This is a genomic window from Halomicrobium sp. HArcht1-1 (genome assembly GCF_058933285.1).
On sequence record NZ_JBZYDL010000001.1, the window covers coordinates 495,784 to 603,213 of the forward strand.

The following is a 107,430-nucleotide window of genomic DNA, read 5'->3' on the forward strand; positions in this document are numbered from 1 at the left end:
TCGCCCGTCTCGTCGCTCATTCGTCGCCGGCTCCCTGGGCCGTCGCCGCGTCGCCGCCCTCGCCCGCTCGCTTGGCCTGCTCGATCAGGTCGGCCGCGCCCTGTTGGGCCAGGTCGGCGGCGAACGCTCGCGCGTCGTCGACGTGGCGATCCGCCGAGAGGTCACGCGTGGCGGTGACCTCCTGCTCGCCCGCCTGGTCGAGGACGCGCACGGTCGTCCGGATCACGCTGCCCTGCAAGATCGCGTGGACGCCAAGCGGTGCGACACATCCCCCGCCCAGCTCGTCGAGGACGGTCCGCTCGACGGTCGTCTCCGCTCGCGAGCGCGGGTGATCGAGGGCGTCGTTGAGCTCCTGTGCGAACTCCCCGTCGGTCGCGGTGACCGCCAGCGCGCCCTGGCCGGGCGCGGGGACGAACGTCCCGGTCGGGAGCGACTGGTACTCGACGTGGTGGAGCAGCCCGGCCCGTTCCAGACCTGCGCGAGCGAGGACGACGGCGTCGTACGCCGTCTCGACCTCGCGGCCCAGCGCCTGGCGCTCGATCTCAGTGAGCCCGTCGAACCACGTCTCCACGTCTTGCTCGTAGGGAAATTCGTACTCCTCGTCGTCGACGCTCTCCTTTCGCTCTTTCTCGGCCTCGCTGCGCTCCTCGTGTTCGGCCTGGAGGGTCGGCGCGAGCAGCTTCTCGATGCGCGTGTCGACGTTGCCACGAAGCGGCTGCACGTCGAGATCCGGCCGCTCGGCCAGCAGCTGGGCCTTTCGACGGAGGCTCGACGTGCCGACGGTCGCGCCGTCGGGCAGCTCCTCGACGGTGGCTCCGTCCGGCGTCACCAGCACGTCGTCGGGCGACTCCCGCTGGGGAACGCCAGCGACGACCAGCTCGTCGGGCTGTTCGGTCGGCACGTCTTTCATCGAGTGGACGGCGGCGTCGACCTCACCTTCGACGACCTGTTCGTCGAGGCTGCGGACGAACGCGCCGGTCTTGCCAAGCCGGTGGATCAGTTCGTCGCGAATCTGGTCGCCGGTCGTCTCTACTTCGACGATCTCGACCGTGTACCCCCGTGATTCGAGCGTCTCGGTGACGGTCGCGGCCTGACGCAGGGCCAGGTCCGAACCCCGCGTCGCCAGCCGCACCGTCGTCGCTGTCGTCATACACGGTGGTCGTCGGCCAGCGTAGAAAAGCCCACCACTTTCGTCGCTCTCGGCGAACACGCCCCGTGAGATCCCGGCCCACCGATCACCACGGCTCGTCTTTCAGCCCCAGCGCGTACGCGATGCCGTTGGTGACGACGTGCAAGAGCGGCGTGATCACGACGACTGCGACCAGTACGGGCGGCCTGAACGTCGCCAGCGCCCACTCCGGTGCGAACAGCGTCGCCAGCGCGAGCGCTCCGACGACGAAATCGAGCTGGTCGAGCCCCGGAAACGCCGCCCCGCGTTCGCGACCGGTGCGACGCTTGAGGAACGAAGCGCCGATGTCGCCGACCATCGCGCCGAGTGCCAGCCCCAGGCCGGCCACCACCGGGAACGGGTCGGCGACGACCCCCAGCGTCGCGGCGACCGGCTCGTAGACGGCGTTGAGCGCCAGCGCCAGCGCCGTCCCCGCGAGCGTGCCGGCAGCGGTCCCGCGCCAGGTCTTCCCGTCGCCCAGGAGCCGTCGGTCCCCCCACGTCCGTCCCCCGTCGATCGGCCGTCCCCCTCCGGCGAGGACGGCCGCGTTGTTGGGGACGTACGCCGGTAGCATCGCCCACAGCGCCGTCGCCACGATCGCGAGTACGTCCATGTCGCGGTGCTGTCCCGCGGGCGGCTTAACGTCGGCGACTCCCTGCGGCACCTGCCTGGGCGGGTGCCGTGGTGCGGAACAGATCGCCTCGGTGACAAACCTCATAGGGAGGCGGGTCGTACCACCGGACGATGATTCCGCCACTGGCGCGGCGGTTCGTCGCGGGTGAGACGACCGCCGGAGCGCTGGAGCACGCGCGACAGTGCAACGAGGAGGGAATCGGCGTCATCCTGAACCAGCTGGGTGAACACTACGATCGTCGCGAACCGGCCGCAGAAGCCACGGCGACCTACGAGGCCCTCGTCGAGGAGATCGATCTGGCAGGTCTGGATGCGTGCCTCTCGATCAAGCCGTCGCAACTGGGCCTCGATGTGAGCGAGGCGCTCTTCCAGTCGAACCTCGACAGCGTCGTCACGCACGCCGCCGACCGCGACGTGTTCGTCTGGATCGACATGGAAGACCACACGACGACGGACGCGACGCTCGACGCCTTCGAACGGCTCGCCCGTCAGACCGACGGCGGCGTCGGCGTCTGCGTGCAGGCGAACCTCCGACGGACGCCCGACGACCTCGAACGGCTGGCCGACCTGCCGGGGAAGATCCGGCTCGTCAAGGGCGCGTACGATCCACCGCAGTCGGTCGCACTCCAGGACAAGGCCGAGATCGATCAGGCCTACCGCGACCAGTTGCGATACCTCTTCGAGCACTTCCGGGGCGAGGTCGCCGTCGGCAGCCACGACCCGGAGATGATCGACCTCGCCGCGTCACTACACGAGGAGTACGGCACTCCGTACGAGGTCCAGATGCTGATGGGCGTTCGCGACGACGCCCAGCGCTCGCTGGCGACGGACTCCGAGGTCTGGCAGTACGCTCCCTACGGCGGCGAGTGGCTCGCCTACTTCTATCGACGGGTCGCAGAGCGGAAGGAAAACGCGTTGTTCGCCCTGCGGGCGATACTCTCTTAGCTGGCAGCTGTCTGACAGAGACGAAGGGAAGGGCTGATAACGGGGGAGGGCTACGGACTTGACATGGCCTCGGCGACGTGGAAACGTGACTTCGCGAGCGGGCTGATCATCCTGCTCCCCCTGTTGGTGACGGTCTACGTACTCGCCTACCTCTACGGTATTCTGGCCTCGTTACCGCTCGCGAACGTCATCACTCCCGAGCGGCTCGCTCCGCTGCTCAATATTCCGGAGGAGCACCATCTGATGACACAGCTGGTGACGTTCGTCCGCGTGCTCACCACGCTCGCGGTCTTCGTGCTCCTCGTGTTCTCGATCGGCTATCTGATGCGGACTGCTTTTGGCGACGTGATCGAACAGGCTCTCGACGACATGATGAACCAGGTCCCCGGCCTCCGCGTGGTGTACAACGCCTCGAAGATGGCCGTCGAGACGGCCGTCTCGGGGGCCGACGAACTCCAGACGCCGGTGAAACTCGAAGTGTGGGACGGGCTGCGGATGACGGCGTTCAAGACCGGCCAACAGACCGAGGACGGCCGAGACGTACTGTTCTTGCCGACCGCACCGAACATCACGACCGGCTACGTCATCGAAGTCGAGCCCGACGCCTACGAGGAGACCGACGAGCGCGTCGAGGACGCGCTGACGCGGATCCTCTCGGCCGGCTTCGGCGACGCCGAGGAGAACCACACGCAGGTCCCGGCCGGACTCGTCGACGCCGACGACGACTAGACTACTACCTTTTTCGACTGCAGGTGCGCCTTCGCGCACCGCTTGTCGAAACACGTGGGCGAAAAAGGCCGGAATCGGGCGACCTGCCGGGTCCTTCGGACCGCTCCGTCGCCCGGATGCTTGTGGCGGTGAGCATCGAGAGAGCAGGGTCGTCCTACGCCTCGCCGTGCCACTCCGCCAGAAACCGTTCGAAGAACGTTTCGAGGAACGCGTGTCGTTCCTCGGCTAATTGCTGTGCTGGATCCGTATGGAGTTCGTTCTGCAAACGAAGCAGTTTGTCTTCGAAATGGTATATCTGCGAATAGTCCTCTCCGTCGGGATCCCAGAGCGGTGTCCCGTGGACGCCCCCGAATGCGAACGTCCGTGCGACACCGACAGCACCCATCGCATCGAGATTGTCGGCGTCGCGCAGTATTTTTGCTTCGATCGTCTCCGGTTCGGGGTCTTCATCCCGAAATTCGAGGTCGTCGTGTACTGCGACACAGTGCTGTACAGCACCAGTTCGTTCGTCGCCGATGCCTGTTCCCTCAAGCATCTCTTCGATCACGGACAGGGTTTCTTCTGGGTCACAACCGGTCCCATCTCCCAGTACCCGATGGAGATCGTGGACGAGTGCTGCACAGCCGACCACTTCGCTGTCAGCGTCTAACTCGTCAGCAAACCGCTGTGCGAGCCGAAATACGCGCCAGACGTGGTGCATGTCGTGCCCGGAAGCGTCCGCCGACAGGTGTTCCCGCACGTTCGCTGCGACGGTGGGAAAGGGATCGTCCCGGTGTCGAGGACCGCCGGGATGTTCGCCTCTCGTGGGTGGAGGATTCGACAACATCTTCGTTCGCTTGCGTGTCGATCGCACCCGAGGAGTGATACAATTTCCGTCGTTGCGACGGTCTCGTTCGAGCTGTGCAAAACATCGAAACGGTGTCGTCGAGTGTGTCAGCGTCAACACCGCACGTGATCGATCCGGCCTTCAGACGTACTTGAACCAGTCGTCGTACTGCTCGGGTGGCTCTTCGAGGATGTCGAAGAAGCGCGTCTGGATCTCGTCGGTGACCGGCCCTTTCGTTCCGGCACCGATCTCGTTGTCGTCGACGCTGCGGATCGGCGTCACCTCCGCGGCGGTGCCGGTGAAGAACAGTTCGTCGGCGGCGTACAGCTCGCCCCGCGAGATCGTCGCGTCGTCGTGGACAGTGTAGCCCATATCTTCGGCGATCGTGATGACGCTCCGTCGGGTGATGCCGTCGAGGATCGACTCCGCCAGGCCGGTGGTGTAGATTTCGCCGTCGCGCACGAGGAAGATGTTCTCGCCCGGCCCCTCGGCGACGTTGCCCTCCTTGTTGAGGACGATCGCTTCGCCGTAGTCGTTGCCCTTGGCCTCGAGCGAGGCGAGGACGCTGTTGACGTAGGCACCGGTCGTCTTCGCGCTGGTCGGGATCTGGCTGGAGGCGTGCTTGCGCCACGAGGAGATCGCCGTGTCGATTCCCTCTTCGAGTGCTTCCTCGCCGAGGTAGGCCCCCCACGGCCAGACGCCGATGGCGGTCTCGACGGGCGACTCGCTCGGGTTCAGCCCCAGCGGGCCGTAGCCGTAGAACGCGATCGGGCGGATGTAACACGACTCCAGCCCCTCGCGGCGGATCAACTCGACGGTCGCCTCGGTGAGTTCCTCGGGCTCGAAGGGAATCTCGATGTCGTAGACCTTCGCCGACTCGTACAGTCGGTCGAGGTGCTCCTCCCAGCGGAAGATCGCCGGGCCGTCGTCGGTGTCGTAGCAGCGCACGCCCTCGAAGACGCCGGTGCCGTAGTGCAGCGCGTGGGCCAGCACGTGGACCTGTGCGTCCTCGAAGTCGACGAACTCGCCGTCCTGCCAGATCTCGTCGACGCCCTCGAACATCTCCGGGCGCTCGCTCATCGAGCCGTCCCCCCGCGTGTGGTCTGTCCCTCGCGATACTGTCCACGCATCGTCTCAGCGACGTACATACCGGGCCATTGCAGGCCATCGTTAAGAGTGTTGACGATGTGTGTGTCTCCCTGTCGTGCCAGACGACGCGTCAGCGCGCCGCGCCGGTCGCGTCGAGATCGATCGTCGCGAGCGCGACCCCGGCGAAGACGACGCCGAGGAACTGCACCGTCGTCCACAGCAGGGACGCGACGGTCTCTCCCGCGAAGAACTCGACCGGTGCCGTCAGGACGGTGAGGACGAACGGTCCCAGCCCCGTGCCGAGACAGAATCCGACGACGACCAGCAGCTTTCGCTCGTTCGGGACCATCCGGCGGCTTTCGGCCATATCCGTAGCTGGTCGGGGTGTCGACTCAAACCTGTCGCTTCCCTCTCACGACAGTCGTCCGTGAAACGCGTCGACGCTCGGACACAGTGACGGCGAACGGCGACTTACGACGACGCTCCCAGTCGCTCGACGAGTGCGCTCCCCTCGACGTAGGCGAGTCCCTCGCGCTCGGCGTAGGCACGCGCGGCGGCCGGCGAAAGCGCCCCGCCCGTCTCGTCGTCGAGCATCTCACAGACCACGACCGCGGGCGGCTGGTCGGCCGCCGCGGCGACGGCCAGCCCGAGTTCGGTGTGGCCCAGCCGGTCGGAAAGCAGGTCCGGCGCACCGCGCAGCAGCGTCACGTGGCCCGGCGAGCGGAACTCGTCGGCGAAGGCCGTTCCGCCGGGGTCGGCGGCGGCCCCCGCGAGTTCGGTGATCGTCAGCGCGCGGTCCTCGTCGGTGATGCCGGTGTGGGTGTCCCGATGATTGACCGTCAGCGAGAACGAGGATCGCTCGTCGTACGCGAGGTCGTGGCCGTCGGCGCTGGGGTGGGTCAGTTGCTCCTGCATGAACGGCAGGCCGAACGTCTCGGCGACCGCATCCGAGAGCGCGACACAGACCAGCCCGCCAGCGTCGTTGCGCAGGCGTGCGACGGCCCCTGGCGTGACCGCTCCGGCCGGGTAGACGAGGTCGACCTCGCCCTCGCGGTCGGCCGCGTCGTGGATCAAGATCGGCTGGCCACGTGCGAACGCCGCGATGGCGTCGTCGGCACCCGTCGCTGCCTGCTCACTGCTCCGAGACATGGACAGTCACCTCGTCACCGTCGGCCAGGCCGACCACGTCGCGCAGTTTCTCCGGGGCGATCACTTCCAGTTGGCTCTCGCCGTGGTGGGTTCGCTCGGGGGCGATGACGTGGGCGGGCTCGTACTCGCTGTCCCCGGCGACGACGGAGGCCGGATAGCAGTACGCCGGTCCGTACGTTCGCTCGTCGTCTTCCCATCCCTCGATCGTGACCGGCTCGAAGGCGCTCAGCCGCGCGCGCTTGCGGACGCTCTCGTCGACGAGATCGACGTTGAGCGTTCCGGCGAAGGGCTCGTAGCCGAGCTTGTCGATGAACTGCTCCATGTACCCCGGCAGCGTGATGTAGTGTCGCCCCTCGCCCATGCCGGAGGTGACGATCCCGCCCAGATCGACGCCGACGGCCCCCTCGAAGATCCGCCGGTAGTCGGCGTACTCCCGCTGGAGGGCCCGCTCGCCGACTTCGCTGATCCGGATGAGCTGTCCGTCGCCGACGATGTCCCGATCGATCATCTCCGCTTCCTCCAGCCGCTGGAGCCGCCGCGAGGCGGTCTGGTTGGAGGCGTCCAGCCGGTCGGCGAGCGCCGAACAGGACTCCTTTCGCTCGCCCTCGATCGCGCCGTCGAGCGCCAGCAACTTCAGCGTCGCCAGCTCGTCGTGGCCGACGGCCCGCGTTGTCTCTGCCATAGCCGTCGGTTGGCGCTATCGCGGGAAAAGGATAACGAATGTGGCATTCGTCACAGTTCTGGAACGGAAGGCAACGGGACCGGCGTTGTCCTCGCCCGTTCCCGGTAGCCACTTGCCCGTCGAGTCGTTACGACCAGTATCGCCGTCGAGCAGGCGGCCACACTACCATGAACGAAACGGATTCGACCACGTCGGGGCGGCGCGTCGTCGGCTGGGTGTTCGTCGCGGCGCTGGCACTCGGCGTGGGCTTCGGTGCCTTCGTCGGTCTCGTGATCAGCAACGACGCCGCCGTCCCAGTCGGTCTCTTCGGCGTCCAGTTTCGGCCCACGCCACTCAACATGGCCAGCTACGGCGGCGGTGCAGTACTCGTGTTGTCCGGGATCTTCTACGCCGTCATGCGCTACACCCGCCGGTACGACGACGAGATCGAGTCGGCCTGATACTGTCGGCTGTAGCTTCGTGAAGGGGTTCGTCACCGTCAGAGCGGGCGCTGCTTCACTGCGTTCAGCAGAACCACGGTTTTGCGAGCGGGATCGCCGTCGGCGACCCCCGCAGTAAAACGGTGGTCTAGAACGAGACCTGATCCGGGCCGTCCTCGCCCATCGCGATCGGATCGCGGTCGGAGTAGCCCTTTCGACCGATGCCCTTCTGGCTGACGGCGCTGTAGGCCGCCAGTCTGGCCTCGTTCTCGGTGTCGTAGGTCTCTTCGGTCAGGCGGCCCAGAACGTCGGCGACCGTCTCCGAGCCGTTGGGCAACTCCAGCGTCAGGTGGCCGTGGGCCTCGATCAGGTCGGTCGTCGTCGCGGGGTAGCTCTGTGCGGTGAACATCTCGTCTGCGCTGTCGAACATTCGCATGGCTCTGGAAAGTTAATGAACGATAATAAACCTTCATTATTAATAATTAATACACTCCTTAATGTGTATAAGGACCACGACCCGAAGTGGCTTGGGCTCCGGCGGCCAGGCTCCGGTATGACTGTCGCGGACCTCCACGTCCACACGCAGCGCTCGGACGGGACGCTGTCCCTCGACGAGGTGCCGGCGGCCGCACGGCGTGGCGGCCTCGACGCCGTCGCGGTGACCGACCACGACCGACTCTCGTCCGACCTCGACGCCCCTGTGACGACACGCGAGGGCGTCACGGTCGTCCACGGGATCGAGCTCCGGGTCGACGCCGGCCAGCAGCGCCTCGACCTGCTCGGCTACGGTGTCTCGCCGACGGACGCGCTGGTCGCCGAGTGCGAGCGCATCCAGCGAAACCGGGCCGAACGGGGGGCCGCCATCGTCGACTGCGTCGAGGAGCGCCTGTCCGTCTCGTTGCCGATCGAACCGCGGCCCGGACTGGGTCGGCCACACATTGCACGTGCGATCGCGGAAGTCAGCGACTACGACGTCGACGGTGCCTTTGCCCACCTCATCGGCGACGACTGTCCGTGTTACGTCCCCCGAGCGGTCCCCGCTTTCGAGCGAGGCCGGGCGTTGCTGACCGAGGCCTGCGGGCTGGTGGGGCTGGCACATCCGCTGCGCTACGACGACCCCGAGAGCGCGCTCGCGCTCTGTGACACGCTCGACGCCGTCGAACGCCCCTACCCCTACGCCGACGAGCCCGATCTGTCGGCCGTCGACCGGGCCATCGAGCGCCACGACCTGCTGGTGACCGGCGGGAGCGACGCGCACGACGACCGACTGGGCCTGGCCGGTCTGGACAGCGCCCAGTGGGAGCGCGTCCGGGACGCCCTGGACGTGTCGCCGGAGTGACCGGCGAACGGAGCATTCAATGTCACAGGGACCCAATCGTGTCGTATGCAATGTCACTACTGCGAGAGTGAGGCGGACATCGCAGTCGAGAAAGACGGTATCTCTGTGGGGGTCTGTGAGACTCACTTCCGCGAGCAGCTCGAAGAACTCGAAGAGACCGAGTGGCTCGGCGATCTCGAAGAGGAGCTCGACGTCGACCGGACGGAGTGAGGACTTCTTTCGATTACTGGATCGAGCGCACGCCACCGGGAGACTCGCCGTCGTCTCCCGACCCGGCCCACAGATAGTTCGGCTCGACGCCGTCCCGTCGACTGGACAAACGACGACGACGATCCGCGTGCAGTCGCCTCTTTTCGATTGACCGCTACGGTCGTTCTGTCACGTGATCCGCCGGGACGACGCACCGACACTGGCGTCTTGCCACCGGTGAGATACGCAATCCGAAGTGCTTATTTTAACCACTCCGATGACCGTTAGTGTGCAACGCTCAGCCGCCGTGTTCCTCGTCGTCGCTCTTTCTGTGGGTAGTGCCGGACTGGTGCTCTCGACGAACGTCGTCTCGCTCGACGGTGACGGAATCCCCGCGGCAGCGGAACTCCAGCAAGACACAGATCCACTCGTCGCTGATACGGACCGTGATGGCCTCCCAGACGGCGAGGAAACCGCGGTCGGTTCGGACCCGACGGTCGTCGACACCGACGGGGACGGTCTCGACGACGGCGTCGAAGTCCACGATCTCGGCACAAATGCGACAGTTGCCGACACTGACGGGGACGGTCTCGACGACGGCGACGAAGTGTATACGCACGGAACGGCACCAATGTCGGCCGACAGTGACCACGATGGACTCAACGACAGTGCTGAGATCGAGGTTCACGGGACGGACCCTGTTTCTGCCCACAGCGACAGTGACGATCTCGCCGATCTCGACGAGATCGAGGTTCACGGAACGGATCCCACGGCGGCCGACACGGACGGCGACGGTCTCGACGACGACGCGGAAGTGTACCAGTATCGAACTGGCACGACGGCGGCTGATACGGACGGTGACGGTCTCGACGACGGCGAGGAGGTCGAGATTCACGGAACCGATCCCACGGCGGCAGACACGGACGGCGACGGCCTCGACGACGGTGCAGAAATCGAGGTTCACGGGACAGATCCCATGCAGGCCGACATGGACGGCGACGGCCTCGACGACGGTGCCGAAGTCGGCCACGACGCTCTCGACGAGAGTGATCCATTCCGTATGGATATCTACGTCGAGGTGGACTACGTCGAGGGGTACAAACCGCCCGCCGACGCCCTCGATCCGGTCACGAAGGCGTACGCGGCAGCCCCGATCTCGAACCCGGACGGTTCGACCGGCATCCGACTCCACATCAGCTACGACGAGGCGATCGAGACTGACGAGCGCGTGAGTCTCGACGAGCTGCGGCAACGCTACATGCCCGTCTACTTCGATCACGAAGCCGATGGCTACCACTACGGCATCGCGGTCGGTGACGCTCGGCACGACGGTCGCTCCGTCGCCGGAGTTACCCAGAGCTGGGGCGACAACAGGCCCTTTCTCTTCGAGACGGCCCGGGACGACAGCGACCAGACGCTGTCCGACGACTCCATCGCAAGTACGTTCATGCACGAACTGGGTCACTCGAACGGGATCCGACCGAACGACTACGACGGCGTCGACTCGAAGACTGTGAGTGCAGATCGCTACGAAAGTACGATGAACTACAACGCTCCCGATGAGTACGTGGGCTACAATGACGGAGCGCCGTTCGACGACTGGGCGCACATCGAACACCACCTCCACACGCCGGCAGTGCGGGACTGACACTGCCGACTGTCACCGCCTTCGACTCGCACCTCGGGAGACAGTAGCCGCCACAGGTAACTGCGCAGCCTGCGGTGTGGGTCGTCACGCTTCGTCGTCGTGAGAGCGCAGTCCGCTCGCGACGCGATTCCCTACTCGAAGGCGTCGATCCCCGTCAGATCCGCACCCAGGATCAGCGTGTGGATGTCGTGGGTCCCCTCGTAGGTGTAGACGGTCTCCATGTTGGCGGCGTGGCGCATCGGCGGGTAGTCGGTCGTGATCCCGTTGCCCCCCAGCATCTCGCGGGCGGTCTGTGCGACCTCGCGGGCCATCCGGACGTTGTTGCGCTTGGCCATCGACACCTGCTGGGGCCGCAGGTCGCCCCGCGCCTTCAGCGCCGCGAGCCGGTCGGCGAGCAGCTGTGCGGTCGTAATGCGGGTCGCCATCTCGGCGAGTTTCTCCTGTTGGAGCTGGAAGCGGGCGATCGGCCCGCCGAACTGCTCGCGGTCGGTCGTGTACTCGCGGGCGGTCTCGAAACAGTCTCGGGCGGCCCCGACCGCGCCCCACGCGATGCCGTAGCGGGCTTCGGTGAGACAGGACAGCGGCCCCTTCATTCCCTCGACGCCGGGCAGGAGGGCGTCCTCTGGCACCCACGCGTCCCGGAGGTGGATCTCGCCGGTCGAGGAGGCCCGCATCGAGAGCTTCCCGTCGATCTCGCTGGTCTCGACACTGTCGCCGTCAAGATCGACCAGAACGCCCCGGACGGGGCCGTCGGTCTCGCCGTCCCCGTCGTCGATCTTGCACCAGATCACGGCCACGTCGGCGATGGGCGCGTTCGTGATCCACGTCTTGGTCCCGGTGAGCCGATAGCCGTCCCCGTCGGGCACCGCGGTGGTCGCCATGCTCGCCGGATCGGAGCCGTGTTCGGGCTCGGTCAGTCCGAAACAGCCGACCGCTTCGCCCGCAGCGAGGTCGGGGAGCCACCGCTCGCGCTGGGCCTCGCTGCCGAACTCGTGGATCGGGTACATCACGAGCGCGCCCTGGACGCTGGCCATCGAGCGCACGCCCGAGTCGCCGGCCTCTAGCTCCCGCATGAGCAGGCCGTAGGCCTCCGGACTCACGCCCGGAAGCGTTCCCCACGACAGCGTCGGCGCGTAGAAGTCCAGCTCGCCCATCGCTTCGAACAGGTGGTCGGGCGAGGTCCCGGACTCGAACCACTCGCCGATCGACGGGCGGACGCGCTCGTCGACGAACTCGCGTGCGGTGTCGCGGATCAGACGCGCCTCCCCGTCGCGGTCGGCTTCGAGGTCGAGATAGTCGAGCATACGACGGCTACGCGTGGCGCGGGCAAAAGTGTGGTCCGCGGTGACGGAGGCCGTGACGACACGCGTCGGCACTGCGTGGAAACAGCACGCTTTACTGTACAGATCGGCAGCCTCCGGCACAGTGACGGCACCGCGAGCGCTGTGGCTTCGGCAGGCGGTCAGAGCGGCGACACTGCTGTCGACGCTGGCCGGTGCGGTGTGGCTCAGCGGTCTCCCCTTCCTCTTTCCGAGCCTCGGTCCCACCGCGTACCTCTTCGCGACGACCCCGGCGGCCCCGGAGTGTGCGCCGCGCCGCGTCGTCGCCGGCCACGCCATCGGCGTCCTCGCGGGACTGGTCGCGTTCCACGCCCTGGGCGCTGGCATCGGCATCGACACGCTGACCACTCCGGGGTCGATCTCGGCGCTCCGACTGGCCGCCAGCGGCGTCGTCGCCGTCGGCCTGACGACCGCCGGCATGGTCGCCACCGACACCGGCCACGCTCCCGCGTGTGCCACGACGCTCATCGTCTCGCTGGGGATCCTCACGACGCCGCGGGCGGCGCTGTTGATCGTGGTGGCCGTCGTCGTCCTCGTGGTAGAACAGCGGGTGCTCGACCGGATCGGAGTGTAGTCGGCGTCCGACCGATCAGTCGTCTGCGGCCGCGACGCCGCCGGACTCCCCCGTCACAGCTCGCTCTCGGAGGTACTGCGTGAAGTTGTCGAACAGTCGCTTGGCCTCGCAGGCGGCGTCGTAGTTCTCGGCCGTGATCCCGTCGAGCACCTGCTTGATCCGTGCCTCGGAGAGTTGCTCGTCTTTCCCCCGCGTGACCTCGCGGGCCGTCTCCGGGTCGTACTCGGGGTGGAACTGGACGGAGAACACGTCCTCGGTCTGGAACCCGTGGATGCCGTAGTCGTTCGCAGCGAACTGCTCGGCTCCGGGCGGGAGTTCGACGACGCGGTCGGAGTGTGTGGTAAAGACGGTGAACTGCTCGTCGACGCCGTCGAGCAGTTCGCTGGTGCCGTCGTGCTCGACCGTCCGATAGCCGATCTCGTACTCGTCCATCGGCTCGACCTCGCCGCCCAGCGCGTGAGCGAGCAGCTGGTGGCCGAAACAGACGCCCAGGAACGCCACGTCGCGGTCGACCGCGTCGCGGACCCACGCGGTCAGGTCCGCGATCCAGGGCTCCTCCCAGTAGACGGAGGCGCGGGACCCGGTGAGGAGACAGCCGTCGAACGCGAAGGTGTCGGGCAGTTCGCGTTCGGTCACGTCGTACTCGACGAGGTCGGCGTCTAGCTCCCGCCGGAAGTTCCGGCGGTTGAGCGCCCCGTCGTGGGCCGCGTTCAGCAAGGCGATCCTGAGACTCATCACTCCTAGTCAGCGGGTCGAGTCACAAAAGCGTACAGATACGTGGTCGTATTTGCCGATCTCCGCGACGCCGCTGGCGGGGCGGCCGGTCACGCGTCGCTCGTCTGCTCGTCGAGCCAGCCCACCAGTGCGTCCGAGACCGCGGCGCTCTCCTCGACGAAGGCCCAGTGGCCGCCCTCGACGGCGCGGTACTCCCCTCGCGGGAGGTCCCGAGCCAGCGACTCGCCGGCCGACGCCGGGACGATCTCGTCGTCGACGCCGTGTAACACCAGCGTGGGCAGCGTGATCTCGTACAGCGGCGGGGCCTCGAACGACCGCATCGCGGCGGCCTGTGCGTCCCACGCCGTCGGGTCGGCGTCGTCGGCCTGCCGCCACTCGACCATCTCCTCGCGGATGGTCGGATGGTCGGTCAGGTCCGAGGCGAACGCGGTCTGCAGCGACGCCGCGAGCGCCTCGCGGTCGTCCAGCGGGGCACGGAGGTCGGCCAGCCGGTCGGTCACGGCGTCGCCGCTGGCGGCGGTCCCGAAGAGCGTCAGCGACGCCCCGCGGTCGTACTCGTGGGCGTAGGCCAGGGCGACCATCCCGCCCAGTCCCGCGCCGACGAGGTGGACCCGCGCGACCCCGGCGTCGGAAAACACTGCCTCAAGATCGGCCGCGAGTCGGTCAACACTGTAGGGACCCGGCGGCGCGTCCGAGCGCCCGGTCCCACGCAGATCCCACACGAGGCTCTCGTAGGGCCCGGCGACGACGCCGTGTTGCCAGCTCCAGAGCCACGCGCCGGCCCCTACGTCGTTGACGAACGCCACTGTCTCGCCGTCCCCGTCGCGCTCGTAGTGTACTGCGACGCCGTCGGCTGTCGCGGTCGGCATAGTCGAGCCGTGGCTCGCGAGCCCGTTGTGCGTATCGGTTCACCGAACGGGCTCGTCGGAGGCCGGTGGGACGACGCCCGCGGCGGCGGCGCTGCGGTAGTAGTACCCCCACAACACTCCCAGCGAGTAGGTACCCCAGGCCCGGACGACGACGGGGCCGACGAGCGTGATCACCGACAGCACCGCCGCGAGGGCGACGGCGACGATCCCGGCGAGCCAGGCGAGCCACGCCCGGACGTACGTCCCCGAGGTCGCGAACCGACCGGCCGACGCCCGCGAGAACGCCGTTCCCAACTCGCCGGTCGCGGCGTAGACCGTCAGCGAGGCCGGGAATGGGTAGAGTCCCAGCACGCCGGTCGTCACGCCCAGTGCGATCCCGAGTGGTTCGTCGACGGTCCAGACCGCCGCTGCGGCCCCCCCACCGACCAGCAGGATCACCCCGTAGAGCCCCGCCACGAGCAGGGACTGGAGCCCGCCGACCAGCGACTCGCCGTAGTCGTCGAACGCCGGCCGCTCGCGCTGGCCGCGCGCGACCGCGCCACAGAGCCGGAAGCCGTACCCGACGGTGACGAGCGAGAAGACGGGCAACACGAGCGCGATCAGTTCCACGATCCCGCCGACGACCAGCGGCCGGTAGTCCTCGTCGACCGGATAGGTCGCCGCCACGCCGAACGACCAGCGATCGGCGAAGGGGGACGGGCCCGACGGGTCCGTCGACGGCGGAGTGTCGCCCGCTTCGTCGTCCTCGACCGCGAGCGTGTCGTCGATCCCCGCCAGTGGCTTCGACTCCTCGGCCTCGGCCCCGTTCGTGGCGTCGTCCGTCCCAGATTCGGCGTCGTCAGCCCCAGATTCAGCGTCCCCCTCCTCCCAGGGGACTTCCGGCTCGGACGGCTCCGGAAACGCGTCTCCCGGCGGATCGATCCGGTGTCTGACCGCCTGCCCACAGGACGGACACGTCTGTGTCTCGAAATCGGACTTCGTCCCGCAGGCCAGACAGTATGGCATCGGTCGGCCCTTCTGGACCGACCTAAAAGTAGCTTGGTGCTCTGATCGTCAGGACGGATCAGCCCGCAGCCGTGACCGAACTCGCGACTGCGGGAACAGCAAAGCAACGGGGACGGTCCCGATCAGACGTTCGCGATCTGTCTGAGGATCTCCGGTGCGTCGTCCAGTGCCGCGTCCAGTTTGTCGGCGTCTGGGCCGCCCCCCTGTGCGAAGTCCGGCGGGCCGCCGCCGCCGCCGCCGACGCGGGAAGCGAGTTCGCCGACGACTTCGCCCGCGTTGACCTCGACGCCGTCGGGGACGGCGACGACGAACTGCGCACCGCTGGCACCGGAACCGAGCACGGCGATCGAGCCCTGGTCGACGACGGCGTTGGCCTGGGCCCGGAGTTCGTCCATGTCGGCGTCGATGCGCTGGACGACGGCGGTCGTGTCTGCGACCTCGACCGCCTCGCTGTCTCCGCCGCCGCTCGCGCGGGCCTCGGCGAGCTGTTCTTTCAGTTCCTCGATCTCCTTGCCGCGGGCCTTCCACTCGTCGAAGAAGCGTGCCGCCGTCTCGGGCACGTCGCCGTGTGCCACGTCGAACAGTTCGGCCGTCTCGTAGAGCGCGTCCTCGACCTCGTGGGTGGCGTCGATGGCCGCGTCCCCGGCGGCGAAGGTGAGCCGGATGACGCCGTCCTGGATCCGCTCCGTGTTCAACAGCTTGATGGCTCCCACGTCGCCGGTCCGGTCGACGTGGGTGCCACCGCAGGCCTGCACGTCGTCGGCGACGTGGATCAGGCGGATCTGCTCGCCGGTCGGGATCCCGCCCTGGTAGAGATCGAAGCCGTGCGCTTTCTCGGCCTCGTGGCGGTCGGGCCACTCCTGGGTGACGGCGGCGTTGTCCATCACGATCTCGTTGGCGCGGTGCTCGATCTCCTTGACCTGTTCGCGACTGATCGACTCGTAGTGGCGGATGTCGATCCGCGAGGAGTCGGTCCCCTTCTGTGCGCCGGCCTGACGGACGTGCTCGCCCAGCACCTGCCGGGCGCTGTGGATGACGACGTGTGTCGCGGTGTGGTGGCGCATCAGCCGACGGCGACGGGTGGCGTCGACCTGCCCGCGGACGAACTCGCCGGTCCCGGGGTCCTCGTCACACGTGTGGACGATGACGCCGCCGTGGACCTGTACGTCGGTCACTTCACCGGTGACGTCGTCGGTCGAGATCGTCCCGTGGTCTGGGGGCTGGCCCCCGCCTTCGGGGTAGAACATCGTCTGGTCGAGCACCACGTCGTAATTACCGTCCTCGCGGTCGAACACTTCGAGGACGACGGCCTCGAACTCCATGCGCTGTTGGTCCTCGTAGTAGAGCCGGTCGGTCTCCGGGAGTTCGTCGAGCCGTTCCTCGTGTGGGACCGTCGTTTCCGCCTCGACGGCCTGGCCGCCGCCGTGGCGGTCGGCGACGAGGCCGTAGAAGTTGTCGGGCACGTCCACGTCGACGCCCCGCTCGGCGGCGATCTCCGCGACCATGTCCGGCTGGATGCCGTGGGAGTCGTACAGCTCGATCAGCTCGGACACCGGGATCGATTCGCCTCGCTCGGCGTAGTCGTCGGCCAGCTGGCGGACCTTCCGGCCGCCACGGTCCAGTGTCTCGCGGTACTTCTCGACCTCGGTCCGGACGATGTCGCGGATGGTATCGCGGTTGTCGTAGCCCAGGCGATCGGCCTGCATGTCGACGAGTTCGTCCAGGGGCGCGTCGACGCCGACCGTGTCGACGAGGCGCTTGGTGCGACGCAGCACCATCCGCGCGAGATAGCCCGTCCCGACGTTCGAGGGGACGATGCCGTCGCCGAGCATGTACGCGAGCGTCCGGGAGTGGTCGGCGATTGCGTAGATGTCTTCGAGGGGCTCCATCAGCTCGACCAGCCGCGCCGTCTCGACGCCCAGCTGCTCGGCCATGGTGTCGCGGGCCGCCTCGACGTCCTCGGCCTCGTCGATGTCCATGTGGCCGGCCAGCTTGGCCGCCCGGAACACGATCTCGTCTTCCTCGTCGGTGTAGTCGAGCCCGGCGTTGTCCCGCAGGAACTCGATCATCTCGGGGTAGATCGCCTCGTAGACCGTCGGGGTCCCCTGGCTCATCCAGGTCCAGCGTTCGATCCCGTACCCCGTGTCGACGACCCGGCGGTCCATCTCCGAGTAGCTGTTGCCGTCTTTCATCTCGTAGTCGCCGTCGGGGTCCTGCTCGAACTGCATGAACACGAGCGTCGCAAGCTCCAGGCCCTGGTAGATCACCTCGAAACACGGCCCGGCGTTGCCCCCGCCGACCCACACGTCCTCGATCAGGGTCAGCTCGCTGCTGTCGACGCCCAGCTCCTCGAACAGCTCCACGCAGTACTGGACGGTCTCCTCTTTCCAGTAGACCTCGCCCTCGTAGGCGTAGCCCGACCCCTCGTCGGCGTTGAACGCGTGGTGGCCACCCATCTCGAAGGCCATCGTGTGGCGTCCGGTCTTGCCGACGTTGTCGATGTCCTGCATCCGGATGCAGGGCTGGGAGACCACCAGCGGATTCGACGGCGGCGGCGACTGGCCCGTCGTGACGTGGGGCTGGAAGTCGTAGATCGACGCCTGGGTCAACAATACGTCGTCGCGCCAGCGGTTGGCGGCGACGGGATAGGGGTCGACCCGGCCGTGGTCGCGCTCTTCGAAGAAGGAGAGAAACGTCTCGCGCATCTCTTCGAGCGAGAGGGTCTCCTCGAAGCCGGGGTCGTCGATGAAGCCGTACTCGGCACAGGGTGGCTCACCGCACGTCTCGCGGGAGGCGTCGCGCGTCCAGAAGTGATCGCCACACGTCCCACACTTCAGCCGCTCGAACCCCTCCTCCTCGAAGTAGTCGAGTCGATATTCGTCGGCGAGGTCGCTCATTGGGATACTGTTGGCCCAGCAGCGGGTAAAACAGTTCCGAAGGCTCAATCCGTGACAGCCGGCGTGACGCGCCGTCTGCCGACGCCGTTGTTAAGCGTTCCCCGGTCGTGCCAGACGCGCCACGACCACCACACGAGTTTTATCTTCCCCTTCGATCCTCCGGTCGCATGTCAACAGAAAACGTCGACGCGCAGCGAACCGCGGCTGGGACCGCCGACTGGAAGGCCGGCGTCCTCGGTGGTATCGCTGGCGCGCTCGCGATGGGTGTACTGGTGCTGGTGATGAACGACGCGACGCTCGCCGTCGCGATTCCGTCGCTGTACGGCCTCGCGCCGCCGCCCAACCCCGGCCTCGGGATGGCCGTCCACGTCTCTCACGGGGCCGTACTGGGCGTCGGCTTCGCCGCGCTCGCACAGGCACTCGACGTGCGAGAGACGAACCGGCTCGTGGGACTCGGCCTCGGCTGGGGCGTGCTCACATGGATCGGGCTGGCCGCGCTGGTGATGCCAGTCTGGCTGAGCGTCGTCGGGTCGCCGGCCTCGCCGCCGTTCCCGAACTTCGCGCCGCCGTCGCTGCTGTGGCACGCCGTCTACGGGCTGGTGCTGGGCGTCGTCGCGGCCGCGCTGCGAACGCGGCTCTGATCAGTCGTCTAAGCTCAGCGAGGCCAGCATCGCTTCGAGCTGGATCCGTTCGTTGGCTCCCTCGGTGATCCGGTAGTCCGTCTCGCCGACCCGATCGAGGATACGGACGGCCTGCTCGTCGGGCACGTCGAACTCCCAGATCGACCGGTGGAGCTGGTCGATGATGTCGCCACCGGCGATCCCCTCCTCGGTGATGAGATCGTCCAGTTGCGCCCGAGCGGCCGTGAAGTCGCCGTCGATGGCGTCCTGAACCATCCCCTGGATGACCTCCGGACGGGCCGTCGAGGTGATCGCGAAGACCGCTTCCTCGTCGACAACGTCCCCCGAGACCGAGGCCGCTTGCAGGCCGTTGATCGCCTTGCGCATGTCGCCCCCGGCGGCGTAGACCAGCGCGTCGACGCCGTCGTCGGTGAGTTCGATCCCTTCCTCGTCGGCGATGTGACGGATCTCTTCCTCGACGGCCTCGTCGCCCAGCGGCGAGAAGCGGAAGACGGCACAGCGAGACTGGATCGGATCGATGATCTGGCTGGAGTAGTTACACGACATGATGAAGCGGACGTTGTTCGAGAACTGCTCCATCGTCCGCCGGAGTGCTGACTGGGCGTCAGAAGTAAGCGCGTCTGCCTCATCAAGAAATATTATTCGGTAGTCGACGCCGCCGAAAGAAGTGCGAGCGAAGCTCTTGATCCGGTCTCGGACCACGTCGATCCCGCGTTCGTCGGAGGCGTTCAGTTCGAGGAAGTGCTCCTGCCAGTCCTCGCCGTACAGTTCCCGGGCGATGGCCGTCGCGCTCGTGGTCTTGCCGGTGCCGGCCGGCCCCGCGAACAGCATGTGGCTCAGATCGTTGCGATCGACGTAGCTCTGCAGGCGCTCGACGATCGTCTCGTGGCCTACGACGTCTGCCAGGGTCTGCGGGCGGTACTTCTCGATCCAGACTTCCTCCCGACCCGAACGCTCGACCTCGCTCATACCCTATCGGAGGGTGGGACCGTCCTTAACTGGTTTGAAACTGCCAGCCTCGACGGAGCGCTACTCGGGAACGACGCCGACCGTCAGTAGCGTGCCGTACTCGCGGTATCGCTCGACCATCGCCGCGCGCGTCTCCCAGTCCTCGGTCGGGAACTCGCTCTCGGCGGGGATCTCCGTCTCCGTGTCCGGAATCCGGTCCTGGCCCGCGACGGCGAAGCCGGCCTCGCGGAACGCCTCGCGGTACTGCTGTTCGCTCCACAGCAGCATCGGCACGCCGACCAGTTCCTCCCACTCGTGGGAGTGGACGTGCTCCTCCCAGCGGTTGACGGCACAGTAGAAGGTCCCGCCGGGGCGCAGGACGCGGCGGAGTTCGTCGAGCACCGTGTGGGGGTTCTGGGCGTAGTAGAACGCCTCCATCGACCAGCAGTGGTCGATGCTGTCGTCGTCGAAGGGCAGGTGCTCGAAGTCGCCGACGGCGAAGGCGACCCGCGGGTCGTCGGTGTAGGCGCGTGCGTTGTGGGCCATCTCCGGCGCGGCGTCGACGCCGTAGACGCGGCCCACGTCTTTCGTCTCGCGCAGGGCACGGCCGGCGTAGCCGCTGCCACAGCCCAGATCGAGGACGGTGTCGCCAGATTCTGCCGGGAGGCGGGCCAGCGCGTGCTTGGCCGTGTGCCAGTGGCGCTCTTCCATCCCTTGATCTTTGCCCGTACGAGCCCACTCGTCGAAGGCGTCGCTGACGCTCATACCCGAGCGAACGCGGGGGCGGGACAAAGGCGGTTCGGACGGTCGCGACCGTGACACGTATGTTCCGACCGCGAGGGCTGGACGTGACTTCGGCGTGCCCTGTCGCTGTGACCGTCGAACACAAACCGTTTTCCCGGCCCGCCGCCCAGACCACGGCATGGCACGGCCCCCGCGCTATCGGATCGCCGACACGGCCCAGCAACTCGTCGGCGGGTTCCTGCTGGCCGGTCCCTTCGTCGTCACCGAGGAGGTGTGGGTGCTGGCGGCGAACATGACCGACGCCCACGCGCTCCTCGTCGTCGCCATCGTCTTCGCGATCGGCTACGGCGCGCTGTACAAGGCCGACGACGACCGCGATCCCGACACCGAGGCCGAGGTCGCCGGTGTGCCGATCCGGTTCGTCTCGCTGATGGGCGTCTCCTTTGGCTCCGTGGCGATCCTCGCGCTCGCGTTCACCGCACCGCAGACGTTCCTCGTCGAGGCGGAGATTCTGGCGGAGCCGACCCAGCGGAGGGTGTTCACGACCACGCTGAAGGCCGTCTCCGTGGGCGCGATCTTCAGCGTCGTCGGGGCCGCGACCGCCGACAGCGTCTTTTGAGCCCGTCGGACCGCTTGCCCGATCGGTGTGGTCACATCTCTCGTCGGGGGAAACGACCGATACTCTAAAGCGCGCCGGGCACCCTTTGCGACCACATGGAGTATTCCCTCGCCATCGAGAACACGCCCGAGTCGATCCCGGGCGGGACGGGCATCCTCTTGTTACATCCGAGCACCGGCGAGACGGACCGACTGGACACCGACTTCCTCAGTACCGACACCGACCACCTGCTGGTGGTCTCGACGCGGACGACCGCCCGCGAGGTCGAACAGAAACTGGAGTACTACGAGGTCGACGAGGACCGGGCGACCATCCTCGACACGCTGTCCGTCGAGCGCGGGTACACGCGCCGGAAGTCCGACAACGTCCGCTACGTCTCTGCACCCGACGACTGGGAGGCCATCGTCGACGAGGCCGAGACGTTCCTGACCGATCACGACGGCAAGCTGCGGGTGACCTTCGACTCCGTCACGGAACTGATCTACTACGCCGACGAGGACCGCGCCGTCCAGGCGCTGGAGCGGCTCCTCGACCTGCTGGCCGACCACGACGCCGTCGGGATGTTCCACCTCGCTCGCGGCGTCCACGACGACGAGACGGTCGACCGGTTCCGGGAGCTGTTCGACGGCGTCGTCGAACTCGACGAGGACGGCTCGATCACCAGCCAGTTCTGATACGACCGGCTGTACATCTGTGACCGATTTCGCCACCCCGGGGTGGCGAAGCTCGTCACGAAGTGACAGCCGGCAGTATGAGACGGCCGGCCGTCGCTGTCCGCGCCGAACCCCGACCCGCGCTCGCATCGGAGGAACGAACCATTAAGAGGCCAGATTCCCTTGTTGAGAGACGTATGCCGGAATGCCAGAACTGCGGGAACTTCGTGACGGCTGATTACGCACGGGTCTTCACACCCAACGGGGTCGATGCACCGCGGGTCTGTCCGCAGTGCGAGGACAAGATTCGCGACGGCGCGGGCGTTCGGGAAGCCCGGTCGAAACGGCGCGGATAGTCTCCGATCGTCGCGCGGTCTGACAGACACGCGAACGCTGCGGGTTCTCTCGTCTCACGTCGCGGCACAGTCGAACGCGCCCAGCGAGCGCTCGGCTGGGCAGCTCTGTCGGTCTCGTACTGCCGGCTGTCACTGTTTCAAGATATGTGCGACCACGGGGTCGCAACAGTCGTTACAGACGGACAGCCGGCAGTATCACTCGCGAGCCCCAGCGACGGCGTCGCGCGCGATCTCGAAGGCGTCCGTCGCTCGCCCCTCGTCTCGTGCCTCGGCGGTGATCCGGATCAACGGTTGGGTCCCGCTGGCCCGGACCAGGAACCACGCGTCTCCGAGGTCGACCCGAACGCCGTCGAGCGTCGCCACGTCGTCGTACTCGGCGGTGATCCGGTCGGCCAGGCGATCCACGACGGCGTGCTTGTCCTCGACCGCGACGCTCTCGCGGCGGATCGGATAGTCGGGCACCGCGGCGACGCGTTCCCGGAGTGGCTCCTCGGCGTGGAGCGCCACGAGCCGGCAGGCCGCAAGCGGTCCGTCCGGACACAGCGTCTGGTCGGGCCAGATCCAGGCACCGCTGGGCTCGCCGCCGAAGGCGACGCCCGACTGGCTCGCTCGCTCGGCCACGTACACGTCGCCGACCGGCGTGTACGCTACCGCCACGTCCGACTCGGCGAGGAAGTCCGCGACTGCGAGGCTCGTGTCGACCGGCACCGCGACGGTGTCGCCGGGCGACGCCGCCTCGCGGGCGAACACGGCCAGCAGTTCGTCGCCGGAGACGAAACGCCCGTCGGCCGTCGCCGCTCGCAGGCGGTCGGCGTCGCCGTCGTGTGCCACACCGAGTTCGGCGTCCGTGTTCGCGACCAGCGCAGAGAGGGACGCGCAGTTGTCCGCGGTCGGTTCGCTGGGACGGCCCGGAAACGAGCCGTCCGGCTGGGCGTTCAGCGTCTCGACCGCACAGCCCAGCCGCTGGAGCGCGTCGACGCTCACGCCGCCCGCGCCGTTGCCGAGATCGACGGCCACCGGGGGTGCGTCTGCCGGAGCGAGCGAGACGGCGTCGGCGATCGTCCGCGCGTGGCGCTCGCGGCCGTCCCACGTCGTCCGCGTGCCGAGCCCGTCCCACGCTTCGAGGTCGGCGACGCCGTCGCGGACCCGCTCGGCGATCCGCTCGCGGCCGGCCTCGTCGAACGCCTGGCCGGAGGGCTGCCAGAGCTTGATCCCGTTGTCGGGCGCGGGGTTGTGCGAGGCCGTGATCGCTGCCCCGGCGTCGGCGTCGCGCCACCCTACCGAACGGGCGACCGTCGGCGTCGCCGCCACTCCGAGGTCGATCACGTCGGTCCCGGACTCGCGCAGTCCCGCCGCCAGCGCGTCGGTCAGTAGCTCCCCGGACTCGCGCGGATCGCGCCCGACTACCACCCGATCGGCCTCGACGCCCAGCGCCCGCCCCACGTCGAGGGCGAGCCCCGCGGTCACCGCCTCGCCGACTGGTCCCCGGATACCGCTCGTACCGAACATACCGGCAGGTCGCGAGAGCGTGATAAAAAGTATGCGTCGTCTAGCCGACGACCTCGTCGCTTCGGCCCACGGGTCATACTGCCGGCTGTCACTTCGTGAGGATCTTCGCCACCCCGGGGTGGCGAAATCGGTCACAGATGTACAGCCGGTCGTATCAGTCTCGCCCGCCGATCACTCGGTGAGTGGGAGGACGATCCCGAACAGGAACGGAGTCACGAGCGCGATCACCAGGCCGACCAGCTCCAGGTCGAACAGCAGTGTCTGCTCCCAGCCCGGGATCGGGCCGCCGGTCGCACCGGCGGCGATCCCACCGAGGCCGCCGATCGCGAACAGGGCGACACCGAGGAGGAAGCTTCGTTTCGTCAGCGTCGCGTAGTCGACGTTACCGTACCGTCCTGCCATAGTGCGAAATCGGAAGAGCGGAACGCATAGTCGTTGCGATCCCGCGAACCAAAAGGTACTCGGCAGCGACTCTGGTGGGTCCGTACATGGACTCGGAACTGTTCGATCTGTTTCCCGAACTCGTCGAGTTGCTCGTCGCCGGCCTGAGCACCGCGGTACTGTCGGTCGCCGGCACGTACGTCGAGCGGTTCGCGTTCGCGACGATCCAGACCGGCGACACGACCGCAGGGGCCTGGGCCGCCTTCATGGGCGTCGCGATGCTCTTTCTCGCCTACGTCGTCGTCACCGACCGCCTCGTGCCGACGTTGTTCGAGGTCACGGGACGCGTGACCGGTTCGCCCGAGTGATACGGAACGTTGTCGTTACTTACCGGTGCGCGTCGCCACGGAGAACAAACGTTTTGTTCGCGTCCCTGGACCCTCCGGGCATGAAACAGGGCGGGAGCGACGACGCGAAGCGCGCGGCGGGAGAATCGGCCGCCGAGGCCGTCGAGGACGGCATGGTGGTCGGACTCGGAACCGGCTCCACCGCGGCCCACGCGATACGGGCGATCGGCGCGGCCGTCGACGCCGGACTGGACGTGACCGGGGTTCCGACATCGTTTCAGTCCCGCGAACTCTCACGGGACGCCGGGATCCCGCTGACCGACCTCGACGCCGCCGAGATCGATCTCGCGATCGACGGCGCGGACCAGGTCGCCGGGGGGAACCTCATCAAGGGCGGGGGCGCGGCCCACGCCCGCGAGAAGATCGTCGACACGGCGGCCGACCGGCTCCTCGTCGTCGTCGATCCGACCAAGGAGGCGGACGTACTCGATCACACGGTTCCACTCGAACTGCTGCCGGACGCCAGACGGCCCGTCGCGGCGGCCGTCGAGCGACTCGGCGGGGAGCCGGCGCTTCGCCGCGCCGAGCGCAAGGACGGGCCGGTGGTGACCGACAACGGCAACCTCGTGTTCGACTGCGCGTTCGGTGCGATCGCCGACCCCGCAGCGCTGGCGGCGGACCTCGCGACGATCCCCGGCGTCGTCGAGCACGGCCTGTTCGTCGGCGTGGCCGACGAGATCCACTGCGGGACCGACGACGGTGTCGCCGTCAGAGAACTGTAACTCGGGCGCTGCGGCTAGTCGATCGCGTCGAAAAAATCGATCGAGTGTCGACCTTACAGGTCGCGCGGCTGGACGGTCTTCCGGTCGTTGGCCTCGGCTCGGCGGGCGGCGTCTGCGAGCAGCTCCTCGACCTCGTCGTCGAGGGCTGTGTAGAAGTCGGAGGCAACGTTCATGTCATCGAGCTCTTCCTTCACGGCTGCTTTGACGATTAGGTCTGCCATACAGAGAACGTGTTCCAGGTGCCATGTTAAATACTTTCCTGAATCCTGGCCCTCTCGCCGGTATTGACGGGGGTTTGAGCCACTTTGACACTCGGCAGCCCATATAAACTACGGTGGTCTGGCTCGCCTTGGGGTGGCCTCGACCACCGAAACCGCCGCTGGCGACCGCTGGTGCGGCGCTCGCGCGCGAACGCGGCGGGCGAACAGTTATACTGCCGGCTGTCACTTCGTGACGAGCTTCGCCACCCGGGGTGGCGAAATCAGTCACAGATGTACAGCCGGTCGTATTAGGAAAGAGTCGAGTGTGCGCGCTCCAGAGAGTGGGTATGCGCGAACTACTCGACGCCGTCGCCGCGGGCGAGGTCACGCCCGCCGAGGCCGAGGCGGAACTCGCCGGCTACGCCACGGGCGAGGCCGGTCGATTCGACGCGACCCGGGAGCAACGCTCCGGCGTCCCGGAGGCGGTGCTGGCGGACGGAAAGACACCGACGGAGGTCGCACAGCTGGCCGCGACCGCGCTGTCGACGACCGGTCGAGCGATCGTCACCCGGGCCGACGAAGCCCAGGCCGGTGCGGTCCGAGCGCGACTCGACGAGGTGGCACCGGCGGCGACGCTGTCCTGGTCCGAGCGCTCCCGCTGGCTCGTGGCCCACGGCCCGGAGTACGAACGACCCGACCTCGACGCCAGCGTCGGCGTCGTCACCGCCGGCACCTCCGACGCGGTCCCGGCGGGCGAGGCGGCGATGATCGTCCGCGAGATGGGGGCCGACGTAGAGCGCGTCGACGACGTCGGCGTCGCCAGCCTCGTCCGCGTCGTCGACCAGCTCCCGGCCCTGCGCGAGCAGGACGTGTTGATCGTCGCCGCCGGTCGCGAGGGGGCGCTGCCGACGGTCGTCGCCGGCCTCGTCGACGTGCCGGTGATCGGGCTCCCGGTCTCGACCGGCTACGGCCACGCTGGCGAGGGCGAAGCGGCGCTGTCCGGCATGCTCCAGTCCTGTACCGCCCTCTCGACGGTCAACGTCGACGCCGGCTTCACGGCCGGCACGCAGGCCGGGCTGATCGCCCGCCAGATCGACGATGCGAGCGGTGCGTAACGCCCTAACTGTGTTGGCATGTGAGGCTATGGAACTGGCTCCCATACGTGTGAGTGCCGGACGCCGAGAGACCGGCCCCAACCATGCCAGAGTGCGATCACTGCGGCGCGCACGTGTCGGATCGTTTCGCTCGAGTGTTCGCGGACAAGAGCGGCAACGTCCGCGCCTGCCCGAGCTGTTCGGCGAACGCTGGAATCGCCGAGGTTGCCCGAGAGCGCGCCCACAAGGTGTGAGGCCCGACTGGGCCACCCGTACCGTGGTACCAGTACCACGCGACGCCCTGTTCTGCCGACGAACGCCCCAGCCACAGGCACGCGACCGATGAGCAACCACTACGTCTACGTCCTGCGCTGTGCCGACGACACGCTGTACACGGGCTACACGACGGACGTACAGCGCCGCGTGGCCGAACACGACGCGGGCGAGGGCGCGAAGTACACCCGCGGTCGGACGCCCGTAGCGCTGGTCCACGTCGAGTCCTTCGAGAGCCGCTCGGCCGCGATGAGCCGCGAGTACGAGATCAAGCAGTACTCACGGGGGCGAAAAGAGCGGCTGATCGAGTGCGACTGTCGGGAGTAGCGAGGACGGGAGCTTTTTGCCGGCCGGGGTTGCACTGCCAGCCATGACAGACGCAGACGCCGAGGCCATCGCCTTCGGCACCGACGGCTGGCGGGCGACGCTCGACGAGTTCACCGACGAGCGGGTCCGCATGGTGGGCCAGGGGGTCGCGACCCACCTCCGCGAGGCGGGCCACGACGGCGAGACGGTCGCCGTGGGCTACGACGCACGCTCGCACTCGCGAGGGTTCGCCGAGGAACTGGCCCGCGTGCTGTGTGCGAACGGCTTCGACGTGGTGTTGCCCGAGCGAGACACCCCGACGCCGGTCGTCGCGTGGACGGTCCAGTCCCGCGGGCTGGCCGGCGCGCTGATGGTGACGGCGTCGCACAACCCGCCGGAGTACAACGGTGTGAAGTTCGTGCCCGCCGGGGGCCAACCGGCGCTGGCCGACGCGACCGACGCCGTCGAGGCGGCGCTTGCCCGACCGGACTCGCTGCCAGAGTCCGAGTGGGGGAGCGTCGAGGAGACGGACCTGCTGGCGGCGTACCTCGACCACGCCGTCGAGTTCGCCGGAGAGAGCCGCGACGAGCCGGTCGATCTGGACGGGCTGACGGTCGCCTACGACGCGATGCACGGCAGCGGCCGCGGCGTCACCGACCGCCTGCTAGAGCGGGCCGGGGCAGACCTCGTCCGCCTGCGCTGTGAGCGAGACGCCGACTTCGGCGGTGGCGCACCCGAGCCCGTCGCCGAGCGCGTCGAGGCGCTGATCGAGCGGGTCCGAGACGGCGACGCGGACCTCGGGATCGTCAACGACGGCGACGCCGACCGGATCGGCGTCGTGACGCCCGACCGCGGTTTCCTCGACCCGAACCTCTTCTTCGCCGCGGTGTACGACGACCTGCTGGCGACACGCGGGAGCGAACCGGACGGTGCCGGGCCGGCCGGCGTCGTGCGGACGGTCTCGACCAGTTCGATCGTCGACCGCGTCGCCGCGGCTCACGGCGAGTCGGTCCACGAGACCGCAGTCGGGTTCAAGCACGTCGCCGCGGCGATGGCCGAACACGACGCCCTGATGGGCGGCGAGGAGTCGGGCGGGTTCGGGCTCACCGCACACCTCCGCAACAAGGACGGCGTCCTGCTGGCGCTGCTGGCCGCCGCGGCCGCACACGACCGCCCGCTCGACGAGCGCGTCGACACGCTGCTGACCGAGCACGGCGAGATCCACCAGAGCCGGAGCAGCGTCGACTGTCCGGACGACCGCAAGGAGCCCGTGCTGGCGGCACTGGAGTCGGCGCTCCCGGACAGCGTGGCCGGCCAGTCCGTCGACTCGGTCTCGACGGTCGACGGCTTCAAGATGACGCTGGCAGACGGCACCTGGCTCCTCGTTCGCCCCTCCGGCACCGAGCCCAAGCTCCGGGTGTACGCCGAGGCGACGAGCCGCGAGCGGGTCGACGAGCTACTCGCCGCCGGACGCGAGATCGTCACGCCCCTCGTCGCCAGCGCGGAGTGACAGCCGACAGCACGAGCCCCGATACGCTACTCACCTTCCAGGCGACCGCGATAGCGCGACTCGTCTCCCTCGACCGGCTCGATCGCGAAGCCGAGCGTCTCGTAGAACGGCCGGACCCGCTCGTCGAACGCCGCCACGAGCCGCCCCCGTTCCGCGAGGGCGCGCTCGACGAGTGCCGAGCCGATCCCCTGCCCGCGTCGGCGACGGCGGACGGCGACGCTGACGATCCGATCGCCGTCCAGCACGAGCGCTCCCAGCACGCGCTCGCCGTCGTCGGCGACCGCCAGCAGCGTCTCGCCGCGCTGGAGGCTCGCTTTCAGCCGGGCCGGCTCGGTCTCCAGAGCCGCCCCGTCGAGGACGTTCGCGACGGCAGCCCGGTCGGCCGGCGTCGCCTCGCGGACCCGCATCGTCTCGTACTGGCGGCTCGCTCGCCAGAAAGAATTTCGCTCTCCCGGGACGGCTACCACGTCACCCGCCTTTGACCAGCCGGACCACGCGGACGTGGTCCGCCTCGACGGGCTGATCTTCCGGGACGGGCGTGCCGTCGACCAGGATCGAGACCGTGTGGGGGCTGAGGTCGGTCGGAGCCAGCAGGTCGGCGTAGCTGTCGCCGGCCGCGACATCGACCTCGTGGGTCTCGCCCCCGACGATCTCGACTGTCACGCGCATACGGTTCGATTCGGACGGTCGCCCTTGAGCGTGTCGCCGCGTGGCGCTCATACGACCGGCTGTACATCTATGAACGATTTCGCCACCCCGGGGCGGCGAAGCTCGTCACGAAGTGACAGCCGGCAGTATCAGGCCGACGGCTCGGTGTCGACAGCGGCCGGCTCGGGGGCGGGTTCGGCCTCGTCCTCGTCGCTCTGGTAGCGATCGTACATGCCGATGACGAGCGCTCCGAGTCCGACCAACACGACGACGGCCTCGACGAGGTCGCCGAGTATCGGCACGAACTTCACCGCAGCGACTCCGAGGACACCGACCAGCAGCGCGAGCCACCGACTGTCCCGGTCGATCTGTCGGAGGAGCCAGCGCCCGAGGGCAAACCGGCCGTACAGTGCGCCCGTCCACACGAGGAAGGCGTACGCGACGATGCCGGCGATCGACAGCGGGATGCCGACCAGCGTCAGGAACAGGAGCACACAGACCAGGGGAACACCGACGAGCGCGAGCAGTCCGAACGCCCCCATCCGGAGGGGGTCGTCGGTCACGTCGTCGGCGAGGCTCGTCGAGAAGCGAGGGAACGCCACCAGGAGGACGGCCCCCGCGACGAGGTTCGCGACGACGCCGTAGGCGGTGAAGGTCCCGGTCGGCAACGCGAACGACGGGCCGCTGGGGCTGACGGTCACGTTGTCGGTCCGCTCGACTGTTCCGCCGACGGTCGCGCCGTCCGCGCGGTTCAGGGTGCCGTCGTAGGTCAGGTCGCCGCGGATGTCGGCGGTCGGGCCGAGCGTGATCTCCTCGGCACCGATCTCGACGTTGCCGTCGATCCGTCCGTCGACGGTGGCCGAGCCGGCCCCGGTGGTCAGGTTGCCGCCGATCTGAGCGCCCTCCTCGACCGTCACGGAACCACCCGCGCCCTCGACGTCGCCGCCGACGGTCCCGCCGATGTCGAGGGTTCCGGCAGCCGCCTCGACGTCGCCCTCGACCGTGCCGTCGATCACGACGGTGCCACCGGTGGCGTCGAGGTCTCCCGTGACGGTCCCTTCGACGATGACCGTGCCGCCGACCGCTTCGAGGTCGTCGTCGATCGTCTCGCCCGGGCCGACCGTGACTGTCCCGCCGGTCCGGCTGGCCGCGGCCGCCGTCCCGGGGAGCGTGCCGACCACGAGGATCACTACGAGCAGTGCGCAGAGTGTGCGTCGCATATTCGATCGTTCTCGGCCCGACAGTATAAAACGGAACTCGGAGTTTCTCGGTGGGAAACTGTGAGTGAGTCGGCCCGTGTTCCCGGCGGGGAACGCTTTTGAGACCGGGGGAAATGTACTGTGGCATGCGAAGACGACAGGGAGTGCTCGTCGGGCTGGTCGCCGCGACGGGGCTGTTGACGATCGTGTTACTCTGGAGCGTCGTGACGACCGTCTTCTTCGCTATCACGGTCGCGTACGTGCTCTATCCGCTGCGCCGACTGCTCGTCGAGCGAGGGGTCCACCGTCGGATCGCCGCCGCTGCGGCGACCAGCGTCGCCTTCCTCGCCGTCGCGGCGCTGATCGGCCCGCTGCTGTGGTCGCTGTACCGCCGTCGTGGAACGCTGCTGGCGTATCTCAGGACGCTTCCGACCGCCTTCGAGTTCGAGATCCTGGGGATGCCGTTTGGCTTCGAACTCGGATCGCTGGTCGCGACCGCTCGTGTCGCGATCACCGGCCTCGCCGTCGACGTGGCCGGGAGCGCGCCGATCATCGGGCTGAAGCTGTTTCTCTTCACGCTGCTCGTGTACGCGCTCCTGTTGCGACCGAGTGCCGCACCGGCAGTCGTCTTCCGTGCGGTCCCCGACCAGTTCCACTCGCTCGTCCGCACGATGCACGAGCGGACCAGAAACACCCTGTACGCGATCTACGTCCTCCAGGGGGCGACGGCACTCGGCACGTTCCTCATCGCCTACCTCGTGTTCGCCGGTCTGGGCTACTCCGGTGCCTTCGGACTGGCGGCCGTGGCCGGCATCCTCCAGTTCGTTCCGGTGGTCGGCCCGAGCATCCTGATCGCGCTGGTCGCTGCGACGGACGTGGTCGCCGGGGATCTGACCGGAGCGGCCACGCTGCTGGTGATCGGACTGGTCTTCGTCGGTTTCCTCCCCGACGCGATCATCCGGCCACAGCTCGCACCCTACACCGCAGACATCCCCGCGAGCCTCTACTTCATCGGCTTTACCGGTGGTGTGCTCTCGATCGGGCTCGTCGGGTTCATCGCCGGCCCGCTCGTCGTCGCGCTGTTCGTCGAAGCCGTGGAGTTGCTCACGAACGATCGGCCGGCGGTCCAGCGCCAACTGGATTCCGAACACACGGAGTAGGCCGTCGACCGCCAGACGGTCAGCTCTCGCCGGTCTCCAGGGGACGGTCCTGTGCTTTCCACTCGGTGAGACTCCCCTCGTAGAAGGCCAGATCGTCGTATCCGAGGTGACGCAGGACGACGTAGGTGTGACTGATCCGGCGTGCCGTGTTACAGTAGAGGACGATCCGCGCTTCGGGGACGATCCCGCGCGACGCCAGCAGTTCCCGAATCTCCGTCTCGGGGCGCAGGCCCCGGCTCTCGTCGTCGACCAGTTCGCGCCAGTCGAGCCGGACCGCACCGGGGACGTGGCCCTCTTCGTACTCCCATTCCTCTCGGGTGTCGACGATCACGGCGTCGCCGCCGACGGCCTCGGCGACCGCGTCGGCGTCGACCAGTGGCGTCTCGGCCGGTGGCTCGATCGCGTACTCCGTCGGCGTCGGCGCGGGCGTCTCGCTGCTGGTCTCGCGTTCGAGTTGCCACGCCGAGAAGTCCCCGTCGAGCAGGTGCAGCGCCGCGGGGTCGTGGCCGTACAGCGCCGCCGTCACGAGAAAGCGCGCGGCGAAGACCCCGTGTGTGTCGTCGTAGGCGACGATCTCGTCGCCGTTGGCGATTCCCGCCTCCGAGAGCAGCGTCGCGAAGTTCGCTCGCCCGGGGAGCATCCCCTCGTCGTGCTCGCCGCTCTCGTCGGCGCGAAACGCGTCGAAGGGGACGTTGACTGCACCCGGGAGGTGGCCGATGCCGTCGTACTCCCAGGCGTCGCGGACGTCGACCACGCGCACGTCGTCCAGACGCTCCGCGAGCCAGGACTGGGACACGATATCTGTCATTGCTCGACCGTTGCGGACGCGACGGCTTGAAACCGTTCGTCTCGGTCGCTCGAAGATAGCGGAGATATTTTCCAGCCCGCGGCCCGCAGTCGGGACCGAACCGCCAGCAGTCGGGGAGCGCCGCCGGAACCGTGCGAAATATTCGCATACTAATACGTCCGACAAGGGGCAGAAACTGCCGCCAGAGGGGAGGAGTGGCGGGCTATGCCGAGAGAGGGTGGGGTTATATGGATGGGGTGCATATTTTGGCCTGTATTATGAGCGACTACGCAAACGACGTTCTCGTGACGGCGGACTGGGTCGAGGACAACCTCGACTCGTTCCAGAGCGACGATCCCGACCACCGACTGGTCGAGGTCGACGTAGACACCGAAGCGTACGACGAGGCCCACGCGCCCGGCGCGATCGGCTTCAACTGGGAGACACAGCTCCAGGACCAGACCACCCGCGACATCCTCTCGAAGGAAGACTTCGAGGACCTGCTCGGGAGCCACGGCATCAGCGAGGACTCGACGGTCGTCCTCTACGGTGACAACTCCAACTGGTTCGCTGCCTACACCTACTGGCAGTTCAAGTACTACGGCCACGACGACGTTCGGCTCCTCGACGGCGGTCGCGAGTACTGGCTCGACAACGACTACACGACCACGGACGAGGTCCCAGAGTTCTCCGCAGTCGACTACGAGGCGTCCGGCCCGCGCGAGTCCATCCGCGCGTACCGCGACGACGTCGAGAACGCCATCGAGAAGAACCTCCCGCTCGTGGACGTTCGCTCCCCCGAGGAGTTCTCCGGCGAAGTGCTGGCACCCCCGGGCCTGCAGGAGACCGCACAGCGTGGCGGCCACGTCCCCGGCGCGAAGAACATCTCCTGGGCGGCCGTGACCAACGACGACGGCACGTTCAAGGACTTCGACGAGCTGCAGGAGCTGTACGCCGACGAAGACATCGACGGCGACGAGACGACCGTCGCCTACTGCCGCATCGGCGAGCGCTCCTCGGTCGCCTGGTTCGCGCTCCACGAGCTGCTGGGCTACGACGACACCGTCAACTACGACGGTTCCTGGACCGAGTGGGGCAACCTCGTCGGCGCGCCCATCGAGAAAGGGAACTAACGAGAGCGTCAGCTTCCGTTCTTTCTTTCGCGCAGTACCCGTGTAGCCACCGGAGTCGCCTGACGTGACTGGTCAGTTCGGCTCGGGCCGATCCATCCCTTCGATCTCTCTGATCGCCGGGGTCTTCTGGACCGTCTCGTACTGTTCGCGCCAGATCGCCTCGTCGAAGATGTCGTTGCGGTCGAAGAGATCGCGGCCCGCTTCGGTCACGTAGTAGAACGTGTAGGGCAGATCGCGACTCCGTTCGCCGACCGGAATCGTCGCCTTGGCGAGAACCCCGGTATCGAGGAGCACGTCGAGGTGTTCGGTGATCGCGCTGCGTTCGATATCCGGATTGAGATAGTCGAGCTCGGGGACGCTGATCATGCCCTCGGGATGGCCCACGATATCGGCGATCAGACTCGCGCGGGTCTCCTGTGTGATCGCTCGCAGTGCCTCCCACGTGTCGAGTCCGTCACGATCGCTGTCGTTCGCACCCGGTGCAGGCGTTCCTTTGCTCATGGTATCTAGTCCTACACTCTGGTGACAGATAACTGTACCGTCAGAGACCGTCACGGTTGCCACCAATACAGTAGCCGACCCGATACCCACGATCGTCACAAAGATTATACGCTGAACAGGGGCAATACCACGGCGTTCACGCCGTGGATACGTGCCGTCACTTGGGGAAAGTATCCACGTTCGACAGCACTCTGAGTTTCAGAATACTGGTGTTTAAGCGACAGGAAACCCTATCAGTAGGTAGGAATCGGTCGGAACGGAGCGGATTCCGAACCGTCCTTCGGAGGTGGCCTGTCCACCCACGCAATGAGACAGTATCCGAAAGGGTAGTCGGTGAACGCACATTCCAGCAGAGTGTGTCTGTGCCGACTGCTCAAAGCGAGTCAGAAGGTACCCCCGACTCTGCTGACGCCTACTGGCGTCCCTGTGGCAAAAACAACACCGGGACGCCATATACGGTTGAGGATAGGGGTAACGGCCACTTGGCATGGCCAGCAGTCCACCAGTCCGACACTGTGTGACTACCCGTGCCCGAAAGGACTGGGAGTCCGGTGATTGGACGACAGACCTGAAACTCCCACCGCTCGGGATTCCTCCGCGTTCACGCGGAGGAGGATGTCAAGCGTAGCCCGAGCGGGCACGAGAACGTGACCGACGACGAGGCGTTCGATAGAGTTCAGGCCGAGACGGCAGACTACTCCGCGAAAGAGACGTTCACACCGTCGGAGCATCAGGCACTCAAGCAGGCAGTGTTCAGCGATCACTTCCGGCGGCTCGTCTTCGCCGACCGATCGTACTTCGTGCTCGGCAACTACGACGACGGCCCGAAAGAGCGACGCCTGACGCTCGTCAGGGACCGGCTCGCATCCCGGCGTGATGGTGCCTTCGCGTTCCTGATGAAGGACATCCCGGAGGGCTGGACCTACTGGACGACGAAATTCAAGATTCTCGCGATCAGAGCCGACTACATCACTCTCGTCCTCGAAGACAGCCACGGCAGTCACCACTGGGAGGCAGGCCACATCGACGCCCCGCGGTATCGGCCGAAAGTCCACGTTCTGAAACGGGCGTACGAGGACGAACAGACCGAGCGAGCGCAGTTCGGCGCGATGATCGCACACTTCGTCGAGATTCTCGATCGCGACAACCGCGTGTACGAGTGGCAGACCGAAGACGAACTGGCATCGGCCGTCGACGACCTCCCGCCCTGACTACACCCGCTCGTCGAGCACGTACCGCCGCGTCGCCGTCTCGGTCTCCTGAACGACTGCCATCGGTCCGTCGGGGACGATTTCGAGGCGAATCGGCCCGTCGAGCGTCCGCGTGAGCGCGCCCAGTTCCGGCCCGTACCAGTTCCGGCAGTCGGGTCCCTCGACGGTCCGGGCCGACAGCGTTCCCGTCCCCGCTACGACCTCCCCGGACACGGCTAGCCGGAACTGCCCGTCTTCGACGACGACGGGCACGCCCTCGCTGTCGACGATCTCGGCGGCCGTCACGAGTCGTTCGAGGGTCGCGGCGTCGGTCTCGACCCGCGTGGGAGCGGGCGCGCCGTCCGGCGCGAACCGCCCGTCGTCGTCGAACGCCGCGGGCATCCCGAGATCGACCGACTCGACGGCGACGTCGGTCGGGAGCGGCTCGGCGCGCATACGGTGGTCTCGCCCGCGGATCTCGGCCCACTGGACCAGTTGCCGGCCGGGATCGCCCCCGAAGACGACTTCGACGCGGTCGTCGTCCAGCCAGTCGAGCCACTGCAACGTCGGGACTGCGCCGAGGATGACGTAGCTGGGCCGGTCGACCGTGTAGCTGTCGAAGTGGTCGGGTCGATAGCTCGTGTACACCGCCGGAGAGCCCGACCGTGCCGGGGCTGTCAGCCCGTCCTCTCCGAGCGCGAAGAGCACCCGCTCGTAGTACGGATCGGTCGCATCCGTCGTCAGCGTCGTCTCTCCGACCAGGCCCGCGAGGCGATCGGGCGCGCCCGCTAGCCGGGCGAATTCGGCCATAGCCCAGCTATGAGCGCACACGCTCTTGACTGTTCGGCCGACCGACCACCGGCGGAAACGCCGCGCCTGCGGTGGTCGGTCCGCGAGCGGTCACTCGCCCGGACCCGAGTCGTTGGCGGTTTCCTCGCCGACGTTGCCCGGACCGGACGGGAAGAAGAACTCCCGTTCGGACTCGGTCCGGAAGCGACTGAGCACGTCACCCAGCGGCCCGGCGTACTGTTTGAGAGTGCTGGCCTGCTGGGACACCTCGTTGAGTTCGGCGGTCTGTTCCTCTGCCGCACCGGCGACGGTCTCAGCGGCCTGCGTCGTCTCCTCGCTGATCTCTGCCACGTCCGACAGGGTCGTCGCTACCGCCCGGATGCGAGCCAGCGGCTCGTCGAGGTCCAGCGCTTCGTGCTGGTCGGCGTGCCGTTCGAGCGTCCTCGCGACGGCGTCTACTTCTTCGCTGATCTCGGCCAGCTGTTCTTGTTGTTCGTACGCGTCCAGCGACACCTGCTGGGCGGCCTCGGCGACCTGTTCGGAGGCCTGCCGGAGCGTCGCGGTACTGGTTTCGACGTGGTCTGCCGAATCGGCCACGTCCTCGGCGAACGTCTTGAGCTGACCGGTCGTCTTCTCCAGTTCGGCGACGGTATCGTTGAAGTCGCGCGCGATGCGGTCCATCGCGTCGTGTTCGCCGTCGGGCTCCATCCTGACCGTCAGATCCCCCGCAGCGCACTCGGCGAGCACGTCCGAGTAGTCGTCGGCGGTCGCTTCGAGGTAGTCGGTCAGTTCCATCGCCTCGGCCCGAGAGGCTTCAGCGGCTTTGCGCGCAGATCGTGCCTCCTCGATCTCTTCGCGGAGCGACTGGCGCATACTGTCGAAGGCCGCCGTGAGTCGCCCGATCTCGTCGGCTCGGGTCTGTTCGAGCGTCACGTCGAGGTCGCCGTCTTCGATGCGTCCGGCCTTTCGTTCCAGCCGTTCGAGCGCGTTACCGGTTCGGCGGCCGCTCACCAGGACGAGACCGCCGAGCAACACCAGCGGTGCGCCCATCACGGCGAGGATACCCGTCCGGATCTCCTCTCGGACGGCGAAGGCGGCCGACGCGGGGAGGTGGCGGACGATCACCCAGTCGGTCCCTGCGACGGGGGCGTGGCCCACGACTTCGCTCGCGGACGATTCGAGGTTCACCGACCCGGTGTCGCTGGCACGCCGGACCCGTTCGGGAACGTTCGCTGGCGACTCGACGGTGGCAAACAGCATCCCCTCCGAGTCGTGCAGCGTCGTGTACCCCGACCGGTCTTTCGGATCGAAGCCGGCCACCGGCTCGCCCAGCGACGCCTCGACCAGTATCACGCCCTCGCTCCCGACCGAGTTGCCGACGATGCCGGCGACGGTCGTCCCTCGGCGGGCGTAGGTGTCGTCGACGACCTGTGCCGGTCCGACCGGAACGCCCGCGGTGATGGCCTCGCCGACCGCCGTGCCGGTGACGGTTGTGTCCACCCGCGAAGCGTTCGTACTCGCGATCACCGTCCCGTCGTCGGCGACGTAGTTGACGCTGACCACGTCCGGACCGAAGCGATGAGCGTCGAAGTACGACTGGACCGACGAGGCGTTCCCGGCCTGTACGTCCGGGCGGAGTCCGATCTGGTTGGCCGTGTCTCGGTGACCGTCGAGCCACCGGTCCAGCGCGTCGGCCTGTAACTCCGCGGTCGTCGTCGTCCGCTCGTCGACCTGCCCCGTCAGGGTCGCCGTCGCAGTGTTCAACGAGACGATGCCGATGCCAGCCGTGACGACGATCACGACCGCGACCGTCGTCAGAAACTTCCACACGAACCGTCGCCGGATCGCGCTCGGCAGGACGGACCAACTGTCCGACCCGGAATCCCCCTGTGAATCCATTACGTGGATCGCGCCGGCACTGTCGGATAAATCCCGCTCATATGTACGGTATATAGACAACAATGGGCATAGAGAGCCACCCGGTTCAGTACTGCGATTCCGTCCGAAAACTGCTGCCCTTTCGTCTTTCTTAGAGCTATCCTGTCACCTCTCGCCGGTCGGAGTGTCCGTTCGCCACGCTTTCGAAACGACTGTCGGACACTCCGTTTTGCTCGGGGTTCCCGTACAGACAGGCCGATCGCTCGCGGCTCCGACTATCCTGTCAGCCAGTACTGCGTCTGATCGACGGTCGTCGAGAGCCACTGGCCGTGGACGCGGCCCGGTCCGGGCTCGAGCACCGCGTCGAAGACGAGGTCCCGGCCGTCGATACGCAGTTCTCGGAGCGTGAGCGTGCGCTCGCTGGCCCAGGTCGCGAGGCGTGCGTCGCCACACTCGTCGAGTTCGAAGTAGGTCGCTGGCGTCCGATCGGTCGTGAACGTGTACTCCCGGTCGCCGTAGGACAGCGTCTCTTCGACGATCTCGCCGAAGGCGAAGGCGATCCGGCACTGCTCGCGGGGCTCGTCGGCTCGGTCGCTGTCGACGCGGCGACGCCGATCGACGTCGTAGCCCCACTTGCGAGCCCACCCTTCGAGGAGGCGCACGTCGATCCGCGGGTTCGACCCCGACCGGCCGCCGTCCCACAGGACGTGGTACTCGGACGGGCGGTCGTCGCCGAGGTGCTGGTCGAACATGGTGGTGAGATTCGGCTGAGCCACTATATACCTGCCTGGTCGTTCACCGACGCTGCCGGCGACCGACATCGATTCAGACTTCGATAATCGGGCAGGGACCCGCTATACTGCGGCTTTCGGTTCGGTCCCGGCGTTGGCCGCGACCATCCGGCCGAGCGTCCGCACCCGGGCCTCGATGTCGGCGTCGACGAAGGCTCCGTCGTCGTCGAAGGCGTCGGACGCGTTGCGGATCCCGACCTCGTGGGGGAGCGTCCAGCCGTGGACCGTCCGGACGCCGGTTCGGAGGTGTTCCAGCGCCGGGCCGTAGGAGCCACCGCCGGCAGTCGCCAGCAGTCCGACCGTCGTGTCTCGGAACTCGTCGCGCCCCAGGTAGTCGAGGGCGTTCTTCAGCGCCGACGACACCATCCCGTGGTACACCGGCGTTCCGAGCACCACCGCGTCGGCGTCGTCGAGCAGCGCCCGCAACGCTTCGGCGTCGCCCCGGTCGCGGTCGTCGGGATCGAACAGCGGCAGCTCCCACTCGCGGAGGTCCACCAGTTCCGTTGTCGCGCCGGCCGTCTCTGCGGCCGACAGCGCGTGTTCCAGTGCCAGACACGTCGTGCTCGTCTCGCGCAGACTGCCGCTGATGGCGACGACGAGCGGGGACTCGCTCATTACAGCGTATCTGGACGCCGACGGGCTTAACGCCCGTGATGGCCGGTCGGCCAGGTGGCTGTCCGTCGGATCCCGGCAGTTACAAGCCCTGGCGACCGTAGCGACCAGTATGGACGCTCAGGAATTCGTCGACACGATCAGTTCCGAGAACAAGACGGCGCTCTCGCGGCTCGGCTCGTCCAAGGCGCTGTACGCGCTCACCGGCGGCGAGATGGACGAGGGGCCGATCCTCGCTGGCGCGGCCGACCGCGCACACTACGCGTTCGAGACCGTCGACGGGTGGGAGGGCGACGCCTTCGAGACGGCCGCCGACACCGCTCGCGAGCACTACGAGACGATCGCCGACGAGCACGGCAACCACGAACCGGGTGAGCGGCCAGCGATGTTCGAGACGCTGGCCGAGCAAGACGAGACGGCCGCCCGCCTGGGCGGGCTCGTCGGCTGGACGCTCGTCGCGAAGAAGACCTTCGAGCAGCTCACCGGCTTCTTCGTCGGGCAGGCCGACCCCCAGACCTCGCAGGTGTTTCGTGATCTGGGCGGTGACATCGAGGAGCTGCGCCAGGCGGCACTCGACGCGCTGGCCGAAGACGGCGACTGGGACGCCGCCGAGACGGCCGCGAGTGCGGTGGTCCAGGCCGCCTACGAGGACTACTTCGAGACGCTGGAGGCCCTCGGCGTCAACCCCAAGCCGGTCTGCTGATCGCGTTCTCCCCCGCCGTCACCTGAACACGTCCCGCAGTTTCTGTGCGCCGAGCCGTCCCAGTAGCTTCGCCGGCCCGCGCTTTGGCGCGTCGGCGAGCACGTCCCGGAGTGCCGGTGGCTCGGGCGTTCCGAGCCCGAGGTCCCACTCGGTCGCCGCCGCGAACTGCTCGACGGCTGCCGTGGCCCGTTCTCGGACCGCTTGCGCGTCCATCGTCTGGACGACGCCGTCCTCGACGACCACTTCACCGTCGACGACGACCGTCTCCACGTCCGAACGGCGGGCACCGTTCGCGAGCTGTGCCGCCACGTTCGTCAACGGCGTGAACTTCGCCTGGTCGACGTCGAGGACGGCGAGGTCGCCACGAGCACCGGGGACGAGGCGGCCGACCGACTCGATGCCCACCGCGTCGGCGCTCTCGGCGGTGAGCATCCGGACCAGCGCCATCGAGTCGTACTGCTGTGCTCCCGCGTCGAGGTTGGCCAGCAGGCGCGCCGAGCGCGCCTCTTCGAACAGGTCGACGGAGTCGTGCCAGTAGTGGTCGTCAAGACCGAGGCCGACGGCCACGCCGGCCTCGCGCAGGTCGGCCACCGGCGTCCAGGGAGTCTCTGGATCGAGGTTGTAGTAGCCGAAGATGGACGGACAGTGTGCGACACCGGCGTCGGCCTCGCTCATCCGCTCGACGTCCCTCTCGTCGGCGACCCGGAAGTGCGCGCCCACGAGTCGGTCGTCGAGCAGCCCGACCGCGTCCAGCAGCGCGAGCGAATCGTCGCTCCCGTTCGCACGGGCCATCTCGTCGCTTTCGCCGAGTTCCAGCAGGTGCGTGTGGACTGGCACCTCGGGGTACTCGGCCGCCAGGTCTGCGACGCGCTCCCAGAGGTCGCGCGTACACGACCAGTCGTCGTGGGGACAGAGGGCGGCGCTGATGCGGCCGTCGTAGCTGCCGTCGAACTGCTCGACGAACGAGCGGGCCCGCTCGAACTGTGCGTCGACCGACCGGTCCCAGAACAGGTCCGACAGCATGGGTCCCATCACTGCCCGCAGCCCCGCCTCGCCGAGGATGTCCGCGCCCAGTGCCGGGCGCACGTCCATCGTGTTGACCGTCGTCACGCCCCCCTGGAGGTGAGTCAGGGCCGCCAGCTCGTACCCCGCTCGCAGCAGGTCGTCGTGTTCGCTGGCCATGTCGGCGATCAGCGGCGTCATCTGGGCGAACAGCTCGACCGGCCCCATCTCGCTGAAGGCACCCGTCAGCGCGGTCCCCTCCAGGTGTGCGTGGGCGTTCACGAGCCCGGGCAACACGAGCCGTCCCGCTCCGTCGAGGACGTGGTCGGCGTCGATCTCGGCGTCGCCCGCCCGGCTCTCTCGGACGGTCGCGATGTCGCCGTCCCGGACGACGACGGTGCCGGACTCGTAGACGCGGTTGCGCTCGTCGACGGTCACGACCACTGCGTCGTGGACGACGAAGTCTGCCGTCACTGTGTGGCCCTCCCACGATCGCTCGGGAGTTCGCCGGTCCGGACCCAGGTGCGAGCCGCCTCGCGTTCCGCCGGGCCGAAGTACCGCATCTCGTCGGGACTGACCGGCCAGACCGGCGCGATGGCTCGCCAGCAGTCGAACAGTCCCCGCGCCCAGACCGAATCGCCGACTGCGGCGTAGCGACCGATGTCGAACGTCGACCCCCGCCGGAGGTCCGGCAGGATGCCGTACCAGTTCGAGAGGGCCGACCGGGCGGTCCAGTCGACCGTCTCCTCGTAGAGGTGGACGGTGTCGTGTGCGTCGGTCGTCGCCGAGAGGAGTCGGTAGAGGTCCCTGAATCCGGCGGGCGAGCAGTCGCCGACTCGAATGGCGACGACAGCCGGTGTCGGCTCGTTCAGTACCTCGAACATCGCGTCGTTCGGATCGGGCCGATAGTCGTCGAGCGTGGCCGTCACCGTCTCGCGATCGATCATAGTCGACGGTTCGACGACCTGTTTGTTAAAACGGCTGCTATTATACGCCATTTTATGCACAATCTCTAGCAAAATAGGGGTACTTAATTGTTAAACAGCTGGCTTATTTCCGAACCTGGTCGAGTGCCTGCGGTCCCGACCACCGCGCTCGCTGCGTGGTCGGTTACCTGCTTCCGACCGGATTCGCCGAGGAAGAAGATTCATGTGTCTGGTCGGACCAGTTAGGGCATGGACAGTTCTCTCGACGCCGTCCGGGCGGACGACGACCTCGCCGTGGCGCTGGCGGTCGTCCTCGACCGTGCCGAGGCGGGCGACGGAACCGTCGCGTGGGCGGATCTCCGGGGACAGATCGATCCCGTCGAGTGGGGCCGACTGCTCGACCACGGCGTCGTCGTCCCCGCTGGTGACCGCTTCGTCGTCGACGATCCGACCGCGGCGCGCGAACTGCTCGCACAGCGAGACCTCGACGACGCGGACCCCGACGCCCCAGAGACCGGCGGCTGGTCGCGCGCGGACAAGCTGGCAGGCGTCGGCGCACTCGCACTGATGGCGAGCTACCAGTTGCCCGGCGGGCGCGAACTGGTCGGCCAGAGCGTCAACACCGTCCTCGGACCGCTCGCGGCACAACTGCCCTTCGTCGCGACGATCACACTACTCGCAGTCGTGACCGCGCTGGCGTCGACGACGATTCGCCGCCGACTCCAGTCGAAAGAACGGATGGAGCGGCTCAAGACCCGGCTGACCGACGTTCGCGAGCGACTCGACGACGCCCGCGAGCGCGGCGACGACGAGGCGGTCGAACGCCTCCAGGCCGAACAGCAGGAGCTGATGACCCAGCAACTGTCGATGTTCAAGCACATGCTCCGACCGATGGCCTGGACGGTGCTGGTCTCGGCACCGATCTTCCTGTGGCTCTCGTGGCTGGCCGTCGCGCCCGCCGCCGCCATCGCGCCGACGGCGACGGTGTTCCCGATGCTCGGCCGGATCACCTGGACGGCCAAACTGATCGGGCCGCTGCACGTCTGGACGGTGTGGTACATCGCCACCTCGATGCTCTCGGGGCTGACGATCCAGCGGACGATGGACCGGGTCGACACGGCGGCGTAGCGGATCTGGGTGGGTCGTCCGTAATTAGATAATTCATTGACCACCTGCCATGTGACGCTTACTTCGATGTATTCGGTACTCGTGGCGGCCTGTGGTGTCTGCTGTCGCTACGTCGCCCTTTGTGCAGCGTTGTCAGTGATTATTTGTGAAGTCGCGTTCGGTATTGACAGCAAACCTCACTGGCTATCACCAGAATTTCTCTTTCTGACAGTGGCCCACGGGGTGGCTCATAATCGCCACCGAATGAAATATAACAGACATGTAGACAGTATTATCAAAGTCTGCTGAGGATGGTCGATACGGTGAAATCTGTCGTCGGAAAACTGAGTGAGCGAGTCGAACTGAAAGACGTGATTGTCATACCGGCAGTCGCGCTCGCGTTGTATTTGATTACGGGAGATGTTTTCACGTCAGTTATCGGGCCCGCGGTCGTCATGCTCGTATTCTTGACCTTTGCGGCGGTCGATGTTACGAACAACGACATTCGGTGCGTGGAACTGGCGATATTCGTCGCCGGAATCGCTGGCGGTGTCATTATGTACAGCAGCACAGATATCCCTGCTTGGTTCGGTGTCTTGGTCACTCTCATTTCCCTGTGGTGGGCCGGAACCACTCTGGTGGATATCCTCCGACGTAATCGAGGAGCGCCGTGACAATTGGAACTTCAGTGTGACGTGGCGGTTGAACGGCTCCGGACCGAACAGCAGGAGCTAACGACCCAGAAACTGTCGACGACCGGTCACACGTCTGACCAATAGCCTGGACGTTGCTGGTCTCGGCACTGATCTTCCTGAGCTCTCGGGCTAGCCGTCGCGCCCGTCGCCGCATCGCATCTCTGCACACCCGATCGCCGGCCGTCGTGCAGTCAGTGTGAAGCCCTTCGACTGTGCTACCGCTGTCTACCGCGGGTGGACGCCACTCGCCGCATTCGATATAGCGTACAGCAGTTTATCACTTTGCGACCCAGATTCTGAACCTCGCCCAAAACACGGCCGACAGCCTGGAAAACCGGCGAATCTGCCCAAAGCACACCGCTCAAGTCGATCGAGCCCTACTGTCGGACAATGAGCGACTCCGGCCCACTGTCTCCGGACCGACCGGACGCCGAGACGGCGTTTCGCGTCGACGCACCGTTCGAGCCAGCCGGCGACCAGCCAGACGCCATCGAGCAGCTCGTCGACGGATATCGGAGGGGAATGGACAAACAGACCCTGCTGGGCGTCACCGGGTCGGGCAAGACCAACACCGTCTCGTGGGCGATCGAGGAGCTCCAGCAGCCGACGCTGGTCATCGCCCACAACAAGACGCTGGCGGCCCAGCTCTACGAGGAGTTCCGGAGTCTCTTCCCCGACAACGCCGTCGAGTACTTCGTCTCGTACTACGACTACTACCAGCCCGAGGCCTACGTCGAGCAGACCGACACCTACATCGACAAGGACGCCTCGATCAACGACGAGATCGACCGCCTCAGACACTCTGCGACCCGCTCGCTGCTGACCCGCGACGACGTGATCGTCGTCGCCTCCGTGTCGGCGATCTACGGGCTGGGTGACCCGCGCAACTACGTCGACATGAGCCTCCGGCTGGAGGAAGGCCAGCAGATCGAGCGCGACGAACTCCTGGGCCAGCTCGTGGACCTGAACTACGAGCGCAACGACGTGGACTTCACGCAGGGAACGTTCCGCGTGCGAGGTGACACCGTCGAGATCTACCCGATGTACGGCCGCTACGCCGTCCGGGTGGACATGTGGGGCGACGAGATCGACCGCCTCGTGAAGATGGATCCCCTGGAAGGCGAGGTCGTCAGCCAGGAGCCGGCCGTCTTGCTCCACCCGGCAGAGCACTACTCGATTCCCGAGCAGCGCCTCCAGCGGGCGATCGAGGAGATCGAGGACATGCTGGCAGACCGAATCCGCTACTTCGAACGGCAGGGCGACGCCGTCGCGGCCCAGCGCATCGAGGAGCGGACCACGTTCGATCTGGAGATGATGAAAGAGACCGGCTACTGCTCGGGGATCGAGAACTACTCGGTCCACCTTTCGGACCGCGAGAGCGGCGAAGCGCCGTACACGCTGTTGGACTACTTCCCCGACGACTTCCTCACCGTCGTCGACGAGTCCCACCAGACGATCCCCCAGATCAAAGGCCAGTTCGAGGGCGACAAGTCACGCAAGGAGAGTCTGGTGGAGAACGGCTTCCGCCTGCCGACCGCCTTCGACAATCGTCCGCTGACCTTCGAGGAGTTCGAGGAAAAGACCGACCGGACGCTGTACGTCTCGGCGACGCCGGGCGACTACGAGCGCGAGGAGAGCGGTCAGGTCGTCGAACAGATCGTCCGTCCGACCCACCTCGTCGATCCCGCGATCGAGGTCGCAGACGCCAGCGGCCAGGTCCAGGACCTGCTCGAACGGATCGAATCGATGCCCGACGAGGAGCGCGTGCTGGTGACGACACTCACCAAACGCATGGCCGAGGACCTCACCGAGTATCTCGAAGAGAGCGGCGTCGACGTGGCCTACATGCACGACGAGACCGACACGCTGGAACGCCACGAACTGATCCGGTCGCTGCGGCTTGGCGAGATCCAGGTGCTCGTCGGCATCAACCTCCTGCGGGAGGGACTGGACATCCCCGAAGTGAGCCTCGTCGCGATTCTCGACGCCGACCAGGAGGGGTTCCTGCGGTCGGAGACGACGCTCGTCCAGACGATGGGGCGGGCCGCCCGCAACGTCAACGGCGAGGTCGTCCTCTACGCCGACGACACGAGCGACGCGATGCGGTCGGCCATCGAGGAGACCCAGCGCCGCCGCCAGATCCAGCAGGCGTACAACGAGGAACACGGCTTCGAGCCGACGACTATCGAGAAAGAGATCGGCGAGTCCTCGCTTCCGGGTGCCGAGACGGACACCAGCGACGTGGCCGGTGACGGCCCGGCCGACGCCGACGAGGCTGCCCGACAGATCGAACGGCTCGAAGCGCGGATGGCCGAGGCCGCAGACAACCTGGAGTTCGAACTCGCTGCAGACATCCGCGATCGGATCCGCGAGCTCCGCGAGGAGTTCGAACTCGGCGGCGAAGACGACGGTGGCGTGCCGGCTCCCGGTCCCGGCGAGTTCTGACACTGTCGGCTGTGACCGATTCCGCCACTCGGATGGCGAATCTCGTCACGGGGTTACAACCACGCATGACGACCGACATCTGTTCGAGACGGACGCAGCTCACGCATCCGCTCCTGAGGCACAGATAACGCCGTGAGTCCGCTGTTTGTGGCTGTGGCGACTGTTCCAGAAACACGCGTCTGTCCCACGCCATAAACCGCCATCCGCGATACAAAAGCACGACCTCGGCGGATGCAGCGGGCTCGCGGCGACGGCGATAGCGACCGCTCTCGTGTCCGATGCGTGGGCCTACACCGGGATCGGATCGTCGACGATCAGGCGTCGGCTCGCACGCCGATCTCGCTCTCGAACTGCTCGAAGAACGCCTCCATGAAACGCCACCGCGATCTGCCGAGCCGCCGGGCCGGTGGCGTGTGTAGTCGTGCCAGTCGTTCGCGTGCCCACTCCCTGAGGACCGAAATGTCGCGACGGTCGGTCGTCGCTTCGTGTGTCGAGGCGTCGTCGAGGTGTGCGTACTGGGTCCCCGTTCGCCCCGATCGTTCGCCGACGACACACGCGAGTCGGACGATCCCGACGGCACCGGTCGCATCGAGCTTGTCGGCGTCGAACAGGAGCTTCGCTGCCGGGCTCTCGGGCTCCGGTGAACTCGATCGGATGCTGTGAGTTCGCAGGCAGTGTGCGACGGCGTCGATTCGGCTGGCAGCGACCCCTTCCTCGGCCAGCAACTCTCTGGCCGTGACCGTAGCCCACTCGCCGTGGTCGTCGATTTCCCCGACGCGCTCCAGGGGGCGGCCGATGTCGTGCAGCCACGCCGCCGCGGACAGCACGTCTCGATCGACAGCGCGGTCCCACCTCTCGGCGAGTCGCACGGAGAGATCGCGGACCCGTTTCGCGTGGAACCGATCGTGTGCGGGGAGGGCAGCGTCGTAGTACGGCATCGCCAGCGATCGTGCGAGCGAATCGAGTGTGGAGGGCATCGCTCGGGGCGTCGTCGACCGGTGAAAAAGCGATTGTGGAACACGACGCCGTTCCCGAGGCGACGGCTCGCGGACCGACGGCCCTCATTCTCTATCGCGGATAGTACTTTATGGCGCGTCTCGTCGGGTCGGCGTCGTACCCGACGAGCAGACCGGTGAGACGCTGCTGGGCGGGCAGCGCGTGGGTTTTTGCTGCCGGCGATCGTCGTCCCTGTATGCCGATCAGTGAGACGGTCACCACCGACGGTCTGGCGATCCACTTTCTCGAAGCCGGCGATCCAGCGGATCCGACGATCGTCCTCCTGCACGGCGGGATCATCGACGCGGCACACGTCTCCTGGGGCGAGGTGATCGAGCCGCTGGCCGCGGACTGTCACGTCGTCGCGCCGGATCTCCTGGGGTACGGCCGGAGCGGCGTCGACAGGGGCGAGGGCACGGACGGCCGGACGGTTCTCCCGCCGGGCTCCTACCCGGTCGGCCGGCACGTCGACGCTACGACGAGGTTTCTCGACGAGCTGGCCGTCAACACGTTCTCGATCGCCGGACTCTCGCTCGGCGGTGCCGTCGGACTCGGCGTGGCACTCCGCCGTCCCGCTCTCGTCGACGATCTCCTGTTGATCGACAGCTACGGACTGGGCCGAGCGCTGCCAAACGGTCGACTCTCCTACGCCCTCGCGCGCGTCCAACTGTTCAATCGGGTCGCCATCGCCCTGTTCCGCCGGAGCCGCCGGCTCACGAAGGCGAGCCTGGGCGGAATCGTCGCGGACCTCGACGACCTCTCCGAAGAAGCGGTCGACGCGGTCTACGAGGAGGTCCAGCGGCCTACTGCCGGGGTCGCGTTCCGTCGCTTCCGCGAGGCCGAGGTGACGCGCTCGGGATACCGGACCGTCTACGTCGACGAGCTACCGGCGCTTGAGGTCCCGACACGACTCCTCCACGGCCGCCACGACGAGGTGGTCCCGCTGTCCTGGGCCGAGCGGGCGGCCGATCGCATTCCGGAGGGTGAGCTGGTGGTCCTCGACTCGTGTGCTCACTGGCCGCCCCGCGAGAGGCCGTCGACGGTGGTCGAGCATGCTCGCGAGGTCGCGACTCGCTGACGGCTCTCGCGGACGTTCTGGCTGCTTCGGGAGCTCGGTAGCGTGGCCCCGGGATCGACGTGATATATCGTTATCCGCGATACAGAACGAGCGGTGGCGTCGTCACCGTCTGTCGATTCGTCGGTGATCGTCCACTACCCGGAGTCGTTCGATCCGCTCGTCGATCGGCGGGTGCGTCGCGAGCAGTCTCGCCAGTGGCGTGTCTTCCTCTCCCTGGACGTACAGCGGCGTCAGAAGGCCGAATCCCGGCTTCGAGGCCCGTTCGATCGTCCGGAGTGCCCGGGCGAGCGCGAGCGGGTCGGCGACCGCGGCAGCGCGCTCGTCGGCGGCGTACTCCCGTCGGCGGGAGTAGCCCATCGCCAGCAGTCCGACCACGAGTCCGAGTCCCGCGATCGAGAGCAGCGCCAGTCGCTGTGCACGGCCCAGCAGTGACCGGGACGCGGCCTCGGGCTGGCCTCGGACGAGCGCGAACGCGCGAGCGAACCCGCCGAGCAACGTCGCGACCGGGAGGACGATCAGCGCGACCACGCCCGTGAGCGTCTGGACGAGGTTGTACGCGAGCGTCTGGATCAGGGCGTCGTTCGTTTCGAGGTGTGCCAGCTCGTGGGCCAACAGCGCCTCTATCTCCGTCGGTGACAGCAACCGGAGCAACCGGCGGTCGACGACGACCGCGTCGCGGCCGCCACCGATGGCCAGTGCGTTCGGTGCCGACAGCTCTGCCACCAGCAGTTCCGGCCGAGCGACGCCCATCCGCTCGGCGACCGCGTCGAGTCGCCGATGCACTCGCGGGGCGCGTTCCGGAGCCAGCGGCACGGCGTCGAGTTGTCGCCGGAGGCTGCATCGTCCCGACCCTGTAGCTGTGGTATCCCAGCGCGATCCCCGTCGTCAGGACCACGACGGCGGCCAGGAGCGGGTCCGGTCGGTTCGCCCACAGGAACGTCGCGAGTCGATAGCCGGCCACTGCGAGCACGCCGTACACACACAGCGTCGCGAGCCCAGCCAGCGCCAGCAAGAGCCGACGACCAAGCGCCATGGCTGTCGGTAGGCTCGTGTCCGTCAAACCGTTGCCGGCGGCTGCAACGCCTGTCAGTCGCGGATCGACGCTCGATTCGGTTTCGAAGTCGACTACGAGACCACTTTCTCCCGGAGACGGCTGTTGCTGTCTGTCCGGTCGTCGTGAGAAAGCCTAGGCCGGGATTTGAACCCGATACCAGACCTCGCTTCGCTCGGTCTGTCGTGATTCAGATCCCGTGTATAGCTTTTGCTCCTCACCTTCGTTCGTCGCAGAAAGCCTCGGCCGGGATTTGAACCGGAGGAAGACGTTCCGGGATGCTCGCTCACTGCGTTCGCTGCGCTTCCGGGGCTGCGACTTCCAGGGTTCAAATTCCGGGTACGACTTCATCGATTTCAGCGATCGCTCGGCGACAGAGCGCCTCGCAGAAGTGAAATCGAGAAGCCTAGGCCGGGATTTGAACCCGGGCTCTCGTCCTTACCAAGGACGCGCTTTACCTCTAAGCTACCCAGGCGCGCATTCATCCGTTGTCCGGAGTTGTCTTTAGGCGTTACGATTCGGGGACGGCACGCTACTCTCTCTCAGTGGTCGGCCGAGGTGCGGACGCCGTCGGCGCTCGTGGCGTCGGTCGTCAGCGTCGCGAGCGTCTCGCGTACGTCCTCGTCGGCGAACGTCTCGACGGGTGGCAGCCCGTCGGTCACGAGGTCGCTGGCGTACTCACGCAGGCGTGGCGCGGGTCGGTTCCCGGCGGCGGTGACGCCGGCCACGGCGGCCAGTTCGAGCACGTCGGCTTCGAGGTTCCGGTCGAGCGTGGGGTCGTCGGTTTCGCGGCGGACGGTCTGGTCGGTGCCGAACGCCCGGACCACGTCGACGGCGGCGTCGGCGGCCTCGGTTCGGGCCAGCAGATAGAATCCACGTGAGACGAGGATGTCGGCGATGAGAACGTCCAGGTCGGCGGCGTCGCGGTCGCCGCCCGCCCAGGGGTCGTCGTGGGCCAGCGCCCGCGTCAGCCGGAGTCCCTCGTAGATCAACTGGACACCGGCGGCGCGGTCGCTGAGGCCGTCGAGCTGTCCCTCGCAGCCGGCGGCGCTCGCGCTGACGAGCGTGCAGACGCCGGGGGTCATCGAGGCGGCGTCGAGCCGGTCCTCGATACGGTCGCGCAGACGAGCGGGGTCGACGTCGTCGACTGCCGCCAGTGCGGCTCGTCGGACCGCAGCGGCTTCCTCCATTACCTTCGCCTAGCGACGGGAAGGGCAAAGACCTTTGGAAACGTCGGGTCGGGCATGGGGACGATACGGACCGAGCGGACGGGCGAGGTACTGGTCGTGACGATCGACCGGCCCGACAGCCGCAACGCGCTGACGGTCGACGCGCTGGCTGCGCTCCGAGACCGACTCGCGGACGCGAGCGCGCCGGTGGTCGCAGTTCGTGGTGCTGGAACGGCGTTCTGTGCCGGCGCGGATCTGGACACCGTCGACGCCCTCGACGGAGACGACGCGCGTTCGTTCGCCCGGCTGGGCCAGGCCGTCGCGGACGCGCTGGCTGGCTACGACGGGGCGACCGTCGCGGCCATCGACGGGCCGGCACGTGGGGGCGGCGTCGAACTCGCGCTGGCCTGTGACTTGCGGGTCTGTACGCCCCGCTCGACGTTCGCCGAGTCGGGCGTGACGCTGGGGCTGTTCGGCGCGTGGGGCGGGACCGATCGGCTGGTCGACACCGTCGGCCGGAGCGTGGCGATGGACCTCTCGCTGTCCGGTCGCGTCGTCGACGCCGACGAGGCGCTGCGGGTCGGCCTGGTTTCGCGGGTCGTCGACGATCCGCTGGCGGTCGCACACGCGGTCGCCGACAACGACGCCGGAGCGGTCCGGACGATCAAGGAGCTGCTCGCCGAGTCGGCCGACGGCGACCGCCAGTTCGAGCGGGAACGCGAGGCGTTCGCGACCCTCGTCGAAGCGCGGGCCGAGCGCAAGGATTGAAGCCGTCCCACGCGCACTACGAGACAATGGTTGACTGTGAGTACTGTGACGGGTCCTTCGACAGCGAGGACGCGTATCTCGATCACCTCGGCAGCGCCCACGAGGGTGAGCTGGGGTCGATCGATCAGCGACGGGTCGCCGAGCGCGACGGGAGCGACGAGGGCCGGATCCTCTCGCTGGGGCCGGCTATCCTGATCGGTGTCGTCGGCTTCTCGATCGCGGTCGTGGTCTACGTCGTCGTGTTCATGGGTGCAGGCGGTGCTGGATCGAGTCTCCCAGACAGCGGCGATCAGGCCGTCGTCTCGCAGGTGACGACACAGGAGTCCGAAGGCACCCAGCACGTCGACCGGGGCACGGAGCTCACCTACGAGCACATGCCGCCGACCTCCGGGCCACACTACGCCGACTGGGCGACGGGCGGGTACTACGACGACGAGACGGCTCCGCCGCTGGGTGAGGTCGTCCACGCACTGGAACACGGGGCGATCGTCGTCTACTACGATCCAGACGGTATCGATCCGGACGTTCGCGAGAGCTTCCGGCAGTACGGGAACCGGTACACGGACGACTTCATGAGCTTCCTCGCGGTCCCGACGCCGGTCGAGGACCCGGCGGCGACGTACGTCCTGACGGCCTGGACCAAGCGCCTCGACATGGACGAGTACGACGAAGAGACGATGCGGCAGTTCATGGCCGAGTACATCGGGCGCGGGCCCGAGCAACAGGTCCGCTGACACCGTCGCTCGTCCGAGCGGCCACTGGCGGTCAGCACAGCGGGTCGGGACCCGGCGGAGCAGCCCGTTTGTGCGCGCTGCCCTCGTACAGCGTCCGCACCCGAGCGACGGCGTCCTCGCCGACGCCGATCTCGGCGGCCGTCGCCGAGGCGGAGACTCCGCCCTCGACGTGGAGCGCGAGAATCGAGTCCAGCGTCGGGTAGTCCAGTCCCATCTCTTCTTCGTCGGTCTGACCCACCCACATCTCGGCGCTGGCGGTCTTGTCCGCGAGGTCGTCGGGGACGCCGACGTGTTTGGCGAGCTGGCGGACCTGCCCCTTGTAGAGATTCGCGATCGGGTGACAGTCCACGGCACCGTCGCCGTACTTGGTGAAGTAGCCCACCAGCGCCTCGCTCTTGTTCCCCGTCCCGAGGACGATCGAGTCCCGGTGGTTGGCGGCGAGGTAGTTCAGCACCGCCCGACAGCGCACCCGGAGGTTGCCCACGGCGAGCTGGTCGCCCTCGGCGTCGGGGTAGCCCTCGAGGAAGGCGTCGGCGATCGGCTCGATCTCGATCACGTCGTACTCGATCCCCAGCAGCTCGCTGGCGACGCGCTCGGCGTCGCTCATGTTCGCCTCGCGGTTGACCTCGCTGGGCATCACCAGCCCGTAGACGTGCTCCGCGCCCAGCGCCTCGACGGCGAGGTGGGAGGTGAGCGTGCTGTCGATGCCGCCCGAGAGCCCGATGACCGCCGTCTCGACGCCGGCCGCCTCGACCTGCTCGGTGACGAAGTCGGTGATGTGATCGCGATACGCCTCCAGTTCCGCCTCGGAGAGAGTCAGATCCAGCGGATCGTCGGCTCGCTGGACCGGCTTCGCTTCTGCCATCGTATCAGACGAGTAGGGCGCTAGCGACTAATACCCCACCGAGTCGCCCCCAGGACTGGACGATCGGTCAGTCTCGGGCGTTGGCGTCTCTGGAGTCACGATCACTGATTTCTCGTTGGAATTCGAGAACGTATTGCCGAAATCGTCCACAGTAAGCCGGCCGGTAGTTGGACAACAGGGAGAAACCCAGTATCAAACAGTTCACTTCGATTCACACCGACCGATACCAATCTGATACGATACGAACGGTACGAGAATCATTGAAAATGTGAGGATAAACGCATTGAGCAAAAGGATGACGAGGAGTTCGACGATCCAGATTGTGTTAGGGACGACCGGCCTCATTCCGAACATAACTACTCCTGCGACGGCTATCGAAAACATCCCTATGGCGAATATTTCTAATCGACTTGACCACGCATCCTCTCGCATGAGGAGGTAATCTTTCGGCGGACTCTCCACATTCTGTTAACTCAGACAACAATAATAAATGCGCTGGAACCTCCTCTACAGCGGGTCGCAACTTCACTGCCTGACGAATGACGTGCGGTTGCCGAAATCAGCCCTCTCAGTCCAGCGGCTCCACGAACTCCAGGACGTACCCCTCCGGGTCCTCGACGAAGGCGACGTAGGCGTCGGCCGGTTCGATCACGGTCGGGGCGGTGACGACCGTCCCACCGGCGTCGGTGGCGCGCTCGACCGTCGCCTCGGTGTCGTCGACGGTGAGCGCGACGTGATCTACGTCCGCCCGATTCGGCGCGATCGGCGTCGTCCGGTCGGGGTCGTGGCGCAACTGGAGTTCGCCGTGGTCGCCGCCGACGTAGACGTTCTCGACGCCGTCGAGCGTGAACGACCACTGGCGTTCCAGCCCCAGTTCGGTGTAGAACTCGATCGCACGATCCATGTCCGAGACCCACAGCGCGACGTGTGCAACGTCCATGCTCGGAGGTGCGCGGCCCGGTAGTTGTGTGTATCGGCTTCCGGCGGGCCAGTTTTCGCCCTCGTCGTGTCAGAACTGTGCCGTTGACTACTTGGTCAGCCCCCGCAACGGGGATATGTATGGAGTACACGACACTCGGCTCGACCGGGATCGAGGTCTCGAAGATCTGCCTGGGCTGTATGAGCTTCGGCAGCGGCGACGAGTGGATGCTCGACCGGGACGACTCCGAGGCGCTGATCGAGCGCGCGCTCGAACTCGGGATCAACTTCTTCGACACGGCAAACGTCTACTCGACGGGCGAGAGCGAGGCGATCCTCGGCGACGTGCTCGGCGAGTACGACCGCGACGAGCAGGTCGTCGCCACGAAGGTCTTCGGCGAGATGGGCGACGATCCCAACAGGCAGGGGCTCTCGCGGAAGGCCATCGAACAGGAGCTGTCGGCCTCGCTGGCGCGGCTGGGGATGGACACCGTCGATCTCTACCAGATCCACCGCTGGGACTACGATACCCCCATCGAGACGACGCTGCGGGCGCTGGACGACGCCGTCCGGCGCGGCCAGGTGCGTCACATCGGTGCCTCCTCGATGTGGGCTCACCAGTTCCAGCGTGCCCTGCACGTCAGCGAGCGCGAGGGCCTGGCCCGCTTCGAGACGATGCAGGACCTCTATCACCTCACCTACCGCGAGGAGGAGCGCGAGATGTATCCCGTCTGCGAGCAGTGGGACGTGGGCGTCATCCCGTGGAGCCCCCTCGGCGCGGGCTATCTGACCCGCCCCCACGAGGAGTTCACTCGCACGACGCGCGGGGAACACGAGAAGGAGAACATCGGGCTCCCCTACGACGAGGGGCCGGGGAGCGAGGCGATCAACGAGCGCGTCCAGGAACTGGCCGACGAGAAGGGCGTGACGATGGCCCAGATCGCGCTGGCCTGGCACTTCGAGAACGAGTACACCGACGCGCCGATCCTCGGCACGTCGAGCATCGAACACCTCGAAGCGGCCGTCGAAGCACTGGAGATCGACCTCTCGACCTCGGAGATGGAGTACCTCGAAGAACCGTACGAACCGGTCCCGGTGTACGGCCACGACTGAGAAGACAGGCCGACTGCGGGGCTGGCCCGCCGTCCGAGTAAGCCGGCCGGCGCGTGGTCGCCCGGTGGCGGTAAGCCGGGCGCGACGATGCCGACGACTCACAAAGCGCCGAATAACGAAGTACCGTCACGGGAAGGTCCGGACGACGGTGGGGCGGGCGGGCCGTCGACACCGTCGCGTTATGTCACAGGAACGATTGACGGAGCGAAACGACCTGCGGGCGTATCTCGACGCGGAACTGTCGTACCCGGTCACCCTCTCGACGGTGCGTGACCGCCTCGGACAGGTGACGGTTATCGCGCCGGACAGCGACGAGTCGGAGACGCTGGCGTCGATCGTCGAGCACGTCGACGACGACAGCTACGAGAGCGCCGACGAACTGTTCGAGACGGTCGTCTCGCGGCTGCCCGACGCCTACATCGGACGGAAGTACTACGACGATCGGGGCTCCTCGCTCGCGGTGGCCGGCAGCCCGGAGGACGAGTCACTGTAACCCCGCTCTTTTTCGCTCGGTCGCCCAACGACCTGCCATGAGCGACAGCCGGGTCGCGCTGGTCACTGGGGGAACGAGCGGGATCGGACGTGAGACGGTCCGCGGGCTGGCAGCGCGGGGCTGGACGGTCCTCGTCCACGGCCGCGACGCCGAGCGTGGCCACGAGATCTGTCGGACGGTCCGCCGGGAGACGGCGGGCGCGGCGACGTTCCACCACGCGGACCTGTCGACACTCGACGCCGTCGGTGCGCTGGCCGACGCGATCGCCGACGACTACGACCGCCTCGACGCGCTCGTAAACAACGCCGGGACCTGGCAGGACGAGCGCCGCCTCGTCGCGGCGACCGGCGAGCGCTCGGACGGCACCCGCACACAGGTGGCGCTGACGGTGGCGGTGAACCACTGCGCGCACTACCGGCTGACCCACGACCTGTGGCCGCTGCTGGACGCGGCCGGCGGGCGCGTCGTCACTGTCTCGTCGGACCTCCACCGGCGGGGCGAACTCGACACCGACCGGTTCCTCGGTCCGGACGGGCCGACCGGACAGCAGGCCTACGCCGACTCGAAGCTCGCGAACGTCGCGTTCACGCGGGCACTGGCCCGACGAACGGACGCCGTCACGGTGTCGTGTTGCCACCCCGGCATCGTCCCGAGCAGTCGTTTGGCACGCGAGACCGGCGGGCTCTCGCGGCTCGGCTGGAAGCTGTTCGGCCTCGTCGGCGGGCTGCTCCCGGTCGGCCCCGTCGACTCCGAACGGGCGGCCGCCGAAACGTCGCTCTTTCTGGCGACGACCGACGACACGGACGGCCTGCACGGCGGGTACTTTTCAGACTGTGAGCGCACGGAGGCGAAACCGGTCGAGGAAGCCACCGAGGAACAGTGTTGGGCCTGGACGGCGGACGTTGTCGGCGTCGACCCGGAGTGGCCGCCCGTCGAATCCGGTTCCGACACCTGACCGTCCGCTCGCGTTCCGTCGCCAACGACTGCCTTCGACTTGCGCTCGCTTCAGGTGGACGTGTCGTCGATCGAGTCCCAGCCCGGCGTCGGCGGTGCGCCGTCGTCGTCCTCGATCTCGCGTGCGCATTCGGGCTCCGGTGCCGGCTCACCGACCGCGTCGGCGAGGGTCTGCCAGCGCTCGATCGCTCGCCCGGTCCACGACGCTGTGTCCCGTGCGCGCTCGCGGTACCGTTCGTACCAGTCGTCGCTGATCGCTCCGGTCCCGGGTGCGGAGGCGGCCGCGACGGCGACGAACTCCACGCGGTCGGCGGCCGTCAGCTCGTCGGCGACGAGGCGGGACACGACGCCGGAGAGGCGCTCGGGCTCGGGGTGTGCGAACAGCTTCGAGCCCAGCGCGGCCGGGCCGAGCAACGGCGTGGCGTCGGCCGGCGGCTCGTCGTCGCTGAGTCGCTCGCCAGCGGCCTCGCCGGGGGCGTGAGCCTCGACGCGCTCGCACTCGGTCTCGACGGCCAGCGAGAGGTTCTCGCCGGGGTAGGCTCCGCAGGTGTCCGGGTACAGCTCGCCGTCGTGGAGCCGACACTGGAGGGTCACGGGATCGAGGAAGACACAGGTCTCCAGCCAGGTGGGGTCGGCGTCGAACGGCGCGACGGGTTTGGGCGGCTTGCGAAGGCCGACGTAGAACGCCGGCCGGCCGTCGATCGCGGCGACGCTGTGCCCGTCGATGGTGACGCCGTCGTCGTCGGCGAACAGGCGGGGCGTGAGGGCGTCGCCGTGACCGCGGTCGACGAACGCACGCACCTCCGAGCGGGTCAGCGGGACGAGGTTGCTGGTCTCGTCGAGAGGCTGGCGACTGCCGCGCCGCTCGTGATCGATGTCGGCGTCGGTCAGGGGCCGCCAGTCGATACAGCAGCCGGCACACCCCTCGCAGTCGACTCTCATGTCCGGTCGTTCGACCGTGCGGGAGAAAAGAGCCCGCCCCGAGACGGCCTAGGCGAACTCGCCGGTCGTGTCCGTCGAGGAGACCATTCCGACGTAGTCGCCGTGGTCGTCCATCACCGGGAGGTGTTTGATGCCGAAGTTGGTCATCATGGCCGCAGCCTCGTTGAGTTCCGTCGTCGTCTCGACGCGCTCGACGGGAGAGGTCATCACGTCAGCGACCCGGGTCTCCGAGAGGTCCGCGCCCTCGGCGACGGCGTGGACCACGTCGGTCGTCGTGACGATTCCTGCGTCCGCACCGGGGACGAAGAGTCCGTTGACGTTCGCTTCGCGCATCTGCTCGGCGACGGCTCGGACGGTCGCGTCCGGGCTCGTCGTCTCGAGCGGCGTCGACATTACGTCTTCGACGAGAACAGTGTCGGCACTCATACGTCGACTGTCGGGGCCAAGTGTCATTGTCCTTCCCCTCCCGCGACGCCGCGACGTTCTTTGTGGTCCCGGCGCAACGTCGGCTATGGAACACGTCGAAGCTGGCGGTGCGTCGATCCCGAAGATCGGGCTCGGAACGTGGCAAAACACCGGGACAGCGTGTACCGAGACGGTTCGGACCGCTCTGGATCTCGGCTATCGACACGTCGACACCGCACAGGTGTACGACAACGAGCGGGCGGTCGGCGAAGGGATCGCCGCGGCCGACGTGGATCGCGACGACATCTTCCTAACGACGAAGGTGTGGCGCTCGAACCTCCGGCGCGAGGCGGTCGTCTCGACGGTCCAGGAGAGTCTGGCAACGCTCGGCGTCGACTACGTCGACCTGCTGTTGATCCACTGGCCTCACCCGCGCGTCCCCGTCGAAGAACCCCTCGCCGCGATGGCCGAACTGCGCGAGCGGGGGCTGGTCGAACACCTCGGCGTGAGCAACTTCACGCAGTCGCAGCTACGGGCGGCCGGCGACGCCGTCGACGCCCCGATCGTCGCCGATCAGGTGCTGTACCATCCCTACAAGGATCAGTCGGCGCTGCGAGAGTACTGTGTCGACGCGGGGATCGCACTGACGGCCTACAGCCCGCTCGCGCGGGGCCGCGTCCTCGGGGACGATCTGCTGGCCCGGATCGGCGACCGCTACGACCGGAGTCCGGCACAGGTCGCACTGCGCTGGCTGGTCCAGCAGGACGGCGTCGTCGCCATCCCGAAGAGCACCAGCCGCGACCACCTGGCCGACAACCTCGCTGTCTTCGAGTTCTCCCTGACCGACGACGAGATGGCCCGCATCCACGAGCTGGAGGGGGGCTTCAAGACGAAGCTTCGCAACCGTCTGCCCGCGCTGATGCGCCGGCTGCCCGTCTGATATCGTAGCCATTGAAAGTCGATGGCCACTATACCTGTACTAGGACCTCCCAGAGGCCCCTACCCATTAGTTCCCCTGGTAGGGAATCACTATCAGTAACGAGTCGAACTGCTGGTACCGTGTACTGCACGCCACGATCTGTGATCGAGTCGTCCGGCCGACAGCCGACGCCGTTTGCCCGGTGGCCGGCGACAGCTATCGCGCTGGCGGTCTCCGTCTCACGAGGAGTGGTCTGCCGAGAGCGGGGCAGCCGGCACCGCCGTGGGTCCGGCGGTGTCCGCCCTCTGGAGCGACACGGTCGCGGTTCGCGCGCGTCGCCGGGCGGTGGTCGTCGTGAGTGACTCGAAGCCCAGCGCACACGATCCTGCACTGGCCCGTGAGCGCTCCGAGCTTGCGACCGAGTCGGAGGCGGTCCAGCAACTTCGCGAGCAGTTGCCCCGCTTCGTCGAACGGACGCTCGAACGGGCCGGTGCCGAGGGCGTCGCCGTCGCGCTAGACGGGCGAGTCGGTTCGACGGTCGCGGCGGTGCTGGCGATCGAAGCCGTCGGCGTCGATCGGGTCAGCGGTCTCGTGTTGCCGGCCAACATGAACGACGAGGCGTCGGCCAGGGCGGCGGAGGCGGTCGCGTCGATGCTGTCGATCGAGTACGAGCGACTCCAGTTGCGGCCGCTGCTCTCGGCGTTCCAGCGCGTGATCGGTGCTGCTGGGGAACCGGCCGACGACGTCGTCGCGCTCGACAACGCACGCGAACGGTTCCGAATGGCGTGTCTGTACTACGTCGCCAACACGACCGACCGGCTCGTGCTCGGCTCCGTCGACCGTACCCGGCGGCTCCTGGGGTCGGTGACGAAACACGGGGACGACGGCGTCGACCTCGCGCCGCTGGCACCGCTCTATCACACCGAGGTACGCGCGCTCGCGAGAGCGGTCGACGTGCCGTCGAACATTCTCGACCGGTCGACCCGGACGGCGGGACGCGCCGACAGCGACCCACAGAAACTCGGGGTCGACCCCGAGACGCTCGACGAGATCCTCCACGCGCTCGTCGACCAAGCGCAACCACCGGCCGCCGTCGCCGAGCGACTCGCCGTCGATCGAGCGACGGTCCAGCGGGTCCGGAAATGGTGCGAAACCACCAGACACAAGCGCCGTCCGCCGCTGACGCCGTCGATCGATCTCTAGCAGTCACGACCACGAAACTCATGGTTGCCGACCGTCAACAGACAATCAACAAATGAACACGAACGACATCGACCTCTCTCCGACACAGACCCAGCTCGTGACGACACTCATCAACGAACACGAGACCGCGGACGGCCCGGTCACGAGCGGTCAGGTCGCCGAGATCCTGGACCGCAGCTCGGGGACGGTCCAGAACCAGCTCACGACCCTCCAGTCGATCGGACTCGTCGAGAGCGTCCAGGGACCCACCGGCGGGTACGAGCCGACGCCAGCGGCCTTCGCCGCGATCGGTCGCGAGCCGATGGACGACGCCGAGACGGTGACCGTCTCGCAGGCGTTCGACCGGATCGACGCCACAGTCGAGGAGATCGACCTGACCAACGTCCACCACCCGACGGAGTGTACGGCACACGTCTCCCTCCAGGGGACCCTCGGCAGTATCGAGGTCGGCGATCCGGTTGTCGTCGGGCCGACGCCCAGCGCTGATCTGGTCGTCGCGGGCGAAGTGACGGCCGTCTCCGAGACCGCCGACGAACTGGTGCTCGACGTTCGACGCATGGACGCGCCGGTCACCGAGGAGTAGGTGACGGCGACCTCGCCGCAATCGTGTCGTCGCAGCGAAAACCAGTCGTGATTCAAAGAGCGTGGCGTCTCGTTCTCGCACCGTCGGCTGTCACGGCGTGACGGGTAGTCTCACAGCGGGGCGATGCTGACGGTCACGGTGCCGACGCCGGGGACGGTGACCCGACGAGGCGCGTCGTTCGTCCGGCGGACAAGTGCGGCCAGTCCGAACTGCGTGCCTTTCACTGCAAGTGCCGTCGCGGCGAGGGCCGTCGCGGCTGCGAGCGGATAGCTCAGGGCGACGAGAGCGGCGACGAGGAGGACGGGGAAACCGACCAGCGTCGCGAACGACGGGGAATCGACTGCGGGACCACGCTCGGATCGTGTGCGAAGATGGGACGTGTTCGATGACATTGTGAGTGCTCCGTGGGGGCGAGCGGTCGCGGGACCACTGCCGTACGTACACCAAGACTCTCGCCATACAAGAAGTTTCAGAAAGTCGATTGGTTTTGAGAGACGGTACCACGGCACACTCTGTAGAAATACTTTTCACGCCCCAAAATGCGGTGCAACAGTTACCACGGTATTCGTTCTCTCAACTCCACTTTCTTATACATCGTCTGGTAGAGCGTGTCGACGGTCGACTCGTCGTCCCCGTCGATCCGGCTCTCTCTTCACGTGTCGTTCGCGACGCCGTCGGGTCCGCGCCCGCCGCGAGGGTTGGGAGCTGTACGCCGTTCGAAATCCTTTTACGCGCTTCAGGGGCAATGTAGGGACAACGAACCATGGAAATCGACATCATCAAAGAAGACGACAACCCGATGTTACACCGGACCGACGTTCGGTTCGAGGTGCGACACGACGAGGCGACGCCGTCGCGACTCTCCGTGCGCGACTCGCTCGCGGCCAAGCTCAACAAGGACGCCGAAGAAGTCGTCGTCCACGAGCTCGACACGAAGTTCGGGATGCGAAAGACCGTCGGCTACGCGAAAGTGTACGACGCGCCCGAGTTCGCCCGCGAGGTCGAGCAAGACCACATGCTCGAACGCAACAAGATCGTCGCCGACGGCGAGTCGGGTGAGGAGGCATAAGATGGCCCGTCACGAGTACTACAGCGACGACGGTCAGATCGAGCGCGAGCAGTGCCCCCGGTGTGGCGACACCTTCCTCGCCGAGCACGACGACCGCAAACACTGCGGCAAGTGCGGCTACACCGAGTGGGAGTAACGCCCGCATAGCGGCTTCACAATGCGCGTTCTCGGCATCGAAGGCACAGCCTGGGCAGCCAGTGCTGCGATCTTCGAGGCGGACGAAAGTGAGCTTCGAGATCCCTCGGCGGCCGCCAGTGACGACCACGTCTTCATCGAGACCGACGCCTACCAGCCCGACAGCGGCGGCATCCACCCCCGCGAGGCCGCAGAACACATGGGTGAGGCGATTCCAGCCGTCGTCGAGCGCGCGCTCGAACACGCCCGCGAGCGAGCGCCCGACACGGAGACCGGCCCGCCAATCGACGCCGTCGCCTTCTCGCGTGGCCCCGGCCTGGGACCGTGCCTGCGGATCGTCGGGACGGCGGCGCGGGCGGTCGCACAGCGGTTCGACGTGGCGCTGGTCGGCGTCAACCACATGGTCGCACACCTCGAAGTCGGGCGCTACTTCTCGGGGTTTTCCTCGCCTATCTGCCTGAACGCCTCCGGTGCCAACGCGCACGTCCTCGGGTACCGCTCGGGACGATATCGCGTGCTCGGCGAGACGATGGACACCGGCGTCGGCAACGCCCTCGACAAGTTCACGCGCCACGTCGGCTGGTCTCACCCCGGCGGTCCCAAGGTCGAAGACCACGCGACGCGCGGGACGTACGTCGACCTTCCCTACGTCGTCAAGGGGATGGACTTCTCTTTCTCGGGGATCATGTCCGCCGCCAAGCAGGCAACCGACCGCGGTACGCCGGTCGAAGACGTCTGTCGCGGACTCGAGGAGACGATCTTCGCGATGCTGACCGAAGTCGCCGAGCGCGCCCTCTCGCTGACCGACGCCGACGAACTCGTCCTCGGGGGCGGCGTCGGCCAGAACGAGCGTCTCCGCTCGATGCTCGCGGAGATGTGTACACAGCGCGGTGCGGAGTTCTACGCGCCCGAGCCCCGCTTTCTCCGGGACAACGCCGGGATGATCGCGATTCTGGGCGCGCGGATGTACGCGGCCGGCGACACGCTGTCGATACCCGACTCCGGCATCGACTCGGACTTCCGACCCGATCAGGTCGAGGTGACCTGGGACGCGGGCGAACCGGTCGCTCGCGTTGGCGGCGACGCCGACGAGATTCAGGGGGCCGAGGCGCTCGTCCGCTTCGAGGGCGACCGCGTCGTCAAGGAGCGCCGCCCTCGCTCGTATCGCCACCCGAAACTGGACGAGCGGCTGCGCTCGGAGCGCACCAGACAGGAGGCCCGCCTCACCAGCGAGGCCCGCCGGCACGGCGTTCCGACGCCGGTAATCTACGACGTCGATCCACGAGACGCCCGGATCGTCTTCCAGCGGGTCGGTCAGCGAGAACTGCGCGACGGGCTGACCGAGGAGCGAGTCCGGGCGGTCGGCCGGCACCTCGCTGCGATCCACGATGCCGGCTTCGTCCACGGCGATCCGACGACGCGGAACGTCCGCGTCGGGGAGGGCGACCCCGGCGTCTTCCTCATCGACTTCGGACTGGGCTACTACACGCGAGACACCGAGGACCACGCGATGGACCTGCACGTCCTCGATCAGTCGCTGGCCGGGACCACCGACGACGCCGAGCGGCTCCGGGCCGCCGTGGCCGACGCCTACCGGACCGCAAGCGAGCGCGACGACACCGTCCTCGACCGTCTCGACGCGATCGAAGATCGCGGCCGATACCAGTGAAAATTAAGTGGGCTCCGCCAGATCGCTCCTGACATGGACGACGCACTCGTCGTACTCGATACGGACGAACGCGGTCGCGAACTGTTGACCGAGGCCGCGCAGCTGGCCGGTGGCGCAGACGCGCGACTCCACGTGCTCTCCTTGCTCACTCACGAGGCGTTCGAAGAGAAACGCGACTCGCTCGACGCCGTGGCCGAGGAGGAACACACGAGCTACGACGACAGCGTGATCATGGACGACGTTCACCAGGAGGCGGCGGCGGTCGTCGAGGAGGTCGTCGGCGACTACGACGTCGAGTGGGACGTCCTCGCGGGACGCATCGGACAGGCCGAAACCGAGGCCGACCGCATCCTCGAAGCCGCCGCGGACAACGACATCGACCACGTGTTCCTCACCGGCGACCAGCGGTCCCCGACCGGCAAGGCGGTGTTCGGCGACCGGGCCCAGGCCGTGATCATCAACTTCGACGGCCCCGTCACCTCACTGCTGGGCTGAGCGAGGAAAAACGACTTAACGCGGCGTGCCGTACCGGATTCCATGGCCGACAAACCACAGTCCGGCGAACTCTTCGGAGTGCCGTACAACTTCGAACGCCCGAGCGTTCGACGGATGCTGTCTTCGTACTGGCAACCCGGCGACTCGATGCTCGTCGAGAAACCGTTCGGGATCGGGTACTCGCTGAACCTCGCCAACTGGCGTTCCTGGGTCGTCCTCGCGGTCGTCGGCGCACTGGTCTGGCAAGAGCAGGGCGGCATCGAGGAGGAGCCAGACGCCGAGGACGAAGCGGTCGAAGTCGTCGTCGACTGAGTCGCGAACATCGACGGCTATTTTCCCGTCCTCGCCCGACTCGCGGTATGCTCAAGTTCGTCACGACCAACCCCGGGAAGGTCCACGAAGCCAGGGAGTACCTGGGCGCGGAGACGGTCGAGCAGTTCGACTTCGACTACACCGAGGTACAGGGCGACGACCTCGCCGCCGTCGCTGCCCACGGCGCACGCGAGGCCTACCGGGCTGTCGGTGAGCCGGTCATCGTCGACGACTCCGGTCTGTTCGTCGACGCGCTCGATGGGTTCCCCGGCCCGTACTCGTCGTACGTCGAAGACCGGCTCGGCATCGAGCGGGTCTGGCGACTCACCGAACCGGAAGACGACCACAGCGCCGCCTTCGAGACCGTCGTCGCCTACTGCGACGGCGACGGCTTCGAGGCTGCACCCAGCTCCGTCGATCACGACGACCGGCGCGGACACGACCTGGCTGCCGACGAGCGGGGCGGAGCGACCACCGACGCGCAAGTCGACGGTGCGGCGCTCCCGGTGAAGCTGTTCCGCGGGCGCGTCCCCGGGACGATCGTCGCGCCCCGAGGGGACGGCGGCTTCGGCTTCGACCCGATCTTCGAACACGACGGGGCGACCTTCGCCGAGATGGGCACCGAGCGGAAAAACGCCGTCAGCCACCGGGGCCGGGCGCTTTCGACGTTCGCCGAGTGGGTCGAGACGACGGGTCGGATCGATGGCTAACGATCGAGCCTACACCCACCGGTCCCGTCGACCATCGCTGCACGCGAGCGACGGCCCTGGAGTGGGTGACGCGTGACCAGCGAACGGGAGACGGCCGGGACGGCGCTGATCACGGGTGCCAGCGCCGGGATCGGTGCGGCGCTGGCCCGGGAGTTCGCCCGCCACGGACACGACCTCGTTCTCGTGGCCCGCCGGGCGGCCCGCCTCGAATCACTCGCGGCCGACCTCGAACGCTACGGCGTCACGACTCACGTCGTCGCGATGGATCTGGCGGCGGACGACGCGCCCGATCGGCTGTGGGCGACGCTGGCGGACCGTGGCATCGCCGTCCAGACGCTGGTCAACAACGTCGGTGTCGGCACGCACGGCCCCTTCGCGGAGAGCGACCCCGACGAGGAGCGGACACAGCTCCGGCTCAACGTCTCGGTGCTCGTCGAACTGACCCGCAAGTTTCTCGACGGCCGGGACGCCGGGCAGGTGCTCAACGTCGGCTCGGTCGCGGGCTTCGTCCCCGGTGCGTACATGGCTGGCTACTACGCCAGCAAGGCCTACGTCAACAGCTTCTCCCAGGCACTGGCGGCCGAACATCGGGACAGCGCCGTCGACGTGACGGTGCTGTGTCCCGGCCCGACCGAGACGGAGTTCCAGGAGCGGGCGGGGATGGGCGACTCGGCGGTCGGTCGTACCCTCTGTGACACGCCCGAACGGGTGGCGCGGGCGGGATACCGGGGACTCCAGCGCGGCGAGGCCGTCGTCGTGCCGGGGCTGGCGATGACCGTCCTCGTGGGGCTGCTCTCGTTCGTCCCGCGCCCACTCCAGCGGTGGGGGAGCCGGCTCGTCAACGGGAACCGCTGACGGCGACCTACGCTCGCGGGTCGCTGTCCGGTCCGGGGTAGTCGCCGTCGTGGGTCGCCTCGTACACCGCCGCGGGGTCGAACAGCCGGGCGAACGCGTCCGGCGGACGGACGCTGAGGTCGGCGTGGGGCTGGATCGACAGTCCGGTCCTGGCCGACCGGAGCGTGTCGTCGTACGACAGCAGGTGCGTGGCCTCGCCGCGGTAGGCGGCGGCCAGCCCCGGATGGTCGTCGGGCGGGTGCTCGACGCAGTGACACGCCGTCCTCACGCCCTCGCGCCAGTCGCTGGCCAGCGAGGCGTCTGCGAGATCGGCGATCACCGCCTCGGCGTCGTCCAGCAGCGGGACGCTGGCGACCAGCGTCACCCAGTCGTGCCGGCGCACGTGATCGAGCGCGGCGCGGGCGTCCCCACCGACGAGGAGGTCCGCGGCGAGTACGTCGGCGTCGGCCACGACTCGGGTCGACTCACCCGTCACGGCGTCGCTCCTCCAGTGCCGAACGCACGCTCTCGACGCTCGTCTCGTACGCCGTCGCTCGCTCGAAGAGTGCCGCCCAGGTCATGTTCGAGGGGAGGCACGCGCGAGAGAAAAACCCACGGACTACGCCGCCGTCGAACGCCCGTCTGACGGGTATTTATGTACGGTCGTCCTGACCCGTCGACACGGGCGCGCACACCGACTGTACATTCAGTCTCCCATCCTCCCGAGCGCGCCCGGACACCGCAACCCACCCCTCTCTTTCGTCCGCGAGCCGACGCGCTGAAACCAGATCCCACAGAGACTTACGTCGGCCCCACGCAGTGGACGCCGAAGCGATGAGCAACACTGCCACAGAGCAGACCAGACCGGGCTTCCCGGGCGTCAGCGTCGTCGAGGCGCTCGGCGTCCTCGCCGTCTTGCTGGCGCTGCAGTTCGTCTACGCCGCGAGTGGCTTCGCCGACGGTGTCCTGACGATCGCCCACCGGATCGCCTACATCATGACGACCGCGCTGGCCTGTACCTGGACGCTGCGGCTCCACGACGGCTTCTCGCTGAAGTTCATGGGCGTCACGGTCGTCCTCGTCGCGGGTGGGATCGTCTCGATCGTCGCGTTCGCGACCGCACCGCCCCTGGCCGTGACTGCCGCCGCGATCGCCGTGCCGGTGGTCTTCGGGATCGTAGTCCGCCTCACCGACGCGCTCCCCAACTGGACGGGGACGCACACGACCCTCCTGCTGGTCGTGCTCGGCACGACGGCGATGTTCGTCGCGGCCGCCCCCCGCGACGTCGGCTCGCTCGCGTCCGTCGGCTTCGGGATCGAGATCGTCCCCGTCACCGACGGCCTGTCCAGCCGACTCGAAATCGTCCGGGACGGCGTGACCAGCGTCGTCCACGCGCCGCTCGCAGTCGTGGGTGCCGGGCTGTACGTCCTCGGTCGAGTGTTCGAGTGACACTGCCGACTGCCCGTCCGTCCCGACAATCAACGAGAGCGGTCTTCGCGACCGCTCGCAGCCGTGGGGGACTTCTCGCTACTCGTCTGGGTACTTCGGCTCTCGGCGCTCTGCCCGTTCGAGCGCGCGTTCGACGACCGCTCGCACGTCGCCCTCGAAGACGCTGCCGTGGCCGGCGTACATCGCCCCGACCGACGCGGGGAGTCGGTCGAGGAGGTCCCGAATCGACTCGATGAGCCGCTCGCGAGACTGATCGGGGGCGTCGGTCCGGCCGAAGCTCCCGTCGTCGAACGCGCCGTCGTCGTGGACGACCACGTCGCCGGAGAACAGCGCCGTCTCGGAGACCAGCGAGACGTGGTCGTCGGCGTGGCCCGGCGTGTACACGACCGTACAGTCGTGGTCGCCGACCGTGACGGTGTCGCCGTCGGCGAGCGCGTGATCTCGTCGCGGGTGCTCGCCGTAGGCGTACAGCTCGGGGTCGAACGCGTCGAGGACGGCGGCCAGCTCCGCGACGTGGTCGCCGTGCTGGTGGGTCAAGACGACCCGATCGAGTTCGTCGACGTGGTCTCTGATCGCGTCCACGACGCCGGCGTACGCACCGGCGTCGACCAGCGTCGTCCGTTCGCCCGTGACCAGATAGGCGTTGCAGGTGAACGTCTCTGCGCCGTCGGTGACGGTGTAGACTGCCATCGTTCCCGATAGGGGTGGCTCGTGTTTCAGACTGCCGACTACCGGGTGAGAGGGCATCTCCCGAGGCGGTGACAGCCGTACCACGGCGGCTTCTTATAGCCTCACTGTCGTGTTCTGTGGCGGTAGCGGCAAAACCGCCGAGTGATTTATCACGGGGAATCTATAATGGTTACATGTATGGGGTTTGGGAGCTACGACGAATCCGAACAAGACAACCAGGAGTACGACACAGAGTACGACGACGAGGATGGACTGTCCACCTCGGAAAACGAGCACGACGGTGACGTGGAGTTCGAGTTTACGGCCTCGAACGACGAACTACTGGATCGGCTCGACGACATCAAAGGCGAGAACACGTAATCGACAGCCTGCAGACTCGGGAGTGACTTCGAGATGAAAGCCGGCGTCCGCGCGCTGGGCGTCGCAGAGTCGTATCGCGGGTCGACGAGTACGCTGGCGGGCGTCGTCGTCCGCGCCAGCCGGGTCGTCGACGGATTCGTTTTCGGCAGTTGCACGGTCGGTGGGAGCGACGCGACCGCCGAGATCGCCGATATGGTCGACCGGCTCGACCGCGAGGACGTTCGGTACCTGCTGGTCTCTGGCATCGCGCCCGCGTGGTTCAACGTCGTCGATCTCGCCGAACTCCACGACGCCACCGGGCTCCCGGTCTGTTCGATCACCTACGAGGCGAGCGAGGGCCTCGAATCGGCGATTCGGGACGGGTTCGACGATCCTGCGGTCGCGGAGGATCGGCTGGCGATCTATCGAGCCCAGCCAGAGCGTCGTCCGGTCTCGGTCGCAGACGGAACGGTGTACGTCCGGAGTGTCGGCATCGACGAGGAGAGGGCCGGCGAGGTCGTTCGCGCGTTCACGCCCGAGGGCGGACGGCCGGAACCGCTCCGGGTAGCGCGCCTGGCCGCCAGCGCTGCCGACGCCGCTGGCCGAGAGGGGTAGACTACGTTCCCTTGAGCGACGTTCGCACGTCGTCGAGCGTCTCGGGACTGGCCATGACTGCGACGGTGTCGCCGGCTGCCAGCTTCGTCCGTGGGAGCGGGATCGTCATGGGTTCCCGGTCGCTCCCGTGGGCGTAGATCCGCGCGTCGCCGGGGAGATCGAGCGCGACGACGCGCTCGCCGACGACGGGCGATCCGTCGGGGACGGTGACGCTGGCGACCGAGAGCTGTTCGGTGAGGTCTGCCAGGACGTTGAAGTTTCCGCCCAGCAGCGCGGTCTTCGCACCTGCCGCACCGAGCCGCTCGGGGTAGACGATCTCGTCGACGTCGGCGGCGTACTTCTCGTAGATCTCCTCGCGGTAGTCGGCGTCGATCCGGAGGACGGTTCGACAGCCGTGTTCCTTGCCGACCATGCAGGCCGCGAAGTTGGTGTTGAGGTCGCCGGTCAGCCCCGCGATGGCGTCGGCGTCGTCCAGCCCCGCCGCTTCGAGGACGGACTCGTCGTTGCCGTCGCCCCGGACCGTCTCGAACCCTTCCTCCGCGCTCCGATCGGCCTTGTCGAGGTCGTTCTCGACGATGACGACGGCGTGGCCCTCGCTGTCCAGGATGCGTGCCGTCCGCGTCCCGACCCGACCGTAGCCGACGATGACGAACTTCATACCGCGTGGTACGTCACCATCCCACAAAATGCTGCCGCCCGTTCGGTCGGCGGCTTGATTCGACGGACGTGAGACGCTCTCACGTCACGAACCCCCTCGTTTCGACTAGAGATCGACTGCCGTCTTGTGGTTCTTCTGGACCGATTTCACTTTCACCGCGGTGCGTCAGACGCGCGAAAGACGCGGGACGGCGGCGGGTTCGAGGGGAAACGAAGGGGTCGTGGTGAGTGTTCTCACCGCATCGCGGGGGCCGGTCTCGAACGGCGGGCGTCGTGCGTTACTCGTCCATCAGGCCGCCCTCTTCGACGCGCATGACCGCTTCGCCGTCCGGGAGGTTCGGCGCGTCGACGAGTTTGACGATCCGCTTGTTCCCCTTGGACTTCCGGAGGTAGATGCGGAACGTCGACGTGTGGCCCAGAATGTTCCCGCCGATGGGCTGGGTGGGGTCGCCGAAGAAGGAGTCGGGGTTGGCCGCGACCTGGTTGGTGACGACGACGGCGGTGTTGTTGAGGTCGCCGACGCGCATCAGGTCGTGGAGGTGCTTGTTGAGCTTCTGCTGGCGGTCGGCCAGTTCGCCACGGCCGACGTACTCGGCACGGAAGTGAGCTGTCAGAGAGTCGACACAGAGCAGGCGGACGGGGAACTCGTCGTCCTGGCTCTCGCTGGCGATCTCCTGGGCCTTCTCTGCCAGCAGGATCTGGTGGTTGGAGTTGAACGCCTTCGCGACGTGGATCTTGTCGAGGACGGACTCGACGAGCGCTTCGAGCAGTTCCTCGTCGCCCGCGTCGGCGTCGCCCGCTTCTTCGACGAGGCCGTGCAGGACCATCGTGTCTTCGAGAACGTCGTCGTCGAGGCCACGCACCATCTGATCGATCCGCTCGGGCCGGAACGTGTCCTCGGAGTCGACGAAGATCGCGCTGCCCTCCAGACCGCCGTGCTCGGCCGGTAGCTGGACGGTCACGGAGATCTGGTGGGTGACCTGGGACTTGCCGGCCCCGAACTCGCCGTACACCTCGGTGATCGACTGGGTCTCGATGCCACCGCCCAGCAGGTCGTCGACCTCCGAGACCGACCAGGTGAGCTTCCCGATCTGTTCGCGACGCTCCAGGACGGTCGCGCCGGTCTCGAACCCGCCGATGTCGGCGGCCTCTCGGGCGGCCTGGATGATGTCGGCGGCCGACGACTCGCCGATGTCGGCCGTGTTCGACAGCTCGCCGGGGGAGGCGACGGCGATTCCCTGATAGCCGTCGAAGCCGTTGTCCTTGAGCTTCTCCGCTGTGGCCGGACCGACGCCCGGCAGCTCTTCGAGGTCCTCTGATGTGGACATACACGGGGCTTGTGCGTCGGGGGTAATAAACCTCCGTTAACAGGGGAGTGAAAGTGAAAGTGGCTGCCGGCGACGGGCCACTCGACAGTCGATGCGAACGTTCAAACGAGAGCAGCGGTTCGTCGTCGGGAACGGACGGCCAAAAGAGAGCCGACCGGACGGCTACAGCGGCGCGTGCGTCGCGGTCCCCGCGACGAGGACCAGCGCCACGAGCAGACTGTTGACGAACGCGCCGACCCAGACGCGGCCGGTCCGCCGGAAGAAGTACGTGGAGACGGCGGTGACGATCGAGAGCAGGGCGACGAACTGGAACGCCAGCACCGTCAGGAGCGGCTGGACGACGGGCAACGGACTCCCCGTCAGGAGAACGCCGTACTGCACCGCGAGGAGCAGGACGAACCCGCCGACGACGGCGATCCAGTTGTGGGCCAGTGCCTCCCGGAAGGAGCGGTCACCCGTTCGGAGTTGACCGTGTAGTAGCAGCTCCAGTGCGAGGAAGAACAGCGTCAACGGCACCAGGTACACCAGCGCGATCCGGAACTGCGTGGGCGTCGGGAGCTTCATCGCGAACACCCAGAACCGGAAGTCGGTGCCAAAGAGGTAGCCAACGGCTCCGAGCGTACCGAGGAAGCCGCTGACGATCGTCGCCGCCGCGACGGCCGACCGGGCGACCGTTCGCCAGCCGTCCGTGTCGAACCCGTAGCGCGCGAGCGAGTCACGGTCGGATCGGTAGTGCCACGCGCCGACCAGCCCGGCGACGATCAGACCGTTCCCCAGGGCCCACACCATCACGCCGTTGGTGACCTGCTGGGGGAACAGCCAGTTGATCGGGACGAACCCCTGGCCGACGAGGTTCAGCGGGAAGTAGGTCACCACGGGGACGAGTGCGGCCACCGCGACCGCGCCGTACCAGCTCCGCCCCTCGACGCCGGCCGGCTCGGGTACCGTCCGACGGAGCTCCGAGAAGCGCCGGTCCGAGAGGACCATCGCGCCGAAGGGGAACAGGAAGAGGACCCCACCGAGCAGCGAGGCCAGCGTTCCCAGCTCTTTGAGCCACCAGATCTGGTTGCTCGGCGGCAGTTCGTCCTCGCCGTCCAGCGTCACCTGCATCCACTCGACCGCGTCGCCGACGGCGGTCGTCGAGAGGTGGTCGCCGGGGTGGGTCGTCGCCGGGGTGTACAGACGGCGAGCGGTTCCGTCTTCGAGGCTCCCGTAGGTCCGCCCCTCTTCGACGGGCTCGTCAGTACCGAACAAGGTCTGGAGCTTCTCGCTTCGCTCGACGTTCGAGGCGTGGGGCACACCCCACATCAGCATCGAGAACTCGTCGTACTCGCTGAAGACGACGGCCGTGTTGCGCGGGAAGGTCGCGTTGCCCTCGACGACGCCCGAGTTCCCCGTCGAGGAGCCGACCAGCGCGACCGACTCGTAGCCGTCGCGGTCGCTCTGGGCCGCCGCGACGCTGGCCCAGCCGCCCATCGAGTGCCCCTCGAGCCCGACGTTGTCGTCGTCGACGAACGCCAGCGACCGCATGTACGACAGGGCTGGCGGGCCGCCGAAGCCGTTTCCGAACGCTGGCGGATCGGAGTGGCCGTGACCGGCCTGATCGATCGCCAGGACGACGAACCCGCGACGCGCGAACTCGATGGCGAACGGTGACTGTGTCTCCCGGGTGTTGATGTAGCCGTGGGTCGCGACGACTCCCGGGCTGGGATCGTCGGCACTGGCACCGGGCGGGACGTACAGGGTCCCGTGGATCATCTGTCCGTCCGGAGCGGCAAAGCGCACGTCTCTGGTGTCGACGCTTCCGCCGTCGGTCTGGACCAGATACGCGACCGTCCCGCCGCCGAACACGAGCAGGAGTGCGATGAACAAGATTGTCGTCTTTCGTGTCATCCTATACCGCGTTGCAGAGGTATGTACAAATAGCTTTCCGATATTAGAGATCAGGTGGATATAGATTACCACCGTTAGGGAAATGGCTGGGTACGGGCTACAGTAGATTCGAGCCGAGCGCTGCGAGCGAGAGGCTCCCCGCGAACACCGCGACCGAAAAGACCCACTCGGGCGCGGACACGAACTGGTCGCCGACGAGCCCGACGAGCAGGACGGCCCCCGCGAGGGTCGAACGGCTGGGACTGTCGGCCAGCGAGCCGGCGAACGTCCGGAGCTGCCAGCCGAGCGTGTCGAGACCGTCCCGGAGTCGCTCACCGACTGGGCGGTTGCCATCGGGGTCGTCGGCCGGTTCGAACGCGGTGAGATCGTCGCGGTCGACAGTGAACACTTCTCCGGTGTGCTCGCGGCACGCGTCCGCGTCGGCGACCCGGAGGAGCGTCACCGTCCCGTCGCCGGTTCCGACCACGCGGTAGACGCCGGGCGTGGCGTCGGCGTCGATCGCCGCTGGCTCCGACAGCGAGACGTGGTCCGAGACCGCGACGCCGTCAGGCACTGGCGTCACTCCCACGGGTGGTTCCCCGGCCGGTCGGGCCACAGCGGATACCAGTACTCCTTGTCCGATTCGACAGTCAGCTCTCCGTCGAGGTTCGAGTCCAGTTTGAACTCGGCGCTGGCGTCGCGTTCGTGGTCCGTGTCGTCTTTCGGTGCGAACGGGTAGTACGCGCCCCGACGGAAGGAGTACACCCAGTAGACGAGCTGTCCGTCGCGTTCGCGCTCGAAGGCGAAGACCGCAGCCAGGAGCCGAGATCCGTACCGTGCCTCGATCAGCGTGTCGGCGGCGAAGTGGATCGACGTGACCAGATCCTCGAAGCCGTCGTCGTGGAGAACGATCCAGTCGTAGCCGTGTTCGTCGGTCGTGAAGTCGGCCGTCGTTCCCGTATCCACTTCGCCGGCTTCGAGGATCGCCTCGACCTCCGCCATGGCGTCCTGAAAGTCGGTGTTGTCGACGTCGGCGAAACACAGCGCGGCGTCGCCGGTCGGGGCGTAGCCCAGGTCGGCCTCCATCGTGACGTAGGCCGTCGACATCCCGAAGAGGTCTTCCGGGTCGGCGTCCCGAGTTGCGTCGGCTTCGGCCTTCGTCCCGAGGATGCTCTTGAGTCCGTCCAGCAGTCCCATACACGTCCCGTGGGGACGTGTGCTCTTATGTGTTGTAGAACGGGGCCATCCAGCACACCGATCGGAATCCTCCATTCTGGTGTGTGAATAGACAATATAAATCTCATATGGCTGATTGATGGTACCACTTGGCCCAAAACTCTACCAAATATAGAATTACGAATATAGATAGGGCTAAACGAGTATATCATGGGAAAATATCTCCACAAATAGGGTCGTTGATAACTCAAATTCTCATACGCTACTTCGCGAGACGGATACAGGCATCGACGGCCGCGGTTCGGTGAAGGGTGGTCACGATGCACCGCCCGACGCCCGTGTCGAGAGCACCAGTGTTATCCTCGCCAGCTGTTCACTATTAGAGAACAAGTACACGATCTTTCGCACAATACACGGCTGCGTCGGACCACTCCAGCCGACGTGTGTTTCCCACTGTCTGGGTTACCGCCTACTGGAAGAATCTACGGTCCCTGGTTATTAGGACCTCGGGATATCCCGTATAACGGATTTTTTCACTGCTGGACGAGTGGACTGTACGACGTTTCCGGGTGGCCGACACGCTTCTCAGGTCCGTCGAGACTCGCTCTCGAGGGAAGTCGTCCTCAGAGTTCGGCCGCCGATGTAGCGATCTCTGATAGCAATAACAATTGTACTACTATTACTCTTCCGCCCGGCGTTTCTTGATAGTATATGTATGCCAGTTATTCAGGACATATCCAGCGTGTGTTTTCTATGGCGAAAGTCAACAGGGAACACGGGGCGTGTGAACGACCAACAACGCACAGCAAAGGCGTTGAGTGGGTCACTGCGGTCGAACTCGCAGATGAACCCCATGATCGAAAATGCCGACAGACAGTCGTGCCGAGACCATCGCCGCTATATAGAAACGATCAGGAATCTTAGGGGAAACACTCTCACAGAGATACTCAACCGAAACAGGGTTCGGGAGCCCGCGTCTCTCGTGTCTCGCCGAATCTCTACCCCGCTGCCCGCACTGTCAGCTTCGCAGCTCTGAACTGCCGATCACGTTCGGGGATGGACGGCCGACGACATCGCTGCTCTCTCAGTTCGAGCCGGTCGAGGTGCGTTTCGGTCCGATCGTCGGGCGTACGTGGTCCCGTACTGTTAGCTTCGGTCCACGAAGATATTCTCCGATGTGGGGTGGTAAGTCGTTTGCAAATTCACATCTGACAGTATCAGCACCGATGTCTCACGCGCGTGACTCTGGCTGTCCGCCAAACATTCAAGATGTGAGATGGTATAGAAAAGTGATAATACAGCCGCCCAGACACTGTTCGGGTAGTACGAGACCAGGTCTTCGACGACCGTCGTACGAATACGCAGACCTTCTCGTCGGGGTCTGTGAAGCGGATTTAATCGGACAACAGCTGAATCATCTCCCGTCGGGGCTACCAGCGCACTCCCGGTGCTCTCTGATTCCCTTGTTACTCTCCCGTACTGATCGCGCAACACCTATCGAGAGACGCTCTGCTCCGGTCATAGGTGGACGATAGTCGAACGGTCCCCTATCAGTCGAACCCACAACGAATTGCTGTCGATTGGTGTCTCGTTCAACATCGATAGTGATGGTCTTGGCTGCCTATCGCAATAGACTCGCTCACACCGGTACGCCGACGGTCCGATCTCAGATGCTAGCCGGCGTTCGCCGTCGAAGTCCTCGATCGTGTATCGGGTCTGAATCCTCGAAGAGAAGCACTTTCGTCGGTATCTCGGCGACGCTGGCATGTCTCTGGCTGTGGTGCCTGCTCACCGGTTGACTGCTTCTCCCTGCATCAATATTGTATGATATATACACAACTAGGTCCGTCATAGCTTGGCAGACGTTGCCGTCTGCGAGCCACCCGCTGTTCAGTGTGTGGATCAATACCATCTGTTCGACATGCACGTTGAGGCTCGGGTTTTCCGACATAGGCCGAAAAAAGGTTAGCTAACTTCTTCAAATCCTTATCTGAACCCCCTGTGTAGAATTATCCAAAACCTTTATTATCAGACAACGACGCGGGATAACGTGGATATGGCAGACAAGTCCAACGACTACAAAGACGTTCTTAGCCGCCGCCGGTTCGTCGCGCTGACAGGCGCGGCAGGTGCTGCTGCACTTGCCGGCTGTGACGGCTCGGAGGGTACGGATGACAGTACGCCGGCCGACGAGGGTGGGGACGACGACACGTCGACCGAAGACGACGACATGTCGACCGAAGACGACTCGATGGAGGTCGCCGACGTTCGTCACCTCAGCGGGACGAACCTCGCGCCCGACGAGATCCAGTTCAACCCCTGGGGCCAGAACACGGCACAGATCTCGAACGAGCTCATCTTCGATCCGTTCGCGGAGTTCAACTACGCCACTGGCGAGTACGAGCCCGCGATCATCGAGGAGTGGGAGTACACGGGCGACGCCTTCGAGATGGTGCTTCAGGAGGGTGCGACCTGGCACGACGGCGAGCCGGTCACCGCCCAGGACCTGGCCACCTATCTGCGACTCGACCGCGAGTCCGGTAGCTCGATCTGGGACTGGGGCAGCGACGTCGAGGAGATCGACGAGCGGACCGTCGCCATCACCGTCGAGGGCGACATCAACCCGTCGCTGATCGAGTTCTCTGTGCTGGAGAACCGACTCGCCACCAAGCACTCCCGCTACGGCGACGTTCTCTCGGAGGTTCAGGAGGCAGACGACACCTCGGCACTGACCGAGTTCGTCGACGACGAGCCGATCGGCAACGGTATCTTCCAGTACGGCGAGGCCGACGAGCAGGTGATCCTCACGGAGCGTCACGCCGATCACCCGAACGCGGACAACATCAACTTCAAAGAGTACGCGTTCCAGTACTTCGACGGCAACACGGCGATCCACCAGGCGCTGCTCTCGGGCAACATCGAGAGCATGTTCACCATCTACACGCCGGGCAACGTCGTCTCGGACCTGCCCGACGCGGTGAACGAGTACCGCACGCCCCGCAACGGCGGCGTCGGACTGATCCCCAACCACAACCACGATCACCTGGGTCGACGCGCGGTCCGTCAGGCGATCGCGTACGCCATGGACCGGACGCAGGTCGCAGCCAACTCCGACCCGCGTACCAAGGTCGCTCCGCGCGTCCCCACGGCACTGCCCAACGCCCAGCTCGAGAACTGGCTCGGCGATTCCATGGGGGACTTCGAGACGTACGGTCGCGAGTCCAAGGAGACCGAACAGGCCGCGAGCGTACTCGAAGAGGCCGGCTACAGCCGCAACGGCGACGACGTCTGGGAGGACGAGGACGGCAACACCCTCTCCTTCGAGCTCATCGCCCCCGGTGGCTGGTCCGACTGGGTCACCGCGATGGAGTCCGTGGCAGACCAGCTCAACGCCTTCGGGATGGACGTGAGCTTCTCGACGGTGCCGTTCGGCGAACTCGGTGGCTCCGACGGTCGCTGGGCGAACGGGAACTTCGACGCGACCGCCGAGTACTGGACGGCGGCGTTCGCGCGTGCCGCTCACCCGTACCACAACCTGCGCCACCAGATGGTCGATCCCGGTGCGACACTTCGTCCCAACGGCTACGCCTATCCGGGTGCTGTCGAGGCCCGCGACGGCTCCGAAGCCGACATCACCGTTCCGGCACTCGGCGGCTCCGGCGAGCTGACGGTCAACCCCGTCGAGGACGTCGGGACGCTCGGGACCACCGCCGACAGCGAGACCGAGGCCGAGCTCGCACTCGAACTCCTGTGGGTCTCGAACCAGGATCTCCCGATGATCCCGATCCAGGAGGGGCTGAACCAGACGTTCATCTCCTCGAAGCGGTTCGACGTGCCGGCCGAAGACGCCGAAGTCGCACAGGTGCAGTACGCCAACACCTGGCTCCCGCGCCAGGGCGAGATGACGTACAACGGCAACTAACGGACAGCTATCTGGCCCGGACCCCTGGGTGGGAGGTCGGGGCCACGTCGCTGTCGTCGCGAGCGTCGGTCCGCCGCGTCGACAGAGTGACAGCGAGCCCGCCACCGATGCAGTTGACGAACTGATGTTTTCCTCGGGGGCACCCGGTTCGACGAACCGCCGGGAACCGTAATCCATATTTGTGTGAAGCGTAAGGACTCCACCATGCGCTACTACGCAGAACGGGTAGCTCGCTCCGTGTTAACGGTGTGGGCCGCCATCACACTAACCTTCGGAATCCTTCGACTGATGCCAGGGGGACCACTGGTACAGCTCCGGGGGCAACTGTCTCGCCAGAACATGACACCGGAGGAGATAGATAACCAGATCGCAGTGTACAGAGAACGACTCAATCTCGTCGATGCGCCGATCCACGAGCAGTACATCGCATACGTCTCGAACTTGCTTCAGGGGGACTTCGGCCAATCGCTCAAAGAGGGGGAGCCGGTGCTCCAGCTCATCGGCGAAGCGCTCCCGTGGACGGTGTTCGTGATGACGGTGGCGACGATCCTGATCTTCGCGATCGCGATCGTCTGGGGGGCGTTGACGGCCTACAAGGAAGGGTCGACGTTCGACAAGGTCTCGTCGGTGGTGGGTGTCCTCCTGGGATCGATCCCGTTCTACGTGTTCGCGTTCATCCTGTTGCTGTTCCTGGCCTACCAGAACAAGTTCTTCCCGGCCAGTGGCCGGATGACGGCGTTGACCGACGTGCGCCTCTCGGTCGATTTCATTATCGACGTGTTACACCACGCGGCACTGCCGATCGCGTCGGTCGTCGTCGTCCAGGCCGGGCTCCAGATGCTGTCGATGCGTGGGAACAGCATCCAGGTGCTGGGTGAAGACTACGTCCGTGTGGCCAGACTTCGTGGGCTCTCTGACCGCCGGATCTCGACGCGGTACGTTGCGAGAAACGCGATCTTGCCGATGTACACCGGCTTCCTGACGCTGATCGGCTTCAACATCGGAAACTCCGTGATCCTCGAACAGGTGTTCACCTACCGGGGGATCGGCTACGTCATGTTCGACGCGCTCGAAATCCAGGACTACTCGATACTGATGGGCGTGTTCCTGGTGTTTACCATCGTTCTCGTCATCGCAGTGCTGATCGCAGACCTGACCTACTCATGGGTCGATCCGCGGGTCAAATCGGGTGATGCAAGTGAAGCATACTGACTCAGACACGGACGGAGAAGAGTTCGTCTTCGAAACACAGACCTCGACTGTCGAAACGTCTCGCAGCGAACGGCTGCGAGACTTCTACGAGGAGTTCATCTACAAGCCGGGTCTCGTCGCCCTCGACGACTCGCGGACCCTCATCGGCGGTGTGATCCTCTTCGTGTTCATCCTCATCGCACTGGTCGGGACGCGGGTGTATCCGGCACCGGTCACCAACCAGGTCGAGCGAAGCCTCAAGCCGTTCGAGACGATGAACGCACCGCTGGGATCGAACCCGTCGGGGACCGACCTCCTCGCGCAGGTCATCCACGCGACGCCGTCGATGCTGATCCTGGTGACCGCGGGTGCGGTCTTCTCGACGTTCGTCGCGGTCTTTACCGGGACCGTCGCGGGATACAAGGGCGGCACGACCGACCGCGTCATCACGACGATCTCGGACATCGCGATGTCGATTCCGGGACTCCCGCTGGTGATGGTGCTGGCCGTGACCATCAAGCCCGAGAACCCGGCTGTCGTGGGGATCCTCCTCACCATCAACTACTGGTCCGGCCTCGGCCGAGCGATCCGGTCGCAGGTGCTGACGCTGCGCGAGGAGTCGTACGTCGAGGCCTCGCGGACGATGGGTGTGAGCACCCGGCGGATTCTGACGAAAGACATCATCCCGAACCTGATGCCGTACATCCTGGTCAACTTCGCGTTCGCCGCACGATACTGCATCTTCGCGGGCGTCGGACTGTACTACCTCGGCGTGTTGCCGGCGGACCTGGCAAACTGGGGGCTGCAACTCGACAGTGCGTACAACGACTACAGCGCACTCGTCGGCAGCGGCTCGGAGTATCTGGTGATCGTTCCGATGATCCCCATCGCCCTGCTGTCGCTCTCGCTGGTGTTGCTCGCCCAGGGACTCGACCGGATCTTCAATCCGCGCGTTCGCACTCGGATGGCCGGCGAGTCGGAGTCGATCGAAGAAGATGATGACGATGTCGTCCACACGGGGGGTGTCTAAATGGCCAGTACGACTGTCGAAACTCGCGAGCCAGACGCAGAGGATCCCGTCGTAGAGATCCGGAACGCCTCGGTGACCTACGACGACGGCAACTCCTACGTCCTCGATCACGTCTCGATGGACGTTCACCGTCACGAAGTGATCGGTGTCATCGGCGAGAGCGGTTCGGGCAAGTCGATGCTCGCCGAGTCGATGCTGGACTCGATTCCAGACCCCGGCATACTGCGCGGACAGGTCACGTACAACCCGAGTGAGGGCGAGCCGATCGACGTGCTCGACCTGACGACCGAAGAGCTGCGACAGCTCCGCTGGGAAGAGATCTCGATGGTGTTCCAGGGCGCGATGTCGTCGTTCAACCCGACGATGCGAGTCGGGAAGCACTTCGAGGAGACGCTGTCCGCCCACGACGCGGACGTCGACGAGGGGCTGGAGTTCGCTCGCGAACTGCTCCAGGACCTCTATCTCGAACCCGACCGCGTGTTGAACTCCTACCCCCACGAGCTGTCCGGCGGGATGCAACAGCGGGCCCTGATCGCCCTGTCGCTGGTGTTGGAGCCGGAGGTCCTCGTGATGGACGAGCCGACGGCGGCGCTGGACCTGCTCATGCAGCGCTCGATCCTGCGACTACTCCGCGAGCTCAAAGAGAAGTACGACCTGACGATGGTCTTTATCACGCACGACCTCCCGCTCATCGCGGCACTCGCAGACAGACTCGCGATCATGTACGCCTTCCACCCCGTCGAGATCGGACGGACCGAAGAGATCGTCCGGAATGCGGCCCACCCGTACACGCGGGCGCTGCTGAACTCGACGCCGAACCTCGACGCACCGATCGAAGAGATGGTCCCGATCCCCGGTTCACAGCCGGCACCGATCAACGTGCCAGACGGCTGTGCGTACCATCCGCGGTGTCCGCTGGCCGACGAGCAGTGTCGCTCCTCGGAACCGGACTACGCGTCGATCAGCGATCGTCACGCGTCCGCGTGCTACCACTGGGAGGACGCACGAAACGAAATCTCGCTCAACTACTCGGAGAACCTTGGCGACGCCGCCCGCTCCGGAGGTGAGGAGTGATGCCGGGTGACGAAGTCGTGTTGAGCCTCGAAGACGTCGAGGTTCACTTCGAGAACAAGTCGTCGCTCCTCGATTTCGGTGGCGAAGACGAGGTCGTCAGAGCGGTCGACGGCGTCTCGCTCGACATCTACGAGCGCGACGTGATCGCACTGGTCGGCGAGTCCGGCTGTGGGAAGACGACGCTGGGCAAGACCTCGATCGGTCTCCAGCGACCCACCGGCGGCTCGGTGAAGTACCGCGGCGAAGACATCTGGGACATCCGTGACGGAAAGGTCGACACCGACACCGAGTGGGCCGACATCCGCCAATCGCTGCAGATCATCCACCAGGACCCCGGCGCGTCGCTGAACCCGAACCGCCGGCTGGTCTCGATCCTCTCGGAGCCGCTCCGACAGGTCAACCCGGACCTCTCGAAACAGGAGAAGCGCGAACGCATCTACGCGCTCTTGGAGCGCGTGGGTATGACGCCGGCCGCCGACTTCGCCGAGCGCTACCCACACCAGCTCTCGGGCGGCGAACAACAGCGCGTGGCCCTCTGCCGGGCGCTGTTGATGAACCCGGACGTGATCCTGGCCGACGAGGCGATCAGCGCACTGGACGTGTCGCTGCGCGTCGAGATGATGGACCTGATGCTTGACCTCCAAGAGGAGTTCGACACCTCCTACGTGTTCATCAGCCACGACCTCTCGAACGCTCGCTACTTCACCGCCCACAGCGGTGGGCGAATCGGCGTGATGTACCTGGGACAGATCGCAGAGATCGGTCCGGCCGAGGCGATGATCCAGGATCCCCACCACCCATACACCAACGTCCTCCGGTGGGCGACGCCGGACCTCTCCCTGCAGGACGCGGGCGACCTGCCGATGCGCAAGATCGACATCCCGGATCCGGTCGATCCGCCGAAGGGCTGTAACTTCCAGACGCGGTGTCCGGAGGCCCGAGAAGCCTGCCGACAGGCAGACCCACAGAGCTACCACGCGGGGAACCAGCGCGTCCGGTGCTTCCGCGAGGACGAGGACCACGAGTACTGGGAGAGCCCGGAACTGACGGACTGATCCTGCTCGCAGTCTGTCAGGACCCTCGCCGCTACGGTCGTGAGGCGGTGACCTGACAGTAACAGCGGTTCGTCGGTCCGCTCTTCTTCGACGCCAGTGGACAGAGCAAGACTCTTGTCTACTCGCCGGTAGTACACTCCCATGGCGCGTTTCGAGCCCTTCTGGCGGACCATGTGTGCGTACCGGTCGTACATCTGGCTCGCCGTCATGGTCCACATCTTCTTGCTCTTGCTCGCGATCTTCGGACTGGTGGTCGGACAGCCGGGAACGGCGTCGTACACCCTCTCGCTCGTCAACGTCGGCCTGCTGACGGTGTCTGGTGGGACTGCCTTCCTCGTGTTCTACACGTGTACTCGCCGCGAGGTAGAAGAGTACTAGGCGTCGGCCTGTTCCTCGATGAACGTCGCCGTCTCGCTGGCCAGTTCGCGCAGGTCCTCGTCACGCTGCTCGTCCGCAGCGACGCTGCGAAGCGGCTCGATCGCGGCTGGCGGTGCGAGAAAGCCCAGCGCGGCGACTGCCGTACTGACCGTGGGCGTGTCGTGGTGGGCCAGCAGTTCGACGAGGGGATCGACGGCACCGTCGACGAGCGTCGGATCGTGTTCGGCGACCGACGCGACGATGTTCGCGACCGTCGTCAACACCCCCACGGCGTCGCTCTCGCTGTCGAGGACGCCGACCAGCGTCGGGATGTGGTCGGCGACGGCCGCCGGCTCGATCGACGCCAGCTCGGCGATCATGTTGGCCGTGACGACCCGCGTCGCCCACTGACGTTTGGTCTCGTCTTCCGAGACGTTCTGGTAGAACTCCGCTCGCTCCTGGCTCGGCGTTTCGCCGGCCCGTCCCTCGGTGAAATCCACCGCCGGGTCTTCCATCGTCCGATCGACCAGCTGCTGGAGGTGGGGACGGTAGGCTCGCGGCATCGTCGTGATCGACTCGCGTACGAACTGGACGGCCGCCAGCTGCAGAATCGGCGGGTCCTGATCGAGCAGGTCGACGATCGGTCCGACCGCGTCCTCGACGGCCTCGGGTGCTTCGTCGACGAGCGAGGCCAGCGCCAGCGCGCTGTGGAGCTTCACGTTCGTCCGCTCGTGTTCGAGGTTGGCGATCAACTGCGGGGCATGTTCGATCACTGTCGCGGGGTCGTCGTCCGCGACGGCGGCGGCGACCCGCACGGCGTGAGTACGAACGAGGTTCGTCTCGTGTTCGAGTCCGGACCGGAGCACGTCCGCCGAGACCTCGTCGGCCGACACTGACTCGATGTCGTGTGTCAGGACACCGTGGCTAAGCGAATCACTCATCGTCCATCGAAGGACGCCGACGCCAATAATGGTGGCGATGGGGACCGTCACCAGTCTCGTCCACACCGGCGTTCGTCACGGGAGGACGGTCCGTACGGCGACACGGACGCTCCCGCCACGTCGCACCACGATGGTCCGAGAGGAGTGGCACTTTGCGTATGGCTTCGCATTTGTGACTGTCTCCGAACAGTAGCGCATCAGTTGACGTTCGACCGGCCTGCCTGTGACATACCGAAGTGCAGGCGGGCTATCCGTGGTGAAAGTAGGGGAATAGCGTTCGGTGTCCGTGACCTCGCTTCGAGAGCACGTCAGTTTCTCTTTGTCTATCGAGAACTTCGCAGCGACCTCGAAGACGAATTTGCTCACCGCTTTCGGATTTCGGTGGGTACTCTGACCAGTTCCCGACTATTCAAATACCGACAGTTATGTAGAACTGATAGTTACCGCTGTTCCAGCTCGCGCTCCAGGTCCTGGAGGCGATCGATCCGCTGTTCCGTCGAGGGGTGCGTGCTGAACAGTTTCCCGACGAAGCCGGACTTGATCGGGATGATGAAGAAGGCGTTCATCTCGGCCTGATCGCGCATGTCCTCTTTGGGGACCTTGTCCATCCGGCCGTCGATCTTCATCAGCGCCGTCGCGAGCGCCGAGGGGTTGCCGGTGATCGACGCGCCGCCGCGATCGGCGGCGTACTCCCGATAGCGGCTCAGCGCACGGATGAGGAGGAACGAGACGATCCACACCACGAGCGAGACGAGGATCGCGACCAGCACCGGCGCGCCGCCGTTGCCCCCGCGGTCCCGCCCGCCCGAGAACAGCCAGCCCCACCGGACGACGAGGAAGGCGATCGTCGAGAGGAACGAGGCGATGGTCATCACCATCACGTCGCGGTTCTTGATGTGAGCGAGTTCGTGAGCCAGGACGCCCTCCAGTTCCTCCTGGTCCAGCGTCTCCATGATCCCGGTCGTCACGCAGACGGCCGAACTCTTCTTCGAGCGGCCGGTCGCGAAGGCGTTGGGGACCCGAGAGTCGGCGACGGCGACCGTCGGCTTCGGGAGGTCGGCCTGTTGGGCGAGGCGCTCGATCGAGCGGTGGAGCTCCGGGTACTCGTCGGGTTCGACCTCGCGGGCACCCATCGAGTACAGCGCCAGTTTGTCGCTGAAGAAGAACTGTCCGAGCAGGAATACGCCCATCCCGACGAGAGCGAGGTAGATATCGAACTCGATCATCACCGCGACGAAGACGATGTACAGCGCGAACAGCAGGAACATCGTCAGGATCATGCGAGCGCGGAGACCCCAGTCTGTTTGCCACTCCATACCCGTGCTACGGGGCTGACGAGTAAAAGGGTTGTTCGACGGACTGCGAATGGATCTCGCCGCTTTCTCCCGGTTTCTGGCACGCAACGACACCGACGGAGCCGATTCGACCACAACTGGTTTGTTCCTGTTGGCTGTATTATCTGTATGTCACTCGCCGACGCTGCTCCCGATCGGTCCGATCGTCGCGATCTCCTCTGGGCACTGGCGGCCGTCGTCCTCGTCAACGTCGTCGGCGGCGTCCCGGCCGTCCTCGGTGGCCCGGACTCGGCGTGGTTCGAGGGGCTGGTCGAGCCAGCGATCTATCCGCCGGGCTGGGCCTTCGGCGTCGTCTGGACGCTGCTCTTTACCCTGCTGGGCGTCGCGGTCTACCTGGTCGCCAGCGAGGGGCTGGACGAGCGTCGCGTCCAGGTTGCGCTGGGGCTGTTTGCCCTCCAGTTCGCGTTCAACGTCGCCTGGACGCCGGTCTTTTTCACGCTCCAGCGACCGCTGGCCGCGCTCGGGGTGATCGTCGCGCTGGCGGTCCTGATCGTCCCGACCATGTGGGCCTTCGATCGCGTCGACCGCCGGGCGGCGGCGCTGCTGGCCCCCTATCTCGTCTGGGTCCTGTTCGCGGCCCTGCTGAACTATCGGTTCTGGGTCCTGAACGCCTGAAGATTCGGCTCCCGACTCCGGAACGCACGACTTAACCGCGACAGCCACCAACGGCGTCGCAATGAGTCGATCCGGAGCTTTCTGCCCGCGCTGTGGCGACGAGATACCGGACCACGAGCGCGAGCGCCCGAGCGTCGCGGGCCAGCACGACCCCGACAGCGTGCTCTGTGACGCCTGCTACTTCGAGGAGTTCGATCTCGTCGACGCGCCGGACCGCATCGAGGTCCGGGTCTGTGCCCAGTGTGGTGCCGTCCACCGGGGCAACCGCTGGGTCGACGTGGGTGCCGAGGACTACACCGACATCGCCGTCGACGAGGTCAGCGAGGCCCTGGGCGTCCACGTCGACGCCCAGTCGGTCGCCTGGCAGGTCGCGCCCGAACAGGTCGACAAGAACACGATCCGGATGCACGCGGAGTTCTCCGGGGTCATCCGGGAGACGCCGGTCACCGAGGAGGTGGTCGTCCCGGTCAAGATCAGCCGCCAGACCTGCACGCGCTGTGGCAAGATCGCGGGCGGTTCGTACGCCTCGACGGTGCAGGTGCGGGCCGACGAGCGCACGCCGACCGGCGACGAGGCCGACCGCGCCAAGGAGATCGCCCACGAGGTCGTCGACGAGATGGAGGCCACGGGCGACCGGGACGCCTTCGTCACCGAAATTTCCGAGCCCGAAGCGGGCGTCAACATCAAGGTGTCGACCAACAAGATCGGGATGAAAGTCGCCCGCCAGATCACGACCGAGCTGGGCGGGACGTTCACCGACAACGAGACGCTGGTCACCGAAGACACGGACGGCAACGAGGTGTATCGGGTCACGTACGCGATCCGGCTGCCGCGCTATCGCCCCGGCGAGGTGATCGATCCGGAGGACGGCGACGGTCCGGTGTTAGTCCGCTCTGTGCAGGGCAACCTCAAGGGGACGCGCCTCGCGACGGGCGACTCCTTCGAAGCGTCCTTCGAGGACGAGAACGCCCCCGACGCTCGCCGCCTGGGGACCGACGCCGACGCCGAACGGACCACCCTCGTCGCCGTCGAGGACGAGAACGCCGTGCAGGTGCTCGACCCCGAGACGTTCGAGTCGAAGACGATCCCCCGGCCCGACTACCTCGACACCGACGCCGACGAGGTGCCGGTCCTCAAACACCGCGAGGGACTGCACGTCCTGCCCGACGAGAGCTGAGGAGTGACTTCGGGACACGTGCCCGCCGCGTGTTGTCGTCCAGACAGAAGATACTTACCGGCAGACGTTAGCCCCGTTCGCACGGATGCAACGCCGCCAGTTCCTCGCTGCGACCGGCCTGACGCTTCTCGGTGGCACCACCGGCTGCGTGGGCCAGCTCTCCAGTCCGCTCGCGCCGACGAGTGACGAACCGATCGCCGTCGACGAGACGTGGAATCAGCCCGGTGGCGGGCCGGGCCACGCGTACGCCGCCAGCGGCAGCGGTCCGGGCGCGGCCATCGAGTCGCGGTGGCGGTTCTCGGACGGTGACAGCCACTTCGAACCGATGGCTATCGCAGACGACACGGTGTTTGCGGCCAGCGACAGCACCGTCGTCGCGCTCGACGCGAGCCGCGGGACGGAGCGCTGGCGCGCGGCGGTCGACTCGAACGACGACTGGCTCGCCGTGGGTCCGGACCACCTCTTCTTTTCGGACGGCTGGATCGAACGGGAGCCGGAGACGGCCAGCGTGACACCGTATCCCGAATCGTCGCCCCACCAGGACCGATTCGTCCTCCTGGAGGACCTGTTCGTCTACCTCACCGACGACGCGGTCGTCGCAGGACGGCCCGGAGCCGACGAGGCGCGCTGGCGGCGACCGCTCGACAGGCCCCACTCGCTGTGTGGCGTCGCCGACCAGATGGTCGTGGTCGCCACGGAGACGGGACTCGCCGGTCTGTCACTGAGCGACGGCAGCCAGCAGTGGCTGCGTGAAGACCTCTGGTCGGAGGTGAGTTTCGTCGATGTGGCCGGGGCGGACGAGCGCGTCTACGCGACGACGTGGACGCGCGACGCGACCGTCTTCGGCCTCGACGCGGCGAGCGGCGAGACGGCCTGGACGTACGAACCACCGACACAGGTGTGGCTCACGGCCGATTCGGACCACGTCGTTCTCGGTGGGCTTCCGGACGTCGAACCGATGAACCGCGTCGACGTCCTCGACGCGGCCGGCGACCGCCAGTGGGTCGTGCCCACCGACAGCAACGACACGACGGTCCACGTGCCGGTCCTCGCCGACGGCGTCGTCTACGCCGCCCACGTCGCCGACTGCTTCGCCTACGACCTGGCCAGCGGTGAGGAACTGTGGTCACTCTCGCCAGACGGCCTCTTACCGAGTGACCTCTACCCGCTCGGCCAGCCCCTCGTCGCCGGTGACGGCCTCTTCCTCGAACAGGACGGGGCCGTGTACGGGTTCGGCCCCGCCTGACGGCCGACCGGTCGACACGAAACGGGTTTCCGTCCCGGCCGCCTGTCGTCCCACGATGAGCGCAGACGATCGACTGGCCGTCGTCGTCGCCCACGACCGCACCCAGACGGTCATCGACCGGCTCCGGGAACTGGACGCCTACGACGACGACCGGACGGTCCAGCCGTGGGACGACGACAGCGTCGCCGTCCCGGTGACCAGCGTCCCCGCCGACCTCGCCGTTCGAGACGTGGTCCGTCAGGTCGGCGAGCCGAGGCTCCGAGACCTGGACGACTACCTCCGGGACCGGGGGTGGACCGACGCGGAGATCGATCTGGCACCCGCGTCCTGGGCCGTCGTCGGCAGCGTCGTCCTCGTGGACGTCGGGGACGCGCCACGGCCCGAGGAGGTCGGTGAGGCACTCTTACAGCTCCACGGCGAGGCCGACACCGTCCTCGCGCGGGGGCCGATCACCGGCGAACACCGCGAACCCGCGGTCGAGGTCGTCGCCGGCACCGGCGACACCGAGACCGTCCACCGCGAGCACGGGACCGCCTACGCGCTGGACCTCGCCGAGGTGATGTTCTCGCCGGGCAACAAGGCCGAGCGGAGCCACATGGGCCAGGTCGTCCGCGAGGCCCACGAGGGACGGAGCGAGTCGGGAGCCTCGACGAGCGCGAGCGGTGCAATCGAAAGCGGCGAGCGCGAGCGGGTACTCGACATGTTCGCCGGCATCGGCTACTTCACGCTCCCGATGGCCCGCGCCGGGGCGACGGTCACTGCCGTCGAGCGCAATCCCGCTTCCTTCCGGTACCTGATCGAGAACGTCCAGCTCAACGAGGTCGCCGACCGAGTCCAGCCCTACCGGGCCGACTGCCGAGACGTGACTCCCGATCTCGCCGCCGACCCGGTCGACCGGATCGTGATGGGCTACTACGAGGCCCACGAGTATCTCGACGCCGCACTGCCGGCGCTGGCTCCCGGCGGGGTCGTCCACATGCACGAGGCGACGCCCGACGGGCTGGTCTTCGAGCGCCCGATCGAGCGGATCGAGGCCGCGGCCGCCGACGCGGGCCGGGGCGTCGAGATCCTCGACACCCGCCGAGTCAAGAGCTACAGCGAGGGCGTCGCACACGTCGTCGTCGACGCCCGGATCGAGTGATCGTGTCGGCGTCCGCTCGGGATTGCGAACCGCTCCCAGCGGTGACAGCCGCCCGTCCGGGTCCGGAACCTATTCGGCGCTGGTCTCGGATCGGGTACGTATGCGCCGCCGTTCGTTCCTCGCGACCACGACGACTCTCGCCCTCCCGCTGGCCGGTTGTGTGCGCCCGGACTACGGCTCGCTGACGATGGCGTCGATGGCGTCCGACGCGGCGATCGCTCGACGCCACGCCGAAGACCTCGACGCTCTCCCGCCGGACTCCCGTGCCCTCGTCAGAGACGCCATCGACGGCGAGACGCCGACCAGAGCAGACACCGGTCCGCCGTTCGACGCCGACCGGCCGTTCGAAGACGACGGTGCGTTCTACGACATCGGGTACGAGGTCGTCGAGCGCCGTTCCGCTACCCAGTACGATCTCCAGATCGACTACGATCCGGTCGCGGAACCGTCGTCGGTCGTCGCGTACGCCGACCTCCCGGCCGTCGACAGGCGCGCCCTCTCTCGGCTCTTGCCGCCGCCGGCAGAGCCACCGACCGGCAGGGGCTTCGACGTAGACGTTGCCGACACGTACCTCGACGACACTGAGAGCGTCCTCGTCCCGGAACCGGAGTACGAGGCGGTCTCCTACGACGGCACCGCCTACCGGGTCGGCGTCGGCGGGAGCCGCGAGATCGAAGTCGACCGATACCAGTACAGCGCCGATCGGATCGCCGACAGCCCGGCGGCGTTCGGCCGTCAGCTGCGCGAGCGGCACCTGTTTACCCTCAGTGGACTCCCAGAGGCCGAACGGGAGATCGTCCTGGCGGCCGCCGACGAGGGCTACTATCCCGACAGCCCGAACCGGGCGTTCCGGTCGCTGACCGAACGACTTGGCTCACACGAGCCGGTCCGCTCGACGGCCGACACCGGCCACTGGCTGGTCCGGTACGACGGGCGGATCTACTGGGCGGAACTGTCGACGCCGGGGGAGACGATGCCGTAGCGCCTCGAAACGACTATCCGTTCTCACTGGCAAGGCGTGGGTATGGATCGACAGCAAATCCTCGCGATCGTCCTCGTCTTGCTCATGGTGGGCTCTTCGGCCGCCTACGCACTCTCGATGTTCTGATCGGCCGGCCGCTCAGTCGCCGCGGCTACTGTCGATGGCGTATCACAAACTATTCACCACACCCTGCGGTGCTCCGACGTATGCGCCGCCGAACATTCCTCGCGACCGCAGCGACCGCCGTTGCCCTCCCCCTCGCAGGCTGTGGCCACGCCTACGACGGTTCGCTCTCGATGAGCGAACTGACGAGCGACAGCGCCATCGCCGAGCGATACGCCGGCGAGACGGAGAACCTCTCCTCGGATCGCCTGGCGCTCGTCGACGCCGCCGTCGCCGGTGACGCACCGACACGGGAGGGCCGGTATCCCTACGAACGGGATCGTCCGATCGAACACGAGGGCGCGTACTACCGGATCACTCACGAGGTCGTCGACAGCCGTACCGAGACCCGGTACACGATCGACGTCGACTACGACCCCGAGACGACCCCGTCGTCGGTGATCGCCTACGAGGACCTGCCCGAGGCCGACAAGCGGGCGCTGGGCGAGTTGATCCCGCCGGAAGCAGATCACCCCGACAACGACGGGTTCGACATCGGTCGCTCACACCGGTACGAAGACGTCTCCGAGAGCGTCCTGGCCTCCGATCCCGCGTACGAGGGGATCTCTCACGAGGGGTCGACCTACCGCGTCAGAGTGGCCGACGGCGGCGAAGTGACGATCGAGACCTACGAGTACAGCGCCGAGCAGGTCGCCGAGAGCGCTGCCGATCTGGGCGCACAGCTCCGCGAGCAGTACCTGTTTTCCCTCTCGGGGCTCTCCGAAGCAGAACGCGAGATCGTCGCCGAGGCGATCGATGGGAGCTACTTCCCCGACGGCGGCGAGGTGCCCGACGCGTTCCGATCACTGGCCGATCGCTTCCGCGACCGAGCGGGTATCGACACCACCGAACACGGCGGGACGTGGCTGGCTCGCTACGAGGGAACCATCTACTGGACGGACCTACAGTACCCGCCGGAGACGGACTCCGAGTAGGACTCGTCTCACTCCGTCTCCCACACGTCGGCCATCGGACTCGTTCCCGAGGAGCGCCGTCGGGACCGCGAACGGGACCGTCCGCTACTGGTCCTGTCGCCAGTCGAATCACCGGAGCTGCCGCCACCGAGCGCGCTCGCGGGATCGAACGCGGGCAGGTCCGGCGGTGCCATCCGATCGACTTGCTCGGCGAACCAGTCGGGCATGTCGACGCGAGCCCGCTCGAACAGGTCCAGCAGCGACGAGTCCGCGAGATAGGTCGCGCCGTGGTCGTCCGGCGCACGGACGACGCGGCCACAGGCCTGAATGACCGTCCGCAGCGCCGTGCGGTAGTACCAGCCCCACTGGCCGTCCTCCAGGCGCTGTGCGACCCGCGAGTCGCGGGTGTTGGGATACGGTGCCTTGCAGATCACCTGCCAGCGACAGAGATCGCCCTCCAGGTCCAGCGCCTCTTCCATCTTCACCGAGAGGAACACGTCGGGGTCGTCGCTGCGCTTCCAGGCGGTGAGTTGCCCGTCGCGGTCCTCGCTGTCGTGGCTCCGCAGGCGTGATCCGACGCCGAAGTCGACGAGCAGCGATTCGAGTTGCTCGGCGATCGCGTAGGAGTGACAGTGGATCAGCCCCTTCTCGTCGGGGTGGTGTTGCATCGCCCGGACGACGATCCGGGCGATCTTGGGCAGGGTCTCCTCGCGGTGTTCGTAGGTCATCTTCCCCTGAGTCACGTCGTACAGCGGCCGGTGTTCGACGGGGAAGGTGTGGCCCACGTCCACGAGCGCGACGTTGTCCGGGTCGAGCCCGACGTTGGCACAGAACGCCTCCTTGTTGAGGATCGTCGCCGACAGCAGAGCGTGGCGCTGGCCGCGATCCCAGACCGTGTGCTTGAGGTACTTCTCCGGGTCCAGCGGTTTGATCGTCACGCTCCCGCCCTCGCCCTCTGGCTGGTCGACGACCCACGTCGTCACGCTCTCGGGATCGCGGTAGTCCTCGACGAACCACGAGAGGTCCTGCCGGAGTTTGTTCAGTCGATCGCGCTCGGCGACCTCCTCGGGCGTCAGCTCCTCTTGCTGGCGCAGTTCCTGCACCCGGCGCTCGCCCACGTCGGCCAGTCGCTGCGCGTAGCCCGCGGCGTCTTCCAGATCGTCGACCGCCTGAGGCCTGGTGTCCTCCCAGACCGGCACCGTCTCGAGACCGAGCTCGATCGTCGCGTACATCTCCGCCCAGTCGCCCAGCCCGTGGGCCTCGTCGATCACGACCACGTCGCGCGGGCCGAACACGTCCGAGCCGGCCGTCTGCATGAAGTAGGCGAGCGTCATCGCCGCGACCGGCCGGTTCGAGGCGATCGCCCGGTCCGAGAAGTACGGACAGCGGTGTTTCACCTGACAGTCGAATTTCCGCTCGCGGGCACAGGGTGCCTGATCGACCGACGTGTCGGTCTCGCCGGGGAGGATGCAGTCGTAGTTGTTCTTCCCGCGGATCACTTCGAGATCCGAGAGCAGCGGGTCCTCCGCCACGTCGTCTAACTGCGAGACCTGTGGGGTCGTGTAGTAGGCGTCGATGACCTCCTCGGCCCCGGCATCTCCCGCCGTCCGGGCACAGCCGGCGATGGCACGCGCGAGCAGGGACTTGCCGCTCCCGGTCGGCGCACGCACCAGCACCACGTCGTTGCCGGCCGCGAAGGCGTCGCGGATGTCCGCGAGCGCCTGGCGCTGGTTCCCCCGGTATTCCGGGGCCGGAAACTCGTCGAAGATACGGGCGGGATCCACGAGGGATGGCAACCGTGCGTCGGTCGTAAAACTGCCGGTCAGCGGAGCGCCGTCGAGACGAACAAGTATTTGCCGTCCCAGAGGGTGGGCCACTGTATGGATCAGACACGCCGCGCCCTCCTCCGCGCGGTCCCGCTGAGTGTGACGGCCGGGCTCGCCGGCTGTTCGGCCCTCTCTGGCGACGACGAACCGGCGACGGAAACGGCGACCGACACCCCGACCCCCGAGCCGGTCCTCGACGGGGACTCGTCGGCCACAGAGTGGCTGTTCCCGCCGTCGGCGCTGGAACAGGACAGCTACACCTTCGTCTCGCTGCACCCCTCGGCGATGCTCGAATACGCCGACGCGCTGCCCGAGGCGCGCGTCAGCAACCTCCAGTCCGACATCGGGCTGAGCGGCTTCGACACGATCGGCTCGCTCGACGGCCTCTACCAGTTCGGGCAGGGCGTCGCCGTCTACGACGGTCCGTTCGACCGCGACCCACTCGTCACGGAACTGACCGAAGCGGGCTTCGAGGAGATCGGCTCCACTCACGGCTTCGACCGGTACACCCCCGACGACAAGCGGCTGGTCGCCGTCGGCGAGAGCGACGTGTTGCTCGTCGACCTCCGCGGTGGCGACCTCGCCGTGACCGCCGACAGCGTCGCCGGAGCGGCCCTGGACGCGGTGACCGGCGAGGGCGACCGCTACCAGGACGTGAGCGACGACTGTGCGACGCTGCTCGACGCGCTCGGGACGGGCCACGTCCGTATCGGCCAGCCCGGGTCGACGGCACTCGACGGCGACGACGGCGTCGCACAGGGCGCTCGCTGGCGACTGGACAGCGAGACGACGGCGGTCGCCGCTGCGACCGTCTTCGAGAGCGCGGACGCGACGGACGAAGACGCCGTGGCGTCCTGGGCCGCCGCGTCGGGTCCCTTCGGTGAGACCGCGCCAGCGACCGCGAGTGACGGGCGGGTCGTCTCGGCGACGGCCGACGTTCCGACCGGCGAGCTGGGGCCGTTCGAACTCTCCTCCTCGCCCGACGCGGCACCGCAGGTCGCGCTGGACTTCGACTACGACGCCGACGCGGGGACGGTCACCGTCACTCACAACGGCGGCGACAGCGTCCCGGCCACACGGCTCGAACTCCGGGGCGACGGCTTCGCCGAGCGCGACAGCGCCGATCAGAGCGAGTCTGGGCTGTGGGACGGAGAGGCCAGCGGTGACGACGAGACGGTCGTCGCCGGTGACAGCGTCGTCGTCGGTGTCACGCCCGCGTACCGGCTGTTCGTCCTGTATTCGCCCGAATCGGGGCGCGGGACGACGCTGGGCTCCTCGACCGGACCCGAGGCCTGAGCCTGCCGCCCTGCCGTGGTTACAGCGCCGCCACGTCCTCGGCGGTCACGTCCTCGTCGGGGAGCCGGTCGATACAGTCGAAACAGAGGAAGTGCTCGGTGTCGTCGACGAGTTCCAGCGTGATGCCGCCGGTCGGCGTGTGCTCCTGGGTCCAGATGTTGGCGATGCCACCGGCGATGGTCACTTCGACGCCACAGCCGTCACAGGGCTGGGTTGCCATAGCTCCCCTTCGGCCGGCAGAGTGGAAAACGCGTCGGTGACGCCGCCTCGAACGGCTGTGGACGGAAGGATGTTTCAGGCTCCCGGTCTATCGGCTCTACAATGAGCGAATCGGACGGGCCAAAGCAGGTCGACGACCCGGACTACCACAGCGAGAATCACACTGCGGCACAGACCTGTGGCTGGACGGCGAACTCTTTACGCGGCGAGGGGAAGTGTTACAAGTACATCTTCTACGGCATCGAGTCCCACCGCTGCATCCAGATGACCCCCGTCGTGAAGTGCAACGAACGCTGCGTCTTCTGCTGGCGGGACCACGCCGGCCACGCCTACGAACTGGGCGACGTGGAGTGGGACGATCCGTCGGCGGTCGCCGACGCCTCGCTGGAACTCCAGAAGAAACTCCTCTCGGGCTTTGGCGGCAACGAGAAGGTCCCTCGCGAGCGCTTCGAGGAGGCCATGGAGCCTCGTCACGTCGCCATCTCGCTAGACGGCGAGCCGTCGCTGTACCCGTACCTGCCCGAACTCATCGAGGAGTTCCACGACCGGGACATCACGACCTTCCTCGTCTCCAACGGCACGAACCCCGACGTGCTGGCCGAGTGTGATCCGACACAGCTGTACGTCTCCGTCGACGCGCCGGACCGCAAGACCTTCGACGACACGGTCAAGGCCGTCGAGGACGGCGCGTGGGACTCGTTGATCGACACGCTGGACGTGCTGGCCGACAAAGACGACACCCGGACCGTGATCCGGACGACGCTGGTGAAGGGCCACAACATGCACCACCCCGCCTGGTACGCCGCGATGTGCCAGCGCGCCGACGCCGACTACGTCGAGATGAAGGCCTACATGCACGTCGGCCACTCCCGTGGCCGTCTGGATCGGGACTCGATGCCCAGCCACGACGAAGTTCGGGCGTTCACCGAGCGGGTCGGCCAGTTCCTCCCCGAGCACGACACCCTGAAAGAGGTCGAGGAGTCCCACGTGACGCTGCTGGCCCGCGAGGAAGAGACCTGGGTGCCGAAACTGGAGAAGGGCAGCGAGTTCTGGGAGCGGGATCCGGTGGTGAGTTACTGAGCTGGTGGCGTTTTTCGCCCACGTTTTCGCCGAGTGAGGAACGAACGAGGCGAAAAGGTGGTCTCGGGAGCGGGATCCGGTGGTGAGTTACTGAGCTGGTGGCGTTTTTCGCCCACGTTTTCGCCGAGTGAGGACCGAACGAGGCGAAACGGTGGTCTCTGGAGCGGGATCCGGTGGTGAGTTACTGACGCTGCGTTCGGTCAGTCCTCGCCGCCCCACTGCCACTGGGCACGCTCGGCCTTCGTTTCGAGCGCGTCGATCCTATCCGCGAAGCTGTCGCCGGCCTCGGGATGTGCGTCCGAGAGCTGCTCGGCCCGTCGGAGGCGTTCGAGCGCTCGCTCGTAGTAGTAGTCGGCGTCTGCGTGTCCCTCGCCCCGGTCGTCGCCCTGGGCTGCCAGTTCGGCGGCCGCCGTCGCGAGCGCGTCGACGCAGCGATCGACTACCCAGACCAGCTGGAACCGAACCATCGCCTCGGTCACGCCCGCGGCGGCCGTCCACCCGGCGGCCGCTGCGGCCCTGTAGCGGTCGAGTGCGTCCTCCCAGGCGTCGACCCTCTCTGGGGGCGTCGCCGCATCGAGTCCGTCCCGACAGCGCTGCTCTGCGCGCTCCAGAAACGTCGTCGCGAGCTCGTCGTGGGTCTCACGGAGCGCTTCGAAGCGGTTCTCGACGTCGTCGGTCTCGCTGGCCTCGTCGAGTGACTCGCCGGCTGCGACCAGTGTCTCGAAGGCGGTTTCGTAGTCGCCGTCCTCGTGGGCGCTGCGAGCTGCTTCGAGTCGCGTCTCGACCTCGTCGGCCGTCGCCACCGCACAGAGTCGGTCCAGCTCGTCCTCGACGGGCTCGATCTGTGCCCGCATCGCCGCCGTCGGCGCGTCGTCCGCCTGGGTCGCACAGTGGTAGGCCTTCGAGAGCCGGGCGCGTGCGTGCTGTCGGTGACGGTCGACGGCGTCCGACGCCTCGATCGCCTCGCGCAGCGCGTCGAGGCCGGCCCGTGCGTCGTCGAGTGCCGTCGCCAGCTCGGACCAGCACGAGCCGACGCGGTCGACGTACGCCTCGGCGGCCGCGGCCTGTTCGGCGTCGACCGGGCGGAAGACGACGGACTCCGTCGGAGTCCGGACGGTCAGTGTCGTCCGTAGCAGTCCGTCGTCGAGCGCCGACCGGGAGACTGCACCGAGGGCGAGGGTCAGCGCCGCCGTCGTCGGCTCGTCGCCCAGCAGCGCGTACAGCCGGTGGTCTGTCACGACCAGGTACGCGCCGTGGCCGTCGTCGGGCTCGATGCTCGTCGGTTGCCCGTCGACCGTGTGTTCGATCGCGCTGGTGCTTGCCAGGACGTACTGTGCGGCTTCCTCGTCCCCGAGGAGCGATTCGAGCGGCCCGGTACCGAGCTCCGCGATCGTCGTTTCCCCCCGGACGGTCTCCCTCGAAAGTTCGCTGATTCGGTCGAGCATTGAGTGGCCCCCGCAGTACAGTCCCGCTGCTGTCCGATTATAACTATCGATCCAGTAGATAAAATTCAGAATATTTTACCGACAACAATGGACCGTCATAGAACTCTTCACAAGGTGACTATTTTTCGGCGTTGATTGACTAAATACGCTGCTCAGTAATCCTGCGCATCGACCTTTTTCTGCGTCGGGTTTCCTCACTCGCTGCGCTCGTTGCGGGAACCGCTCCTCGAAAAACGTCGGTGAAAAAGGCCGACGGCTCGACCACTGGTCTCGCCGTCGGTGAACTGCGCTCGCTTCGCTCGCGCAGATGCTGGTGATCCGTGTATCGCCTGCATTGAGCGATTCGAGAGGGCAGAAGACGGGTGTGCCAACCGTTCTATGACTCCCTATACGATGATTACTCGGCTCCGCCCCACTGCCACGCTCCGAGTTCGATCTTCTCTTCGATGTCGTCGAGTCGCTCCGTCGAGACCGGCGCGGTCGCGTACGTGTGCTGGCTCGCGAGCTCCCGTGCGCGGGTGAGCTGTCGTTTGGCTCGTTCGTAGCGGTCGGTCGCCTCGTCGCTGTCGTCGATCTCGTCGCCCTCGGCTTCGAGCGCGTCGCCGTAGTCGATGTGGGCGTCGATCAGGCGCTGGGTCACCCACGCAAGCTGGAACTCGAGGGCCTCGGCGCTGACGCTCGCCTCGCCGTCCCAGTCTGCAGAGAGCGCGGCCCGGTAGCGCTGGCGTGCTTCCCGCCAGGCGTCGACCGCGTCTGCGGGATCGTCCGTCGACTGCCCGCGGTGGCAGGCCGCCGTCGCGTCCTCGAAGGTCATCTGCACGAGCTCGTCGTAGGTCGATCCCAGTTCGTTGATCGCTTCGAGGACGCCGCCGTCGGTGACGGCCTTGCGTCCGTCGGCGATCGTCGAGTGAGCCCGGGCGAGGGTTTCGAAGGCCGTCTCGTGGTCGCCCTCGACCTTGGCCTGGCGGGCCTCGGCCAGCAGCGACTCGATTTGCTCGGTGTCGATGGCCACACAGAGCTGGTCGAGTTGCGTCTCGACGGGTTCGATCAGCTCCGTCATGCGCTCTGTGGGCGCGTCGTCGTCGTGGGTGGCAGCGTGGTGTGCGTTCGAGATGTAGGATCTGGCACCCTGGACGAGTCGTGAGGTCTCCTCGCCGCTGGCGAGTCGCTGTTCGATCTCCTCGATCGTCTTCCGTGCGTCCGTCAGCGCGGCGTCGAACTCTCCCCAGGCGGTGGCCATCCGTTCGATGTAGTCGGTGACCGTCGCCCCCTGATCGGCGTCTTTGGGCGTGAACCGGACGGAGCCGTCGGCGATTTTGACCAGTATCGTCGCGTTGAGGAGCCCGCTGTTGAACTCCGCACTCGTGATCTCTGCGTGTGGGAAGGTCACCTCGGCCGTCTCCGGGTCGTCGCCGAGCACGAAGTAGACGCGACGGTCCGTGACTACCATGTACGCCGTGTGGCCGCCGCTTGGCTCGATCGACGTCGAGCGCCCGTTGGTCGTGTGATCGAGCCCACCGTTCCCGGCGACGACGTGTTGCAGTGTCTCCCCCTCTCCCAGCAGCGACGCCAGCGGCCCACCATCGAGTTCGTCGGCCGACGGCGTCTCACCGTTCGACAGCGACTTATTCGACAGCTCACTGATTCGATCGAACATCGAAGTTCCTTGCGAACTATTAACAACGCTGTTGCAATTATAATCTTCGGTGATCGTCCGTGAAAGTCTGTCGCCGTATCGACAGATACGACGGCTTCGACGGGCGACCTGGGGCGCTCGGGACTGTGTCGGCCCCGGAACCCTTTTAGCCGGGACTCCCCTACTCGCCTCCAACAATGGGTCTTGGCGGCTCCGATATGTACCGACAGCAGATCCTCGATCACTACAAGAGTCCTCGCAACTACGGGGAGATCGAGGAGCCAACGTTCACCCACGTCGGCGAGAATCCGATGTGTGGCGACACCATCGAGATGGACGTCGTCCTTGACGACGCCGAGGAGACGATCGAACGGGTGGCGTTCCGGGGGGACGGCTGTGCCATCTCCCAGGCCTCGGCCTCGATGCTCTCCGAACAGCTCCACGGTATGTCCGTCGAAGCACTCGACGAGATGGACCGCGACGACATCGTCGACATGCTCGGCGTCGAGATCTCTCCGATGCGGGTCAAGTGTGCCGTGCTGGCCGAGAAGGTCGCACAGGACGGCGCGGACATCTACTTCGGCGAACTCGACGTGGAAAAGACCAGAACCGAAGAGGACGACGCCGACGTGCCCGACGACGCCCAGTAGCACTCGATTCTCCATCGCCTCGCTACAGGTAACTCACTTCGCTCTCCTCGACGAACACCGGGACGTGGCGGGTGTGTTCCCGCCCGTCGAACGCGATCGTCGCGGAGACGGTCGCCGGCGTCACCCCCACTAGTCGCTCGACGGAGAGGTTCGGCTCGCTGACGACCGCTCCGTCGCGGTTGCGCGTCGTCGTCGCCGAGACAGTGATCGCCAGCCCGAAGGACACACCGCGGACTCCCTTTCCGATGCCCGTCGGTTCACCGTCGACGTGATCCGCGATCGCCGGGAGCACCACCTCCGAGCCCACGCTGGCACAGCGCCGGTTCGCCCACAGTACGAACGGCTCCGACCGGGACTCGATCGGTCCGTCGCTCCCGACCAGCGTCGGATAGCGGATCGTGTCGCGGTCGGCGTCGTACGTGATCGACTCGTCGGTGATCGTCCGCGTCACCGAGACGGGATCGCCGCGACCGCGCCGCGCGCCGTCGATCAGGCGCGGTCGATGGGCCGCGAAACCACTGGCCGCGGCGAGGCCGCCGCCGGTCAGTGCCGCGAGGAAGCAACGTCGGTACATACACAGTCGATCTGGCCGACGCGTCGAAATAGTTCCCGTCGCTCAAAACGCCGTCAGAGCGACGGCGATCAAAAAGCGGCCACTCGTGTCACTCGTGGCCGTTCTCAGGCCAGGAAGACGTGGCGCGGGCGATCTGCGAGGACCGTCCGCCCCCACTGGACGGTTTCGGCGAACTCGTCGGACCGGAAGAACGCCATCGCGTCTTCCTTGCTGTCCCACTGGCTCGCGATGAACATGTCGTTCTCGTCGTCGCGGTTCGCAAGCAGCGTCGTCTCTCGGTGGCCGTCCATCTCGTCGAGTAGCTCGCCGACCTCGTCGAAGGTCTCGACGAACTCCTCGCGGTGGTCCGGCTCGACGGTGTAGAACATCCCCATCGTACCGAAGCCGTCGCCCTCGTCGGGGCGACCGACGATCCCCGGGAGATCGGTGAGGAAGCCACTCGCCGTGTCGGCGGCGCTCTGGGTCTCCCAGAGGCTGACGACGGCCGCTCGGGGCTGGTTGGCGTCCGCCGTCGCGGCGTCGAGGGGCTCGCCGGCCTCGTAGACCGCAGTGCCCTCGTGTGTGTCGTAGTGATCGAAGCTCTCCGTGAGTTCGGTCACTTCGGTAGACAGCGTCTCGGGGTCGGCCTCGGAGTACAGCACCAGCGCGAACACGTCCTCTCCGTTCGGCTGCCCGGCGTAGACGTTTGCGTCGGCGAGCTGTTGCTGGATCTCTTCGCTGGAGTTCGCCGTCGTCGGCTCGGGCTCGTCGTCCGCGCCGTCGCCGAGGTGGCCCCCGTAGGTGTCGTCGACGCCGGACACGTCGCCCAGGAACCCGGCGGCGGTCTCGGCGGCTTCCTGTGCGGTCCAGATGCTGACGACGGCGGCCCGACCGCTCTGGGCGCGCACGGTCGTCGCAACGTGGCGGTCGTAGTGGTCGAAGCTCTCCCGGAGGTCGGCGACCTCGTCGGCCAGCGCCTCGGCGTCGCTCTCCGAGTAGAACAGCAGTCCGTAGTCGCCGGCGTCGTAGTCCTCGCCCTCGGACAGCCCCATCGTGGCGAGTCGCTGGGTGAGGTCGTCGACGTCCTCGTACGTGGTCTCACCCGGCGACGGGCGGCCACCGCTCCCGGGGTGGCCGTCGTCGTCGGTCTCGCTCGCGTCGTCCTGGTTGGCCACGTCGCCGCCGTCGTGTGGGTGGTCGCCCTCGGCGGAGCTGCCCGGATGGACGCCGCCGTGACTGCCCGCGTCGCCGGACTGGCCGGCCGTCGCGGTCTCGCGGGTCCCGGGATGGTCTCCGTCGGCGGGCCGGGCGTGTCCGTCGGTCGTCGCTCCCGGTGCGTTCGTGCCCTCGGCCGGAACGGGCTGGCCGTTCATCATCGCCGGCAGGTCCGACGGCGCGAACCGGCGACCGACGTAGAAGCGCCCGAAGTCGGCGAACTTCGACGTCGAAGGGTCGAAGCGCATCTGCGTGAGCAGGTCCTTGACGTGGGTCATGTCGTCGCTCCAGAGCGTGATCCCCCACTCGTGGTCGTCGAACCCGATCGAGCCGGCGATCATCTGCTCGACCTTGCCGCCGTACTGACGGCCGATGTCACCGTGGCGCTTGATGTGTTCGGCCCGCTCGGCGAAGGGCAGGTCGTACCAGTTCTGGTCCGGCTCGCGACGCTTGCTCATCGGGTAGAAGCAGACGAACTCCTCGTCGGGGATGTCGGGGTGCAGACGGGCCTGGATGTACTGTGCCAGCCCGGAGTCGTCGTCGACCTCGCCCTCGAAGTACTCGCGGGCCTTCTCGGTGTAGCCCGAGGCCTCCGTCACGGAGACGTAGGAGGTGGCCTGCTCTGTGTAGCGGGCGAACTCGGTCTGCTCGAACTGCCGCTCGGCGGCGTCCAGGTCGGCCATCGTCGGCCGCAGGTGCAGAATCATGAGGTCGGCCTTGTCGCCCAGCACGGTGTAGACCGCAGACTGGCCCTCCGAACTGTCCTCGACAGCCTCGAAGTACTCCAGGTAGTCGATCCCGTCGGTCAGCGCTCGATCCCGGTCTCGCTCGGGGGCCGCCCGCCAGGCGTCCCAGTCGACGTGGCGCAGGTCGTGCAACACGTACCAGCCCTCTTCGGTCTGTGGCGGCTCTCGTTTCATGATCGTAGCTACTGCTTCGATCCTAAGGAAGCTTCCCATGTCGAGCGACGGGTGGTCGACACCAGCCTCTGTGTGGCCCGCTATTTAGAGGTTCGAGACGGCTTCGCCAGACTCGATCCGGTCGAGTGCGTCCTCGACGCGGTGGTGGGTCTGGCCGTCACAGGCCGGATAGATCCCCGCGATCTCGCCGTCCTCGCGGACGACCAGACAGATCACCGGGAGGTAGAGCACGTCCGAGTCCGCGGTCTCGTGGCCCGTCGCGTGACGGAAGGCCGGCTGCAACGAGATCCCCGTTCCCTCGACGGCGTCGAGCAGTTCCTCGACGATCATCGGACAGGAGGTTCCCTCGTTGCCGTCTGTCCCCGGTGTACAGACGCGCGTGCTCCACCACTCGCGGGTCACCTCTTCGACGAGTCCCCGGTCGGACAGCGCTTCCAGCCGTGCGACCACCTCCCGTTGGCGTTGCTGGGCCGCGTCCGGCGCGAACCGTCGCATGCAGAGCTGGACGGTGCTGACACCGGTTGACATCTGACTCATATCACCGAGTACTACTGGTACTCAGATGAAAAGTGTTGCTGATAGTGTAAATATTGAACTACTTTTGGAGATGCACGACGCACGCCGGTCGGTCCGGTCTCCCGGCCGACCACCGCCGCTCACCCCTCTGTCTGTGCTATAGTAGCCATTGAAATTCAATGCACACCCGATCGCACGACAGCAGTGCGATCGGTGTGTAAATCGTTTCAATTGTTACTATAGTTCGCCGATCTCGGCCAGCAGATGGGAGACGTGGATCCGGTCGCTCGTCCCTTCGACGAGGTCGGCGTCGATCCGGCCGGCGATCCGGTGGATCTCGGCGACGCGGTCGCCCGAGTAGCGAGCCCGAACGACTTCGAGTACGTCTTCGAGTACGTCCCCGCCGCTGTGGCCCTCGTCGACGAGCAGGTCGTCGAGGGTCGCACGCGCGTCGGTGAACTCACCGGCCTCGGCGGCCGCGATCATCGACTCGACCTGGTCGTCGGCCTCGACGGCGTTGAGGGCCTCGTAGGCGGTGTTCATCGTGATCTCGCCCGCCTGCTCGTGGGTGGTCTGGGCGGCCAGCACCGCCTGCCGGAGATCGCCGTCGGCGTAGCCGGCGACGTACTCCAGTCCGTCCGCGTCGTAGTCGACCCCCTCTCTCTCGACGACTCGTTCGAGCGCGCCGACGGTCTCCTCGTGGGTCGGCGCACGCATCACGATCGGGAAACACCGCGAGCGGATCGGCGGGATCAGCGCGGAGGGCTGGCGAGTCGCGATCACGAACTGCGTCGCCTCGTAGTACTGCTCCATCACGCGACGCAGCGCCTGCTGGAAGTCCTCTCGCATCCCTTCGGCGTTGTCCAGCAGGATCGTCTTGTACGAGCCCGACATCGGCGTGTAGCTCGCCGACTCCTTGAGGACGTGGTTGATCAGGTCAGCCTTCGAGGAGTCACGTCGGCGCTTCGAGTCGATAAACGACGAAAACCGGGGGTCGTTGGCGACTTCCTTCTTGGTCAGATCGAACACGTCGGCGACGTTGATCTCGACGAGGTCGGCGTCGGGGTTCTCGTGGGTCTCCTCGGCCAGCGCCCGCACGGCCGCGGTCTTGCCCGACCCGATCGGTCCGTGAACGAGGAGGTTCATCGGCTCCTCGATCGCGCCCTGGAGGTGCTCGCGGGCCTGTGGCTGGGGAATGTCTGCGAGCGATGGGGCGTGTTTCTCGGTCCACAGCGGTGCGTCCATCGAATCGTCGTTGGCCGGCGACGGGTATGGATTTTCCGGATCTCGGAAGCGGCGAGGCGTGGTCGCCGTTCGAATGTCCGGAGACCCCTCGCTTCGCTCGGGCTCTCGCTATCTCGCGGGTCGTTCCTCTCCGCTCGATTGTCCGGCGAGGCATCGCTCCCGGTGGTCGCGATGCCTCGCCTACCCCTCGAACCCGAAGACCTCCCGATGCTGGGACTCCAGTTCCTCGACGTACCGTTCCAGGACGGTCGCCAGTTTCTCGTCGTCGACGACGATCGCGGTCAGGCGCTCGGTCGGGTCCTCGGGGAGGTCGATCCCGAACTCGCCGTCGCCCTCGTAGACCGGCTCGGACTCGTTGAGGATCTGCTGGTCGATGGCGTGGATCAGTTCGGAGTCGTAGCGGTCGTTCATCACCTCGAAGGCCTGCTTGTAGGCCTTCTGTAGCTCGGTGAAGTAGTGCTCGTACTTGTCCTCGAACTTCTCGGGATCGAACGCAGCCATACCTGAGGCAAGCCGCCGACGCTACTAGTCGGCATCGAATCCGCTCGCCGAAACGGCCACACTGCACCAGCCAGCGATTGGTCACGAAGTCAACCCCCGCCAGGCTCACGTGTCCGTGGTTGCGGTCGTCACCTGGAGTTCACGTCATTCTGGGCGACGACAGCGTCGTCGCCCGGTGTCGCCGGGATCGACTTCGGCTCGCCGTCTTCGGTGACGCCGGTCGTCACGAGCAGGCGCAGGCCTGCCTTGACGCTCATGTCCGTCTCGTGGAGATCGCTCTCGGGAACGAGCGCGAGACGCCCGCCGGTGGGATTCGGGCTGTTGGGGAAGTAGACGTTGTACACCGATTCCCCACCGAAGGCGTCTACGTCGACCGGGCTGTCGCCGGTGACGAGACCGATGGAGTAGATCCCGTCGCGGGGGTACTCCACGAGGACGACGCTCTCGTAGGCCTCGTCGCGGTCGACGAGCGAGTTGGCGACCTGGCGGACGCTGGTGTAGATCGTGTTCACGAGCGGCACGACGTTGACGATCCGCCCCACGTTGCCGAACAGCTGCCGGCCGGCGTTGCGCTGTGCGAGCGAGCCGAGCAGGACCACCGCGACGAGGACGGCACCGATCGCGACGAACTGGGCCAGCAGCTGGTCGTCGCCGGTGTAGCTCGCCAGTCGCGTACTGGCGACGATCGGTTCCACGAGCTGGAGCGTCCAGTTGGCGAGTGTCCGTACGACGTAGACGGTCACGACCAGCGGCGCGACGAGGATCAGGCCGGCGACGAAACTGCGCCGCAGCCGGTCACTCAGGCTCATACTCTGTGATTTACGACACTCGGCAAAAAGGTAGCGCCACTCGCCGCGCCGTGCCCACGCACTCGGGAGGCCCGGAGCGACACAGTATCAGCACCGATAATTTGACGGCGTGTCTTATGTTCCGTTAGTCGCCTCCTTCTACTCGTATGCGTATCGCTCTGTCGACCCGCTTACTCGCTCGGGCGGCGACAGGACCCATCTACCGTCGGCGGCCGAAGCACGGCATCCCATGTAGCAGTATCGGCTCTGATACCTGCTGGGTGGTGGGCGATGGCTAGCCGGCCACGAGGCGCTCGCCGTCGCCTCGCCGCGCTCGCCGACGCCGTGAGCGTGGGGCCGATCCACGTCGTCACCGCCCTGCTGGTCGTCGCGGCGGTCGCCAGCGGCACACTGGCGGTGTCGGTCAGCGACGACGAGACGCAGGTTCGGCCTGCCGGCGGTGCGACGGTGGCCGAGCGGCTGGTCGACGCCGACGACGCCGAAACCGAGGGGGCCGCGGCTCGCCGACAGAGCGTCGGCGGTGCGACCGAGTCCGACGGTCCGACCGCGTCGGTGAACGCGACGGACTCCGACGCAGACGGACTGGTCGACGAGCGGGAACGCCGCCTTGGAACGGACCCGACGGATCCCGACACGGACGGTGACGGTATCCCCGACGGTGCCGAGGTCGACGACGCGCTGTACCCCGACGCCGACCCGCTCGAACACGACATCTACGTCGAGGTCGACGCGACTGGGGAGAATCAGCTGAGCGAGGCCGCGGTCGACCTGATCGAGCGGACGTTCGCGGACGCGCCCGTCGAGAACCCGAGCGGTGAGTCGGGGATCGACATGCACGTGTTCGTCGACGACGGGGGACTCGAAAGCAACGCCACCGTCTACTCTACCGACAGACCCGGACCGCGCGACGACATGTACGACTTCCGCGAGGACTACTTCGACGCCAGCGGCTCGGCGTACTACTACGTCGTCCTGGCCGACGACGTGGCCTACGACGGACAGCCCCGCTACGTCGGTGCCGGCCGACCCGGTATCGTCGCGATGCAGACCTTCGACGCGCCGAAACTCACCGCGTCGCTGTTCATGCACGAACTGGGACACGCCTTCGGACTCGACGGCCGGGCCGAAGGCGTCGACAGCAAGACGTACTCCACCGAGGAGTACGACAGCGTCATGAACTACAACGGGCTGTACGACCAGCTCGATTACTCGAACGGCACGGACGGCCTCGGCCGCGACGAGTGGCAGTACGTCGCCCGAGAGCGCCACCAGCCCGGTGACGACCGCTGACGCTGATCTCGGGCCAGCCGCCGCCGTCGCCCACGGAGCGTGGCACCTCGCTCGCGGGACCGCGCCTCCGGCGCGGATGCTCGTCCGCTATGCGAACAGTTCGCGGGCCTGATCGAGCGCGTCGACCAGCGCGTCGACCTCCTCGCGCGTGTTATAGATGTAGAAGGAGGCCCGCGTCGACGCGGAGACGCCGAGCTTGTCGTGTAGCGGCTGCGTACAGTGGTCGCCCGCGCGGACAGCGACGCCGTTGGCGTTGAGAATCTCCGAGACGTCGTGGGCGTGAATGTCGTCGAGCGTGAACGAGACCAGCGCGGCCCGTTCGTCGCCGCCCGGCCCCAGAATCTCGACGTCGTCGAACGCCTGGAGGCGGTCGTAGGCGTACGACGCCAGCTCCGTGCCGTGGCGGTGGACGCGTTCCATCCCGATCTCGTCGAGGTAGTCACAGGCTTCGGCGAGTGCGATCCCCTCGCTGATGACCGGCGTGCCGGCCTCGAACTTCCAGGGGAGTTCGTGCCACGTCGAGTCCTCGAACGAGACCTTCTCGATCATCATGCCTCCGTAGAGGTACGGCTGCATCGCGTCGAGCAGGTGCTCTTTGCCGTAGAGGACGCCGACGCCGGTCGGACCACACATCTTGTGGCCAGAGAAGGCGAAGAAGTCCGCGTCGATGGCCTCCACGTCGACGGGCATGTGTGGCACCGACTGCGCCCCGTCGACGAAGATCAGCGAGTCGTGGTCGTGGGCGACGTCGGCCAGTTCGGCGACGGGGTTGACGGTCCCCAGCGTGTTCGAGACGTGGACGACGCTGACCATCTCGGTGTCGTCGGTGATCAGCTCGCGAGCGTGGTCCATGTCGAGGCGTCCGTCCTCGTCGACCTCGACGAACTTCACTGTCGCACCGGTCTTCTTGGCGATCTGTTGCCAGGTCACGAGCGCGGCGTGGTGCTCCATCTCCGTGAGGACGATCTCGTCGCCGGGGCCCAGCTCTGCCAGTCCCCACGCGTAGGCGACCGTGTTCATCGACTCCGTCGTGTTCTTCGTGAACACGACCTCTTTGCGCCCGCCGCTGGCCCCGATGAACTCCGCGACCCGGTCGTGGGCCTCCTCGTAGGCGATCGAGGCCTCCTGACTCAGCTGGTGGAGGCCGCGGTGGACGTTGGCGTTGTAGTGTCGGTAGTAGTGGCTGATCGAGTCGATGACCTGGTCGGGCGTCTGGCTCGTCGCCGCGTTGTCGAGGTACACGAGCGGCGTTCCGTCGAACTCCCGGTCGAGGATCGGGAACTCGTCCCGGATGGACTCGACGTCGAGGGCCTCTGTCTCACTGTGGCTCATTACCTGTAACGTAGGCTCGGACGGGGAAC

117 protein-coding genes and 1 tRNA gene (1 of these 118 only partly in view) are annotated in these 107,430 nt (G+C 66.7%); 59 read left to right on the plus strand and 59 right to left on the minus strand.

Going from position 1 to position 107,430, the window contains the following annotated elements; translation table 11 throughout:
- From cobA to AC5FRZ_RS02650, 3 genes are all read right to left on the minus strand, one after another.
- Positions 1-20, minus strand: partial view of a uroporphyrinogen-III C-methyltransferase gene (cobA, locus tag AC5FRZ_RS02640; RefSeq protein WP_372479761.1) — the 5' portion only. 796 nt of this gene lie to the left of the window's left edge; the window shows 20 of its 816 coding nt (coding positions 1-20); the start codon lies at positions 18-20; its stop codon lies off the left edge, out of view.
- Positions 17-1,150, minus strand: a complete 1,134-nt coding sequence (gene hemC, locus AC5FRZ_RS02645) for a hydroxymethylbilane synthase (protein ID WP_493563788.1) — start codon at positions 1,148-1,150, stop codon at positions 17-19. Before hemC ends, cobA begins: the two co-directional genes overlap by 4 nt.
- Before the next feature lie 85 nt (positions 1,151-1,235).
- On the minus strand, positions 1,236-1,781 hold the full coding sequence (locus tag AC5FRZ_RS02650; protein ID WP_170093306.1) for a CDP-2,3-bis-(O-geranylgeranyl)-sn-glycerol synthase: 546 nt from the start codon (positions 1,779-1,781) through the stop codon (positions 1,236-1,238).
- Between the two features lie 131 nt (positions 1,782-1,912).
- Between AC5FRZ_RS02650 and AC5FRZ_RS02655 the strand changes: the two genes are divergently transcribed.
- On the plus strand, positions 1,913-2,746 hold the full coding sequence (locus tag AC5FRZ_RS02655) for a proline dehydrogenase family protein (RefSeq protein WP_208627694.1): 834 nt from the start codon (positions 1,913-1,915) through the stop codon (positions 2,744-2,746).
- 63 nt (positions 2,747-2,809) lie between these two features.
- On the plus strand, positions 2,810-3,475 hold the full coding sequence (locus AC5FRZ_RS02660) for a DUF502 domain-containing protein (protein ID WP_153552104.1): 666 nt from the start codon (positions 2,810-2,812) through the stop codon (positions 3,473-3,475).
- A gap of 154 nt (positions 3,476-3,629) precedes the next feature.
- Here AC5FRZ_RS02660 and AC5FRZ_RS02665 read toward each other — a convergent pair whose 3' ends face one another.
- The 5 genes from AC5FRZ_RS02665 to AC5FRZ_RS02685 all read right to left on the minus strand — a co-directional run bounded on the left by AC5FRZ_RS02665 (position 3,630) and on the right by AC5FRZ_RS02685 (position 7,221).
- Positions 3,630-4,175 (minus strand): HD domain-containing protein, encoded by a 546-nt coding sequence (locus AC5FRZ_RS02665; protein WP_240937005.1) that lies wholly within the window; start codon positions 4,173-4,175, stop codon positions 3,630-3,632.
- Positions 4,176-4,442: 267 nt separating this feature from the next.
- Entirely contained in the window at positions 4,443-5,381 is a 939-nt protein-coding gene (locus AC5FRZ_RS02670; RefSeq protein ID WP_206039123.1) for a branched-chain amino acid transaminase, read from the minus strand.
- Between the two features lie 139 nt (positions 5,382-5,520).
- Positions 5,521-5,757 (minus strand): hypothetical protein, encoded by a 237-nt coding sequence (locus AC5FRZ_RS02675; protein WP_372479758.1) that lies wholly within the window; start codon positions 5,755-5,757, stop codon positions 5,521-5,523.
- A gap of 104 nt (positions 5,758-5,861) precedes the next feature.
- Positions 5,862-6,539, minus strand: coding sequence for a 3,4-dihydroxy-2-butanone-4-phosphate synthase (gene ribB / locus AC5FRZ_RS02680; protein ID WP_493563789.1), 678 nt, complete (start codon positions 6,537-6,539; stop codon positions 5,862-5,864).
- Complete coding sequence (locus AC5FRZ_RS02685) at positions 6,523-7,221, minus strand: DUF120 domain-containing protein (protein WP_153552101.1); 699 nt, start codon at positions 7,219-7,221, stop codon at positions 6,523-6,525. Before AC5FRZ_RS02685 ends, ribB begins: the two co-directional genes overlap by 17 nt.
- 167 nt (positions 7,222-7,388) lie before the next feature.
- Here AC5FRZ_RS02685 and AC5FRZ_RS02690 point away from each other — a divergent pair, with 167 nt between their 5' ends.
- Entirely contained in the window at positions 7,389-7,661 is a 273-nt protein-coding gene (locus AC5FRZ_RS02690) for a DUF7520 family protein (RefSeq protein ID WP_208627698.1), read from the plus strand.
- 127 nt (positions 7,662-7,788) lie between these two features.
- Here the strand turns inward: AC5FRZ_RS02690 and AC5FRZ_RS02695 are convergent, their stop codons facing one another.
- The gene (locus AC5FRZ_RS02695) at positions 7,789-8,076 is read right to left on the minus strand and encodes a DUF5789 family protein (protein ID WP_170093312.1); all 288 of its coding nucleotides are present in this window, start codon (positions 8,074-8,076) and stop codon (positions 7,789-7,791) included.
- Positions 8,077-8,193: 117 nt separating this feature from the next.
- Here AC5FRZ_RS02695 and AC5FRZ_RS02700 point away from each other — a divergent pair, with 117 nt between their 5' ends.
- The 3 genes from AC5FRZ_RS02700 (at position 8,194) to AC5FRZ_RS02710 (ending at position 10,816) form a co-directional block, all read left to right on the plus strand.
- Positions 8,194-8,979 (plus strand): PHP domain-containing protein, encoded by a 786-nt coding sequence (locus AC5FRZ_RS02700; protein WP_493563790.1) that lies wholly within the window; start codon positions 8,194-8,196, stop codon positions 8,977-8,979.
- 45 nt (positions 8,980-9,024) lie between these two features.
- Positions 9,025-9,189: a DUF6757 family protein gene (locus tag AC5FRZ_RS02705; protein ID WP_170093314.1), complete on the plus strand. Its 165-nt coding sequence runs from the start codon at positions 9,025-9,027 to the stop codon at positions 9,187-9,189.
- Between the two features lie 328 nt (positions 9,190-9,517).
- Positions 9,518-10,816, plus strand: a complete 1,299-nt coding sequence (locus AC5FRZ_RS02710; RefSeq protein ID WP_493565071.1) for a zinc metalloprotease — start codon at positions 9,518-9,520, stop codon at positions 10,814-10,816.
- Positions 10,817-10,947: 131 nt separating this feature from the next.
- On the opposite strand, the gene AC5FRZ_RS02715 is transcribed toward AC5FRZ_RS02710, so the two are convergent.
- Entirely contained in the window at positions 10,948-12,120 is a 1,173-nt protein-coding gene (locus AC5FRZ_RS02715) for an acyl-CoA dehydrogenase family protein (RefSeq protein WP_493563791.1), read from the minus strand.
- Positions 12,121-12,241: 121 nt separating this feature from the next.
- Between AC5FRZ_RS02715 and AC5FRZ_RS02720 the strand changes: the two genes are divergently transcribed.
- The gene (locus AC5FRZ_RS02720) at positions 12,242-12,730 is read left to right on the plus strand and encodes an HPP family protein (protein WP_372479753.1); all 489 of its coding nucleotides are present in this window, start codon (positions 12,242-12,244) and stop codon (positions 12,728-12,730) included.
- Between the two features lie 15 nt (positions 12,731-12,745).
- Here the strand turns inward: AC5FRZ_RS02720 and AC5FRZ_RS02725 are convergent, their stop codons facing one another.
- From AC5FRZ_RS02725 to alaS, 4 genes are all read right to left on the minus strand, one after another.
- Positions 12,746-13,465 (minus strand): type 1 glutamine amidotransferase, encoded by a 720-nt coding sequence (locus AC5FRZ_RS02725; protein WP_170093316.1) that lies wholly within the window; start codon positions 13,463-13,465, stop codon positions 12,746-12,748.
- An 89-nt stretch (positions 13,466-13,554) separates the two neighbouring features.
- On the minus strand, positions 13,555-14,334 hold the full coding sequence (locus AC5FRZ_RS02730) for an alpha/beta fold hydrolase (RefSeq protein ID WP_372479752.1): 780 nt from the start codon (positions 14,332-14,334) through the stop codon (positions 13,555-13,557).
- A gap of 39 nt (positions 14,335-14,373) precedes the next feature.
- The gene (locus AC5FRZ_RS02735; RefSeq protein ID WP_493563792.1) at positions 14,374-15,339 is read right to left on the minus strand and encodes a DUF4013 domain-containing protein; all 966 of its coding nucleotides are present in this window, start codon (positions 15,337-15,339) and stop codon (positions 14,374-14,376) included.
- Between the two features lie 122 nt (positions 15,340-15,461).
- Complete coding sequence (gene alaS, locus AC5FRZ_RS02740; protein ID WP_493563793.1) at positions 15,462-18,236, minus strand: alanine--tRNA ligase; 2,775 nt, start codon at positions 18,234-18,236, stop codon at positions 15,462-15,464.
- Positions 18,237-18,403: 167 nt separating this feature from the next.
- Here alaS and AC5FRZ_RS02745 point away from each other — a divergent pair, with 167 nt between their 5' ends.
- The gene (locus AC5FRZ_RS02745) at positions 18,404-18,877 is read left to right on the plus strand and encodes a DUF6789 family protein (protein WP_153552091.1); all 474 of its coding nucleotides are present in this window, start codon (positions 18,404-18,406) and stop codon (positions 18,875-18,877) included.
- Here the strand turns inward: AC5FRZ_RS02745 and AC5FRZ_RS02750 are convergent, their stop codons facing one another.
- Both AC5FRZ_RS02750 and AC5FRZ_RS02755 read right to left on the minus strand, forming a co-directional pair.
- Positions 18,878-19,846: a replication factor C small subunit gene (locus tag AC5FRZ_RS02750; protein WP_208627708.1), complete on the minus strand. Its 969-nt coding sequence runs from the start codon at positions 19,844-19,846 to the stop codon at positions 18,878-18,880.
- A gap of 60 nt (positions 19,847-19,906) precedes the next feature.
- A complete protein-coding gene (locus AC5FRZ_RS02755) occupies positions 19,907-20,590 on the minus strand; it encodes a class I SAM-dependent methyltransferase (protein WP_170093323.1) in 684 nt (227 codons plus the stop codon).
- A 157-nt stretch (positions 20,591-20,747) separates the two neighbouring features.
- On the opposite strand from AC5FRZ_RS02755, the gene AC5FRZ_RS02760 reads away from it, so the two are divergent.
- From AC5FRZ_RS02760 to AC5FRZ_RS02770, 3 genes are all read left to right on the plus strand, one after another.
- Positions 20,748-21,188, plus strand: coding sequence for a DUF2391 family protein (locus AC5FRZ_RS02760; protein ID WP_153552252.1), 441 nt, complete (start codon positions 20,748-20,750; stop codon positions 21,186-21,188).
- Between the two features lie 95 nt (positions 21,189-21,283).
- The gene (locus AC5FRZ_RS02765) at positions 21,284-21,862 is read left to right on the plus strand and encodes a DUF7090 family protein (protein ID WP_153552253.1); all 579 of its coding nucleotides are present in this window, start codon (positions 21,284-21,286) and stop codon (positions 21,860-21,862) included.
- Between the two features lie 176 nt (positions 21,863-22,038).
- The gene (locus tag AC5FRZ_RS02770; protein ID WP_431195460.1) at positions 22,039-22,197 is read left to right on the plus strand and encodes a DUF7563 family protein; all 159 of its coding nucleotides are present in this window, start codon (positions 22,039-22,041) and stop codon (positions 22,195-22,197) included.
- A 195-nt stretch (positions 22,198-22,392) separates the two neighbouring features.
- Here the strand turns inward: AC5FRZ_RS02770 and glmM are convergent, their stop codons facing one another.
- Together glmM and AC5FRZ_RS02780 are read right to left on the minus strand one after the other, a co-directional pair.
- Positions 22,393-23,706 (minus strand): phosphoglucosamine mutase, encoded by a 1,314-nt coding sequence (gene glmM / locus AC5FRZ_RS02775; protein ID WP_372479746.1) that lies wholly within the window; start codon positions 23,704-23,706, stop codon positions 22,393-22,395.
- A 171-nt stretch (positions 23,707-23,877) separates the two neighbouring features.
- A complete protein-coding gene (locus AC5FRZ_RS02780) occupies positions 23,878-24,108 on the minus strand; it encodes a DUF7860 family protein (protein WP_493563794.1) in 231 nt (76 codons plus the stop codon).
- Between the two features lie 86 nt (positions 24,109-24,194).
- Between AC5FRZ_RS02780 and AC5FRZ_RS02785 the strand changes: the two genes are divergently transcribed.
- Complete coding sequence (locus tag AC5FRZ_RS02785; RefSeq protein ID WP_208627714.1) at positions 24,195-24,455, plus strand: DUF8151 family protein; 261 nt, start codon at positions 24,195-24,197, stop codon at positions 24,453-24,455.
- A gap of 80 nt (positions 24,456-24,535) precedes the next feature.
- Positions 24,536-25,216 carry a ribose-5-phosphate isomerase RpiA gene (rpiA, locus tag AC5FRZ_RS02790; RefSeq protein WP_493563795.1) on the plus strand — a complete coding sequence of 227 codons (681 nt, stop codon included), beginning with the start codon at positions 24,536-24,538 and terminating at the stop codon, positions 25,214-25,216.
- 53 nt (positions 25,217-25,269) lie between these two features.
- Here rpiA and AC5FRZ_RS02795 read toward each other — a convergent pair whose 3' ends face one another.
- Positions 25,270-25,437, minus strand: a complete 168-nt coding sequence (locus AC5FRZ_RS02795; RefSeq protein ID WP_015762108.1) for a DNA-binding protein — start codon at positions 25,435-25,437, stop codon at positions 25,270-25,272.
- A 326-nt stretch (positions 25,438-25,763) separates the two neighbouring features.
- On the opposite strand from AC5FRZ_RS02795, the gene larB reads away from it, so the two are divergent.
- From larB to AC5FRZ_RS02815, 4 genes are all read left to right on the plus strand, one after another.
- Positions 25,764-26,531, plus strand: a complete 768-nt coding sequence (gene larB / locus AC5FRZ_RS02800) for a nickel pincer cofactor biosynthesis protein LarB (protein WP_493563796.1) — start codon at positions 25,764-25,766, stop codon at positions 26,529-26,531.
- An 83-nt stretch (positions 26,532-26,614) separates the two neighbouring features.
- Positions 26,615-26,764 carry a DUF7563 family protein gene (locus tag AC5FRZ_RS02805; protein ID WP_015762110.1) on the plus strand — a complete coding sequence of 50 codons (150 nt, stop codon included), beginning with the start codon at positions 26,615-26,617 and terminating at the stop codon, positions 26,762-26,764.
- A gap of 88 nt (positions 26,765-26,852) precedes the next feature.
- Positions 26,853-27,110, plus strand: coding sequence for a GIY-YIG nuclease family protein (locus AC5FRZ_RS02810; RefSeq protein ID WP_493563797.1), 258 nt, complete (start codon positions 26,853-26,855; stop codon positions 27,108-27,110).
- Positions 27,111-27,153: 43 nt separating this feature from the next.
- The gene (locus AC5FRZ_RS02815) at positions 27,154-28,599 is read left to right on the plus strand and encodes a phosphoglucomutase/phosphomannomutase family protein (RefSeq protein WP_493563798.1); all 1,446 of its coding nucleotides are present in this window, start codon (positions 27,154-27,156) and stop codon (positions 28,597-28,599) included.
- A 26-nt stretch (positions 28,600-28,625) separates the two neighbouring features.
- Here AC5FRZ_RS02815 and AC5FRZ_RS02820 read toward each other — a convergent pair whose 3' ends face one another.
- The 3 genes from AC5FRZ_RS02820 to AC5FRZ_RS02830 all read right to left on the minus strand — a co-directional run bounded on the left by AC5FRZ_RS02820 (position 28,626) and on the right by AC5FRZ_RS02830 (position 30,467).
- Complete coding sequence (locus AC5FRZ_RS02820; protein ID WP_170095325.1) at positions 28,626-29,006, minus strand: GNAT family N-acetyltransferase; 381 nt, start codon at positions 29,004-29,006, stop codon at positions 28,626-28,628.
- Positions 29,007-29,067: 61 nt separating this feature from the next.
- The gene (gene samp2 / locus AC5FRZ_RS02825) at positions 29,068-29,268 is read right to left on the minus strand and encodes a ubiquitin-like small modifier protein SAMP2 (protein ID WP_208627718.1); all 201 of its coding nucleotides are present in this window, start codon (positions 29,266-29,268) and stop codon (positions 29,068-29,070) included.
- 128 nt (positions 29,269-29,396) lie between these two features.
- A complete protein-coding gene (locus tag AC5FRZ_RS02830) occupies positions 29,397-30,467 on the minus strand; it encodes a DUF8173 domain-containing protein (protein ID WP_493563799.1) in 1,071 nt (356 codons plus the stop codon).
- A 125-nt stretch (positions 30,468-30,592) separates the two neighbouring features.
- Here AC5FRZ_RS02830 and AC5FRZ_RS02835 point away from each other — a divergent pair, with 125 nt between their 5' ends.
- The gene (locus AC5FRZ_RS02835) at positions 30,593-31,606 is read left to right on the plus strand and encodes an AI-2E family transporter (RefSeq protein WP_170093332.1); all 1,014 of its coding nucleotides are present in this window, start codon (positions 30,593-30,595) and stop codon (positions 31,604-31,606) included.
- A gap of 19 nt (positions 31,607-31,625) precedes the next feature.
- Here AC5FRZ_RS02835 and AC5FRZ_RS02840 read toward each other — a convergent pair whose 3' ends face one another.
- Entirely contained in the window at positions 31,626-32,414 is a 789-nt protein-coding gene (locus AC5FRZ_RS02840) for a sulfurtransferase (RefSeq protein WP_493563800.1), read from the minus strand.
- Between the two features lie 257 nt (positions 32,415-32,671).
- Here AC5FRZ_RS02840 and AC5FRZ_RS02845 point away from each other — a divergent pair, with 257 nt between their 5' ends.
- Positions 32,672-33,526, plus strand: coding sequence for a sulfurtransferase (locus AC5FRZ_RS02845; protein ID WP_206039127.1), 855 nt, complete (start codon positions 32,672-32,674; stop codon positions 33,524-33,526).
- A 72-nt stretch (positions 33,527-33,598) separates the two neighbouring features.
- On the opposite strand, the gene AC5FRZ_RS02850 is transcribed toward AC5FRZ_RS02845, so the two are convergent.
- Positions 33,599-34,027, minus strand: coding sequence for an ArsR family transcriptional regulator (locus tag AC5FRZ_RS02850; protein WP_493563801.1), 429 nt, complete (start codon positions 34,025-34,027; stop codon positions 33,599-33,601).
- 647 nt (positions 34,028-34,674) lie between these two features.
- Between AC5FRZ_RS02850 and AC5FRZ_RS02855 the strand changes: the two genes are divergently transcribed.
- Positions 34,675-35,238 carry a DUF8170 family protein gene (locus tag AC5FRZ_RS02855; RefSeq protein ID WP_493563802.1) on the plus strand — a complete coding sequence of 188 codons (564 nt, stop codon included), beginning with the start codon at positions 34,675-34,677 and terminating at the stop codon, positions 35,236-35,238.
- Here AC5FRZ_RS02855 and AC5FRZ_RS02860 read toward each other — a convergent pair whose 3' ends face one another.
- From AC5FRZ_RS02860 to AC5FRZ_RS02875, 4 genes are all read right to left on the minus strand, one after another.
- Positions 35,239-36,027 (minus strand): hypothetical protein, encoded by a 789-nt coding sequence (locus AC5FRZ_RS02860; protein ID WP_493563803.1) that lies wholly within the window; start codon positions 36,025-36,027, stop codon positions 35,239-35,241.
- Positions 36,028-36,117: 90 nt separating this feature from the next.
- The gene (locus AC5FRZ_RS02865) at positions 36,118-37,905 is read right to left on the minus strand and encodes a HAMP domain-containing protein (RefSeq protein ID WP_493563804.1); all 1,788 of its coding nucleotides are present in this window, start codon (positions 37,903-37,905) and stop codon (positions 36,118-36,120) included.
- A gap of 254 nt (positions 37,906-38,159) precedes the next feature.
- Entirely contained in the window at positions 38,160-38,636 is a 477-nt protein-coding gene (locus tag AC5FRZ_RS02870) for a hypothetical protein (RefSeq protein ID WP_170093338.1), read from the minus strand.
- Positions 38,637-38,738: 102 nt separating this feature from the next.
- Positions 38,739-39,290, minus strand: a complete 552-nt coding sequence (locus AC5FRZ_RS02875; protein WP_170093339.1) for an NADPH-dependent FMN reductase — start codon at positions 39,288-39,290, stop codon at positions 38,739-38,741.
- Between the two features lie 109 nt (positions 39,291-39,399).
- Here AC5FRZ_RS02875 and AC5FRZ_RS02880 point away from each other — a divergent pair, with 109 nt between their 5' ends.
- Positions 39,400-39,990, plus strand: coding sequence for a rubrerythrin family protein (locus AC5FRZ_RS02880; protein WP_493563805.1), 591 nt, complete (start codon positions 39,400-39,402; stop codon positions 39,988-39,990).
- Positions 39,991-40,008: 18 nt separating this feature from the next.
- Here AC5FRZ_RS02880 and AC5FRZ_RS02885 read toward each other — a convergent pair whose 3' ends face one another.
- Together AC5FRZ_RS02885 and AC5FRZ_RS02890 are read right to left on the minus strand one after the other, a co-directional pair.
- The gene (locus tag AC5FRZ_RS02885) at positions 40,009-41,466 is read right to left on the minus strand and encodes an amidohydrolase family protein (RefSeq protein WP_493563806.1); all 1,458 of its coding nucleotides are present in this window, start codon (positions 41,464-41,466) and stop codon (positions 40,009-40,011) included.
- Positions 41,463-41,939 carry a SpoIIAA family protein gene (locus AC5FRZ_RS02890; protein ID WP_493563807.1) on the minus strand — a complete coding sequence of 159 codons (477 nt, stop codon included), beginning with the start codon at positions 41,937-41,939 and terminating at the stop codon, positions 41,463-41,465. The genes AC5FRZ_RS02885 and AC5FRZ_RS02890 overlap by 4 nt, the downstream gene beginning before the upstream one ends.
- 228 nt (positions 41,940-42,167) lie before the next feature.
- Here AC5FRZ_RS02890 and AC5FRZ_RS02895 point away from each other — a divergent pair, with 228 nt between their 5' ends.
- From AC5FRZ_RS02895 to uvrB, 3 genes are all read left to right on the plus strand, one after another.
- Positions 42,168-43,046: a DUF106 domain-containing protein gene (locus tag AC5FRZ_RS02895; protein ID WP_493563808.1), complete on the plus strand. Its 879-nt coding sequence runs from the start codon at positions 42,168-42,170 to the stop codon at positions 43,044-43,046.
- A gap of 290 nt (positions 43,047-43,336) precedes the next feature.
- Complete coding sequence (locus AC5FRZ_RS02900; protein ID WP_493563809.1) at positions 43,337-43,699, plus strand: hypothetical protein; 363 nt, start codon at positions 43,337-43,339, stop codon at positions 43,697-43,699.
- 411 nt (positions 43,700-44,110) lie between these two features.
- A complete protein-coding gene (gene uvrB / locus AC5FRZ_RS02905; protein WP_493563810.1) occupies positions 44,111-46,165 on the plus strand; it encodes an excinuclease ABC subunit UvrB in 2,055 nt (684 codons plus the stop codon).
- A gap of 314 nt (positions 46,166-46,479) precedes the next feature.
- Here the strand turns inward: uvrB and AC5FRZ_RS02910 are convergent, their stop codons facing one another.
- The gene (locus AC5FRZ_RS02910) at positions 46,480-47,142 is read right to left on the minus strand and encodes an HD domain-containing protein (protein WP_493563811.1); all 663 of its coding nucleotides are present in this window, start codon (positions 47,140-47,142) and stop codon (positions 46,480-46,482) included.
- Between the two features lie 215 nt (positions 47,143-47,357).
- On the opposite strand from AC5FRZ_RS02910, the gene AC5FRZ_RS02915 reads away from it, so the two are divergent.
- Positions 47,358-48,239: an alpha/beta fold hydrolase gene (locus AC5FRZ_RS02915; protein WP_493563812.1), complete on the plus strand. Its 882-nt coding sequence runs from the start codon at positions 47,358-47,360 to the stop codon at positions 48,237-48,239.
- A gap of 102 nt (positions 48,240-48,341) precedes the next feature.
- Here AC5FRZ_RS02915 and AC5FRZ_RS02920 read toward each other — a convergent pair whose 3' ends face one another.
- The 3 genes from AC5FRZ_RS02920 to AC5FRZ_RS02930 all read right to left on the minus strand — a co-directional run bounded on the left by AC5FRZ_RS02920 (position 48,342) and on the right by AC5FRZ_RS02930 (position 50,480).
- The gene (locus AC5FRZ_RS02920) at positions 48,342-49,052 is read right to left on the minus strand and encodes a M48 family metallopeptidase (RefSeq protein WP_493563813.1); all 711 of its coding nucleotides are present in this window, start codon (positions 49,050-49,052) and stop codon (positions 48,342-48,344) included.
- Between the two features lie 641 nt (positions 49,053-49,693).
- A tRNA-Thr gene (locus AC5FRZ_RS02925) sits at positions 49,694-49,765 on the minus strand.
- 67 nt (positions 49,766-49,832) lie between these two features.
- A complete protein-coding gene (locus tag AC5FRZ_RS02930; protein ID WP_493563814.1) occupies positions 49,833-50,480 on the minus strand; it encodes a DUF7114 family protein in 648 nt (215 codons plus the stop codon).
- Positions 50,481-50,534: 54 nt separating this feature from the next.
- Here AC5FRZ_RS02930 and AC5FRZ_RS02935 point away from each other — a divergent pair, with 54 nt between their 5' ends.
- Positions 50,535-51,227, plus strand: coding sequence for an enoyl-CoA hydratase/isomerase family protein (locus AC5FRZ_RS02935; protein ID WP_493563815.1), 693 nt, complete (start codon positions 50,535-50,537; stop codon positions 51,225-51,227).
- 26 nt (positions 51,228-51,253) lie between these two features.
- Positions 51,254-51,961 carry a thioredoxin-like domain-containing protein gene (locus tag AC5FRZ_RS02940; RefSeq protein ID WP_170093348.1) on the plus strand — a complete coding sequence of 236 codons (708 nt, stop codon included), beginning with the start codon at positions 51,254-51,256 and terminating at the stop codon, positions 51,959-51,961.
- Between the two features lie 31 nt (positions 51,962-51,992).
- Here the strand turns inward: AC5FRZ_RS02940 and AC5FRZ_RS02945 are convergent, their stop codons facing one another.
- Entirely contained in the window at positions 51,993-52,826 is an 834-nt protein-coding gene (locus tag AC5FRZ_RS02945) for an NAD+ synthase (protein ID WP_170093349.1), read from the minus strand.
- A gap of 568 nt (positions 52,827-53,394) precedes the next feature.
- The gene (locus AC5FRZ_RS02950) at positions 53,395-53,766 is read right to left on the minus strand and encodes a VOC family protein (protein WP_153552306.1); all 372 of its coding nucleotides are present in this window, start codon (positions 53,764-53,766) and stop codon (positions 53,395-53,397) included.
- 119 nt (positions 53,767-53,885) lie between these two features.
- On the opposite strand from AC5FRZ_RS02950, the gene AC5FRZ_RS02955 reads away from it, so the two are divergent.
- The 3 genes from AC5FRZ_RS02955 (at position 53,886) to AC5FRZ_RS02965 (ending at position 56,305) form a co-directional block, all read left to right on the plus strand.
- Positions 53,886-54,857 carry an aldo/keto reductase gene (locus AC5FRZ_RS02955; RefSeq protein ID WP_493563816.1) on the plus strand — a complete coding sequence of 324 codons (972 nt, stop codon included), beginning with the start codon at positions 53,886-53,888 and terminating at the stop codon, positions 54,855-54,857.
- 181 nt (positions 54,858-55,038) lie between these two features.
- Positions 55,039-55,350, plus strand: a complete 312-nt coding sequence (locus AC5FRZ_RS02960) for a DUF5789 family protein (protein ID WP_170093351.1) — start codon at positions 55,039-55,041, stop codon at positions 55,348-55,350.
- 37 nt (positions 55,351-55,387) lie between these two features.
- Positions 55,388-56,305: an SDR family NAD(P)-dependent oxidoreductase gene (locus tag AC5FRZ_RS02965; RefSeq protein ID WP_493563817.1), complete on the plus strand. Its 918-nt coding sequence runs from the start codon at positions 55,388-55,390 to the stop codon at positions 56,303-56,305.
- 50 nt (positions 56,306-56,355) lie between these two features.
- On the opposite strand, the gene AC5FRZ_RS02970 is transcribed toward AC5FRZ_RS02965, so the two are convergent.
- Entirely contained in the window at positions 56,356-57,246 is an 891-nt protein-coding gene (locus AC5FRZ_RS02970; RefSeq protein ID WP_493563818.1) for a YkgJ family cysteine cluster protein, read from the minus strand.
- A gap of 48 nt (positions 57,247-57,294) precedes the next feature.
- The gene (locus tag AC5FRZ_RS02975) at positions 57,295-57,672 is read right to left on the minus strand and encodes a CBS domain-containing protein (RefSeq protein WP_153552311.1); all 378 of its coding nucleotides are present in this window, start codon (positions 57,670-57,672) and stop codon (positions 57,295-57,297) included.
- Positions 57,673-57,757: 85 nt separating this feature from the next.
- On the opposite strand from AC5FRZ_RS02975, the gene AC5FRZ_RS02980 reads away from it, so the two are divergent.
- The 3 genes from AC5FRZ_RS02980 (at position 57,758) to AC5FRZ_RS02990 (ending at position 60,356) form a co-directional block, all read left to right on the plus strand.
- Positions 57,758-58,591: an aldo/keto reductase gene (locus AC5FRZ_RS02980; RefSeq protein WP_493563819.1), complete on the plus strand. Its 834-nt coding sequence runs from the start codon at positions 57,758-57,760 to the stop codon at positions 58,589-58,591.
- Positions 58,592-58,924: 333 nt separating this feature from the next.
- Positions 58,925-59,773 carry an NAD(+) synthase gene (gene nadE / locus AC5FRZ_RS02985; RefSeq protein ID WP_493563820.1) on the plus strand — a complete coding sequence of 283 codons (849 nt, stop codon included), beginning with the start codon at positions 58,925-58,927 and terminating at the stop codon, positions 59,771-59,773.
- Between the two features lie 52 nt (positions 59,774-59,825).
- Complete coding sequence (locus tag AC5FRZ_RS02990) at positions 59,826-60,356, plus strand: TrmB family transcriptional regulator (RefSeq protein WP_493563821.1); 531 nt, start codon at positions 59,826-59,828, stop codon at positions 60,354-60,356.
- A gap of 110 nt (positions 60,357-60,466) precedes the next feature.
- On the opposite strand, the gene AC5FRZ_RS02995 is transcribed toward AC5FRZ_RS02990, so the two are convergent.
- Complete coding sequence (locus tag AC5FRZ_RS02995; protein ID WP_153552315.1) at positions 60,467-60,748, minus strand: hypothetical protein; 282 nt, start codon at positions 60,746-60,748, stop codon at positions 60,467-60,469.
- Positions 60,749-61,119: 371 nt separating this feature from the next.
- Between AC5FRZ_RS02995 and AC5FRZ_RS03000 the strand changes: the two genes are divergently transcribed.
- From AC5FRZ_RS03000 to AC5FRZ_RS03030, 7 genes are all read left to right on the plus strand, one after another.
- Complete coding sequence (locus tag AC5FRZ_RS03000; RefSeq protein WP_015762143.1) at positions 61,120-61,425, plus strand: 30S ribosomal protein S24e; 306 nt, start codon at positions 61,120-61,122, stop codon at positions 61,423-61,425.
- A gap of 1 nt (position 61,426) precedes the next feature.
- Positions 61,427-61,561 carry a 30S ribosomal protein S27ae gene (locus tag AC5FRZ_RS03005; RefSeq protein ID WP_015762144.1) on the plus strand — a complete coding sequence of 45 codons (135 nt, stop codon included), beginning with the start codon at positions 61,427-61,429 and terminating at the stop codon, positions 61,559-61,561.
- Between the two features lie 21 nt (positions 61,562-61,582).
- Complete coding sequence (locus AC5FRZ_RS03010; RefSeq protein WP_170093356.1) at positions 61,583-63,229, plus strand: bifunctional N(6)-L-threonylcarbamoyladenine synthase/serine/threonine protein kinase; 1,647 nt, start codon at positions 61,583-61,585, stop codon at positions 63,227-63,229.
- Between the two features lie 33 nt (positions 63,230-63,262).
- On the plus strand, positions 63,263-63,724 hold the full coding sequence (locus AC5FRZ_RS03015; RefSeq protein ID WP_170093357.1) for a universal stress protein: 462 nt from the start codon (positions 63,263-63,265) through the stop codon (positions 63,722-63,724).
- A 42-nt stretch (positions 63,725-63,766) separates the two neighbouring features.
- A complete protein-coding gene (locus tag AC5FRZ_RS03020; protein ID WP_015762147.1) occupies positions 63,767-64,036 on the plus strand; it encodes a DUF5808 domain-containing protein in 270 nt (89 codons plus the stop codon).
- 47 nt (positions 64,037-64,083) lie between these two features.
- A complete protein-coding gene (locus AC5FRZ_RS03025) occupies positions 64,084-64,746 on the plus strand; it encodes a non-canonical purine NTP pyrophosphatase (RefSeq protein WP_493563822.1) in 663 nt (220 codons plus the stop codon).
- A gap of 72 nt (positions 64,747-64,818) precedes the next feature.
- A complete protein-coding gene (locus tag AC5FRZ_RS03030) occupies positions 64,819-65,601 on the plus strand; it encodes an SDR family NAD(P)-dependent oxidoreductase (protein WP_170093358.1) in 783 nt (260 codons plus the stop codon).
- Between the two features lie 7 nt (positions 65,602-65,608).
- On the opposite strand, the gene AC5FRZ_RS03035 is transcribed toward AC5FRZ_RS03030, so the two are convergent.
- The gene (locus AC5FRZ_RS03035; protein WP_493563823.1) at positions 65,609-66,076 is read right to left on the minus strand and encodes a DUF7384 family protein; all 468 of its coding nucleotides are present in this window, start codon (positions 66,074-66,076) and stop codon (positions 65,609-65,611) included.
- Positions 66,077-66,414: 338 nt separating this feature from the next.
- On the opposite strand from AC5FRZ_RS03035, the gene AC5FRZ_RS03040 reads away from it, so the two are divergent.
- Complete coding sequence (locus tag AC5FRZ_RS03040; protein ID WP_153552323.1) at positions 66,415-67,029, plus strand: hypothetical protein; 615 nt, start codon at positions 66,415-66,417, stop codon at positions 67,027-67,029.
- Positions 67,030-67,107: 78 nt separating this feature from the next.
- Here the strand turns inward: AC5FRZ_RS03040 and AC5FRZ_RS03045 are convergent, their stop codons facing one another.
- Positions 67,108-67,719, minus strand: a complete 612-nt coding sequence (locus tag AC5FRZ_RS03045; protein ID WP_170093360.1) for an MBL fold metallo-hydrolase — start codon at positions 67,717-67,719, stop codon at positions 67,108-67,110.
- Positions 67,720-67,896: 177 nt separating this feature from the next.
- Here AC5FRZ_RS03045 and AC5FRZ_RS03050 point away from each other — a divergent pair, with 177 nt between their 5' ends.
- Positions 67,897-68,079 (plus strand): DUF5786 family protein, encoded by a 183-nt coding sequence (locus AC5FRZ_RS03050; protein WP_018257335.1) that lies wholly within the window; start codon positions 67,897-67,899, stop codon positions 68,077-68,079.
- Between the two features lie 33 nt (positions 68,080-68,112).
- Positions 68,113-68,673 carry an endonuclease dU gene (locus AC5FRZ_RS03055; RefSeq protein ID WP_153552325.1) on the plus strand — a complete coding sequence of 187 codons (561 nt, stop codon included), beginning with the start codon at positions 68,113-68,115 and terminating at the stop codon, positions 68,671-68,673.
- A 1-nt stretch (position 68,674) separates the two neighbouring features.
- Here the strand turns inward: AC5FRZ_RS03055 and AC5FRZ_RS03060 are convergent, their stop codons facing one another.
- The 5 genes from AC5FRZ_RS03060 to pspAB all read right to left on the minus strand — a co-directional run bounded on the left by AC5FRZ_RS03060 (position 68,675) and on the right by pspAB (position 73,727).
- Positions 68,675-69,331, minus strand: a complete 657-nt coding sequence (locus AC5FRZ_RS03060; RefSeq protein ID WP_153552326.1) for a potassium channel family protein — start codon at positions 69,329-69,331, stop codon at positions 68,675-68,677.
- 277 nt (positions 69,332-69,608) lie between these two features.
- Positions 69,609-70,658 (minus strand): DNA repair and recombination protein RadA, encoded by a 1,050-nt coding sequence (gene radA / locus AC5FRZ_RS03065; RefSeq protein WP_170093362.1) that lies wholly within the window; start codon positions 70,656-70,658, stop codon positions 69,609-69,611.
- A gap of 162 nt (positions 70,659-70,820) precedes the next feature.
- Positions 70,821-72,551, minus strand: a complete 1,731-nt coding sequence (locus tag AC5FRZ_RS03070; RefSeq protein WP_493563824.1) for an alpha/beta hydrolase — start codon at positions 72,549-72,551, stop codon at positions 70,821-70,823.
- Positions 72,552-72,648: 97 nt separating this feature from the next.
- Positions 72,649-73,104 carry a hypothetical protein gene (locus AC5FRZ_RS03075; protein ID WP_493563825.1) on the minus strand — a complete coding sequence of 152 codons (456 nt, stop codon included), beginning with the start codon at positions 73,102-73,104 and terminating at the stop codon, positions 72,649-72,651.
- Positions 73,105-73,109: 5 nt separating this feature from the next.
- The gene (pspAB, locus tag AC5FRZ_RS03080; RefSeq protein WP_170093364.1) at positions 73,110-73,727 is read right to left on the minus strand and encodes a PspA-associated protein PspAB; all 618 of its coding nucleotides are present in this window, start codon (positions 73,725-73,727) and stop codon (positions 73,110-73,112) included.
- Between the two features lie 2,035 nt (positions 73,728-75,762).
- Between pspAB and AC5FRZ_RS03085 the strand changes: the two genes are divergently transcribed.
- The 6 genes from AC5FRZ_RS03085 (at position 75,763) to AC5FRZ_RS03110 (ending at position 82,356) form a co-directional block, all read left to right on the plus strand.
- Positions 75,763-77,628, plus strand: a complete 1,866-nt coding sequence (locus AC5FRZ_RS03085; RefSeq protein ID WP_493563826.1) for an ABC transporter substrate-binding protein — start codon at positions 75,763-75,765, stop codon at positions 77,626-77,628.
- 204 nt (positions 77,629-77,832) lie between these two features.
- On the plus strand, positions 77,833-78,840 hold the full coding sequence (locus AC5FRZ_RS03090; RefSeq protein WP_493563827.1) for an ABC transporter permease: 1,008 nt from the start codon (positions 77,833-77,835) through the stop codon (positions 78,838-78,840).
- Positions 78,827-79,849: an ABC transporter permease gene (locus AC5FRZ_RS03095; RefSeq protein WP_372480812.1), complete on the plus strand. Its 1,023-nt coding sequence runs from the start codon at positions 78,827-78,829 to the stop codon at positions 79,847-79,849. Before AC5FRZ_RS03090 ends, AC5FRZ_RS03095 begins: the two co-directional genes overlap by 14 nt.
- Positions 79,850-80,923, plus strand: a complete 1,074-nt coding sequence (locus tag AC5FRZ_RS03100) for an ABC transporter ATP-binding protein (RefSeq protein WP_372479712.1) — start codon at positions 79,850-79,852, stop codon at positions 80,921-80,923.
- Positions 80,923-81,978, plus strand: coding sequence for an oligopeptide/dipeptide ABC transporter ATP-binding protein (locus AC5FRZ_RS03105; protein ID WP_153552334.1), 1,056 nt, complete (start codon positions 80,923-80,925; stop codon positions 81,976-81,978). The genes AC5FRZ_RS03100 and AC5FRZ_RS03105 overlap by 1 nt, the downstream gene beginning before the upstream one ends.
- A 141-nt stretch (positions 81,979-82,119) precedes the next feature.
- On the plus strand, positions 82,120-82,356 hold the full coding sequence (locus tag AC5FRZ_RS03110; RefSeq protein WP_170093368.1) for a hypothetical protein: 237 nt from the start codon (positions 82,120-82,122) through the stop codon (positions 82,354-82,356).
- Here AC5FRZ_RS03110 and AC5FRZ_RS03115 read toward each other — a convergent pair.
- Both AC5FRZ_RS03115 and htpX read right to left on the minus strand, forming a co-directional pair.
- Positions 82,353-83,276, minus strand: a complete 924-nt coding sequence (locus AC5FRZ_RS03115; protein ID WP_493563828.1) for a HEAT repeat domain-containing protein — start codon at positions 83,274-83,276, stop codon at positions 82,353-82,355. The two genes, AC5FRZ_RS03110 and AC5FRZ_RS03115, sit on opposite strands and share 4 nt — an antisense overlap.
- Before the next feature lie 440 nt (positions 83,277-83,716).
- Positions 83,717-84,592 carry a zinc metalloprotease HtpX gene (gene htpX / locus AC5FRZ_RS03120; RefSeq protein WP_493563829.1) on the minus strand — a complete coding sequence of 292 codons (876 nt, stop codon included), beginning with the start codon at positions 84,590-84,592 and terminating at the stop codon, positions 83,717-83,719.
- A 147-nt stretch (positions 84,593-84,739) separates the two neighbouring features.
- Here htpX and AC5FRZ_RS03125 point away from each other — a divergent pair, with 147 nt between their 5' ends.
- The 6 genes from AC5FRZ_RS03125 (at position 84,740) to AC5FRZ_RS03150 (ending at position 90,889) form a co-directional block, all read left to right on the plus strand.
- Positions 84,740-85,246, plus strand: coding sequence for a TspO/MBR family protein (locus AC5FRZ_RS03125; RefSeq protein WP_493563830.1), 507 nt, complete (start codon positions 84,740-84,742; stop codon positions 85,244-85,246).
- Positions 85,247-85,307: 61 nt separating this feature from the next.
- Complete coding sequence (locus AC5FRZ_RS03130; RefSeq protein ID WP_493563831.1) at positions 85,308-86,423, plus strand: 60S ribosomal export protein NMD3; 1,116 nt, start codon at positions 85,308-85,310, stop codon at positions 86,421-86,423.
- An 85-nt stretch (positions 86,424-86,508) separates the two neighbouring features.
- A complete protein-coding gene (locus AC5FRZ_RS03135; RefSeq protein ID WP_493563832.1) occupies positions 86,509-87,669 on the plus strand; it encodes an outer membrane protein assembly factor BamB family protein in 1,161 nt (386 codons plus the stop codon).
- Positions 87,670-87,724: 55 nt separating this feature from the next.
- Complete coding sequence (locus tag AC5FRZ_RS03140) at positions 87,725-88,810, plus strand: class I SAM-dependent methyltransferase (protein ID WP_493563833.1); 1,086 nt, start codon at positions 87,725-87,727, stop codon at positions 88,808-88,810.
- A gap of 100 nt (positions 88,811-88,910) precedes the next feature.
- Positions 88,911-89,792, plus strand: coding sequence for a hypothetical protein (locus AC5FRZ_RS03145; protein WP_170093373.1), 882 nt, complete (start codon positions 88,911-88,913; stop codon positions 89,790-89,792).
- 206 nt (positions 89,793-89,998) lie between these two features.
- Entirely contained in the window at positions 89,999-90,889 is an 891-nt protein-coding gene (locus AC5FRZ_RS03150) for a hypothetical protein (protein ID WP_493563834.1), read from the plus strand.
- 8 nt (positions 90,890-90,897) lie between these two features.
- Here the strand turns inward: AC5FRZ_RS03150 and AC5FRZ_RS03155 are convergent, their stop codons facing one another.
- Positions 90,898-92,652, minus strand: a complete 1,755-nt coding sequence (locus AC5FRZ_RS03155) for a helicase C-terminal domain-containing protein (RefSeq protein WP_493563835.1) — start codon at positions 92,650-92,652, stop codon at positions 90,898-90,900.
- A 96-nt stretch (positions 92,653-92,748) separates the two neighbouring features.
- On the opposite strand from AC5FRZ_RS03155, the gene AC5FRZ_RS03160 reads away from it, so the two are divergent.
- A complete protein-coding gene (locus AC5FRZ_RS03160; protein WP_493563836.1) occupies positions 92,749-93,990 on the plus strand; it encodes a type IV pilin N-terminal domain-containing protein in 1,242 nt (413 codons plus the stop codon).
- Between the two features lie 19 nt (positions 93,991-94,009).
- Here AC5FRZ_RS03160 and AC5FRZ_RS03165 read toward each other — a convergent pair whose 3' ends face one another.
- The gene (locus AC5FRZ_RS03165) at positions 94,010-94,210 is read right to left on the minus strand and encodes a DUF7561 family protein (RefSeq protein WP_170093377.1); all 201 of its coding nucleotides are present in this window, start codon (positions 94,208-94,210) and stop codon (positions 94,010-94,012) included.
- A gap of 101 nt (positions 94,211-94,311) precedes the next feature.
- On the opposite strand from AC5FRZ_RS03165, the gene twy1 reads away from it, so the two are divergent.
- On the plus strand, positions 94,312-95,289 hold the full coding sequence (twy1, locus tag AC5FRZ_RS03170; protein WP_493563837.1) for a 4-demethylwyosine synthase TYW1: 978 nt from the start codon (positions 94,312-94,314) through the stop codon (positions 95,287-95,289).
- A gap of 200 nt (positions 95,290-95,489) precedes the next feature.
- On the opposite strand, the gene AC5FRZ_RS03175 is transcribed toward twy1, so the two are convergent.
- Together AC5FRZ_RS03175 and AC5FRZ_RS03180 are read right to left on the minus strand one after the other, a co-directional pair.
- Positions 95,490-96,734 carry a hypothetical protein gene (locus tag AC5FRZ_RS03175; RefSeq protein WP_493563838.1) on the minus strand — a complete coding sequence of 415 codons (1,245 nt, stop codon included), beginning with the start codon at positions 96,732-96,734 and terminating at the stop codon, positions 95,490-95,492.
- Between the two features lie 397 nt (positions 96,735-97,131).
- Positions 97,132-98,391, minus strand: coding sequence for a hypothetical protein (locus tag AC5FRZ_RS03180; RefSeq protein WP_493563839.1), 1,260 nt, complete (start codon positions 98,389-98,391; stop codon positions 97,132-97,134).
- 176 nt (positions 98,392-98,567) lie between these two features.
- On the opposite strand from AC5FRZ_RS03180, the gene AC5FRZ_RS03185 reads away from it, so the two are divergent.
- Entirely contained in the window at positions 98,568-99,020 is a 453-nt protein-coding gene (locus AC5FRZ_RS03185; RefSeq protein WP_170093382.1) for an iron-sulfur cluster assembly scaffold protein, read from the plus strand.
- Positions 99,021-99,042: 22 nt separating this feature from the next.
- Here the strand turns inward: AC5FRZ_RS03185 and AC5FRZ_RS03190 are convergent, their stop codons facing one another.
- The 6 genes from AC5FRZ_RS03190 to AC5FRZ_RS03215 all read right to left on the minus strand — a co-directional run bounded on the left by AC5FRZ_RS03190 (position 99,043) and on the right by AC5FRZ_RS03215 (position 104,779).
- A complete protein-coding gene (locus AC5FRZ_RS03190) occupies positions 99,043-99,594 on the minus strand; it encodes a hypothetical protein (protein ID WP_493563840.1) in 552 nt (183 codons plus the stop codon).
- Positions 99,595-99,698: 104 nt separating this feature from the next.
- Positions 99,699-101,711: a heme-binding protein gene (locus tag AC5FRZ_RS03195; protein WP_493565072.1), complete on the minus strand. Its 2,013-nt coding sequence runs from the start codon at positions 101,709-101,711 to the stop codon at positions 99,699-99,701.
- A gap of 81 nt (positions 101,712-101,792) precedes the next feature.
- Positions 101,793-102,245 (minus strand): HTH domain-containing protein, encoded by a 453-nt coding sequence (locus tag AC5FRZ_RS03200; RefSeq protein ID WP_493563841.1) that lies wholly within the window; start codon positions 102,243-102,245, stop codon positions 101,793-101,795.
- A gap of 216 nt (positions 102,246-102,461) precedes the next feature.
- The gene (locus AC5FRZ_RS03205) at positions 102,462-103,469 is read right to left on the minus strand and encodes an AAA family ATPase (protein ID WP_493563842.1); all 1,008 of its coding nucleotides are present in this window, start codon (positions 103,467-103,469) and stop codon (positions 102,462-102,464) included.
- Between the two features lie 180 nt (positions 103,470-103,649).
- On the minus strand, positions 103,650-103,970 hold the full coding sequence (locus AC5FRZ_RS03210) for a DUF5783 family protein (protein WP_493563843.1): 321 nt from the start codon (positions 103,968-103,970) through the stop codon (positions 103,650-103,652).
- A 128-nt stretch (positions 103,971-104,098) separates the two neighbouring features.
- Positions 104,099-104,779, minus strand: a complete 681-nt coding sequence (locus AC5FRZ_RS03215; RefSeq protein ID WP_170093394.1) for a DUF502 domain-containing protein — start codon at positions 104,777-104,779, stop codon at positions 104,099-104,101.
- Positions 104,780-105,049: 270 nt separating this feature from the next.
- Between AC5FRZ_RS03215 and AC5FRZ_RS03220 the strand changes: the two genes are divergently transcribed.
- Positions 105,050-106,069 carry a hypothetical protein gene (locus AC5FRZ_RS03220; protein ID WP_493563844.1) on the plus strand — a complete coding sequence of 340 codons (1,020 nt, stop codon included), beginning with the start codon at positions 105,050-105,052 and terminating at the stop codon, positions 106,067-106,069.
- Positions 106,070-106,156: 87 nt separating this feature from the next.
- On the opposite strand, the gene AC5FRZ_RS03225 is transcribed toward AC5FRZ_RS03220, so the two are convergent.
- A complete protein-coding gene (locus AC5FRZ_RS03225; RefSeq protein ID WP_170093396.1) occupies positions 106,157-107,401 on the minus strand; it encodes an aminotransferase class V-fold PLP-dependent enzyme in 1,245 nt (414 codons plus the stop codon).
- Positions 107,402-107,430: the final 29 nt, after the last annotated feature.

Bases quoted from the DNA above. Each gene is read 5' to 3' on its own strand.
- hemC (WP_493563788.1), bottom strand. From the start codon at position 1,150: ATGACGACAGCGACGACGGTGCGGCTGGCGACGCGGGGTTCGGACCTG.
- AC5FRZ_RS02650 (WP_170093306.1), bottom strand. From the start codon at position 1,781: ATGGACGTACTCGCGATCGTGGCGACGGCGCTGTGGGCGATGCTACCG.
- AC5FRZ_RS02655 (WP_208627694.1), top strand. From the start codon at position 1,913: ATGATTCCGCCACTGGCGCGGCGGTTCGTCGCGGGTGAGACGACCGCC.
- AC5FRZ_RS02660 (WP_153552104.1), top strand. From the start codon at position 2,810: ATGGCCTCGGCGACGTGGAAACGTGACTTCGCGAGCGGGCTGATCATC.
- AC5FRZ_RS02665 (WP_240937005.1), bottom strand. From the start codon at position 4,175: ATGCACCACGTCTGGCGCGTATTTCGGCTCGCACAGCGGTTTGCTGAC.
- AC5FRZ_RS02670 (WP_206039123.1), bottom strand. From the start codon at position 5,381: ATGAGCGAGCGCCCGGAGATGTTCGAGGGCGTCGACGAGATCTGGCAG.
- AC5FRZ_RS02675 (WP_372479758.1), bottom strand. From the start codon at position 5,757: ATGGCCGAAAGCCGCCGGATGGTCCCGAACGAGCGAAAGCTGCTGGTC.
- ribB (WP_493563789.1), bottom strand. From the start codon at position 6,539: ATGTCTCGGAGCAGTGAGCAGGCAGCGACGGGTGCCGACGACGCCATC.
- AC5FRZ_RS02685 (WP_153552101.1), bottom strand. From the start codon at position 7,221: ATGGCAGAGACAACGCGGGCCGTCGGCCACGACGAGCTGGCGACGCTG.
- AC5FRZ_RS02690 (WP_208627698.1), top strand. From the start codon at position 7,389: ATGAACGAAACGGATTCGACCACGTCGGGGCGGCGCGTCGTCGGCTGG.
- AC5FRZ_RS02695 (WP_170093312.1), bottom strand. From the start codon at position 8,076: ATGCGAATGTTCGACAGCGCAGACGAGATGTTCACCGCACAGAGCTAC.
- AC5FRZ_RS02700 (WP_493563790.1), top strand. From the start codon at position 8,194: ATGACTGTCGCGGACCTCCACGTCCACACGCAGCGCTCGGACGGGACG.
- AC5FRZ_RS02705 (WP_170093314.1), top strand. From the start codon at position 9,025: ATGCAATGTCACTACTGCGAGAGTGAGGCGGACATCGCAGTCGAGAAA.
- AC5FRZ_RS02715 (WP_493563791.1), bottom strand. From the start codon at position 12,120: ATGCTCGACTATCTCGACCTCGAAGCCGACCGCGACGGGGAGGCGCGT.
- AC5FRZ_RS02725 (WP_170093316.1), bottom strand. From the start codon at position 13,465: ATGAGTCTCAGGATCGCCTTGCTGAACGCGGCCCACGACGGGGCGCTC.
- AC5FRZ_RS02730 (WP_372479752.1), bottom strand. From the start codon at position 14,334: ATGCCGACCGCGACAGCCGACGGCGTCGCAGTACACTACGAGCGCGAC.
- AC5FRZ_RS02735 (WP_493563792.1), bottom strand. From the start codon at position 15,339: ATGCCATACTGTCTGGCCTGCGGGACGAAGTCCGATTTCGAGACACAG.
- alaS (WP_493563793.1), bottom strand. From the start codon at position 18,236: ATGAGCGACCTCGCCGACGAATATCGACTCGACTACTTCGAGGAGGAG.
- AC5FRZ_RS02745 (WP_153552091.1), top strand. From the start codon at position 18,404: ATGTCAACAGAAAACGTCGACGCGCAGCGAACCGCGGCTGGGACCGCC.
- AC5FRZ_RS02750 (WP_208627708.1), bottom strand. From the start codon at position 19,846: ATGAGCGAGGTCGAGCGTTCGGGTCGGGAGGAAGTCTGGATCGAGAAG.
- AC5FRZ_RS02755 (WP_170093323.1), bottom strand. From the start codon at position 20,590: ATGAGCGTCAGCGACGCCTTCGACGAGTGGGCTCGTACGGGCAAAGAT.
- AC5FRZ_RS02760 (WP_153552252.1), top strand. From the start codon at position 20,748: ATGGCACGGCCCCCGCGCTATCGGATCGCCGACACGGCCCAGCAACTC.
- AC5FRZ_RS02765 (WP_153552253.1), top strand. From the start codon at position 21,284: ATGGAGTATTCCCTCGCCATCGAGAACACGCCCGAGTCGATCCCGGGC.
- AC5FRZ_RS02770 (WP_431195460.1), top strand. From the start codon at position 22,039: ATGCCGGAATGCCAGAACTGCGGGAACTTCGTGACGGCTGATTACGCA.
- glmM (WP_372479746.1), bottom strand. From the start codon at position 23,706: ATGTTCGGTACGAGCGGTATCCGGGGACCAGTCGGCGAGGCGGTGACC.
- AC5FRZ_RS02780 (WP_493563794.1), bottom strand. From the start codon at position 24,108: ATGGCAGGACGGTACGGTAACGTCGACTACGCGACGCTGACGAAACGA.
- AC5FRZ_RS02785 (WP_208627714.1), top strand. From the start codon at position 24,195: ATGGACTCGGAACTGTTCGATCTGTTTCCCGAACTCGTCGAGTTGCTC.
- rpiA (WP_493563795.1), top strand. From the start codon at position 24,536: ATGAAACAGGGCGGGAGCGACGACGCGAAGCGCGCGGCGGGAGAATCG.
- AC5FRZ_RS02795 (WP_015762108.1), bottom strand. From the start codon at position 25,437: ATGGCAGACCTAATCGTCAAAGCAGCCGTGAAGGAAGAGCTCGATGAC.
- larB (WP_493563796.1), top strand. From the start codon at position 25,764: ATGCGCGAACTACTCGACGCCGTCGCCGCGGGCGAGGTCACGCCCGCC.
- AC5FRZ_RS02805 (WP_015762110.1), top strand. From the start codon at position 26,615: ATGCCAGAGTGCGATCACTGCGGCGCGCACGTGTCGGATCGTTTCGCT.
- AC5FRZ_RS02810 (WP_493563797.1), top strand. From the start codon at position 26,853: ATGAGCAACCACTACGTCTACGTCCTGCGCTGTGCCGACGACACGCTG.
- AC5FRZ_RS02815 (WP_493563798.1), top strand. From the start codon at position 27,154: ATGACAGACGCAGACGCCGAGGCCATCGCCTTCGGCACCGACGGCTGG.
- AC5FRZ_RS02820 (WP_170095325.1), bottom strand. From the start codon at position 29,006: ATGCGGGTCCGCGAGGCGACGCCGGCCGACCGGGCTGCCGTCGCGAAC.
- samp2 (WP_208627718.1), bottom strand. From the start codon at position 29,268: ATGCGCGTGACAGTCGAGATCGTCGGGGGCGAGACCCACGAGGTCGAT.
- AC5FRZ_RS02830 (WP_493563799.1), bottom strand. From the start codon at position 30,467: ATGCGACGCACACTCTGCGCACTGCTCGTAGTGATCCTCGTGGTCGGC.
- AC5FRZ_RS02835 (WP_170093332.1), top strand. From the start codon at position 30,593: ATGCGAAGACGACAGGGAGTGCTCGTCGGGCTGGTCGCCGCGACGGGG.
- AC5FRZ_RS02840 (WP_493563800.1), bottom strand. From the start codon at position 32,414: ATGACAGATATCGTGTCCCAGTCCTGGCTCGCGGAGCGTCTGGACGAC.
- AC5FRZ_RS02845 (WP_206039127.1), top strand. From the start codon at position 32,672: ATGAGCGACTACGCAAACGACGTTCTCGTGACGGCGGACTGGGTCGAG.
- AC5FRZ_RS02850 (WP_493563801.1), bottom strand. From the start codon at position 34,027: ATGAGCAAAGGAACGCCTGCACCGGGTGCGAACGACAGCGATCGTGAC.
- AC5FRZ_RS02860 (WP_493563803.1), bottom strand. From the start codon at position 36,027: ATGGCCGAATTCGCCCGGCTAGCGGGCGCGCCCGATCGCCTCGCGGGC.
- AC5FRZ_RS02865 (WP_493563804.1), bottom strand. From the start codon at position 37,905: ATGGATTCACAGGGGGATTCCGGGTCGGACAGTTGGTCCGTCCTGCCG.
- AC5FRZ_RS02870 (WP_170093338.1), bottom strand. From the start codon at position 38,636: ATGTTCGACCAGCACCTCGGCGACGACCGCCCGTCCGAGTACCACGTC.
- AC5FRZ_RS02875 (WP_170093339.1), bottom strand. From the start codon at position 39,290: ATGAGCGAGTCCCCGCTCGTCGTCGCCATCAGCGGCAGTCTGCGCGAG.
- AC5FRZ_RS02880 (WP_493563805.1), top strand. From the start codon at position 39,400: ATGGACGCTCAGGAATTCGTCGACACGATCAGTTCCGAGAACAAGACG.
- AC5FRZ_RS02890 (WP_493563807.1), bottom strand. From the start codon at position 41,939: ATGATCGATCGCGAGACGGTGACGGCCACGCTCGACGACTATCGGCCC.
- AC5FRZ_RS02895 (WP_493563808.1), top strand. From the start codon at position 42,168: ATGGACAGTTCTCTCGACGCCGTCCGGGCGGACGACGACCTCGCCGTG.
- AC5FRZ_RS02900 (WP_493563809.1), top strand. From the start codon at position 43,337: ATGGTCGATACGGTGAAATCTGTCGTCGGAAAACTGAGTGAGCGAGTC.
- uvrB (WP_493563810.1), top strand. From the start codon at position 44,111: ATGAGCGACTCCGGCCCACTGTCTCCGGACCGACCGGACGCCGAGACG.
- AC5FRZ_RS02910 (WP_493563811.1), bottom strand. From the start codon at position 47,142: ATGCCCTCCACACTCGATTCGCTCGCACGATCGCTGGCGATGCCGTAC.
- AC5FRZ_RS02915 (WP_493563812.1), top strand. From the start codon at position 47,358: ATGCCGATCAGTGAGACGGTCACCACCGACGGTCTGGCGATCCACTTT.
- AC5FRZ_RS02930 (WP_493563814.1), bottom strand. From the start codon at position 50,480: ATGGAGGAAGCCGCTGCGGTCCGACGAGCCGCACTGGCGGCAGTCGAC.
- AC5FRZ_RS02935 (WP_493563815.1), top strand. From the start codon at position 50,535: ATGGGGACGATACGGACCGAGCGGACGGGCGAGGTACTGGTCGTGACG.
- AC5FRZ_RS02940 (WP_170093348.1), top strand. From the start codon at position 51,254: ATGGTTGACTGTGAGTACTGTGACGGGTCCTTCGACAGCGAGGACGCG.
- AC5FRZ_RS02945 (WP_170093349.1), bottom strand. From the start codon at position 52,826: ATGGCAGAAGCGAAGCCGGTCCAGCGAGCCGACGATCCGCTGGATCTG.
- AC5FRZ_RS02950 (WP_153552306.1), bottom strand. From the start codon at position 53,766: ATGGACGTTGCACACGTCGCGCTGTGGGTCTCGGACATGGATCGTGCG.
- AC5FRZ_RS02955 (WP_493563816.1), top strand. From the start codon at position 53,886: ATGGAGTACACGACACTCGGCTCGACCGGGATCGAGGTCTCGAAGATC.
- AC5FRZ_RS02960 (WP_170093351.1), top strand. From the start codon at position 55,039: ATGTCACAGGAACGATTGACGGAGCGAAACGACCTGCGGGCGTATCTC.
- AC5FRZ_RS02965 (WP_493563817.1), top strand. From the start codon at position 55,388: ATGAGCGACAGCCGGGTCGCGCTGGTCACTGGGGGAACGAGCGGGATC.
- AC5FRZ_RS02970 (WP_493563818.1), bottom strand. From the start codon at position 57,246: ATGAGAGTCGACTGCGAGGGGTGTGCCGGCTGCTGTATCGACTGGCGG.
- AC5FRZ_RS02975 (WP_153552311.1), bottom strand. From the start codon at position 57,672: ATGAGTGCCGACACTGTTCTCGTCGAAGACGTAATGTCGACGCCGCTC.
- AC5FRZ_RS02980 (WP_493563819.1), top strand. From the start codon at position 57,758: ATGGAACACGTCGAAGCTGGCGGTGCGTCGATCCCGAAGATCGGGCTC.
- AC5FRZ_RS02990 (WP_493563821.1), top strand. From the start codon at position 59,826: ATGAACACGAACGACATCGACCTCTCTCCGACACAGACCCAGCTCGTG.
- AC5FRZ_RS02995 (WP_153552315.1), bottom strand. From the start codon at position 60,748: ATGTCATCGAACACGTCCCATCTTCGCACACGATCCGAGCGTGGTCCC.
- AC5FRZ_RS03000 (WP_015762143.1), top strand. From the start codon at position 61,120: ATGGAAATCGACATCATCAAAGAAGACGACAACCCGATGTTACACCGG.
- AC5FRZ_RS03005 (WP_015762144.1), top strand. From the start codon at position 61,427: ATGGCCCGTCACGAGTACTACAGCGACGACGGTCAGATCGAGCGCGAG.
- AC5FRZ_RS03010 (WP_170093356.1), top strand. From the start codon at position 61,583: ATGCGCGTTCTCGGCATCGAAGGCACAGCCTGGGCAGCCAGTGCTGCG.
- AC5FRZ_RS03015 (WP_170093357.1), top strand. From the start codon at position 63,263: ATGGACGACGCACTCGTCGTACTCGATACGGACGAACGCGGTCGCGAA.
- AC5FRZ_RS03020 (WP_015762147.1), top strand. From the start codon at position 63,767: ATGGCCGACAAACCACAGTCCGGCGAACTCTTCGGAGTGCCGTACAAC.
- AC5FRZ_RS03025 (WP_493563822.1), top strand. From the start codon at position 64,084: ATGCTCAAGTTCGTCACGACCAACCCCGGGAAGGTCCACGAAGCCAGG.
- AC5FRZ_RS03040 (WP_153552323.1), top strand. From the start codon at position 66,415: ATGAGCAACACTGCCACAGAGCAGACCAGACCGGGCTTCCCGGGCGTC.
- AC5FRZ_RS03045 (WP_170093360.1), bottom strand. From the start codon at position 67,719: ATGGCAGTCTACACCGTCACCGACGGCGCAGAGACGTTCACCTGCAAC.
- AC5FRZ_RS03050 (WP_018257335.1), top strand. From the start codon at position 67,897: ATGGGGTTTGGGAGCTACGACGAATCCGAACAAGACAACCAGGAGTAC.
- AC5FRZ_RS03055 (WP_153552325.1), top strand. From the start codon at position 68,113: ATGAAAGCCGGCGTCCGCGCGCTGGGCGTCGCAGAGTCGTATCGCGGG.
- AC5FRZ_RS03060 (WP_153552326.1), bottom strand. From the start codon at position 69,331: ATGAAGTTCGTCATCGTCGGCTACGGTCGGGTCGGGACGCGGACGGCA.
- radA (WP_170093362.1), bottom strand. From the start codon at position 70,658: ATGTCCACATCAGAGGACCTCGAAGAGCTGCCGGGCGTCGGTCCGGCC.
- AC5FRZ_RS03070 (WP_493563824.1), bottom strand. From the start codon at position 72,551: ATGACACGAAAGACGACAATCTTGTTCATCGCACTCCTGCTCGTGTTC.
- pspAB (WP_170093364.1), bottom strand. From the start codon at position 73,727: ATGGGACTGCTGGACGGACTCAAGAGCATCCTCGGGACGAAGGCCGAA.
- AC5FRZ_RS03085 (WP_493563826.1), top strand. From the start codon at position 75,763: ATGGCAGACAAGTCCAACGACTACAAAGACGTTCTTAGCCGCCGCCGG.
- AC5FRZ_RS03090 (WP_493563827.1), top strand. From the start codon at position 77,833: ATGCGCTACTACGCAGAACGGGTAGCTCGCTCCGTGTTAACGGTGTGG.
- AC5FRZ_RS03100 (WP_372479712.1), top strand. From the start codon at position 79,850: ATGGCCAGTACGACTGTCGAAACTCGCGAGCCAGACGCAGAGGATCCC.
- AC5FRZ_RS03105 (WP_153552334.1), top strand. From the start codon at position 80,923: ATGCCGGGTGACGAAGTCGTGTTGAGCCTCGAAGACGTCGAGGTTCAC.
- AC5FRZ_RS03110 (WP_170093368.1), top strand. From the start codon at position 82,120: ATGGCGCGTTTCGAGCCCTTCTGGCGGACCATGTGTGCGTACCGGTCG.
- AC5FRZ_RS03115 (WP_493563828.1), bottom strand. From the start codon at position 83,276: ATGAGTGATTCGCTTAGCCACGGTGTCCTGACACACGACATCGAGTCA.
- htpX (WP_493563829.1), bottom strand. From the start codon at position 84,592: ATGGAGTGGCAAACAGACTGGGGTCTCCGCGCTCGCATGATCCTGACG.
- AC5FRZ_RS03125 (WP_493563830.1), top strand. From the start codon at position 84,740: ATGTCACTCGCCGACGCTGCTCCCGATCGGTCCGATCGTCGCGATCTC.
- AC5FRZ_RS03130 (WP_493563831.1), top strand. From the start codon at position 85,308: ATGAGTCGATCCGGAGCTTTCTGCCCGCGCTGTGGCGACGAGATACCG.
- AC5FRZ_RS03135 (WP_493563832.1), top strand. From the start codon at position 86,509: ATGCAACGCCGCCAGTTCCTCGCTGCGACCGGCCTGACGCTTCTCGGT.
- AC5FRZ_RS03140 (WP_493563833.1), top strand. From the start codon at position 87,725: ATGAGCGCAGACGATCGACTGGCCGTCGTCGTCGCCCACGACCGCACC.
- AC5FRZ_RS03145 (WP_170093373.1), top strand. From the start codon at position 88,911: ATGCGCCGCCGTTCGTTCCTCGCGACCACGACGACTCTCGCCCTCCCG.
- AC5FRZ_RS03150 (WP_493563834.1), top strand. From the start codon at position 89,999: ATGCGCCGCCGAACATTCCTCGCGACCGCAGCGACCGCCGTTGCCCTC.
- AC5FRZ_RS03160 (WP_493563836.1), top strand. From the start codon at position 92,749: ATGGATCAGACACGCCGCGCCCTCCTCCGCGCGGTCCCGCTGAGTGTG.
- AC5FRZ_RS03165 (WP_170093377.1), bottom strand. From the start codon at position 94,210: ATGGCAACCCAGCCCTGTGACGGCTGTGGCGTCGAAGTGACCATCGCC.
- twy1 (WP_493563837.1), top strand. From the start codon at position 94,312: ATGAGCGAATCGGACGGGCCAAAGCAGGTCGACGACCCGGACTACCAC.
- AC5FRZ_RS03175 (WP_493563838.1), bottom strand. From the start codon at position 96,734: ATGCTCGACCGAATCAGCGAACTTTCGAGGGAGACCGTCCGGGGGGAA.
- AC5FRZ_RS03180 (WP_493563839.1), bottom strand. From the start codon at position 98,391: ATGTTCGATCGAATCAGTGAGCTGTCGAATAAGTCGCTGTCGAACGGT.
- AC5FRZ_RS03185 (WP_170093382.1), top strand. From the start codon at position 98,568: ATGGGTCTTGGCGGCTCCGATATGTACCGACAGCAGATCCTCGATCAC.
- AC5FRZ_RS03190 (WP_493563840.1), bottom strand. From the start codon at position 99,594: ATGTACCGACGTTGCTTCCTCGCGGCACTGACCGGCGGCGGCCTCGCC.
- AC5FRZ_RS03200 (WP_493563841.1), bottom strand. From the start codon at position 102,245: ATGAGTCAGATGTCAACCGGTGTCAGCACCGTCCAGCTCTGCATGCGA.
- AC5FRZ_RS03205 (WP_493563842.1), bottom strand. From the start codon at position 103,469: ATGGACGCACCGCTGTGGACCGAGAAACACGCCCCATCGCTCGCAGAC.
- AC5FRZ_RS03210 (WP_493563843.1), bottom strand. From the start codon at position 103,970: ATGGCTGCGTTCGATCCCGAGAAGTTCGAGGACAAGTACGAGCACTAC.
- AC5FRZ_RS03215 (WP_170093394.1), bottom strand. From the start codon at position 104,779: ATGAGCCTGAGTGACCGGCTGCGGCGCAGTTTCGTCGCCGGCCTGATC.
- AC5FRZ_RS03220 (WP_493563844.1), top strand. From the start codon at position 105,050: ATGGCTAGCCGGCCACGAGGCGCTCGCCGTCGCCTCGCCGCGCTCGCC.
- AC5FRZ_RS03225 (WP_170093396.1), bottom strand. From the start codon at position 107,401: ATGAGCCACAGTGAGACAGAGGCCCTCGACGTCGAGTCCATCCGGGAC.